The organism is Streptomyces radiopugnans (genome assembly GCF_900110735.1).
GTDB classification, from domain to species: Bacteria; Actinomycetota; Actinomycetes; order Streptomycetales; family Streptomycetaceae; genus Streptomyces; species Streptomyces radiopugnans.
The window spans coordinates 1-111,357 of the sequence record NZ_FOET01000002.1; the positions used below are offsets into that span (position 1 = coordinate 1).

Genomic DNA, 111,357 nt, shown 5'->3' on the forward strand with positions numbered 1-111,357 from the left:
CCGGCCCCATCGACCCCAGCACCCACCTCTGGCGCCCGTCCCTCCCGGTGAAGGAGTCCGCCACCTCCCGCGCGATCCGCGCCCCGGCCTCGGACAGCTCCCCCACCCGGCCGGCGATGTCGTACTCCGCCAGCGCCGCGAAGTTCGCACCGAAGGTGTTGGTCTCCACACAGTCCACCCCCACCGCGAAATACGCCTCGTGCACCGAGGCCACGATGTCCGGGCGGGTGACATTGAGAACCTCGTTGCAGCCCTCCAGCTGCTGGAAGTCCTCCAGCGACGGATCCGCCGCCTGCAGCATCGTGCCCATCGCCCCGTCCGCCACCACCACCCGCGACGCCAACGCCTCACGCAGCAGCTGGGACCTCGGTCCGGCCGCGGTCACGGCAGTTCCCTCAGGTGCGGGACGACCTGGGCCGCTGCCGTTGTTCCGTAGGAGGTGCGCATCCTGGAGAGGATGGACTCGCGGTAAAGCCGGTACTCCTGCGTACCGATGTAGTCGAGGGCGGTCGCGGCGACGGTGCAGCCGAACTGCGCCGCGACCCGGCCCGGGAGATTCCAGGACATGCCCGCGACGAATCCCGCCCGGAAGGCGTCACCGACACCTGTCGGATCGACGACGCCCTCGACCGGCACCGCCGGGATCTCGATGTCGGGCCGGCCCTTCCTCCGGAGGCGGACGCCCGCGTCGCCCAGTGTCGTGATCCAGCACCCGACGCGGTCGAGGATCTGGGGTGTGCTCCAGCCGGAGCGCTCCTGGAGCAGCGCCGCCTCGTACTCGTTGCCGAACAGCCAGCGTGCGCCTTCGAGGAGTCGCCGGACCTCGTCCCGCTCGAGTCTGGCCAACTGCTGGGAGGGGTCGGCCGCGAAGGGGATGTTCAGGGCCCGGCAGGTGTCGGTGTGCCGGATCATCGCCTCGGGGTCGTCGGGTGAGATCACGACGAGGTCGAGGCGGCCCACCCGGGCGATCACCCGGCGCAGGTCGATGGTGCGGGCCTCCGCCATGGCACCCGCGTAGAAGGTGGCGATCTGGTTCTGCACCCGGTCGGTCGTGCAGACGAACCGGGCCGTGTGCAGGCTCTCGCTGATGTGCACCGAGTCGGTGTCGATCCCGTGTTCCTTGAGGTGGAGGCGGTACGGCTCGAAGTCGCCGCCTGCCGCGCCGACGAGCACGGGGCGCAGGCCCAGCAGCCCCAGTCCGTAGCAGATGTTCGCGGCCACTCCCCCGCGGCGGACTTCGAGCCGGTCGGCCAGGAAGGACAGCGATACCCGGTCCAGCCGTTCGGCCAGGAGTTGGTCGGTGAAGACCCCGGGGAAGGTGAGCAGGTGGTCGGTGGCGATCGAACCGGTTACAGCTGTTCGCACGGCGCTGTCCCCCTTTTCCGTCGGTTCCGTCAGTTCCGGCAGCCGGCCGCGGCGCGCAGCGGCCGGACCCGGTCGGTGCGCTCCCAGGTGAAGTCGTCCAGCTCGCGGCCGAAGTGGCCGTAGGCGGCCGTCCGGGCGTAGATCGGCCGCAGCAGGTCCAGGTCGCGGATGATCGCGGCCGGGCGCAGGTCGAAGACCTCGCCGATGGCCTGCTCGATCCGCTCGGGCTCCACCGTGTGGGTGCCGAAGGTCTCCACGAACAGGCCCACCGGCTCGGCCTTGCCGATGGCGTAGGCCACCTGAACCTCGCAGCGGGCGGCCAGCCCGGCGGCCACCACGTTCTTGGCCACCCAGCGCATCGCGTAGGCGGCCGAGCGGTCCACCTTGGAGGGGTCCTTGCCGGAGAACGCGCCGCCGCCGTGGCGGGCCATGCCGCCGTAGGTGTCGATGATGATCTTGCGTCCGGTCAGGCCCGCGTCGCCCATCGGGCCGCCGATCTCGAACCGGCCGGTGGGGTTGACCAGCAGCCGGTACCCGTCGGTGTCCAGCTTGACGCCGTCCCCCACCAGGGAGGCCAGCACCGGCTCCACGACGAACTCGCGGATGTCCGGGGCCAGCAGCGCGCCGACGTCGATGTCGGAGGCGTGCTGGGAGGAGACCACCACGGTGTCCAGGCGCACGGCCTTGTCGCCGTCGTACTCGATGGTGACCTGCGTCTTGCCGTCCGGGCGCAGGTAGGGCATCGCCCCGTCCTTGCGCACCTGGGCGAGCCGCGAGGACAGCCGGTGGGCGAGAGTGATGGGCAGCGGCATCAGCTCGGGCGTCTCGTCGCAGGCGTAGCCGAACATCAGGCCCTGGTCGCCGGCGCCCTGCCGGTCCAGCTCGTCCGTCCCGCCGGCCTCCGAGGCGCCTTCCACGCGGGTCTCGTAGGCGGTGTCCACGCCCTGGGCGATGTCGGGGGACTGCGCCCCGATGGACACCGACACCCCGCACGAGGCGCCGTCGAAGCCCTTCTTGGAGGAGTCGTAGCCGATCTCCAGGACGGCGTTGCGCACCAGGGTGGGGATGTCGGCGTAGGCGGTGGTGGTGACCTCGCCGGCCACATGCACCTGGCCGGTGGTGATCAGCGTCTCCACCGCCACCCTCGCCCCGGGGTCCTGGGCGAGGATGGCGTCGAGGACGGTGTCGCTGATCCGGTCGGCGATCTTGTCGGGGTGGCCCTCGGTCACGGACTCCGAGGTGAACAGTCGGGAGGCCATCTCAGCTCACCCGCGCCTTGAAGAAGGTCCGGTCGATGGCCTCGAGGGTGCGGATCGAGTCGACCTCCAGGGTGTCCATGTCGATGGACCGCCCGCTCACCTGCTCCAGCAGGAAGACGAACTCGACGAAGGACAGGGAGTCGATGAGCCGGTTCTCGATGAGGTCCAGGTCGGGGGCGATGTCGTCACGGTCGGGGTGGCGCTTGACGATCCACGCCTTCACCTGGTCGAGTCCGTCGGTCATGGGGTCTCTCCTTTGGATTCTGTGATGATGGGCGCGGCCACAGCGACCGCGTAGTCGACGTCGTGGCTGATGCTCACCGTGATCTCCGTGATCCCGGAGGCGGCGGCCATGTGGCGGGCTCCGCCGCGCAGGTGCACCAGGGGCCAGCCGCCGTCGGAGCGCCGCACCACGATGTCCAGCCAGGGCAGGAAGCGGTCGCGCACCCGCAGGGTCTTGAAGGCCGCTTCCTTGGCCGCGATGCGTCCGCAGAGGCTGAGCACGTCCAGCCCGGTGGAGGTGCGGCAGTCCGCTATTTCGCCGGGGGTGAGCATTCGCTCGAAGAACCCCTCGCCGTAGTCGTCGAGGAGGCGTCGGACACGCTTGACGGACACGATGTCCATGCCGAGGTTCGCCCAGCCCGGGCCACTGGGGGCGGGGTGGGCCGGCACGTCAGAGCACCGACCTGGCCCGCGCGACCGCTTCGGCGGCGGCCTCCCAGCCGCCGTGGCGCTGGGTGAGGGCCGACAGCCACCGCTCCAGGCCGAAGGCCACACAACTGGTGAAGACGGGCCCGCCGGTGTCGGCGAGTGTGATGGAGCAGCGGTCTCCGAAGAAGTTGCGGTGGGTGTTGACCGAGGAGATGGCGAGGTCCCCGAAGAGGAACTCGTACTTGACGGGCGCCAGTCGCTGCATGAGCGCCTTGGAGCCGCCCCTGTCGTAGAAGGGGTCGCAGGCCGCTTCCTTGCGCAGGGGCAGGTCGAGTGCCTCGGCGAACGCGGTGATCTTCTCGCCGAACGTCTCCAGATGCCGCTGGGCGTGCTCCTTGCTGCCCAGGGCCACGATCTCCCGCATCCGGAAGCCGAGTTGGCGGCGCAGATGCTCGTACCGCTCCTCCTTGCGGAAGCACCAGCCGACCACCGTCACCAGGGTGTCGGAGGGCACCGTCTGCCCCTGGTGGTGGAGGTAGACGCCGTAGCAGGAGGCCGAGGGCAGTCCCAGCGCGGCCGGCTGGAGGGCATCGCAGGGAAAGCAGCCGGTCTCGCAGCAGAAGGGTGCGGACTCCCGGCGCTCAAGGTCCAGCGGGGCGACGACGACCGCCTGGTGGGGGAAGTTGTCGTAGTAGTCCAGCCGGGCCAGGTCCGCGGTGGGCAGCAGGGGCGGCAGGGTCATCACGCGTGCTCCGGCACTGACGCCCCAGCTCTCGAAGGTCTCGTCGAGCAGCCGCAGCAGGGCGGTGCCTTCCGGACCGAGGGCCGGAAGGCCGGCACGGTCGTCGATCGGACCCGGTGGTGTCCGGGTCTCTGCGGGGATGGACATGCGGGCCTCTCAGAGAGGTCGGAACGCGAACGGACTCGGAAGGGGCCGGGGGCTCAGACGGCCGGGAGGACGTCGTCGCTGAAGATCCCGGTCTTGAGGAAGAAGGCGAGCGGCTTGCGGATCGACCTGCGCTCGATCTCGCGCCGCCGGTCGTCCTCGAGGAGCGCGTTGCGCAGGGCCAGCGGGTCGGGGATGCCTGCGTCGCGGTAGACGTGCGGGTTGTAAAGGGAGTTGAGGCTGAACACGACGTAGCGCTTGAGGTAGGCCTCGACCTCGGCGAGCCGCTCCGGGCCGACGGTCTCGCGCATCCGGGTGTGCAGCAGGGAGACGAGCTCGCGGCCGAAGGCGATGTGCCGCGACTCGTCCTGGTGGTGGATGCGGTTGACCTGCCGGATCGTGTCGCAGAGCGTCTCGTCCTGCGCCATGCGGGTGTTGTAGTGGTCGACGAGCTCCTCGAAGAACAGGATCCGCGCGAAGACCAGGAAGTTCTCCACCTCCGGCTCCCAGTCGGAGTCGGCGCGCATCGCGGTGGAGGGGTAGATCTTGTTTCCGTAGCGGCGGCAGAACTCGGCGAAGAACCACATGTGCTCGTTCTCCTCGCCGATGAAGTGGTGGAAGAAGTCCGAGGGGACCTCGAACCCGGGCATGTGGATGCGGCGCACGACCTCGATCAGCAGTTCGCGGATGCCGTGCACGTTGAGGCTGTAGAAGTTGACGCTCTCCCACTTCGAGAGCCGGCGCAGGGTCTCCTCGCCGAGTTCGTCGAACAGCGGGGTGCCGTACGGGGTGAGCAGTTCGGGGCTCATCCACATCCGGTTCTCGTCCAGCCGGTCGGGCCAGGTGAACTCCTGGTAGGGGTTGTAGTAGTCCTCGATGGACTTCGTGCTCAGTCTGTCCAGGACTTCCTGGAAGCGGTCGGTGATCGGCAGGGCCGCGGTGGGCATGTTCCCTCCAGTCGTCTTCCGGTGGGTCGTCGGTCGCAGGCGGGGCGGGCCCGGCGGCTCAGGGCCTGGCCTCGTAGACGGCGTTGACCGGGGTCTCGGTGGCACGGCGCCACCGGGTGAACCCGCCGGCCTCCGCGATCCTGCGGAACGCCTTCTCCCCGGCGTGGTTGCCCAGGGCGTACGGGCCGCGCTGGGCGACGGCGACCGGCAGGCACATCACGGCGGACAGGCTCATGAACATGCGGGCGGCCGGGGTGTCGCCGGTGACGTCGTCGGCGGAGGCGTTGGTCTCCACGAGCATCCAGGTGCCGTCCGCGGCGAGGGTGCTGTGCACATGGGCGGCGGCCGCCTCGGGGTCGCCCATGTCGTGCAGGCAGTTGAAGAACGTCACCAGGTCGTAGTCGCGGCCGGGGTAGTCGTCGGCGGAGGCCGTCTCGAAGACCACCCGGTCGCCCAGTCCGGCGTCGTCGGCGAGCTGGCGGGCGATGGAGATCGCCTCTTCGGAGTAGTCGAAGCCGTACACGGTCGCGTTGGGGAAGGCCTCGGCGATCAGTCGCGTCGTGTGGCCGACGCCGCAGCCCACGTCCGCGACGCGGCCGCCGTTCGCCAGCTTCTCCGTCACCCCGTCCAGGGCCGGCAGCCACTCGGGGACGAGGCGGTGCTGGTAGGAGGGCTGGAAGAGGCTGCCCATGCCGGTGTCCAGGGCGGGGTCGTGTTCGGCCCAGCCCACGCCCTCGCCGGTGCGGTACGCGTCGATGAGCTGGTCCTCGGTGGCGTACAGGGCCTTGAGGGCGGTGAAGAAGCCGGCCGTGAAGGTGACCGCGGAGCTGTCGGCGAGGACGGGGGCGTGCGCCGCGGGCAGGGTGTACTGGTTGGAGCTCGGGTGCCTCTCGACGTAGTCGGCGCTGAGCTGCGCGTGGAGCCACTCCTCCGCGTAGCGGGGGGTGATGCCGGTGTGCTTGGCGAGCTCCTCGGGGGTGAGCGGGCCGTGTTCGGCGAGCGCCCGGTACAGGCCCAGGCGTTCACCCAGGGCCACGGTCAGTCCGCGGACGGCGGCGGCCGCGTCCACGATCACCCTGCGGTGGAACTCGTCGGTCGTGGCGCCGGCGGACGCGGCGCCGGTGGGCGTGGCGCCGGTGGGCGTGGCGTTCATGAGGTGGCCTCCTCGGTGGTTCGCAGGTCGCAGGTGAACAGGAAGGAGCGGGGGACGCCGGGGACCTGGCGCGGCGGCACGGAGTAGGGCCAGCGCCCGAAGTCGGCGCCCTCCTCACCCGGCTGCTTCACCTCGCGCGGCGACCATCCGCTGTCCTCCAGCAGCCGCTCGGGCTCGTCGGTGCCGAACAGCCAGGGGTTGCCGTCCTCGGCGAGGGCGGACAGGAAGGGGCGGGACAGGGGGTTGTCCAGCGCGGCCCGGCTGATCAGGTCGCCGATCAGGACGGAGCCGGCGGCGCTGGTGTCGGACAGGGTGGCCAGCAGGGTCCTCACGGACTCCTCGGTGAGGAAGAACAGCAGGCCCTCGACGACCCACAGGACCGGTTCCTCCGAGCGCCATCCGGCCTCCTTCAGCGCCCCGGTCCACTGGCCGGTGAGGTCGACCGCGACGGCGCGGCGGGTGCGGCCGGCGGGGGCCGGTTCGCCGGCGAGCATCCGCGCCTTGGCCTCCAGCAGTGCGGGGCGGTCGAGTTCGTAGACGGTGACGCCGTCCGGCCAGGGCAGGCGGTGGAAGCGGGTGTCCATGCCGGCGGCGAGGAACACCACCTGGCGTATGCCGCGTTCGGCGACGGTGCGGACGATCGCCTGGTCCATGTACGCGGTGCGGATGGCCAGGAACGGCACGGTGCCGGCGCCCGCGTACCGCTCGAGCAGTTCGAATCCGGTGTCCGCGGCCACGGTGCGGGCGTAGGGGTCGTCGAACAACCGGTCCTCGCGTTCGGACTCCAGGGCGCGGGCTGCGGCGGTCCACTGGGCTGTGCGGGATACGGCCTCCACGGGAGGTCTCCCTTCGTCTGGTGGTGTGGACGGTCGTGTCCGGCGTCAGCCGCGCAGGCAGGCCGCCGGGTCCATCGCCTCGGGCATCGACACGGGGTGGGCGGCGGAGCGGCGCTTGAAGATGCTGTGCAGGATCATGCTGAACACGACCGTCCCGTCTTCGGCCACCAGCCGGCACCTGGGCTGGACGATGCCGGTGGCGGGGTTGCCCAGTGAGGGGCGGGAGCCGAGGATCTCGACCTGTGCGGTGAGCCGGTCGCCGGGCCGCACGGGCCGGTGGAAGCGCATCTCGTCGATCCCCGGCGATCCCACGCACTCGCTGTAGGCCAGCAGCCCGTCCACGTAGCGCCTCATGAACAGCGCCGCGGTGTGGAAGCCGCTGGCGACCAGCCCTCCGAACGGCGACTGCGCGGCACGCTGCGGGTCGGTGTGGAACGGCTGCGGATCGAAGCGGGCGCCGAACTCCACCACCTCCTCCTCGGACACGGTGACCTGGCCCAACTCGTGCACGTCGCCGGCACGGAAGTCCTCGAAGTAGCGCATGCCGTCCCCTCGTCCTCGGTCCATCACTCCTTGGGCAGAACCAAGCTACGAACGAGTCGTTTATTTTGTCAACCCAAAAGAATGGGCGTCAGGAGGCCTTCAGCGCCTGCTCGATGTCGTCCCAGAGGTCGTCCGCGTCCTCGATGCCCACGGACATCCGCACCGCGCCCGGCGCGATTCCCGCCTCCCGGAGCGCCCGGTCGTCCAGTTCCCGGTGCGAGGTGCCGGCCGGATGGGTCACCAGCGTCTCCACACCCCCCAGCGACAGGGCCAGTCGCGCGATCCGCAGCCCCTCGACGAAGCGGCGGCCGGCCTCCCGTCCTCCCCGCAACTCGAAGGAGAGCATCCCTCCGAAGTCGGACAGCAGCGCGCGAGCCCGCTCGTGGGACGGGTGCCCGGGCAGACCGGGCCACTGGACCCGCGCCACGGCGGGATGCGCCTCCAGCCGCTCCGCCAGCACCGAGGCGTTGGCGCAGTGCCGGCTCATCCGCAGCGGCAGGGTCTGTATGCCCCTCAGCGTCAGCCAGGCCGCGAACGGGTCGGCGGTGGAGCCCAGTTCGACCGCCCTGGTCCACACGGTCCCGTGGAGCGCGGGGTCGGCGAAGACGGCGGCGCCGCCGACCACGTCGGAATGACCGCCGAGGTACTTGGTCGTGGAGTGGACCACGATGTCCGCGCCGTGCTCGATGGGCCTGCACAGCACGGGGGAGGCGAGGGAGTTGTCGACCACCGTGACGACTCCGCGGGCCCCGGCCGCGGCCAGGAGACCGGGCAGGTCGGGTATCTGGCCGGTCGGATTGGCGATGGTCTCCAGGAACAGGAGCCGGGTGGCGGGACGGACGCGCGCCTCGAAGTCCGCCGCGTCCTCGGTCCGGATCCGCTCCACGACGACGCCGAACCTCTGGGCGAGGTCGGAGAGCACCGCGTGCGTGCCCCCGTACAGGCAGCTCTGCGCCAGCACGTGGTCGCCGGGGCGCAGCAGTGCGAGCAGCGTGCCGCTGATCGCACCCATCCCCGAAGCGGTGGCGATCGCGGCCGCGCCGCCCTCGAGGTCGGTGAGCACGCGCTCCAGCACCTGGACGGTGGGGTTGCCGCGCCTGCTGTAGACGAAGTCGCCGCCCGGTTCCGCCATGGCGGCGGCGAGCTTGTCCACGGAGTCGAACGCGAACGCCGAGGAGCGGACGATCGGCACGCTCAGCGGCCTTCCGTCCCCCTGCGCCGCGGCGGCCGCGGCGTGCACCGCCCGCGTCCGCAGACGCGGCCCGCCGCTCCGCTGTTCCATCCGTTCCCTCATGTCGGTCGTTCCTTCCGTCGCAGGATGGGAGAGCCGTGGTGAACGCGCGGGGCGGGGCGGGCCGTCACGGTCCGATCCGGCCGGAGGCGGTTCCGGGAGGGGGAGGCGCTTTCCGGCGCAACGGCGGATCGCGTTCCGCGGCGCCGCACGGGACGGCCCGCGCGGGGTGTCCGCGCCTTCCGCGGCCCGGGCACCCCGCGCGGGCGTCCGGGCACCGGCGGAACACAGCCGCACCCGCATACCCCTCAGGGGTATGCGGGCACGCTAGCTCACCCCAGGGGGGTATGTGAAGAACCGCTTCCCGGCACCGGGGGCGGGAAGCGGACGACGGCAGGGACTCCGCTCACGCCTCCGGCCGCGGCGCGCGGGCACGGCCGGAGGCGGGAGCCGGGGGCGGGAGCCGGAGGCGCGGCGGTCGCGCGGGCCGCACCGGTCGCGCGGAAAAGGCGCGGCCGCTCAGGGGGAGGGAGCGGCGGCGGGCGCGGCCGCCCCGGCCCGGGCGTCGGTCAGCCCCAGGCGCAGGTGCTCGACGTGGTAGAGGGCCTGGTCGAGGAGTTCGGCGACATGGTCGTCGTGCAGGGCGTAGACCACACTGCGCCCCCGGCGGGTGCCGGTGATCAGGCCGAGGGTGCGCAGGACCCGCAGCTGGTGGGAGCAGGCGGACTGCTCCATGCCGACGGCGGCGGCCAGTTCGGTGGCCGCGCAGGGACCTTCGCGCAGCCGGGCCAGGATCAGCAGCCGGGAGGGGGTGGCCAGGGCCTGGAGGGTCTCGGCGACCTTGGGCGCGTTCTGCGCGGTCAGCCGGGTGCGCGGAACCGCGCTGCCGCTCTCGGGGGGTTTCGCTCCGTGGCCCATGCCTTCATCCTACGGAAGCAAATACATGAAAGGCTGTTCAATCGTTCCTGTATGGTGTGGGGCCCGGACTCCACGTCTTGCGAAGGCCGTTGCCCATGACCTCCACACTGACCACCACCCCGGCCCCGCCGGGGGGACGGACCACCGCCGCCGCACCGCGCGGGCGCACCCGGCTCCTGTCCCTGCCCGAAGCCCGCTGGGCGCTCGCCGCCCTGGTGCTCTTCCTGGCCGCACTCCCCCTGTACCTGCTGGGAGCCCCCGCCTGGCTGTGGGGCCCGCTGTTCGCCGCCGTCTACGTCACCGGCGGCTGGGAGCCGGGCTGGGAGGGGTGCAAGGCACTGAAGGACAGGACCCTGGACGTGGATCTGCTGATGGTGGTCGCCGCCCTCGGCGCCGCCGCCGTCGGCCAGGTCCTCGACGGGGCGCTGCTGATCGTCATCTTCGCCACCTCCGGTGCCCTGGAGGCGGTCGCGACCGCCCGCACCGCGGACTCGGTGCGGGGCCTGCTCGACCTCGCCCCTGCCACCGCGACCCGGCTGCTGCCCGGCGGGGGCGAGGAGACCGTTCCGGCCGCGGAACTGGCGGTCGGGGACACCGTCCTGGTCCGCCCCGGCGAGCGGGTCGGCGCCGACGGCACGGTCGTCACCGGCGAGAGCGAGGTGGACCAGGCCACCATCACCGGCGAACCGCTGCCGGCCGCCAAGCAGCCCGGGGACGAGGTGTTCGCCGGCACGGTGAACGGCACGGGCGCCCTCACGGTACGGGTGGCACGGGACCCGTCGGAGACGGTGATCGCCCGGATCGTGCGGATGGTCGAGGAGGCCTCCGAGACCAAGGCCCCCACCCAGTTGTTCATCGAGAAGGTCGAGCAGCGGTACTCCGTCGGCATGGTGATCGCGACCCTGGCGGTGTTCGCCGTCCCGCTGGCCTTCGGCGACGATCTGCGGTCCGCGCTGCTGCGTGCGATGACGTTCATGATCGTGGCCTCGCCGTGCGCGGTGGTGCTCTCCACGATGCCGCCGCTGCTGTCGGCCATCGCCAACGCCGGCCGCCACGGCGTGCTGGCCAAGTCCGCCGTCGTCATGGAGCGCCTCGGGCAGATCGACACCGTCGCCCTCGACAAGACCGGCACCCTCACCGAGGGCACCCCGCACCTCACCGACCTGCGCCCGCTGCCCGGCAGCGGGCTGACCGGCGACGGGCTGCTGGCTCTGGCGGCCGCGGCCGAGCACCCCAGCGAGCACCCGCTGGCCCGCGCCGTCGTCGACGCCGCCCGCGAGCGCGGCCTCCCCCTGGCCGCCGCGTCCGGCTTCGCCTCCGCCCCCGGCCGGGGCGTGAGCGCCACCGTCGGCGGCCGTACCGTCCAGGTCGGCTCCCCCGGCCGGCTCCTGTCCGACGGCGCCGGCCAGGCCCGCGCCGCGGCGGGGGAGTTGGAGGACGCCGGGCGCACCGCCGTCGTGGTGCTCCGCGACGGGGTTCCGGTCGGCGTGCTGGGCATCACCGACCGGCTGCGGCCGGACGCCGCCGCCACCGTCGCCGCCCTGACCGAACTGACCGGGCGGCCGCCGGTACTGCTGACCGGCGACAACGAGCGCGCCGCCGGGCGCCTGGCCGCCGAGGTCGGCATCACCGACGTCCGCGCCGGGCTCCTGCCCCAGGACAAGGCCGCGACCGTCCAGGCGTGGGAGCGGCAGGGCCGGAGGGTGCTGGTCGTCGGCGACGGCGTCAACGACGCCCCCGCGCTGGCGGCCGCGCACTGCGGCGTCGCGATGGGCGAAGCCGGCTCCGACCTCGCGCTGGAGACCGCCGACGCCGTCGTGGTCCGCGACGAACTCGCCACCGTTCCCGCCGTCGTGAGGCTGTCGCGGACCGCCCGCCGGCTGGTGGTCCAGAACCTCGCCATCGCCGGCGTGTTCATCGCCGTCCTCGTGGCCTGGGACCTGATCGGAACCCTGCCGCTGCCCCTCGGGGTCGCCGGCCACGAGGGCTCCACCGTCATCGTCGGCCTCAACGGCCTGCGCCTGCTGCGCGAGACCGCGTGGCGGAACACCCCCGCGGGAGGCGCCCGGTGAGCAGGCGCTCCCGGTCCGCCGGCTCCACCCCGCCGCCGGGTGCGGCACGGTGCACGATCACCGTCTGCCGCGGCTGCTGCTGCGGCAGCGCCAAGATCCCCGGCCTCGACCACGCCGCCCAACTGCGCGGTCTGCGCCAGGCCCTGGACGGTGTCGCGGCCGTCCGCGCCACCGACTGCCTGGACGCCTGCGAGCAGGCCAACGTCATCGTCGTCCAGCCCTCCCCCGCCGGACGCGCGGCAGGCGGCCGGCCGGTCTGGCTCGGCCTGGTCAACGACCTCGACGCCACCGCCGACATCACCGCGTGGGTCGAGGGCGGCGGGCCCGGCCTCGCCGATCCGCCCGACATCCTCGACCTCTACACCTTCACACCCTCCCGCCGGATACGCGGCCGGCTGGAGGGGTGAGACCCTCCCCCACCGTCTCGCACCGCGTCCGCGGGTCTCCTCGCCCACCGGCCTCTTCGGGGCGGAAGCGGCCGTCCGCTTCCGCCCCGAAGAGATCTCTCACCACGACGACTTGGTGACCCCGGGCAGGAATCCGGCGTGGGCCTGCTGCCGCATCCGCACCCGGGAGAGCCCGAACTTCCGCAGATGACCGCGCGGACGGCCGTCCACGGCATCGCGGTTGCGCACCCGGGTCGCGCTGGCGTCACGCGGCTGGCGCCGCAGCTCCGCCAGCGCGGCGGCGCGTTCGTCCTCGGTGGAGGAAGGGCGGCGGATGATCTCCTTCAGCTCCGCGCGCCGGGCCGCGTACCGCTCGGCGGTCTCCCGCCGCCTGTCGTTCTTGGCGATCTGGCTCTTCTTCGCCATCAGACCTTTCCTCCCCGCGCCCGGATGCGCGCCACGGCGGCCTCGATCCCGATGGCGTCGACGGTCTTGATCCCCTTCGTGCTGAGGGTGAGCCGGACATGGCGCCCCTCGCTGGGCAGCCAGTAGCGCTTGCGCTGGATGTTGGGGTCGAAGCGGCGGGAGGTGCGCCGGTGGGAGTGGGAGATGTTCTTGCCGAAGCCCGGTTTGGCGCCGGTCAGCTGGCAGTGGGCGGACAAGGGGGTTCCTTCCTGTCGGTGCGGACGGCTCCCTTTTCGATAATGGAAACCATTGTCATATACTAGCGCCATGGCACGCAGTGAACTCCGCCCGGTCATCAAGCTCCGCTCCACCGCGGGGACCGGCTACACCTACGTCACCCGCAAGAACCGCCGCAACGACCCCGACCGCATGGTCCTGCGCAAGTACGACCCCCTCGCCCGCCGGCACGTCGACTTCCGCGAGGAACGCTGACCCCGGCCCCGACCCCGGCCCCGACCGCACGACCCGAGGACACCACCGTGAAACCCGGAATCCACCCCCCGTACCGCCCCGTCGTCTTCCGCGACAGGAGCGCAGACTTCGCCTTCCTCACCCGATCCACCATGACCAGCGACAAGACGATCGAGTGGGAGGACGGCAACACCTACCCGGTGGTCGACGTCGAGATCTCCTCGGCGAGTCACCCCTTCTACACCGGCACCCAGCGGGTCCTGGACACCGCCGGGCGCGTGGAGCGCTTCGAGCGCCGCTACGGCTCGCGCGGGGCCCGCTGATGGCCCGGGAACCCCGGCTGCCCGTCGTGATCGTCGCCGGGCTGCACGCCGACGCCCGCCGCGAGGTGGTGGAGCGGCTGCTGCGCGCCGTGCCGGGCGGCGTGGCCCTCCACCACGACCTGTCCGGCGCCGCGGACGGCACGGTGGTGCGCACCGTGCGGGACGCCTCGGGCGAGCTGTCGCGCGGCGAGGCGCCCCTGGTCAACGACTGCGCCTGCTGCGCGCTGCGCGAGGACCTGATCCCGGAGCTGGAGCGGCTGGCCGCCGGCGGCACGGCCCGGCTGGCGGTCGTCGAACTGTGGGACTCCGTCGAGCCGAAGGGGATGGCCGAGGTCGTCGACGCCCACGGGGCCGGCGCCCTGGAACTGACCGGCGTCGTCACCGCCGTCGATCCCGCGCTCGTCCTGCCCTGCCTGGCAGGCGGCGACGACCTGGCCGAGGCCGGTCTCGCCGCGGCCGCCACCGACCAGCGCACGGTCGCCGACACCTGGGCGCGGCAACTGGAGTACGCCCCCGTGCTCGCCCTCGTCGACAGCCCCGAGGCCGACGAGGCCGACCACGCGCTCCTGGCCCAGCTCCACCCGGCCGCGCGCCGGGTGCGAGCCGCCTCCGGGGAACTGGCCGAGGCCGCGCTCGCCGGCTTCGACACGGCGATGGCCGCCACCGCCCAGCACCCGGCCTGCTCCCGGCTGCCGCAGGAGGCGGACGAGGCCGGGGTGGCCACCCTGGTCTGGCGCCGCCACCGCCCCTTCCACCCCGGACGGCTCTACGAGGCCCTGGAGGACCTCGCCTGCGCCGCCGCCCGCAGCCGCGGCCGCTTCTGGCTGGCCGACCGGCCCGACACCCTGCTGGCCTGGGACTGCGCCGGCGGCGCGCTCTGCGTCGAGAGCGCCGGGCCCTGGCTGGCCTCGCTGCCCGACGCCGCCTGGGAGATGGTGGACCCCGTCCGGCGGACGGCCGCCGCGCTGGACTGGCATCCCGAGCACGGCGACCGCTGCCAGCACCTGGTCTTCACCTCCCCCGACCTGGACCGCGAGGGCCTGGTGAGCCTGCTCGACTCCTGCCTGCTCACCGACGCCGAGTACGCCGCCGGCCGCGAGGCGTGGAGGCGCCTCCCGGCCGCGTTCGCCCCCCTGCTGGACGCCGCCTGAGCCGGTCCGGCACCCCGATCCGCGAGAACCGAGGAGCACCTCCCCATGCCACGCCGCCCCGACCCCCGCAAGAACGCCAAGCCCCGCCCCAACCCCCTGGACGCCGCCGGGATCACCTACATCGACTACAAGGACACCGATCTGCTGCGGAAGTTCGTCTCCGACCGGGGCAAGATCCGCAGCCGCCGCGTCACCCGCGTCACCTCCCAGCAGCAGCGGCAGCTCGCCCGCGCGATCAAGAACGCCCGGGAGATGGCCCTGCTGCCCTACAGCAGTCGCTGACCGGTCCCCTCCCGCATGGAGGGCACCACCCCCTCCACCGGCACCAGGCCGGCGCCCGCTCCCCCGGGCGCCGGCCTGGTGCCGTGTCGGACAGCCCTGCCGGACAGCCCGTGTCGGTACCGGAGGCCCCGGAAACGGCGCGTCGCCCCCGCCGGGACATGGCGGGGGCGACGCGCCGCGGAACCCGCGGAAGCCGCGGAACCCTCAGGGCGCGATGGCGGCGAGGCTGCGGTTGAGGGCACTGCCGGGGCGGGCGGTGAGCTCCTCCCAGGTGCCCTCCTCGGCGATGCGTCCGGCTTCGAGGACGGCGATGCGGTCGGCCCGGCGGATGGTGGCGCGGCGGTGCGCGATGACGATCGTGGTGCGGCCCTCCTCCTCCAGGGCGGCGGCGAGCTGGGCGTCGCCGGCGTTGTCCAGGTGGGCGGTGGACTCGTCGAGCACCAGGACCCTGGGCCGGACCAGGAGCGCGCGGGCCAGGGCGATGCGGGCCCGCTGGCCGCCCGACAGGGTGGAGCCCCGTTCACCGACCGGCGTGTCCATCGGGGCGATCCGGTCCACGCCGCACAGCCGGGCCGTCTCGGCGAGGAGGCCGTCGTCCGCCTCGGGGGCGGCCAGCCGCAGGTTCTCGGCGAGGGTGCCGTGGAAGAGGGGCGTCTCCTGGCCCACCAGCGCGACGGCGCGCCGGAGTTCGGCGTCGTCCACCTCGCGTACGTCCACGGGGTCGCCGTCGGCGGGTATCAGCTGGACCTCTCCCTCGGACGGATCCCAGAACCGGGCCAGCAGATGGGCGCAGGTCGACTTGCCGGCCCCCGATGCGCCGACCAGCGCGAGGGTCTGCCCCGGTCCGACGGTCAGCTCGACGCCGTCCAGCACCGGTCCGCCGCCGTAGTCGAACCTCACCCGGTGCAGCCGGACGCCCAGCGGGCCGGGTGGCAGCGGGCGGGGCGCGGCGGGCGGCGGGGCGAGGGCGGGGGCCCCCACCGCCGCGCCGACCCGGGCGGCCGCCGCCCGCAGCGCCACGGCCTGGCTCAGCGTCCTGGCCGACTCCGCGACGGGGCCCAGGATCGACAGGGCCAGCGCCATCGCCGCCGGGGCCCACGCCCCGTGCAGCCTCCCGGAGGTCACCGACTGCGCCGCCGCGGCGACCACGCCGAGGACCGCCACCACGATGAGGAGGTCGCGGACCGCTGCGGCGGCGGCCTCCCAGGTGGCCTCGGCGCGCTGGGCCTCGCCCGTCTGCCGTCCCCTCTCGGCCAGCCTGCGGCGGCGGTCGGCCAGGGCGCCGAAGGCGAGCAGTTCGCGCAGCCCGTCGACGGTCTCCACCGTGTCGGCCGACAGCCGCGCGGCGGCCGCCCGGGTACGGCCGCCGCGCACCGCGCGTTCGCGCGCGTCGGCGAAGGGCGCGGCGGCGAGCAGTGCCGCGACCGGCAGCACGGCCGCCGGCAGCCACGGCTCCACCGTGGCGAGGACCACCGTGCCGCCGGTGAAGACCGTTCCCGCCGCCAGGAGCTGGGCGGTGGTGTGGGCGTAGAAGAACTCCAGCGCCTCCACGTCCGCCATGGCGGTCGCGGCGAGGTCCCCGCTGCGCCGGCCGGCGACGCGGGCGGGGGCGCTGCGGGCGAGCCCGTCGAAGACCCGTACGCGCAGTGCGGCCAGCACCCGGTAGGCCAGGTCGTGCGAGAGGTCCATCTCGCGCCAGGTCGCCAGGGCGCGCACGAGGACGAGGACGGCGAGCGCGGTGACGGTGGCGGCCGACGGGGCCCGCCCTTCGATGACGGCCGCCCCCACGGTGTGCGCGGCCAGCGTCAGCAGTGCGACCAGGGAGCCCTGCTCGACGAGCGCGGCGGCACAGGTGCGCACCGCCATGGCGCGGTGCCCGGCGAGGGCGGGGAGCAGCGCGCGCAGCGATCCCCGCGCGGGCGCTTGCGCGCCGGCGGCGGTGCCGGTAGTGCCCGTGGTGCCGGCGTGGGCGGCGCCGGTGGCGGTGTTCGCGGCGGTGTCCGTGGCGGTGTCCGTGGCGGTGTCCGTGGCGGCTGTGTCTACGGCGGTGCTCATGCGGCGACTCCTCCCCGGTGGGCGTGGCCCGCCTCGACCAGGCGCGCGTAGACGCCTCCGGCCTCGGCCAGGCCGGTGTGCTCGCCGACGGCGTCCACCCGCCCCCGGTCGAGGACGACGATGCGGTCGGCGTGCCGGACGGCCGAGAGCCGGTGGGCGACCACCAGGACGGTCCGGCCGCCGGCGGCGTTCAGCAGTTCGCGGACGATGTCCGCCTCCCGGCGCTCGTCGACCGAGCTGGTGGCCTCGTCGAGGACGAGCACCGGCGCGTCGGCCAGCAGGGCCCGTGCGAGGGCGAGCCGCTGGCGCTGGCCGCCGGACAGGGTGGCGCCGCGCTCGCCGAGGACGGTGGCGTAGCCGTCGGGGAGTGCGGTGATCTCGTCGTGGACGCCGGCCACGCGTGCCGCGTCAGCCAGTTCGCCGTCCGTGGCGTCCGGCCGGGCCAGGCGCAGGTTCTCGGCGATGGTGGCGTGGAAGAGGTAGGTCTCCTGGGAGACCACGGCGATGCTCCGCCGCAGCGAGTCCAGGGCGTATCCGGTCGTGGGGAGCCCGTCGAGGGTGATCCGGCCCCCCTGCGGGTCGTGGTGGCGCAGCAGCAGGGCCAGGAGCGTGGACTTGCCGGCGCCGGACGGGCCGACGATCGCGGTGGTCCGTCCCGCCCGTGCGGTGAAGGAGACGCCGCGCAGAACGGGGTCCTTCGCGCCGTCGTAGGCGAACTCGACGTTCTCGAAGCGCAGTTCGGGAGGTCCCGGCCAGTGCGCGGGCGCCGTTCCGGTGTCGCGGACGGCGGGTTCGGCGGTGCGCAGCGCCGCGATCCCGTCCGCGGCCGAGGCCCCCAGGTATCCGGCGTGCCACTCGCGGGCCAGGTCCCGCACCGGCCGGAAGCACTCGGAGGCCAGCAGCAGCGCCAGATAGGTGCCGGTCGCCGCGGTGGATCCGGTGACGGCCGATTGGCACGCCAGGAGCGCGGCGGCCGCGGTGCCGCCCTGGATGGCGAGGTCGGTGATGCCGGTGCCGGCCAGGGAAACCCGCAGTTTGGCGACCGTCGCCCGGTGCAGCGCCGCCGAGCGCTCCTCCAGGCGTTCGCGGGTGCGGCCGACCGCGCCGGCGGCGCGCAGGGCGGGCATGCCCTGGAGGGCCTCCAGGTAGTCGGCGCCCAGCCCCTCGTAGGTGTCCCAGTGCTCCCTGCCGCGTCTGGCCAGCAGCCGGTCCCAGGCGCGCGGCCCGCACAGGGCGAGCAGCAGGGCGGGGACGAGACCGAGGAGCGCCACCGGTTCCACGGCGGCCAGGACGGCGAGCACGAGGGGCGGCACGGTGAGGGTGACCAGGAGCTGGGGCAGATAGCGGGAGATGTACGCGTCGACGCCCTCCACCCCGTCGACGAGGGTGGTGCGTACGGCCCCGGCCCGCACCGGAGCTCCCCCCGGGCCGGGGCCGGAGGAGTTCAGGTGCGCGGGGCCCAGGCGGCCGAGGCGGGCCAGGAGTTCGTCCCGCAGGGCCACCCTCGCCCGGGCTCCGGCGCGGGTGGCGGTGCGCCGCTGCCGGACGGCGAGCCCGGCGCGGACGGCGACGACGGCGAGCACGGCGCCCAGCAGCCACGGAAGCCGGCCGGTGTCGCCGCGGGCCAGGTCGGCGAGTGCGACGGCCAGCAGGGCGGCCTGTGCCAGATGGGTGAGGGTGACGGCGCCCTGCAGGAGGGTGGCCGCCAGCAGGGGGCGCCGGGCGCGCAGCGCGGCGCGGCGCAGTTCGGGATGGGCGATCATGTGGAGTTCTCCTCGTCGGCGTGGCGGGTGCCGAGGGCCAGTCCGTGGACGATCCAGTCCCGGCCCGGCGCGGCGCCGAGGGCGGCGCCGAGGTCCGCCTGCTGCCAGGAGCCGACGGGCCGGGCGGCCAGACCGTGGCGCCGGGCGGTGAGGTGGGCCAGGTGGACGGCGAATCCGGCCCGCAGGTGGGCGCGGCGGATGTGCGGCGCGTCGGCGTCCGCGGGGCAGCCGTGGGCGAGCAGGACGGCGCCGGCGTCGGCGATCCACGCCTGGCCCGCGGCCCAGGCCGCCAGTGTCGGGCGGGCCTCGCCGGCGGCGTACCGGCGCAGTGCGGTGCCGCCGGCGGCCGGTTCGACCAGGCCGGGGTGGGGTGGGCCGACGGCGGCGCACCAGCGCAGTTCGCCGGCGCCCGCCCCCGCGGCGGCGGTCAGGACGGCCCGCAGCGCGTCCGGGGGCGGGGTGCCGGGCAGCGGCGGCGGGTCGCTGCGGCGGGCCAGCAGTTCGGCGGGTGTGGGTGTGTCCCGCGGGGGCCGGGGGCCGGTGTCCGTGCCGGGCGGGGGGATGTGCACCGCGGCCAGCGGGCTCCCGGCCGGTCCGTCCAGCCGGGCCTCGGGCTCGCCCGCGCCCAGCGCGCGGGCCGCGAGGAGCAGGGCCGCGGCGGCGTGCCCGGTGTCCAGCAGCAGCAGCGGCCAGGCGCGGTGGCCGTAGTGGGAGGCCGTGCGCCGTGCGGTGACGGAGAGTTCGGCGGTCACGCCCGGTGGCGTGCCGTCGGGGCACCGGCCGAGGCGGTGCACGCGGTGGCGCAGCGGGTCGTAGCCGTAGCGGCCGGGCGGCAGGGAGCAGCCGGCTCCCACGACCAGTTCGGCGTCCACCGGGTGCAGCGCGCCGGCGGAGGGCGCGGGGCGCAGGCGCCCGGAGCCGTCCGAGGCCGCCAGGGACAGGCGCAGTACGGCCTCCACGTCGAGTTCTCCCGGGGCCGCGCCCGGGATGGTGCGCGGTGGCCCCGGCCAGGCCCGGACGGCGGGCCCGGCGGGCGTGTCGGTGCCGGGGTGCTCCGGGGAGCGGGCGCGGGCGAGGGCGGCGACGAGGTCCACCGGGTGCTGCTCGGAGGTGTGTTCCACGGGGGTGTGTTCCACGGGGCGGCCCTCACATGTGGGGCGGAGGCGCCAGCGTGAAGTCATCCGGCGAGACGGGGGCGGTCGTACGCCATCCCCGCCCGACGGCGGCCTCGGCCAGCCGCGGGCAGCCGAAGTACCCGAAGGCCGCGGGGGCGTTGGGCAGGAGCCCGGAGACCAGGACGCGGGCGACGCGCAGCGGGGTCTCGGCCACGTCCTCGGTGGTGAGGTCGAACGTCATGACCCGGTGGCCGCGTTCGCGCAGCGCGCGCTCCAGCCTCTCCCGGCTGCCGGGCTCGACCGCGTCGACGGGCACGGTCCCGTGCGCGGGTTCGGTGAAGCGCCGGGCCTGGGGGGCCATCCGTTCGTCCAGCCACACCTGTACGTGCGCCCCCAGGTCCCGCACGTGCTCGAACCGCTCGCCGCACGCGTCGAGGTAGCGGCCGTCGGCGCGGTGGTCCAGGTAGAGCCCGCGGGCGAGCAGACCGGCCTCCACGGCCTGGAACACCCAGCCGCCGGGGTCGGTCAGGCCCTGGGTGAAGACCCAGGTGTGCACGGCCTCCAGCACGGCCTTGCGGGCGGCCTCGGCCGGGTCGTACTTGCAGGCGAATCCGGCCGCGTACAGGCCGAGGCGGGGGTCGTGGACGAGCGCGGCCATGCAGGGGGCGAACTCCGAGGGCATCTCGACGAGGTGGAGTTCGAGCGCGGATCCGGCCAGGTCGTCGGTGAGGCCGGGCACGCTGGCCGGGTCGATGCCGCGCGCCGGCCCGTCGAGGTGCCACCACAGCTCCAGGGCGTCGCGTTCGACGATCTCCAGCAGGCCGCGTTCGACCGCGTCGTCGAGGCCCTGGCCGGTGGCGATCCCCGCGTAGTTGAGGTGGTGGGTGCGGGGCAGTGAACGCAGTTCGCCCTGGCGCCAGTTGAGGTGGGTGAGCGCGACGGGCGCCCAGACCTCGGCGGCCGTGCCGTCGGGCAGGTGCTCGGTGCCCCGCGTCCACAGGGCCGGGGTGTCGGCGGTGAGTGGCCGGTAGGGGAACTTCTGTCCGGCGTACTGCCACGGAGCGTAGGCCGGCAGGTCGCCCGGCCCGTACAGCCGCAGCCCCTTGTCGGCCAGTTCGGCGGCCGTGGCGCGCAGCGGGGCGTCCGGGTGGCCGGGCGGTGGTACGCGGTTGCCGCAGTAACGCTCCACCCCCTCGGCTATCGCGGCGATGCGGGCCTGTTCGGGGTCGCCGAAGGTGGTGCCCAGGGAGACCCGGTCGGCGGGCCACAGGCCGAGTCTGCGCGCGTCGGATATCTCGGCCGTGAACGCGGTGTAGCGGGGCGGCGCGCCCGCGGGGTGCTCGACGGGCTTGACCTTGCGGACGATGCCGCAGACGGGGTCGACCAGGGTGTGGAGCGGCAGCGCCGTCATCGCAGGATCTCCTCGGCGGGTTCGGTGGTGGTGGGACGGGACGGCAGTACGTGCAGCAGCAGTGCCGCGCCTTCCGGGGCGATCTCCCGCCGGGAGGGGAGCAGCCGGCCGGCGGTCACCGGATCGTCCCCGGTGTGCGGGTTGCGGGCGTGGGCCGGGAAGTGGTGTCCGGCGATCTCCAGGCGCAGCCGGGTGCCCGCCCGCAGCCGGCACGCGAGCCGGCCCAGGCCGATGGCGAACTCGGCTTCCCTGCCGGGCGGTTCCTCGCGCCGGACGGCGCCGACGGCCAGCCGCTCGGCCCTTCCTTCCGGGGTGAGGGCGACGAGCCGGGCGGCCCAGTCGGCGGACGGGGTGTCGGCAGTGGCCCGCAGCCGGACCCGCGCGGGGCCGACCGCGTCGAGCGGGCGGGGCAGCGGCGGGGTGACCAGCAGGCACCGGTCGGGCGTTCCGGCGGTGGGGACGGTGAGGTCGTCCGAGCGGACGGGGCGTTCGGGGTCGGCGGTGAAGGCGGAGCCGTGCAGCGGCCGCAGCGGCTGCGGCCGCGGCTCGCCGTCGGTTCCGGCGGGCAGCCACCGGTCGGCGCCGCCCAGTGCCAGCGCGCCGCGGCGGCCGGGGGCGAGTTCACCGGCGAGGGCGCGGCGGGCCCAGCCCGCGTACAGCTCGCCGAGGTTCACCCGGTGGGCGGGTCCGGCGCCGGGGCCGGGCGCGGCGGTGAGGCCGTGTCCCCAGGGGCCCATCAGCAGCCGCGCCGAGGGGCCCGCCCAGGCGCGCCACAGGGCGGTGGTGTCGTCGGCGAAGGGGTCGTGGAGGCCGCCCACCGCGAGCAGGGGAACCGCCGCGTGCGCCGCCCGCGACACCAGGCGGCCCCGTTCGCGGTGCCGCCACAGGTCCGCCCAGGAGGGCAGGTCCCGGTCCAGCCGTTCGGGCAGGCCGGTCAGCGGCAGGTGGTCGAGCAGGCCGGGGTCGGCGGCGAGGGCCTTGTCCAGGGCGCTCTCGTCGGAGTCGCTCCGGTCGCCGTGGGCGGCCCACCACCCGGCGCGGGCCAGCAGCCGTTCCACGCCGGAGGGTTCGCGTGCCGTCTCGGCGGCGCCCAGGGCGGGCACGGCGGCGAGGACGGCGTCGGGGCGGGCGTCCTCGGGCGCGTCGAGGGCGAGGACGAGTGCGCAGTGGGCGGCGTAGGAGGCGCCCGTGGCCACCAGCCAGCCGTCGCTCCACGGCTGCCGCCGGATCCAGCGGGCGGCCGCCGCCCCGTCGGCGGCCTCGTCCTCGTACGGGCGCCACCGCCCCGGCGACGCGAACCGGCCGCGTACGTCCTGGACGACGGCGGCGAACCCGCGTCGGGCCCAGCCGCTCGCCTCGGCCCGGTGCCGCACGCGGTCGTAGGGGGTCCGCAGGAGTACGGCGGGGAAGGGGCCGCGGCCCGCGGGGAGGCGGACGTCGGTGGCCAGCCCCTCGACGGTGGCGCCGGGCGGTGTCATCCGTTCTTCCCCGCTGCCGAGGTGGTCTGCGGCATCGGGGCGACCGCGGGCACGGGGAGGACGGGGTGCTCGGTGACCGTCAGGGTGCGCAGGTCCACGCGCCTGATCCGGCGCCGCGCCGGGAGCCCGGTCTCTTCGGGGGCGTCGGCGGCCCATCGCAGCAGGTCGTCGGCGAGCAGTGCCGCGAGCAGGCCGGCGGCGGGAGGGGTGGGGCCGGCCGGCGCACCGCAGGCGCGGGGTCCGCTCCAGTAGGCGGCCAGCTCCCGGTGGGCGGGGGTGGCGGCCAGCCGGCGGGCCCTGACGTGGGCCGAGGTGACGTCTCCGGGAGCGGCGGCGAGCGGCTCGACGTAGGCCTGCCGGCCCTCGCGGTGGCAGCGCAGCCAGGCGACGCCGTGCGCGGGCAGCCGGTCCGCGGCGTCCCACAGCCCGTCGGGCACGGGGCCGTCCAGGCACCACACGACGGCGGCGGGGTCTTCGCGGAGCAGGTCCTCGAGACCGCCCGGCGACGCGCCGGGAGCGGCCGCCGGACCGGTGCGCGGCCGGGCGCCCAGGGCGGTCAGCTGCGCGGCGAGCGGTTCGGTCAGCACCGGATCACCCAGCAGGCGGACGTTCCGGCGGGCGGCGGGCCACTTCGGGCTCGGCGGGCCGTCCGCCAGGTAGCCGGCCTCCTCGAACGCCCTCATGACGCGGCCCTGCTCCTCGTCCGCCGGGGTTCCGGCGGCACCGGAGAGCAGGGAGAGCAGGGCTTCCTCGTCGGCGCCCCGTGTCCTGACGCTGAGGAACTCCCCCTCGGGGGTGCGGACGGCGAGGCCTCGCCCGGGCACGGCGACGACCTCGACACCGGGTGCGAGCTGACTGCGGGACACGGCGATCCTCCTGCGGGCTGACGGCGGCTTGGCGGCCGACTGGCGGCGGGGCCTGGGACGGGTGTGGGCCCGCCCGGATGGCGCCGGGCGGACCCACTGTCGGGGGCGACTGGCCCCCGCTTACTCCTCGGTGTCCTCGAAGGGGTTCTCGACGAGCGCGTTGGAGTGGGAGGCCGAGTCGTGGGCCAGCTGGCCCGGGTCGGCGATCGGCGCGAAGACCTGCTCGTTGTCCATGAACTCTCCTTGTTCGTAGGGGAGATACGGCGTTCGGATGAGCGCCGCGCTCACACTCTAGTGAATATGATTTTCATATTCCATAGCTGGGAGAGGGTGATCTGGGTAACACACCGGCCATCCCCCCTCGGGGTCCCGGCCGACCCGGCCGGCCACCCTCAGCACATCCGCCAGCAGCCCCGGCGTGACCACGTCCTCCGGCGCCCCGTCGGCCACCACGCGGCCGTCCCGCAGCGCGACGATCCGCTCGGCGAACCGGGCGGCGTGGGCCAGGTCGTGCAGCACCATCACCACGGTGAGCCCGCGTTCCTCGCGCAGCCGGACCACCGTCCGCAGCACGTCGAGCTGGTGGTGCAGGTCCAGATAGGTGGTCGGCTCGTCCAGCAGCAGGACGCGGGTGTCCTGGGCCAGCGCCATCGCCAGCCGCACCCGCTGCCGCTCGCCCCCCGACAGCGCGTCGACGTCGCGGTCGGCCCACCCCTCCACGCCGACGTCCCGCAGCGCCCGGCGCACGACGGGGTCGTCGCCCTCGCGCAGCATGCCCAGCGGGCCACGGGCCGCGTACCGCCCCTGCCGCACCAGATGGCGCACCGTCATGCCCGGCACGGCGGGCGCGGACTGGTGCAGCAGCGCCACCCTCCGGGCCGTGGCGCGCCGGGACAGCCGGGCGAGGTCGTCCCCGCCGAGCAGTACGCGCCCCTCGTCCGGCCGCAGCAGCCCGGCGGCCAGCCGCAGCAGGGTCGACTTGCCGCAGCCGTTGAGGCCGACGAGGGCGGTCAGCTCGCCCGGCCGGACGGTCAGGTCGACGCCTCGCAGCACGGGCCGCGCCGGATATCCGAAACGGACCCCCTCGATATGGATCCCCACGGAGTCGGTCATGCTCTGTCCTCACATCGACTTCAGAACGTACGGCCCGGCGTGCGGCGCACGACGACCAGCAGCAGCGCGGCGCCGAGGCAGGCGGTGAGCGCCCCGACCGGCAGCGTGAGCCGTCCGGCCTCCAGCGCCGCCGCCAGCAGCCGCGAGGACAGTTGCGCCGCCGCGTCCGCCCCGCACACCACGACCGCGCCCACCGCGGCGGCGCCGGGCAGGCTCACCCTCAGGTCGGCTCCGAAGAGGGCCACGGCCAGATGCGGGACCAGCAGCCCCACGAAGCCCAGCGCCCCCACGGCGGCCACCGCGCCCGCGGTCAGCGCCACCGCGCACAGCAGGGCCAGGGTCCGGGCCCGCCGGGCGGAGAGGCCGGCGGCCAGGGCGATGTCGTCCCCGCAGCGCAGCAGGGTCAGCGGTCCGGTCAGCAGCCAGGCCGCGGTCCCCCAGGCCAGCGCCCACGGCCACAGCAGGTGCCAGTGCTGCCACACCCGGCCCTCCGTCGTCCCCACCAGCCACTGCACGACACTGCCGAGCTCGCCCGGCTCCACCAGGAGCACCATGGCCGTGAGCCCGCCGAGCACCGCGGAGACCAGCACCCCGTGCACGGCGGTCTGCGCGGGGTCGCCGCGGCCGCGGTCGGCCAGCAGCCACAGCAGCGCCGCTCCGGCGCATCCGCCCGCGCACGCGGCGAGGACGACGGCCAGCGGGGAGTCCCACCCCGCCAGCCCCAGGGCCGTCGCGGTGACGGCCCCGAGCACCGCTCCCGGTGTCACGCCCGTCACCTCGGGCCCGGCCAGGGGGTTGCGCAGCGCGGACTGCAGGACCAGCCCCGCCACCGCGAGGCTCGCGCCCGCACAGAGGGCCACCAGCAGCCTGGGCAGGCGCAGTTGCAGGAGGATGTGGCGCTCGGTCGCGTCACCGCCGCCGCCCAGGACCTCCCAGACCGCGCCCGGGGACATGCCGCGCCCGGCCACCAGCTCCACCGCGGCGCACACCGCGGCCAGTGCGGCGAGCACCGCGAAACGCCGGATCACCGCGCTCCCTCCGCCCCGGCCGCCCCGCGCCGGGAACGGCCGCGGTCGCGGCCGCCCGACCGCGTCAGGGCGACTCCGACCGGCACGCCCAGCAGGGCCGTCCAGGCACCGACCGGCGTCTCCACGGGCGCCAGCGCCAGCCGGGCCGGCACATCGGCGACGGTGACGACGACGGCGCCCCACGCGGCGGACCAGGGCAGCCAGCGCACCGCCCCGGCCGCGGGTGCGAACCACCGGGCCAGGTGCGGTGCGAGGAAGCCCACCCAGGCCACGGGCCCGCACACGGCCGTCACGGGGGCGATCAGCACCACGGCGACGGCCAGCGCGGTCAGCCGGGCCCGCTGGGCGCGCACGCCCAGCGCCTCGGCGTCCTCGTCGCCCAGCCGCATCACCGAGAGCACCGGTGCGCACAGCACGAGGGCGGGGGCGACCACGAGCAGCCACGGCCACAGGCCCGCCACGTCGTCCCAGGTCCGGGCCGACAGGGAGCCGAGCAGATAGCGGTAGATGAGCTGGAGGTCGAGCTGGTCGGCCATGACCATCAGGACGAGCAGCGCGGCCTGCAGCGCGGCGGCGACCGCCGCGCCGGTCAGCAGCACGGCGGACGGACTGCGGCCCAGCCCGGCGGCGAACAGTGTGAGCCCGCCGCCGAGCGCGGCGCCGCCGATGGCCAGCAGCGGCTGGACGGCGGCGGGCAGGGACAGCGCCAGCACCAGGGGCGCGGCCACCCCCAGCGCGGCCCCGGAGGACACGCCCAGCATCTCCGGCACCGCCAGGGGGTTGCGCAGCGCCTCCTGGAGCACGAGTCCCGCCGCCCCCAGGCAGGCGCCGGCGACGAGCGCCAGCACCAGGCGGGGTACGCGCAGTTCGGTGACGACGACCCCGGCGAGCGTGGTGTCCCCCTCCAGCAGCGCGCCGGCGAGCAGGCGCGGCGGGACGTGGGGGGTGCCGAGGCTCAGCGCGCAGACCGACGAGACGGCCAGCAGCACGACCACCAGGGGCGCCTGCCGTCCCCGTGCGCGACGCGGGGACCGTCCGGCCCCCGCCGTCGTGCCGTCCGCCGCCGTGTCCTCCGCCTCGGTGGGCGCGGAGACGGACGCCCTCACCGCAGCGCGGCCGTGGCCTCGTCGAGGACGATGCCCAGCGAACGGGTGCCGCGGCCCTTGGCCCAGACCTCCGGGTCCACCTCGTGGACGTCGCCGCCGCGCACCGCCGGGATCTTGCTCCACAGAGGGTTGTCCGCCAGCTTCTCCGAGAGCTTGCCGTCCGCGTCGCCGAAGCTCATCGTCTCGACGAAGAGCACGTCGACGTCCTGGGCGAGGATCTCCTCGAGGCTGTAACTGCCCTCCACACCGCGGGACTTCCAGGGGTAGTCGGCGATCTTGGGGAACAGGCTGGCGGCCACGTCGGTCTCCGGGGTGGCGACGCCGAAGTTCTCGTCGCTGCCGTATATGACGAGCGCGGTCTTCCCGCTCGGGGTCTTCTCGGCCTCGGCGAGCTTGGTCCGGAATGCCTTCTCGGCCTTCTCCCCCTCGTCGGTGCGGCCGGTGAGCGCGGCGGCGTCGCGCAGGTAGCCGACGCTGTCCTCCCAGGTCTCGGGCTGCATGGCCCAGAACGTGGTGGCGCCCTTCAGCGCCGGGGCGAGCTTGCCGTGGGTGTCCCCCAGCCCGATCACGAGGTCGGGCTTGTGGGAGAGGATCGCCTCCACCTCCGGGGCGATGAACCCGCCGGGGATGACGTCGACCTCCTTCGCCTTCTCCTTCCCCAGGAAGCCGGGGTGGGCGAGCAGCGCGCTGTTGGTGGCCGTCGGGACGATGCCCAGCTCGGTCAGGATGTCGTCGCAGAGGGCGAACAGGCAGACGATCCGCTCCGGTCCACCGTCCAGGGAGATCCTGGTGCCGTTCACGTCGGTCAACTCCGTGGCGGCCTTGATGGGTTCTACGGTGACCTCGGTCTTCGCCGTGGGCTCGGCCTTGCCGTCCGCGGTCCCGCCGGACGGCGATCCGCAGCCGACCAGGACGGAACCCAGCACCGCTGCGGTGATCCAGCCGCGGGTGGGTCTCGACGGTGAACGCAGCATTGACGCCCTCGTTTCTTCTCGGGGGGAGCCGGAACACGCCGAAGATACATGATAATCGTTTTCACCACACCGGCTCACTGGAGGACCCATGCCCGCCGCCGACCCCATGCTGCTCGTCTCCGACCACGTGGACGGCTCCCTGTACGCGCTGACCGTTCCGGACGGCACCGTCACGGGCCGCCTCACCGGCCGTCACCTCTCGGAGCACGCCGGGTTCCTGGCGCTGCCGGGAGGACGGGTGGCCTGCGTCGACGACCGCCGGGGGGAGCTGCTGGTGCTCGATCCCTTCGGCGGCGAGCTCGTGGAACTCGCGGTCCCGGTCGCCGTGCCTGCCGAGCACCTCGCCTGCGACCCGTCCGGCCGCCGACTGGCCGTCACCACCGGCCTGGGGAAGAGCACCGAGCCGTGGTCGGACCTGCTGACGGTCGTGGACCTGGCCACCGAAGAGGTCTCCCGGGTGCGCACGCGCACCGGCGAACCGGGGGTGACGGTGCCGGGCGGCGGCGACCCGCTGGTCGTGCTGCGGCACCGGGAACCGGGCGCGCTGGCCGTACACCGGTTCGCGGACCTTCTCGCGGCGCCGCCCGGCTGCCCCCCGGCCGCCCCCCGGGCACTTCTGCCACTGCCGGACGACGGGCACGGGGACGCGTACGCGCCCGGCTCGGGGCATGTGTTCGCGGCCACGGGCGAGGGGGTGCACCGGGCCCGGAGGGAGGGCGACGGGCTCACGGCCGAGGCGGTGATCCCCTGGGGATCGCCCGCCCGTGGCTGGTACCTGCGCCTCGACACCCGCCGGCGGGCGCTGTGGAGCACGCTGCGCGGCGGCGCACCGGATCCGCTGAGGTGGCCGGAGTGGACCAACCAGGCGTGGCGCCACGACCTGGAGACGGGCCGCACCCACCTCACGGAACTCGGTCCCGGCCTGGTCTTCCGCCTGGCCCTCGCCCGGCGCCACGCGGCCTTCACCCGCATCCACCCCGACGGCGACGAACTGGTCCTCCTGGACGCGGACGCCCCGGACGGCGGCATCCACCGCCTCCCCCTCCCCGCCATGGACGGCGCCCCGCGCCGCGGCGGCACCCCCTGGGAGGGCGTCCAGCGCAGGGCGGTGGCCGCCTCGCCGGGCTCCGGCTGGATCGCCGTCACCCGCGGCGGCCACGGCGAAGTGCACGTCGTCGACGCGGAGACGGGCTGCGAGGCGGCCCGTCTCCGGTTGGACACGCCGCTGCACCACGGCGGCCATGTGATGCTGCGCGCCCGGGGCGACGGCGCCGAGGGCGACCCCGTGGGCCGCTGACGGCACGCGCGGACCGGTGCCGTCCATGCGGCCGGTGAGCGGTCACGGACCCGGGCGGGCGGCCCCGCGGAGGCACTCTCCCGGGTGACGCGGGCGCCGCACCGCGCACGTCGGCTCCGCGGCGGGGGTACCCCTGGCGGCATGGCTGGTATCGATCTGCGAAGCTCCGCCTTCAGCGGTGAGGCCTTCATCCCGCACCGCTACGCGAAGGAAGGCGACAACGTCTCTCCCCCACTGAGCTGGTCCGGGGTGCCGGACGACGCGGCGGAGCTCCTCCTGCTGTGCGAGGACCCCGACGCGCCGACGGGGACCTTCCTGCACTGGCTGGTCACCGGCATCGACCCGGCCTGCGAGGGCGTGGGGGCCGGAGGGACGCCCAGGGGCGGCACACCCCGTACCAACGGTTACGGGGAACAGGGGTGGGGCGGCCCGCACCCCCCGGCCGGGGATCCGGCCCACCGGTACTTCTTCCGGCTCTACGCGCTCTCCGAACCGGTCTCCCTCGAAGACGGCGCGAGCGCCGACGAGGTGCACGCCGCGGTGGAGGGCCGGCAGCTCGCCGGCGGCACGATCTACGGGCTCTACCACCGCTGAGGCCGGGGGGTGGGACACGCTGCGCGACCACCGCGCGGCCGGACGCCGTCCGCGCGACGCAGGCGTGGGTGGTCACCACCCGACGCGGCGGGAACGCACGAGCCCCTTGGAGCCCCGGCCGTCCCGGCCGGCCGAACGGGCGCGGCGGCGGGCCCCTGCCACCGCCGTTCACGGCCGCTCGGCCGTCTTGTCGGGATCGATCAGCGCCAGGCCGACCTCCGGACGCCAGGTCTTGGCCAGCGCGGTGGGGGAGTTCCGCACCACCAGCTCCAGCGTCGGCCACGTCCGGCCCTCCAGCAGGTGCCCACCGCGCACCTGCCCGTCGGCCGTGCCGAGCACGGCGTGCAGATGCGGTGCGGGTTCCCCGTCCTCGCCGACCGCGATGTCCCCGACCAGGCTCAGCACCTCGCACTGCTCCCGGACCGGAATGCGGCGGTAGTCCCCGGCCTCACGGTCGAACCAGCCCACCACCGCCTGCTCGAAGGCGCCGATCGCGGTGATCTGAGCGGCTCCGAGCCGGAGTTCGCGCGCGAGGCGTCCCACCGCCTCAACGGCCTCCTCCCCCGCGTCGAGCACGACGACGTGGACGGACTCCGGCGACTCCTGCAATCGCTTCACTCGCATGCGGACCGGGTAACCCGGCAGCCGCGTCACGAACCCGGCTCGACCGGCCGGGCAGGGCCCGCACCCCGGGGCCGGTGCGCGGGCGCCGGGGGTTTCGTTCCCGTCCCTCCGGTTACCGGAACCGGGATCCGGCTGCCGGCCGGTGGAGCGGCGTGCGCCTTCCGCACTCGCGGCAGTGGACGCCCGCGCACCGTGCGGAACCCACCGATCGGCGCCACAGCAAGCCGCTTCGGAAAGGCATCGCATGGCTCCGACCGACCTCCCCCTCCCTGTCGTCCGTCGGCCCCATCCCGATCCCGACGTCGATGTCCCGGCCCTGGAACGCGCGCTGCGCGAACGGGTCGACGGCGAGGTGCGCTTCGACAGGGGCACCCGGGCGACTTACTCCACCGACGCCTCCAACTACCGGCAGACGCCGATCGGGGTGGTCCTGCCGCGCACCCCCGAGGCGGCCGAGGAGGCGGTGGCGGTGTGCCGGGAGTTCGGGGCGCCGCTGCTGTCGCGCGGTGGCGGCACCAGCCTGGCCGGGGAGTGCTGCAACACCGCCGTCGTCCTGGACTGGAGCAAGTACTGCGACCGCCTGGTCTCCGTCGACCCGGAGCGGCGCACGTGCGTGGTGGAGCCGGGCATCGTGCTGGACGAGCTGAACCGGAGGCTGGCCCCCCACGGCCTCCGGTACGGCCCCCGCCCCGCGACCCATCCCAACTGCACGATCGGCGGGATGATCGGCAACAACGCCTGCGGGTCCACGGCACAGGCGTACGGCAAGGTGACCGACAACCTCCGCCGCCTGGAGGTGCTCACCTACGACGGCCTGCGGATGTGGGTGGGGCCCACCGGCGAGGAGGAACTGGAGCGGCTGACGTCCGGCGAGGGCCGCGCGGCGGAGATCCACCGGCACCTGGTGGCCCTGCGGGACCGGTACGCCGGCCTGGTCCGGGAGCGCTACCCCGACATCCCCCGGCGGGTGTCGGGGTACAACCTCGACTCCCTGCTGCCGGAGCACGGTTTCGACGTCGCCGGACTGCTCACCGGATCGGAATCCACCCTGGTGACCGTGGTACGGGCCGAACTGGAACTGGTGCCCGTCCCCGCGCACCAGTCGCTCGTCGTGCTCGGCTACCCCGACATCGCCACGGCCGCCGACCACGTCCCCGCCGTCGTCGCCCACGACCCGCTCGCCCTGGAGGGTGTGGACAGCCGGCTGGTGCACTTCCAGCGCCGCAAGAACCTCAACCCCGAGGCGCTGGGGAAACTCCCCGACGGCAGGGCCTACCTGATGGTCCAGTTCGCCGGCGACACGCGCCAGGAGGCGGCGGGCAGGGCCCGCGCGCTCATCGACGCCGGGACGGGGGCGGTGGACCACACCTGGTACGACGACCCGCGGCGCATCGGGGAGCTGTGGATGGTCCGCGAGTCCGGACTGGGGGCCACCGCACACGTCCCCGGCGAACCCGACACCTGGGAGGGCTGGGAGGACTCGGCCGTCCCCGTGCACCGGCTGGGCGACTACCTGCGCGACCTCAAGGCGCTGTTCGAGGAGTTCGGCTACGGGCACCCGTCCGTCTACGGCCACTTCGGGCACGGCTGCGTGCACACCCGCATCCCCTTCGGCCTCCGGTCGGCCGAGGGCGTGGCCCGCATGCGCGCCTTCGTCGAACGCGCCGCCGACCTGGTGGTCTCCTACGGCGGCTCGTTCTCGGGCGAGCACGGGGACGGCCAGGCGCGCGGCGAGCTGCTGGAGAAGATGTTCGGACCGGAACTGGTCGAGGCGTTCGGGCGTCTGAAGACCGTCTTCGACCCCGGCAACCGGATGAACCCCGGCAAGGTCGTCGCCCCCTACCGGCTGGACGAGAATCTGCGCCTGGGCCCGGACTACCGGCCCTGGGAACCGGAGACCGCCTTCGCCTACCCCCACGACGACGGGAGGTTCAGCGCCGCCGCCGCCCGCTGCGTCGGCGTGGGCAGGTGCCGGTCGCTGGAGGGCGGCGTGATGTGCCCCAGCTACCGCGTCACACGGGAGGAGGAGCACTCCACGCGCGGCCGGGCCAGGCTGCTGTTCGAGATGGTCCGCAACGGCTCCCCGGTGGACGACGGCTGGCGCTCGGAGGAGGTCCGCGACGCGCTCGACCTCTGCCTGGCCTGCAAGGGCTGCAAGACCGACTGCCCGGTCAACGTGGACATGGCCACCTACAAGGCGGAGTTCCTGCACCACCACTACGCCGGACGGCTGCGCCCGGCGTCGCACTACTCCATGGGCTGGCTGCCGGCCGTCGCCCGGCTGGCCGCGCCGGTGGCCCGGACCGTCAACGCCCTCCTCGGTGTCCCGGCCGTGGCCCGGGTCGCCAAGGCCGCCGGCGGCATCGCACCCGAGCGGCGGCTGCCCCTCTTCGCCGAGCAGGGCCTCACCGACTGGTGGCGCGAGCGCGGCGGGCCGCGCGGGGACGGCCGGCGCGGTGAGGTGGTGGTGTGGCCGGACACCTTCACCGAGCACTTCCACCCCTCGATCGGGCGGGCCGCGGTGGAGGTCCTGGAAGCGGCCGGATTCCGGGTGAAGGTGCCCGAGACCTCCGTGTGCTGCGGGCTGACCTGGATCTCCACCGGGCAGCTCGGCGTCGCCCGGCGGGTCCTGGGACATATTTTGGAGGTGCTCCGCGAGGACCTGCGGCGCGGCACCCCGGTCGTCGGCCTGGAGCCCAGCTGCACCGCCGTCTTCCGCTCCGACGCCGTCGAGCTGATGCCCGGCGAGCCGGACGCGGAGCGGCTGCGGGAGCAGACCCGCACCTTCGCCGAACTGCTGGACGAGCGCGCCGCCGACTGGCGTCCGCCGGCCGTGGACGCCCGGGCGGTGGTGCAGCGCCACTGCCACCAGTACGCGGTCATGGGCTTCGACGCCGACCGCAGGGTGCTGGAGCGGGCCGGGGTCGAGGCCGAGGTCCTCGACACGGGCTGCTGCGGGCTGGCGGGCGACTTCGGCTTCGAGCGCGGCCACTACGAGGTGTCCATGGCCTGCGCCGAGCAGGGGCTGCTGCCCGCCGTCCGCGAGGCCGGCCCCGGCACCCTGGTCCTGGCCGACGGCTTCAGCTGCCGCACCCAGGTCGAGCAGGGCGGCACCGGACGTACGCCGCTGCACCTGGCCGAGGTGCTGGCCGCAGCGCTCCGCGGCGAGGAGGCGGTCGGGGAGCGCCCGGCCGCGCCGGGCCCCCGGGCGCTGCTGGCCCCCGCCGCGGTGGCCTCCGCCGCGGCGGGCGGAGGGCTGGCGCTCCTGGCGCGCAGGCGTGCCCGCCGACGGCTCGGGGCGTGACCCGGACGTGGCATGACGGCGTGACCCGGACGTGGCATGACGGCTTGGCATGACGGTGGCATGACGGCTCCGATCCCGTGGCGCGGCGGCCACCGGGCGGAGCCGTCCGGCGTACGTCCGCGGCGCCTCAGGCGGTGCGGTGGGCCTCTGCCGCCTCGCGGTCCAGCTCCAGACCGTGCCCCGGGGTGCCGGAGGCGCCCGGCCGGACCGCACCGCCCCGGGGGTCGAGGGTGCCGCGGAAGAGCATCTCCTCGATGCGGACGTGGTCGAGGAACCATTCCAGGTGCCGCAGGTTGGGCACCGCGGCGGCGGCGTGCGCGTGCAGGTGGGGGGCGCAGTGCCCGGAGATCTCCAGGCCGAGGGACTCGGCGACGGCCGCGGCGCGCAGCCACACGGTGACGCCCCCGCAGCGGGTGACGTCCGCCTGGAGGCAGTCCACGGCTCCCGCGGCGGCCATGCGGGCGAGGTACGGCAGGTCGTAGCCGTACTCGCCCGCCGCGACGTCGGCCAGGACGCCGTCGCGGACCTCCCGCAGCCCTTCGAGGTCGTCGGAGGAGACCGGCTCCTCCAGCCAGGTCACTCCGGCGTCGGCGAATGCGGCGGCGATGCGGATCGCCTGTTTGCGGGTGTAGCCGCCGTTGGCATCGACGTACAGCTCCGCGCCGTCACCGACCGTCTCGCGGGCCAGGGCGATGCGCTCCAGGTCGCGGCCCTCCCGGCGGCCCCGGGACTCGGCGATCTTGATCTTCACCCGGGGGACGGCCTGCTCCTCGGTCCAGCCTCGCAGCTGCCGCCGGAGCTGTGCGTCGTCGTAGGTGGTGAACCCGCCGCTGCCGTACACCGGGACCTCGGCGCGCACCGCGCCGAGCAGGCGGACCAGCGGCAGACCCAGCAGACGGGCCTTGAGGTCCCACAGGGCGGTGTCCACCGCGGAGATCGCGCACGCGGCGATCCCCGGCCGGCCGGTGTTGCGCACCGCCCGGGCCATCGCCTCGTTGGCGCCGGGGACGTCGAGGGCGTCGTGCCCGTCCACGATCCCGGCCAGTTGCCCGGAGACCACCTGGGCGGTGGCCGGGGACCCGTAGGTCCAGCCCAGTCCGGTGACCCCGGCGGCGGCCGCCTCGACCAGCACCAGGGTGGTGGAGTCCCAGGTGAGGGTCCCGTCACCGCCGGGCAGGTCGGTGGGCACCGTGAAGGCCGAGACCTCCAGGCGCTCCACGGCCGGCCCGCCCGCCGCGCGGGAGGCGGTGGGCGTCCCGCTCACCGGCCCTGCTCCTCCTGGGGGTTCTTGCCGCCGGGGAGGAAGTCCTGCATCTTGGCCTTGACGCCCTGGCGGACCATCGGGCCGCGGTCGCTGTCGCCGCGCAGGATCGCGGAGGCGGTGGCCTCCGCCTGGTCCCAGGTGGCGTGCGGGGGGATCGGCGGCACGGCCGGGTCGGTGCGGAAGTCGATGACGAACGGGCGGTCGGCCGCCAGCGCCCGCTGCCAGGCGTCCTGGACGTCCCCGGGCTTCTCCACGCGCACCCCGTCCAGGCCGAAGCCGGCGGCGATCTCGGCGTAGTGCAGGTCCGGGATGTGCTGGGACTCCTCGAACTGCGGGGAGCCGCTCATCGCCCGCATCTCCCAGGTGACCTGGTTCAGGTCCCCGTTGTTCAGCACGCCCACGACCAGCCGCGGGTCGGACCACCTCGAGTGGTACTTGGCCGCGGTGACCAGCTCCATCAGGCCGTTCATCTGCATGCTCCCGTCGCCGACCAGCGCGATCACCGGGCGGTCCGGGTGGGCGAACTTCGCGCCGATGGCGTAGGGCACGGCCGGCCCCATGGTCGCCAGCGTGCCCGACAGCGAGCCGCGCACCTCGCCCCGGAAGCGCAGGTGGCGGGCGTACCAGTTGGCGGCCGAGCCGGAGTCGGCGGTGACGATGGCGTTCTCGGGCAGCAGGCCGTCCAGCGCGTGCACCACGTACTCGGGGTTGACCGGGTCGGCGTCCACGGCGGCGCGCCGCTGCATCACCTCCCACCAGCGGGAGACGTTCTCCTCGACGGTGTGCCGCCAGGCGCGGTCCTCCTTGCGGTGCAGCAGCGGCAGCAGCCGCTCCAGGGTGGCGCGCGCGTCGCCGACGAGGTTCACCTCGAAGGGGTAGCGCAGGCCGACCATGTGCGGGTCGATGTCGATCTGCACCGCGCGCGCCTGGTCGAGCCCGGGCATGAACTGCGTGTACGGGAAGCTGGAGCCGATCATCAGCAGGGTGTCGCAGTCGCGCATCAGCTCGTAGCTCGGCCGGGTGCCCAGCAGCCCGATGGCGCCGGTGACGTACGGCAGCGTGTCGGGCAGGGCGTCCTTGCCCAGCAGGGCCTTGGCCACCCCGGCGCCGAGCACGTCGGCGATCTGCTCGACCTCGCTCCGCGCGCCCCGGGCGCCCTGCCCGATCAGGACCGCGACCTTCTCCCCGGCGTTGAGCACCTGCGCCGCACGCGCGAGGTCCTCGTCCGCCGGGACCGGCGCGGACCTGCCCAGCCCCAGGCTGGAGGGCACCATCTTGAACTCGTGGCCGGGCGGGGTGTAGTCCAGTTCCTGCACGTCGGCCGGGATGATGATCGCGGTCACCGTACGCCGCCCGTAGGCGGTGCGGATCGCCCGGTCGATCAGGTTGGGCAGCTGCTCGGGCACCGTCGCCGTCTCGCAGAAGTCCGAGGCCACGTCCTTGTACAGGCTGCTCAGGTCGACCTCCTGCTGGTAGGAGCCGCCCATCGCGCTGCGGTTGGTCTGCCCGACGATCGCCACCACCGGAACGTGGTCGAGCTTGGCGTCGTACAGACCGTTGAGGAGGTGGATCGCCCCCGGACCGGAGGTCGCCGCGCACACCCCCACCCTGCCGGAGAACTTCGCGTACCCCACCGCCTGGAAGGCCGACATCTCCTCGTGCCGGGACTGGACGAACTTCGGCTTGTCCCCGGCGCGCTCCCAGGCGGCGAGCAGTCCGTTGATGCCGTCCCCCGCGTAGCTGAAGACGTGGTCCACCCCCCACTCGCGCAACCGCTGCAGAACGTAGTCGGCCACCTTCATGCTCGCCACTCGTCTCTCCGTTCCCTGTGTCGCGGAAGTACCCGGCCGCCGCATCACGGTGAACGCCGGTCCTCTGCGGACGGTGACGGCCCTCACGTCCGTCCGTGGGCGGCGGGCCACCGCTTGGGTAACCGTGCCGCCCGGTGCAAAACATCGGCCCGCTCCGTATCGGCCGGAACCGGCGGTACGGCCGGAGGTCCGGTGTGTGGCCGGCCGCCGGTCAACCGGGAAACCCGCTCGGCGAGTTGGTGCCATTGCGCGGCAGGGCCCGGACCGGTCACCGGTATCGGGCGGCCTCGGCGATGAGGGCGGCGGTGAGCCCGCCGTGCAGGTAGGGGAAGTTGTGCGCCCCCGGGACCGTCATCGACCGTCCGCGCGGGGCGGTGGCCGCCAGCCGGAGGGCCCACTCCCCGGGAGCGAGCGCGTCATGCCGGCCCCGCAGGACCAGCGTGGGGCAGGTCACCCGGGAGATGGTCCGCTCGGGCGAGTCGTGCAGTGCCGAGCGCACGTACCGCAGCAGGTCGCGCATCCCGGCGCGGACGTAGTAGGGCACGGTGACGCCGAGTTCGCCGGCCGATTCGTGCACCAGGGTGCGGGGAAGGGCCCTGAGCAGGCCGGAGGCGCGGCGCAGTGCGGGCGGGAAGGTCGGCCCCATCAGCACCAGCGTCCGCACCCTGTCGGGGTGGTCCGCCGCCACGCGCAGTGCGACCTGGGCGCCGGTGGAATGCCCCACCAGCACGACCGGGCCCCGGGGCACCGCGGCCAGCCAGGCGGAGACCGCGTCCGCCAGCGCGGGGATCCGTGCGGGACAGGCACGGGGCGGCCGGTGGCCGAAGCCGGGGACGTCCAGGAGGAAGGAGTCCGCCCAGGCGCCGCATCCCTCCAGGGTGTCCGTGAGGTAGCCCAGCGCCCCCAGTCCGGGGAGTACGACCACCTCGTGTCCCCCCGCCCGGTTCCCGCCGGTGTGCAGGCTCCGTATCCTGTGCCCGGCCACGTCGTCCCAGCGGACCGTGTGCGGTCGTCGTCCCGTCACGCGCATGGCCGACTCGTTCCCCCTCCCGCCGCCCGCCCACACCGGGTGGCGGAACCGTCCGGCGTTGCTTCCGGGAGACGCGGGCGGCCCTGCCCGTCACGCCCGCCCGGTCTCCGTCCGGCGCGGGACGGGGCTCACCGGTGCGCACACGGTGCCGCCGGTTGCAGCCTGTCGCCGCCGGTTGCCGCGGTGGGAACGCCTGTCAGTCCGGGCCCGGGGGATCCTCCCGAGGGGTTCCGCCGGGCTCCCGGCCGGAGGGCTCCTCCGGTTCCCGGAAGTCCGGGGCCAGGGGACCGCGGTCGTCCTGCTCCTCGGTGGTGAGGGCCGTGGTGGTGTCGTCGTCGGCGAAGGCTCGCCGTACCGCCGGGTCCTGCTCCACCGGATCCCGCCCGTCGTCCCGCGGCCGGTCCCCGTTCTCGCGCCCGGATCGGTCCGGCGAGTCCGGAGGGCCGGCGGGCGTCGCGTTCTGGTCGGGCATGGGAGTGCTCCCTTCTGGTCTTCCGCCGCCCGGAGTACCCCCGCCCGCGTCATCGATGTCGGCGGCCGGGCCCGAACCGGGCGGTCGACGGCCGGGCGGGTGTCGTCCGGAGCAGACCCGGGAAACTTTCCGAAAACAAAACAACCGAATACCGGAACATGGCTGAAAATTTCGCCGAGCGGAGCCCCGGGCGGCGGCCGACGCGGCCGTTTTCCACCTTTCCTTCCGACTGCGACGGGCGCCGCACCCCCGACGGGAGTGCGAAAGCGGCCGACCTCGGCCGGTCCGCTCCCGCCTGTTGCCGCGCACTGACCGCCTTCTTACGCTGGGAGCGCTTCCATCCCGGTTCCGGCGCTCCGCGCCCCGCGCGGCGTCCTGCCCGGCCGGACCGGCCCACCCCCCACGACCCGGCGTGCTGCGGCGGGTGCGCGGTTTCCGTGCCGTGGTCCGGCCGGAGTCGCGCCCGGCCGGCGGTACGCCTTCCTCCGGAGGTACCCCACATGCGCTTCCATCGCCATCGACCCCGGGTGTGGGCAGCCGCGGTCTTCGTGGCCGTCGCGAGCCTGGCCACCACCCCCCTCGGCGCACAGGCGGGCGCCGCCGACACCCTGCCGCCCGCGGCGCCGGCCGCTGCGGCCGTGGAGGACGACGGCGCCGACTGCCAGGTGGGCCAGGGCGGCTCCACCAGCATCCCGACGCTCCCCGACCCGTTCACGAGGATGGACGGCACACGGATCACGTCCAAGGCCGACTGGCGCTGCCGGCGGGCGGAGATCAGGGAGTTGGCCGAGCGCACCGTCTACGGCCAGAAACCCGCCAGGCCCGACAACGTGACCGGGACGGTCTCCTCCTCCCGGATCACCGTCAACGTCAGCCACCAGGGCAGGAGTTCCAGTTTCTCCGCGAACGTGGAACTGCCCAGCGGCACCGGCCCCTTCCCCGCCGTCGTCGTCTACGGCGGCTTCGGCGCGGACACCTCCACCATCAAGGCCTCCGGCGCCGCCGTCATCAGCTACGACCCCTTCAGCGTCGGCCGGGAGGGCACCGCGCGCAACAACAAGCAGGGCGCCTTCTACAGCGTCTACGGCTCCTCCAGCAGCACCGGCCTGCTGGCCGCCTGGGCCTGGGGGGTGAGCCGCATCATCGACGTCATCGAGTCCTCCGGCGGCAGCGTCCTGACAGCCGACGCCACCGGCGTGACCGGCTGCTCGCGCTACGGCAAGGGCGCCTTCGTCGCCGGCGCGTTCGACCAGCGCATCGCCCTGACCATGCCGATCGAGTCCGGCAGCGGCGGCGTCGGCGCCTTCCGCTCCATCGCCAGGGAGAGCGGCGCCCAGCCGCTGAGCAGCGCCTACTCCGAACAGCCCTGGCTGGGCGACGCGTTCGGCTCCTACACCGGCAACCCCGCTGCCCTGCCGGTGGACACCCACCAGATCGTGGGCATGGTCGCCCCCCGCGGCCTGCTGATCATGGACAATCCGCACGTCGACTGGCTGGGCGCCCGCTCCGGGGCCGTCGCCGCCCTGGGCGGGGCCGAGGTCTACAAGGCACTCGGCGCGCAGAACAACATCACCTACTGGTCCGACGTCCAGGACGGCAACCACTGCGCCGTCCGCTCCGAGTGGCGCGCTCCGCTGCAGCAGCACATCCAGAAGTTCCTGCTGAACAGCGGCACCGTCTCCGGAACCTTCAGGATCTCCGGCAAGAAGTCCGCCAACCTGGCCGAGTGGCGGAACTGGCAGACCCCCGCGCTCACCGGCGACGGCGCCTCCGGCGGCACCGCCGGGGGAACCACGGGCGGCACGACCGGAGGCACCACCGGGGGAACCACGGGCGGCACCACCGGGGGCACCGGCGGGACCACCGGCGGCACGGACGGCGGCGCCTGCACCGCCGAGTACCGCACGGTCAACAGCTGGTCCGGCGGTTTCCAGGGCGAGGTGTCGGTCCGCAACAGCGGCACCGGCACGCTCGACGGCTGGACCGTCACGATGACCCTGGCCCCCGGCCAGACCCTCGGCAGCGTCTGGAACGGCCGGAGCACCGGGACCGGCGGAAACGTCACCGTGAGCAACACCCCCTGGAACGGCACCCTCGCGGCCGGCGGCGCCGTCACCTTCGGTTTCACCGCCACCGGCAGCTCCACCGCGGCACCCGGCGGCATCGCCTGCACCAGTCCCTGACCGCCGCCGCACCCGCCACCCCGCGATCCCGCCCCGGCACCGCACCACCGTGCCGGGGCGGGATCCGCGTCTCCGCCGCCCCACCCGCCCCGGCACGGCCCCGGCCGTCCGAGCCCCGCTCAGCCCTCGCCGAACACCGTCCGCAGCAGGAGCAGGGCGATGTCGTCGGTGCGCTGCCGGGTGGGGCGCACCTTCCGGATGACGGCGTCGACGAGCCGCTCCAGATCCCCGTCGGGGGCGTCGGCGAGATGACGGGCGAGGTCGGCGGTGGCCTGGTCGGGATCGACGCCCGGGGTCTCGACGAGGCCGTCGGTGTAGAGGGCGAGGATCGCGCCCGCCTGCAGGGGGGTGTCGAAGACCTCGTAGTCGGCGTCCGGTTCGACGCCCAGCAGCAGGCCGGGCGGGACGTCGAGAGGGCGGGCGCGGCCGTCGGGTCCGCGCAGGAGCGGGTAGGGGTGGCCGGCGCTGGCGATGCTCGCGCGCCCCCGGGCCAGGTCGAGGTGGACGTAGAGGCAGCTGGTGAACAGCCCGGGGTCGAGGTCGATCAGGAGCCGGTTGGTGCGCGCGAGCACCTGGTCCGGGGGGACTCCGGCGGTGGCGTGGGCGTGGATGGCGGTGCGGACCTGGCCCATGAGGGCGGCGGCGGCGACGTTGTGCCCCTGGACGTCGCCGATGACGGCGGCCGCGGTGCTGTCGCTGAGGCGGATGAGGTCGTAGAAGTCGCCGCCGATCTCCATGCCTCGGGTGGCCGGCAGATAGCGGGCGGCCACCCGCAGTCCGGGGACGGCGGGAAGGGTGTGGGGCAGCAGTGCCTGCTGGAGGCCGTGGGCGAGCTGGTGCTTGGTGTCGTACAGGCGCGCCCGGTCCAGTGCCTGGGCGATGAGTCCGGCCAGGGAGGTGAGGACCGCGCGCTCCTCGGCGGCGAACGCGTGGGGCCGGTCGTAGGACAGGGTGCAGCAGCCCACGGGCCGTCCGGAGATGCTCAGCGGCAGGTACGCCCACGCCTGTTTGCCGGTCGTCCGCGGCAGGCCGGGGTACTCGCGCTCCATCTCCTCCGGTGAGGGGTAGAAGAGCGGTGCGGCCCCGGTGAGCACCCGCCCGGCCGGGGTGAGGTCGGTCTCCAGCGAGACGCCTTCGAGCCGCTCGATGGCCGCCCTTGAGTAGCCGCGGTGGCCGATGATGCGCAGCCGGCCCCCGTCCAGGACGGACAGCACCAGCCCCTTGGCGTCGAAGGCCGGCATGATCTGGTCGGCGACGAGGTCGACCACGTCCCGCACCCCGACGGTCTCGGTCAGGGCCGCGGCCAGGTGCATCATCTGGTAGAGCTGTCCGACCCTCGCCGGGGCGCTCCCCCCGGCCCGCTCGCCGCGCACCGGTGCGGGGCGGGGGCCGGCACCCGCGGGCTCGATGCGCACGCTGATGCCGCTGGCGTCCGGGTAGAGCCGGAAGTCGAGCCATCGGCCGGGCGGCCGGCGTGCGGTGAAGGAGACGGGCTCGCGGCTGACGACCGCGGCGCGGTAGCGGTCCTCGTAGACCGGATCGTCCAGCCAGGGCAGCGAGTGCCACGGGCGCGTGCCCAGCAGTTGGTCGGCGCTGCGGCCCAGCAGCTCGGCGCCGCCCGAGCTGACGAAGGTGATGCGGCCCTCGAGGTCGAGCGCACAGCAGCCGCCGGGCAGGCGCTCGGCGAAGTCCTCGGCGGCCAGTGCCGACTGCGACCTGCCGGTGCGCGCGGTGCCGGGGCTCAGCACCCGCGGCCGGGCGGCCGCCCCGACCGGTCGGCCCGCCGCCTCCTCCTCGTCCAGCAGCCGTGCCAGCCGCCGGCAGTTGGAGACGACGTTGTCGCGCCGCCGCGGGGTGATCCGCTGCGAGTGGGTGCCGGGCCACAGCAGCAGCAGTGCGCCCCGGACGCGGTCGGTGGTGACGGGAGCGGCGGCCAGGGCGAAGTGGTACGGCACCGCCACCGCCGTGCGCGGATAGGCCCGGGCCATGTCCTCCTGGCCCCCCACCCACACCAGGCGGTTCTCGCGCACCGCGTCGGCCGCCGGTACGGGTGCGGCCAGGCCGACCCTCATCCACGGTGCGACGAAGTCGAGCGGCGCCCCGTACAGAATCGCCAGACGCAGCACGTCCCCGTCCGGGGTCAGCAGGTAGAGGCCGCCGACGGACGCGCCGGTGCCGCGCACCACCTCCAGGAACTCCGTCTCCAGCCGGTCGCGCACGGCCGCCGCCTCACCCGGCCCGGCCACCGTGCGCTCCTCGCCGGCCCCGCTCGGGGATCAGGCCGCCGGGCGGGCCCCCGGCCTCTCTGCCCGCGGTGCCGGATGCCGTGCGGCACCGGTGTGCCGCCCCCGTCCGTCCCGGTGGCGGCACCTCACGGCAGATCTGCCATGTATCTCCCATACACGAACATTATGGCGCTTTCGGGACGGCGGCGCGCTGCCGGTTCAGCGCGCCGGGCCACCCCGGCCGGGAAGCCCGGCGCGCGGCCGACGGTGCATGGCGCGCGGCGCACGGTCAGGCGGTCTCGTCGACGGCGCGGGCCAGGGTGCGCAGGCCCTCGTCCAGCTCCTCGGGGGAGATCGTCAGCGCCGGGAGCAGCTTGACGACCTCGCTCTCGGGGCCGGAGGTCTCGACCAGCAGCCCCAGCTCGAAGGCGCGGGCGCACACCCGGGCGGCGCGCCCGGCGTCGGTGAAGGTCAGCCCCCAGGCCAGACCGCGGCCCCGGTATCCGGCCCCGCTGCGGCGGTGCTCGCGGGCGATCTCGCACAGGGCGGCCTCGACCTGCTCGCCGCGGGCCAGCGTCTGCTTCTCCATCTGCCTGTCGGCCCAGTAGGTGTCCAGGGCCGCGGTGGCGGTGACGAAGGCCGGGTTGTTGCCGCGGAAGGTGCCGTTGTGCTCGCCGGGCTCCCAGACGTCCAGCTCGGGCCGGAACAGGGTCAGCGCCATCGGCAGCCCGTAGCCGCTGATGGACTTGGAGACCGTGATGATGTCGGGGGTGATCCCGGCCTCCTCGAAGGAGAAGAAGCCGCCGGTGCGGCCGCAGCCCATCTGGATGTCGTCGACGATCAGCAGCATGTCCCAACGGCGGCACAGGCCGGCCAGGGCGCGCAGCCACTCGGCCCGGGCGACGTTGACGCCACCCTCGCCCTGCACGGTCTCCACGATCACGGCCGCCGGCCGGCTCAGGCCGGAACCGCGGTCCTGCAGCAGCCGCTCGAACCACAGGAAGTCCTCGACCTTGCCGTCGAGGTAGTTGTCGAACGGCATCGGCACTCCGTGCACCAGGGGGACGCCGGCGCCGGCGCGCTTGAAGGCGTTGCCGGTCACCGCCAGCGCCCCGAGCGACATGCCGTGGAAGGCGTTGGTGAAGGACACCACCGTCTCGCGCCTCTTGACCTTGCGGGCCAGTTTCAGGGCCGCCTCGACGGCGTTGGCGCCGGTCGGGCCGGGGAACATCACCTTGTGGTCCAGGCCGCGCGGACGCAGGACGAGGTCGCGGAAGGTCTCCAGGAAGTCCCTTTTGGCGGTGGTGGACATGTCCAGGCCGTGGGTGACGCCGTCGCGCTCCAGGTAGTCCAGCAGGGCGCGTTTGAGCACCGGGTTGTTGTGCCCGTAGTTGAGTGCGCCCGCCCCGGCGAAGAAGTCCAGGTACACATGGCCGTCCTCGTCATGGAGGTGGCAGCCGTGCGCGTACTCGAAGACCCTGGGCCAGCCGCGGCAGTAGCTGCGCACCTCCGACTCCAGGGTGTCGAAGACGGAGGTCTCGGCTTCGGTGATGGTCATGGCGGTGTGCTCCTCGGTGGGTGTGTGCCGGGCGGGCGGCGGGGCGTCCGTCCTCGACGGGCCGGGACGTGCGGTGGGTCAGGGCCGGACGGCGCGGGGCAGCGGCCCGATGCGGTACAGCACCTCGGGGTCGTGGCCGTCCGGGAAGAGTTCCGCGCCGAACAGCGCCTCGCGTTCCAGTGCCGCGCCGTGCCGCCGGGCGAAGACCGTGAACAGCCGGTCGGAGGCGGTGTTCCCCGGTGCGACGGTGGCCTCCAGGTACCGGACCCCCCGCGGGGCCGGCCGGACGGCCAGATGGTCCAGCATGGCGCCCGCCAGACCTCGCCCGCGGTGCTCCTCGTCCACCGCGACCTGCCAGACGACCAGCGTGCCGGGCCGCTCCGGGCGCAGGTAGCCGGTGACGAAGCCGACGGGCCTGCCGTGCTCACCGCGCGCCACCACCGAGGTGGCGGCGAAGTCCCGGAACCACAGCAGGTAGCTGTAGGAGGAGTTGAGATCGAGTACGCGGGAGTCGCGGGCGATGCGCCACACGGCGGCACCGTCCTCGACGCCGGGCGCCTCGATCAGGGGTTCCGTCTGCGTCGCCATGACTTCACCTCCACCGCGGTCGGTGTCCGATCTCCCGGCGGCTTCCGCCGAACGGGATCGACCGACAGGAGCCCGAGACTGCCGGGCGCGGATTTCGCGGAGTGATCACCTGCGTTGTCGGACGGTCTTTCCGGTGCGCGGGGCAACTGGCCGGGCCGTCATGCCTGTTCGGCAGGCTTCCCGCGCTTGTCGGCACTCATCGAAAACTACTCCGGTGGTTCCCGGGCGGCCACCGCAGTTTTTCCCGCCTTTTCCCGTGTGGCGCCGGATGGGCCGGAAAACAGCGGAAAGGCCTGCCCGGCCGGCTCCGAAGCCCACCCCAAAGGTCACCCGAACGGCGGAACGCACAGGGCCGCGGCGCGGATCTTCCGGCCGCCGGACGCCCTCCGCGCGCGGCGCTCTCTTTCGCGCCGTGAAAGTTTCCGCCGGATGGGGCCCGTCGGCGCACTTCGCTTCTCCCGACAGAGGTAGAGACCACAGAGAGTGACTGGAACGTCTTTACAGAGCGACCGCCCTCATGCGTCACTTATGACGCGTTCACGTCAACACAGGCGCGTCGGCACGGCCGTGCAGACGCGCCCGCCTGTACCGACGGCACCACTCAGCACCTCCGCCCCCCACTCCCGCCTTCTCGAAGCGCCAGGAGGAAGCCATGCTCTCGCACAGATCCCCCGCCCCCCGCCGGCTGAGAACCGCCGTGATCGGCGTGCTCGCCGTCGTACTCGCCCTGCTGACGGGCACGGCCGGCACGGCCGCGGCGGCGCCGCCGCCCGCCAAGGAGCCCCTCAAGCCCGGCACGGCGTTCATGGGCGCCGGCTACCGGCTCCACGAGGGCGGCGACGCACAGGAGGACCCGCCGCTGGGGGCGCTGGCCCACACCAGCGGCGTGCAGGGGATCGACGTCTCGCACTGGCAGGGCGCCATCAACTGGGCCTCGGTGCGGAACTCGGGCATCCAGTTCGCCTGGATCAAGGCGACCGAGGGCACCAGCTTCAAGGACTCGCGGTTCAACACCAACTACGTGGCGGCGTACAACGCCGGCGTGATCCGCGGCGCCTACCACTTCGCGCGCCCCGACGTCTCCGGCGGCTCGACCCAGGCGGCCTACTTCGCCTCCAACGGCGGTGCGTGGTCGAGGGACAACATGACCCTGCCGGGCGTCCTGGACATCGAGCACAACCCGTACGGGGCGATGTGCTACGGCCTGTCCACCACTCAGATGCGCGCCTGGATCACCGACTTCTACAACACCTACAAGACGCGCACCAGCCGTGACGTGGTGATCTACACGACCGCCGGCTGGTGGAACACCTGCACCGGCAACTGGACCGGCATGTACAGCAAGAGCCCGCTGTGGGTGGCGCACTGGACCTCCAGCGAGACCCCGACCATCCCCAGCGGCTTCCCCACCTGGACGGTGTGGCAGTACACCAGCACCGGATCGGTCGCCGGCGTCTCCGGGAACGTGGACCGCAACAAGTTCAACGGCACCAGGGACAGGCTCCTCGCCCTGGCCAACAACACGCCGTAGCCTCCGGGCCGGCGGACGACCGCGGGCCGGCTCCACCGTCCGGCGGAGCCGGCCCGCGGCCCCACCCCGTCCCGCCTCGCACCCCCATTTCCCGACCCCGCGACCCGCGTACCCCGCGCGACTCCTCGAGGAGCGACCGTGAACGGTGAGAAACCGCTGCGCCGCCGTCTGCTGATCACCGGTACCGCCGGGCTCGTCGCCGCCGGCGCCCTGCCGGGCACCGCCCGGGCCTCGGGCACCGTCGAACCCGACGTCGACAGCACCCAGGAGTGGAACGCCCGGCCGCCCCGGGGGAACGTCACCGTCCTCGGGTACCGGCCGGACCGGATCGTCGTCCACCACACGGTGAGCGCGAACACCTCCGACCTCTCCCGCGCCCAGGCCCACGCACACGCCCACTGGGTCCAGGACCTGCACATGGACGGCAACGGCTGGATCGACACCGGCTACCACTTCGCCGTCAGCCGGGGGGGCTGGATCACCGAGGGCCGGCACGGCAGCCTGCGGACCCTCACCGGCGGCACCTCCTTCGTGCTCGGCGCGCACACCTCCGGGCAGAACGACCGGGCCGTCGGCATCGCCTGCGAGGGCGCGTACCACGCGGGCGCGGTGCCGCCGCAGGCCCAGTGGGAGGTGCTGGTGATCCTGTGCGCGTACGTGTGCGAGCGGTACGGCATCGCGCCCGCGCGGATGTACGGCCACAAGGACTTCAACACCGGCACGCTGTGCCCCGGGGTGCTCCACGACATGCTGCCGCGGCTGCGCGAGGAGGTGGCGGCACGGCTGGGCTGAGGGCAGCGGGCCGGGAACGCCGCGGGGCCCGGACCGCCTCTGTGCGGTCCGGGCCCCGCGCCGCCCTAAGGCGTCCGCCGTGCGCGGTTCACTTCACCGTGCAGACGGTGCCGTTGAGGGTGAAACGGGCCGGCTTGGCGAGCGTGCCCCCCGAGTGGGTTCCCTGGAAGCCGAACGACTGGGTGCCGCCCGGTTCGATGTTCCTGTTGTGCTCGACCGGGCGGGCCGTCACCGTGCCTCCGGCGGAGGAGACCGTGGCGTTCCAGGCGCTGGTGACCGACTGGCCCGCGGGCAGGGCGAAGTTCATCTCCCAGCCGTTGATCGCGGTGGAGCCGGTGTTCCTGACGCGGACGTCGGCGGTGAAGCCGTTCGACCAGGAGTTGGTGGTGTACGTGACCTCGCAGCCGCTCGGCGCGGGCTCCCCGCCGCCGCCGTCACCGCCACCGCTGCCGCCGGTGTTGACGGACGCGGAGAAGGAGTTCACGGCCAGGCCGGCGCCGTTCTGCCACGGCTCGAAGCCGGCCTGGACGCTCGTCAGGTACCACGAGCGCTGGGCCATGCCGCGGGCGACCGTCTCGTCGACGAAGTCCATGACGTCGAAGCTCATGCTCGTGATCGCCGAGGGGGCGATGAAGGAGATGACGTCGTTGGATCCGTTGCTGCCGGTCCACACCTCCCAGTTGCGGCCTCCGACGTTCGCCGTGCCGACTCGGGAGCCGATGGGCTGGATCGGGCCGACCCGGTTGAGCCAGATCATGATCTCGGTCCGGTTGACCCCGTCCCTCTTCGGTGTGGGGTCGAGCCAGATGTCGTACGAGGCGTTGTAGACGGCGTTGTCGACGTAGGTGTACGAGATGCTGCTGGGCGCGCTGCCGATCGAGCTGACCTGCACCGGCAGGTTGGTGCCCGGGGAGCAGTTGGTGTAGTGGCAGCCGTAGTAGACCGAGGGGTAGGACTTGGGGGCCCCGTTGGTCGGTACGGAGCCGTCTGCCTGGGCGAGCCGGAACCCGGTGCCCGTCACGTCGATGCACTGGGTGGCGCTGGTGCCCCAGCGGTTGTTCTGCACAACGTACTTGCCCTGGATGGTGGTGCTCCCGTACTGGTCGCAGATCCGCTCGTCGGCGCGCGCGGGCTGCGCCGTGGCGGTCAGGGCCGTCATGACCCCCGCGACCATCAGGAGAGCCAGCAGGGCGGCGCGTGTCCGGGGTAGGCGGCGGAGGGGGATGCGCAGGGGGGAAGTCATGCTGTCCTTTCGGCAGGAGCGGGGCAGGGAGGCTCTGGGAGCGCTCCCATCACTGCGCGGCGGACTCTATGGCCATCCCAGGGGACATGACAAGACGGGCCGCACCCTAGACTTCCCTCCCACCCCCGGATCCGCGCACATCACCGCCGGTCGTGAGCAACCGGGCATTCGTCCTCCTCCGGCCCCAACGGGGCGGCCCGGACTCAGAGTTCGCGGACGACGCGGGCCGGATTGCCCACCGCGACGACGTTCGCGGGCAGATCCCGGGTGACGACCGCCCCGGCGCCGACCACCGTGTTCTCGCCCACGGTCACACCGGGGCAGACGATGACACCGCCCCCCAGCCACACGTTGTCGCCGACGGTGACGGGCTCGGCCGCCTCCCACTTGGCGCGGCGCCGCTCCGGGTCGAGCGGATGGGTCGGGGTGAGCAGCTGGACGTTCGGGCCGATCTGGACGTCGGCGCCGATCGAGACGGGGGCGACGTCGAGCACGACCGCGCCGAAGTTGACGAACGTGCCGGGCCCGATGGTGATCCGGTAGCCGTAGTCGACGTACAGCGGCGGCCGGACCTCGGCCCCCTCCCCCAGCCCGCCCAGCAGCTCGGCGAGCACCGCCCGGCGCGCGGCGGGGTCAGCGGCCGGCGAGGCGTTGAACCGCTCGCACAGCTCGGCCGCGCGCTGCAGGTCGGCGGCCAGTTCGGGATCGTCGGCGAGATAGGGCTCCCCGGCGAGCATGCGGTCCTTGTGGCTGGTCACGGCATCCCTCCGATCGGCGTCACCGCCCGCCGGGCCGGCGGCCCGGCGGGCATACCGTCTGAATGCCCCGGAACCCCGCCGGCGTCACCGCCGTGTCCGGACCGGTGGGCGGTGAACCGGCGCCGGTCCCGGCCGGCACACGGCCGCCTCCCGTCCCACCCGGCTCACCCGGACGTGCGCACGGGCCGGTATTTGGGACAACGATGGTGGCGCGGCGGCTCCAGGTGTGTGACGGTGGGAGGAGCCGCCTCGCCGTCTGGTCGGGGGGCTCCCCCCGCCCGCGCCGGCCGGACGTCCCCGAACCGCCCGATCCGGAAGCCATCTCCGGCCGACACGAGCCGATCCACCCCGGAAGGGGGCCGAAGGGCCATGCACACCCTGTCCGTCGCCATCACCCGCCAACACGACACCGTCGTCCTGCACCCCCGCGGTGACGTCGACCACGACAGCGCGCCGGCCCTGACGGGCGTCCTGGAGGAACTCGACCAGTCGTGGCGGAGCCTGGCCGTGGACCTGTCTAGCGTCCCCTTCATGGACTCCGCCGGCCTGCACGCCCTGCTCTCCCTGGAGCGCCGCTGCCGGGACCGCGGGGTCCCCCTGACCCTGACCGGCGTCGGTGAGCAGCCCGGCAGGCTGCTGGAACTGGTGGGTCTGGCAGAGTTCTTCACCGTCGCCGGCTGAGCGCTCCTCCCCCTCGGGACCCTTGCCCCGGTCCGCCCCCGGCGGTGATTGCGGCGAGGCGGTGCGACACCGGCGTATGGTGTGGACAACAGCGGGAAGACGCACCATGGACACCGCTGTGTTGACTGGGGGACCGGCGATGGAACTGCTGAGCGAGGGTTTGGGGGCTCCCCATTTGCGCGCCGACTTCGACGGCCACTCAGGCACCATCGCCCAGGCCCGCGACGCGGCCGACGCCTTCCTGACGACACTGGCGGACACCGAGCCGCCCGCGGGGGAGCGCTCGCACGACGACGTGCTGCTGGTCGTCTCCGAACTGGTCACCAACGCCGTACGCCACGCCCCCGGCCCGCTCACCCTGTGCCTGGCGTTCACCGAGGACCGCGTGCAGGTCACCGTCCGCGACAGCGACCCGGCCCCGCCCAAGCCCCGCCAGGCGGACCTGAACAGCGGCGGGGGCGGCTTCGGCTGGTCCATCGTCGAGCGGATCGCCGACCGGCTCAGCGTCCACCCGCTGCCGGACGGCAAGGAGGTCCACGCCTTCCTGCCGTGGTGAAAACGGCTCCGTGCCGCCGGGGGTCCGGCTAGGTTTGACGGCCATGGATTCCTTGTCCCTCCTCACCCGGACACAGCACGAACTCCAGGCCTTCCGGGCCTGTCTCGACGGGGACCTGGACGCCCCCGTCGAGCACTGCGGCGGCTGGACGCTGCGCGATCTGGCCGGGCACCTGGGCACGGGCAACCTGTGGGCGGCGGCGGCCGTGACCGAGGGGCACGGCGACCACCGGCCCCGGGTTCCCCGGGATCCGGAGGAGCTGGCGGGGTGGTTCGAGGAGACGTGCTCGGTGCTGCTGGACGCCCTGCGGGCCGATCCCTCCGCCCCGGCCTGGACGTTCCACCCTCCGCACACGGTCGGCTTCTGGCGGCGGCGCCGCTGCCTGGAGACCCTCGTGCACCGGTGGGACGCCGAGAACGCGCTCGGCACGGCCCGTCCGCTCGACACGGAGACGGCCGCCGAGGGCGTGGCGGAGGTGTTCGACACCATGGCCCCGCGGCAGTTGGCACGGGGGCGCGCGGTCCCGCCCGGGCAGGCCGTACGCCTGGTCTCCACCGACACCGGCGCGTCGTGGGTCCACGGCCCCGGCACTCCGGTCGCCACGGCCTCCGCCACCGCCGCGGACCTGCTGCTCATGCTGTGGGGACGCGTCCCGGGCGACGACGGGCGGATCGTGTGGGAGGGCGACCGCGCGGCCGGGCTCCGGGTCCTGGACGGCCCGCTGGTCCCCTGACCGGGCCTCCCGTGCACGGCGCCGGCCCCCGACGCCGGCAGCGGCCGGTACGGGTTCCGGACGCCCTGCCGGATCTCCGTGATCCCCGCTCCCTGCCGGTTCCCTGTTGCGTCCCACAGGCGCATCATGGACATATGGCGTGAAACGGAGGTTCAGCCATGCTGGAAGTCAAGACCACCGAGAAGCCGGACGAGCGGCGCGACTTCCCCCGTGGCCACCTCGAAGCCCTCCACCTCACCGGGCTGGACTTCGCCGTGGCCACGTTCGAGCCCGGCTGGCGCTGGTCGGAGTCGGTGGGCCCGATCGCCGGAACGGACAGCTGCCGGATCCACCACAACGGCTATGTGGTGCGGGGGCGGATGCGGCTGCGCATGGACGACGGCCAGGAGGCCGAGGTCGGGCCGGGCGACGTGTTCGTCTGCCCGCCGGGGCACGACGCCTGGGTCGTCGGCGACGAGACGGTCGTGGCGTACGACTTCGCCGGTGCCATGGCCGAGGAGTACGCCAAGGCCCGGTAGCGACAGCCGCAGGAGGAGTCCCATGACGTTCGTACAGCTCATCGAGTACGAGACGACGCACGACAAGGAGATGATGGACCTCTGGGAGCAGTGGATGCGGATGACGGAGGGCAAGCGGACCCTCTCCCGTGAGATGCACGGGCAGGACCGCGAGAACTCCACGCACTACGTGGACATCGTCGAGTTCCCCTCCTACGAGGAGGCGATGAGGAACAGCGAACTGCCCGAGACCCAGCGCATCTCCGAGCAGATCAGGGGGCTGTGCAGCAAGGAGCCCCGCTTCGTGAACCTGGAGGTGGTCGAGGAGGTGTCCTGACCGCGCCGCCGGCGGGCCCCGGGCCCGCCGGCCGTCCGTGCCCGCGCCGTACCGGCCCGTGACACACCCCGGCGGCGCCGGACCGCGCTCCGGGGCCTGGAAGGCCGGGCCCGCACCCTCGCCGACGGCACGCCCACACCCTTCCTCGACGGCGGAACCACCGGATCCGCTGAACCCCGGGACAGCATGCGAGGGGGCCCTCCGGGATCCGGAGGGCCCCCTCGTACGCTGCCGCCTCGTGTGCCGCCGCGACGCCGCGGTGCGGTCGAGCGCGGTCGGGCCGGTGCGGTCCGGTCAGGCGGCGGACGGCGCGGCGGCGGCCGAGACCTTGCCGAGGACCTCGACGAGCTGCCCGGTGACCTCGGCGTCGTCGGCCGGGTGGGCCTCGGCGAAGCGCACGACCGAGTTGGGGATGGAGAGCTTCACGTCCTCCAGCACGGTGGCGCCCGCGATGCCCGCGGCCTTGCGGGCCTCGTCCTGCGCCCACACGCCGCCGTACTGCCCGAAGGCGGTGCCGATGACGGCCACCGGCTTGCCGGACAGGGCGCCGGCGCCGTAGGGGCGGGAGAGCCAGTCGATCGCGTTCTTCAGCACGGCCGGGATGGTGCCGTTGTACTCGGGCGAGAACAGCAGGAAGGCGTCGGCTCCGCCGGCCACCTCGCGCAGCCGCGCGGCCTCGGCGGGCACGGAGCCCTCGACATCGACGTCCTCGTTGTAGAAGGGCAGGTCGCCCAGCCCCTCGTGGAGGACGATCTCGACGCCCTCGGGGGCGTGCTTCACGGCGGCCTCGGCCAGCTGGCGGTTGTGCGAACCGGAGCGGAGGCTGCCGACGAGGGCGAGGATACGGACGGACATGACGTCTCCCGGGGAGTCGGAAAGGAGTGGAGCGGTAAACGGACCGTGGTCCGAATACTTTCTAGCACGCTAACCGGACCGTGGTCCATTTTCTTCCCGCAGGGGTACGCTGAGGTTCGTGACCCCAACCGCGCCGCCCGACGACGAACAAGGCCACTCCGGGCAGACGGCCGAACAGGCCACCGAGCAGGCCGCCGGGCAGCCGCTACTGCCGCTGGCCGGCCAGACGCCCCCCATGCGCGCGGACGCGGCCCGCAACCGGACGCGTCTGCTGGAGGCCGCCGCCCGGCTGGTGGCCGAGCGCGGTCCGGAGCACCTGACCATGGAGGCGGTCGCGGCGGCCGCCTCGGTCGGCAAGGGGACGGTCTTCCGGCGCTTCGGCGACCGGGGCGGTCTGCTCATGGCCCTCCTGGACCACTCCGAGCGCCTCTACCAGGAGTCCTTCCTCACCGGCCCCCCGCCGCTGGGCCCCGGGGCGCCCCCCGTGCGGCGGCTGGAGGAGTTCGGCATCGCCACGCTCAGGCACCTGGCCGCCCACCGCGCCCTGCTGCTGGCCGCCGAGCCGGAGGCGTGCAGGCGCTTCGAGCCCCCGCCCCGCCGTCTGGTCCTCACCCACCTCACCGCGCTGCTGCGCGAGGCGGACGTCGGCGGCGACGCCGAACTGCTCGCCCACACCCTCGCGAGCCACCTGGACGTCGCGCTCCTGCACCACCTCACCCGGCGGCGCGGCATGCCGCTGGACCGCCTGGAGGCCGGCTGGCTCGACCTGGTCGCCCGCGTCACCCGCACCTGACCCGCCGTACGGCACCGCACCGGCCCGTGCGGCACCACACGGCACCGCACGGCACCGGCCCGTCCCGGTCACGGGCTCAGTGCCCCCGGTCGATCCACTCCTGGAGGTGGGGCGCCTCGGCGCCGATGGTGGTGGACTCGCCGTGGCCGGTGCGCACCACCGTCTCCGGCGGGAGGGTGAGCAGCCTGTCGCGGATGGAGTCGATGATGGTCGGGAAGTGGGAGAAGGACCGCCCCGTGGCTCCGGGTCCGCCGGCGAAGAGTGTGTCGCCGGTGAAGACCGTGCCCAGCGCCGGGGCGTACAGGCAGACCGCGCCGGGTGCGTGGCCGGGGGTGTGCAGCACCGTCAGCCCGGTGCCGGCGACGGTGAGCGTCCGGCCGTCCGCCAGTTCCCCGTCCGGCGCCCGGCCGGGGTGGGTCAGGTCCCACAGCGGCCGGTCGTCGGGGTGGAGGAGGACGGGCGCGCCGGTGGCCTCGGCCAGGGCCGGGGCGGCGTCGATGTGGTCGTCGTGGGCGTGGGTGCACACGATGGCGGTCAGCCGCCGCCCGCCCAGCGCGCGGGCGATGGCGTCGGCGTCGTGGGCGGCGTCGACGACCAGCGCCTCGTCCTCGTCGCCGACGATCCAGACGTTGTTGTCCACCTCCCAGGTGCCGCCGTCCAGGGAGAAGGTGCCGGAGGTGGTCAGATGGTCGACGCGGACGGTGCTCACAGGACCACCACCGAACGCAGCACGTCGCCGGCCTCCATACGGTCGAACGCCTCCTCCACGCCGTCCAGCGCGATGGTCTCGCTGACGAACGCGTCCAGGTCCAGCCGCCCCTGGAGGTAGAGGTCGATGAGCATGGGGAAGTCGCGGGAGGGCAGGCAGTCGCCGTACCAGGACGACTTCAGCGCCCCGCCCCGGCCGAAGACGTCCAGCAGCGGCAGCTCCAGCCTCATCTCGGGGGTGGGCACCCCCACCAGCACCACCGTCCCGGCCAGATCCCGGGCGTAGAAGGCCTGCCGGTAGGTCTCGGGGACGCCGACGGCGTCGATGACCACGTCCGCGCCGAACCCTCCGGTCAGCTCCCGCACCGCCTCCACCGGGTCGTTCTCGCGGGAGTTGACGGTGTGGGTGGCGCCCAGCTTCCGGGCTGTGGCCAGCTTGCGGTCGTCGATGTCGACGGCGATGATCCGCGAGGCTCCGGCCAGATTGGCGCCCATCACCGACGCCCCTCCCACCCCGCCGCAGCCGATGACGGCCACGCTGTCGCCGCGCTGGACGTTCCCGGTGTTCAGCGCGGCGCCGAGGCCGGCCATCACACCGCAGCCCAGCAGGCCGGCGACGGCCGCCGACGCGGCCGGGTCGACCTTGGTGCACTGCCCGGCGTGGACCAGGGTCTTGTCCGCGAACGCCCCGATGCCCAGCGCCGCGGACAGTTCGGCGCCTCCCTCCAGCGTCATCCTCTGCGCGGCGTTGTGGGTGGCGAAGCAGTACCAGGGCCGCCCGCGGCGGCAGGCGCGGCACTGCCCGCACACCGCCCGCCAGTTCAGGATCACGAAGTCGCCGGGTTCCACCTCGGTCACGCCCTCGCCGACCGACTCCACCACGCCCGCGGCCTCGTGCCCCAGCAGGAACGGGAAGTCTTCGGAGATGCCGCCCTGGCGGTAGTGCAGGTCGGTGTGGCACACCCCGCACGCCTGCACCTTCACCACCGCCTCGCCGGGACCGGGGTCGGGTACCACGACCGTCTCGACGGTGACCGGCTCGTTCTTCCGCCGGGCGATGACCGCCCGCACCTTCTGTGACACGTCTTCGCAGCCTCTCCTGTGCTCAGGAAGTCCTCCGGCCCGCCGCGGCGGCGGGCCCGATTCCACCGCTACCCCGAACCTCCCCCGCCGACCCGCCGACCCGCCGCTCCACCCGCGGCGGGTACGCGGGGGTGCCACCCGGGCGGAAGGCGTCCCCGCGACCGGCCTCCGGGAACCGGGAACCGGGAGCCGGGAGCCGGGGACCGGCGGCCGTCCGGTTCCGCCGAACGCACAGCCCCGGTCCTGTAGTGTTGCCGCTCCGCGACACAGTGCGACGCGAGGGGGTGAGACCGGTCGACGCCAGGTCAGGCAGGGCTCTCTCGTCCCGCGGTCCCGCGCAGGTGCCGGTTTCCCGGCGCGGTTGATCGCGAGAGCGCCCTTCGGCATCCCGAAAGGCCCTCATGTCCCATCCCTCTTCCTCCTCCCCTTCCGCCGTTCCTTCCCCCCTGTCCTCTCTGTCCCCCCTGCCCACCGTCGCCGCGCGGCTCCGGGCCGCAGGCTGCGTCTTCGCCGAGGACGAGGCGCGGCTGATGCTGTCCGCCGCCCGCACCCCCGATGAGCTCGCCGCCATGGTGGAGCGCCGGGCGGGCGGTCTGCCGCTCGAACACGTCCTGGGCTGGGCGGAGTTCTGCGGTCTGCGTATCGCCGTGGAGCCCGGGGTCTTCGTGCCCCGCCGCCGTACCGGGTTCCTCGCCCGGCGGGCCGCGGCGCTCGCCGGGCGGCGGCGCGACGCCGTCGTCGTCGATCTGTGCTGCGGTTCGGGCGCGGTGGGCGCCGCGGTGGCGGCGGCCGTGGAGGGGGTGGAGCTGCACGCCTCCGACATCGATCCGGCCGCGGTGCGCTGTGCGCGCCGCAACGTCGCCCCCGCGGGGGGCCGGGTGTACCAGGGCGACCTGTACACCCCGCTGCCCGCCGAGCTGCGCGGCCGCGTCGACGTGCTGGTCGTCAACGCGCCCTATGTGCCCACCGGCGAGATGGGGCTGCTGCCGGCGGAGGCCCGCGAGCACGAACCGCCGTCGGCGCTCGACGGCGGGCCGGACGGGCTCGGCGTGCAGCGGCGGGTGATCGAGGAGGCGCCGCGGTGGCTGGCGCCGGACGGGCACCTGCTGGTGGAGACGGGCGGGCGCCAGGCGCCGCGGACGGCGGAAGCCGTCGCGCGGGCCGGGCTGGTGCCGCGGACGGCCGTCTGCGAGGAGTTGTACGCCACCGTCGTCATCGGCTCCCCGGCCGGCGACGGGCTGCGGCGGGCCTGAGCACGGGGGCTGACGGCGGGAACTGACGGCGGAGGGCCGGGACGCCCCGGTGCGGGGCGCCCCGGCCCTCCGGTCGGTGGCGCGCGGTCGAGGTGTCAGGTCACTTGACCGTGCACGCCTTCCCGTTCAGGGAGAAGGCGGCCGGGTCGGCCGCCTGGCCGGCGGAGGTCCCGTTGAAGCCGAAGTTCACGGAGCCGTTCATCGGGATGGTGGTGTTCCACTGCGCCGGCTTGGCGACGACGTTCCGCCCGGTCTGGACGACCTGGGCGTTCCACGCCTGGGTGATCTTCTGGTCGTCGGCGAAGGCCCAGGTCAGCTCCCAGCCGCTGAGCGTGGCGGTGCCGGTGTTCTTCACCGTCACATTGGTGCTGAAGCCGCTGTTCCACCGGTTGGAGGAGTAGGTCACCTCGCAGGAGGGCGTCTCGCCCGGTTCCTCGCCGCCCGGGTCCTCGCCGTTGCCGCCCTGGCCGAGGTCGTCGAGGTAGGAGGCGATCCAGGCCAGCGGGGCGTTCCAGTTGATGGTGATCTCGTTGGTGGCCCAGGACTCGATGTGGTCGATGTAGCACATCGCCGGGGCGCAGCCCTGGAGCTTGTCCTGGGCGATCGGGTCCTGGATCTCGACGTTCGGGCCGCCCGCGACGGAGCCGGGCGCCGGGTTGGGCAGGTCGGGGTCGAGCTGGTTGGCCCAGAACCGGTGGTGCTGGTTGCGCGAGTCGCGTTCGCCGTAGCCGGTGACGTAGGACTGGTTGAGCGGGTTGCGGCCCAGCAGGTAGTCCATGCCGCGCAGCACCGCGTCGCGGTAGGCGGCCTCGCCGGTCAGGTCGTGCGCGGTGGCCAGGACCACCATGTTGTTGAGGACCTGGCTGTTGGAGCCCCACACGTAGTGGTTGTCCTGCGGGGCGTAGGGCACGCCGTAGGCGGCGCCGCGGGAGTCGGCGGCGTAGCCGTCGGCGGCCTCGGTGACCATGGCGCGCACACCCCTGAGCTGGGCGTCGGTCAGGTCGTTGGGCACGGTGGCCAGGCTGAGCGCGCCCAGGCCGGCGGTGGCGCCCCAGGACATGCCGCCGCGCGGGAAGACGGCGTCGGTGTCGCCGTGCAGCGGAGAGTTCAGGACCTCCTGGCGGTAGGTGTCCTCACCGGTGGTGACGAACAGCTCGGCCGCGGCCCAGTAGAACTCGTCGCTCACGTCGTTGTCGCTGTAGGCGCCGCCGCCGGTGCCGTCGTTGGGGTCGGCGAGCACGTCCGGGTGCGCCTTGGCGGCGGCCCAGGCGGTCTCGGCGGCGTCCAGGCACTTCGCGGCGAAGTCCGCGTCGTACTCCTCGAACAGGCGGGCGCACTGGGCGGCGGAGGCGGCCACGTTGAGGGTGGCGGCGGTGGACGGCGCGTGCAGCTCGCGCGGCTGCGGGTCCTGGTGCGGCAGCAGCGGCAGTCCGGTCCACTGCCTGTCGTGGATCTTGTGGTGCGCCATGCCGGCGAGTTCCTCGCCCTCGGGCACCATCATCCGCATCATGAAGTCCATCTGCCAGCGGGCCTCGTCCAGTACGTCCGGGACGCCGTTGCCGCGCTCGGGGACGCGGAGCTTCCCGTCGCCGAGCTCGGCGCCGTCGGCGCCCTCGGCGGTGAGGGTGCGCTCGTAGTTGGACATCACCTGGGCGACGGAGATGCCGCCGTTGACGACGTACTTGCCGTGGTCACCGGCGTCGTACCAGCCGCCGGAGACGTCGAGGGTGTAGTCGCACAGACCCTCCTGGCACGGGACCTCGGTGTCGCCCTGGTTGGGCGCGGCGCCGACGTGCCCGGCGGGGCGGGCGTACTCCTCGCCCACCAGGTCGGCGTCGATCTCGATGCCGCTGCGGTTGTGGTAGAAGTACGCGAGCGCGTCCGAGCGCAGCGAGGAGTACAGGTCGTCGCCGATGTCGAAGGGCTCGCTGGTCTCGCCGTCGATGGTGACGGTGTAGCCCTCGCCCGCCTCGTCGAAGTCGCCGAAGTCGAAGGTGTGGACGTTCTGGCGGGAGGTCGGGTCGACGCCCTTGGGGGTGGTGGTGCCGGACGCCTTCTCGGTGCCGTCGGCGTCCTTGAGCGTCCAGGTCAGGGCCGAGGTCTTGTCGGTGACGAAGGTGCCGTTCTTGGGCCCCTCGGTGAGGTAGCCGACCTGGTTGACGCGCACCGGTGAGCCGGTGTCGGGCTCGTAGACGGGCGGCTCGGCGCCGCCGGTGAGCGAGACGTCGTCCAGACAGAAGGTGTACGCCTGCTCGCTGCCGCCGATCTGGAAGGCGAGCTGGGCGGCCTCGTGGTCGGCCTTCGCGGTGAAGACGTGGCTGAAGGTCTTCGCCTCCGCGCCGATCTGGTCGGCCGAGGCGTGCTCGGTGGTCCAGGGCTCGGTGGCCATCTGCACGTTGGTGCGGACGGTGATCGGCTCGCTGGCGCTGGCGGTGAAGCTCAGCTCGTAGCCCTCGCCCGCGGTGAGCGGGATGTCGTTCTGCCCGACGATGGCGTCCCAGGGGTTCTCCGTGCCGGCGGGCACCTCGGCGCACAGCCGGCCGTCCACGACCTCGCCGGGGCTGTTCTCCGTCCACCACCAGCCGGTGGTGCCGTTCGAGAAGTCGCCGTTGGCGATCAGTTCGGGGCCGTCGGCTGACTCGGCCGCGAACACGGGGGCGGTCAGGGCGCCGGCCAGCAGTCCGGCGGCGGCCACGGCGCCCAGCACGCGGCGCCTGCCGCGGCGCGGGCGGCCCGCCGCCGGGTGCTGAGGGGGCGGATGAGGTGTCACAGTTCGGTCCTTCCGGCGTGGGAAAACGGACGGGGCGACGCGACGGCATGACGAGACGCGCCCCACAAGACCTGGGAGCGCTCCCATAGATCGTGGGGTGCATGACAGACAGCGTCAAGACGTCGGACGCCACCAACGGATTCCCGTGACCGGGCGGACCGCCGGTCGGCCGCGGCGCGCGTTCCCGGGCCCGCGGCGGCGCGGGCCCGGGGACACACGGCTCAGCCCAGGGTCACCGTGGCCCGGGAGCCGGCCGAGCGCCGGCTGCCGGGCACCGGGGCGCCGCGGCGCCCGCCCAGCCGGCGCCGGACCCCGCGCACCAGCCGCTCCGCCGTGAAACCGGCCCCGTAGACGAACCGCATGGACGGGCCGAAGGACGGCGCCGTCAGCAGCCCGGCGAAGAACAGGCCCGGCACCGAGGACTCGAACCGGCCGTCCACCTCGGGCGCCCGGCCGGTCCCCGCCAGCCGCAGGCGGTTGCGCACGTACGGGTCCAGCAGGCCCAGCCGCCCGATGTCCGGGACGAAGCCGGTGGCGGCCACCACATGGTCGGTCTCCAGGGTCGTGGCCGCCCCCTCGGCCGTCTCCAGGCTCAGCCGCACTCCCCCGCCGGCCGGGACGGCCGCCCTCAGCCGCTGGCCGAGCAGCACCGGGATCCGGCTCTCCACGCGGTCGCGCAGCCACCAGGCCCCGGCCGGGCCCAGCGCCCGGTCCACGATCCGCGTCCGCAGCGCGCCGGGCAGGCGGCGGACCACCCAGGGGGTCTCGGACCACACCCAGCTCGGCCAGCCCGTGCCCAGCCCGCAGTGCGGGTCGATCAGGGAGCGCAGCGCGGAGCGCTCCAGGGGCTGGGGCGGGGTGTTCCAGGCGACGCTGCCGGCGCGGGCCACCACCCGGGGGTGGGCGCCGCACTCGGCCAGCAGCGCGGCGGTCTCCAGGGCGGCCTGCCCGGCGCCGATCACCGTGACGTCCAGGCCGCGGAAGCGCGACAGGTCCCGGTGGTGGCTGCTGTGCGTGACGAGTTCGCGGGGCAGGGCCCGCAGCGGCTCGGGGCGGTGGACGAACGGCATCACGCCGACCGCCAGGGCCACGGTCCGCGTCAGGATCGTTTCGCCTCCCTCGGTCTCCACCAGGAAGCCCTCCGTGCGGGGGCGCACGGAGACGACCGTCTCCTCCTCGACCGACGGCACGGCCGAGCGCCCGAACCACAGCCCGTACTCGGTGAAGACGCCGATCGGCAGCGGGGTGCCGTGCTCGGCGCGCAGCCCCCGGGACGCGCAGTAGGCGGCCAGGGTGTGCTCGCCGGAGGGATCGGACAGGTTCGAGGACCAGGGCTCGGACTTGAGGAACATCCCCTCGGGCATGTGGTCCCGCCAGGAGGCCATCGGGCGGCCGAGGACGCGCACCCCGATCCCGGCCGCCGCCGCGTGGGACGCGATCGACAGTCCGTAGGGGCCCGCGCCCACCACTACCAGGTCGTACATGGTCGGTCACCGTTCTCTCGTCGTGGGGTTGTCATGCCGTCGGGTGTTCGGTGGTGCGCAGGTCCGCCGGGGTCCGGGGCGCGCCGAGGGGCGCCGGGGTTCCGGCGGCCCGGCCGCTCCCGCCGTCCGGGCCTTCCGGTGCCGGCTCGCGGACGGCCTGCCGTCCCCGGCGCAGCAGACGCAGTCCCAGGCGCACCGCGGCCTTGCGCCCGCCCTGCCCGAGCCAGGCCGCGGCCATGGCGAAGAAGGGCGCCGGGTCGTCCGCTGCGAACCAGGCGGTCTCCGTCTCCCGCGGCTCCTTCCTCCCGTCCCCCTCGCCCCCCTCGCCGCCCCCGGCGGACCCGCGGCCGCGCCGGGCGGAGGTGAGCGGCAGGCCCTCGGAGGGCAGTGCCGCCAGCGAGGACAGCAGGGCGTAGTTCTCCGCGACGAAGACACGGCCCGGTACGGGGTCGGCCGGAGTGGCGGTACGGCCGGTGAGGTCCAGGTGCAGGGCCCGTACGACGTCCAGCCCCGAGCGGTCGGTGAACAGCCGGAACTGCGCGCCGGGACGGGGGTTGAAGTCCAGCAGCTGATAGGCGCCGGTGGCGGAGTCGAAGCGGAAGTCCAGGTCGAGGATGCCCCGGTAGTCCAGGTGCTCGGCCAGCAGCCGTGCCGCCCGCTCGACTTCGGGGTTCGGCAGCCAGCGGCCGATCGCCGTGAGGCCGGCGCCCACCGGCCAGGAGCGCTCCTTGCGCCCGGCCCCTCCCGCCAGGCGGACCGCGCCGCCGGTGAAGCAGCCGTGGAGGAACCAGTCGGTGTCCCGGCCGCCGGGCACGAGCCGCTGGAGCAGCAGCCGGCTGCCGGCCTCGCCGCTGCGCCGGTACAGGGCGCGCGCCTGGTCCTCCGTGGTGACCACGGTGGTGCTGCGCAGTGTTCCGCCCTGGGGCAGCAGCCAGGGGCGGCTCCACTTGGCGATCAGGGGCAGGCCCAGCTCCCGGGCCGCGGCGGCGGCCTCGCCGGCGCTGCGCGGGCTCACGGTCGGCGGGTGCGGGATGCCCAGTTCCCCGCACATGGCCGCCAGCCGGGCCTTGTCGGCCACCTGCTGCGGCAGTTCGGGCGGCTGCTCCGGCAGCAGGAAGCGCCCGGCGAGCCGGCCCGCGAGCCGGGCCGCGGCGATGGCGCCCATGTCGTCCATGGGGATCAGGACGGCGGGCCGTCCGATGCGGTCGGAGATCTGACGGAGCATCCGCTCCAGCCGGTCGTCCGACGCGCCGCCGGCGTCGACCGTCTCCCCCGTCCGGTGGGTGCCGCGGACTCCGTCCGCCGGCAGGTGGTGTCCCTGCCGCAGGTAGCGGGAGCGGCCGATGGGGCAGTGCGGCGACTCGACGACGGCGTGGACCTCGACACCCGCGCGCCCCAGGGACCTGATGGCCCCCAGGGTGCCGTGGTGGAAGGGGTTCCGGTCGAGTCTCAGCAGCAGTACGGGTACCTCGGTGTCGAGCGGTGGCGACATGGTGCGCAGTCCTCGGTGTTCCTCGGGGGTTTTTCCTGGCGTTTTTCTCTGGCGTTCTCTGGCGTTCTCTGGTGTTCTCCGGCGTTCCGCGGCCCTCCCCGGTCCTCTCCGGCGTTCCGCCGAAGGTCTTACCGGGTACGGCCTCCTTGGCGCCCGTCGGCGCCCCTGAATTCCTTCCGGTGCTGGGCCGAGCGAGCGACGAAAAAAGCGAACGGGTTATCAGAAAGCAGCCCTGCAGATCATTTGAGGGATTCTCCGATTAGTGTCTCGGAAAAGACGCGCAGGGCCGGGGAGAACGAGCAGGCCGTTCTGGCGACGCAGCAAGGAGGCACGATGCCCCATCGACACCACCGACCGGGAGGAACCGGTCGGCACCGGAAGCCCGCGGCGCCCGCCCGGCGCCGCAGACTGACGGCCGCGTGCGCCGGGGCCGTCGTCGCCGGAGCGCTCGTCGCGGGCGGCGCCGTGGCCACCGGCACCTTCGGGGACGACCGCGCCGGGCCCCGTCCGCCTGACTCCCCCGTCGCCGTCGGCGCCTTCCTCGGGTCGGGCTCGGACGGGGTGCGGCGGATCGCGGAGCTGCGGGAGTGGCTCGGCGGCGCGGACCTGCGGGTGGGCCACACCTATCTGCCGGGCGACACCTGGGAGCGCATCGAGAGCGACCCGCACTTCCTGCGCCCCTGGGCCGAGTGGCGGCGCGCCGACCCCGACCGGCTGTTCGTGCTCAACGTGCCGATGCAGGCGCGCAACGAGGCCGGCGTCCCCGACCACGAGGTGCGCGAGCTGCTCGCCCAGGGCGCCCGGGGCCGCTTCGACCACCACTTCCGCACCCTGGCCCGGCATCTGGTCTCCGCCGGGGTGCCCGACACGGTGATCGTGCTGGGCTGGGAGATGAACGGCACCACCTACACCCACCGCTGCGCTCCCGACCCGCAGGCGTGGAAGGCGTACTGGAGGCGCATCGTCACCGCCATGCGGTCGGTGGACGGGCAGCGGTTCCGCTTCGATTTCGCGCCCAGCCGGGGAAAGGACGCCATCGGCTGGACCGAGTGCTATCCGGGCGACGACGTGGTCGACATCATCGGAATGGACTCCTACGACCAGCCGCCGGGCGAGACGTTCGACGACCAGGTGAACCAGCCCTACGGACTGCGGCACCAGGTGGATTTCGCCGCCGCACGCGGAAAACAGATCTCCTACCCCGAATGGGGACTGTTCCGCAGGGGCGACAACGCCGAGTACATGCGCCGCATGCTGGACTGGATCGACGAGCGGAAACCGCTTTACCACACCATCAGCGACTACTGCCCGCACGGCGTGTGGCGGTGTGAGGAGAACCCGAAGTCCTCCGCGGTCTTCCGGGCGAGGATGACGCCCGGCGCCTCGCGCCCCGGCCGGGACCGGCCGGAGTTCTGCGTGGATCTGGGCGACTGGCTGGGCGGCTGGTTCGGCGACCGGCGGCTGTGCGTCACCTTCTCCTGGGCGCGTAGGCCCTAGGCGGCCGTATCCCGGGCCGCCGGGCCCCGGGTTGCCGGGCGCCGGGGCGCGGACCGCGCTCACCGCGCCCCGGCCGGTGCACCCGCCGGCCGGGGCGGTGTACGGGGTGTGCGGCGGGTCACCGGGCGGACCGCCGGCCCAGCCTGCGCCGCTCCTCCGGCGCCCTGTCCCCGGCGGTGTCCTTGCCGGGGGCCGCGGAGACGGACGCCACCGCCGCGGCGGCCGCCTTGGCCGCGGCCTTGACGGCGGGTGCGGGGACTCCGGAGTCGGCCGCGGGCGCGGCCTGGGCGGGAGGCGCGGGCTCCGCGGTGGAGGACGCCGAGGCGGAGGACGCCGAGGCGGAGGGTTTCGCGGGGGAAGGTCTCACAGCGGAGGGTTTCGCGGTGGAGGGCGCGCCGGCGGCCGGTGCCGGCAGCCCGGCACGGGCGCTCCGGTCCACGGCCTCGGCGGCGGCCGGTACGCCGGCGCGGGCCGGGCCGCGGCGGCCCCGGGGAGCGGCCAGGAGCGCGAGGCCGCCCACGAGCCCGCCCGCGCAGACGCCCACCGCGACGGAGAGCGGCAGCGAGGGAGAGGCGGGCTCGGTGGGGTCGAACGCCGGGGCGAACAGCGACAGCTGGACCCCCGTGCTGTTCGCGGCCTGGTTCCCCGTTCTGGTCAGGGCGTTGGCCACCGCGTTGGAGACGGCGGCGGCGCGGCCGGGGCTGGAGGCGGTTCCGGTGATCTCCACCATGGGCGCGTCCGGGGATGTGGCCGACCGTACGGCGGTCCGCAGCTCGTCCACCGGCATCCTCGCCGCCGTCCTCGCCTCGGCGAGGACGGCGCTGTCGGTGGCGACGCGGCCGTACGCCTGGGCGAAGCCGAGGGCGGTAGCCGAGTCCGCCCCGGCACCGGGGACCACGACCACGTAACTGGTCGCGGTGTAGCGGGGCGTGGCGAGCAGGCCGTACGCCGCTCCGCCGACCAGTCCCAGCAGGACTCCCAGGGCCAGCGGCCACCAGGCGGGCAGGTCGGACGTCCGCCACGGTGGCGAGAGGCGGGCGAGCGGGCCGGTGCGGCGCGGGGGCGCGGGGGGTTCGGTCGTGCGCGGCTCGGTCAAGGCGGGCTACCTCTTCGTCGTCGGGGTGGTCGGGACGGACAGGAGCGGTTCGGGCGCCGCGGTGCCCGCGGGGGCGCGGACGGCGGTACGTGCGGCGATACGTGCGGCAGTGCCCGCGGCCGGGCGCGCGGGGGCGCGGTCGTGGAGTTCCTCGTACAGGGCCATGAGCCGGTCGGCACCGCGGGCCACGTCGTAGCGGCGCACCGCCTCGCACACCGGGGCACGGCGCCTGCCGGGCGGCACCGACGACGGCTCGCGCAGCGCCGCCACCAGGCTCGCGACCCCCGGTTCGACGCGGTGCGCCCCGGGGGCGTGGGAGCGGGGCAGCTCGTCGATGGCCGGGCAGGTCACGTGGAGCACGGGCAGCCCGGCCGCCAGCGCCTCCAGCACGGCCAGCCCGAAGGCCTCCTCGGCCGACGGGGAGACGAACACGTCCATGGCGCTGAGCAGCCCGGGGATGTCCGGGCGGTCCTCGCCCGCACCCGGATCGCCCCCCACCGCTCCCCCGCACTCCCCCAGCAGCCGTACGCGGTCGGCGATGCCGAGCCCGGCGGCCAGTTCGCGCAGCCTGCCGCGCTCCGGCCCGTCCCCGGCCAGGACCAGGTGGGCACCGGGCAGTTGGGCGACGGCCCGCACCGCGATGTCGAAGCGCTTGCCGGGCACCAGCCGTCCGACCCCGCCGACCACCAGGGCGTGCGCGGGCAGTCCCAGCCGGGTGCGCACCGACGCGCGCACCACGGGGTCGAAGCGGAACCGGGCGGCGTCGATGCCGTTGGGGATGACCCGGATGCGGGAGCCGGGCACACCCCAGCGGCGCAGCCGGGAGGCGACGGTGGTGGAGACCGCGACGGTCGCGGTGCCCATGCGCTCGGTCGCCAGGTACAGGGCGCGGGCGCCCTGGGTGAGCGGGCGGCCCTCGATCCGCCGCTCGCCCAGGGAGTGCTCGGTGGCGATCACGGTCCGCGTCCCGGCCAGCCGCGCCGCGATCCGCCCGTAGACGCAGGCCCGGTACAGATGGGTGTGGACGATGTCGTAGCGCCCGGCGCGGACCGTGTCCACCAGCCTAGGCAGAGCGGACAGGTCCCGGTTGCCGCGCATCCCCAGATGGGTGACGGCGGTGCCGTCTGCCTCGATGCCGTCGGCGACCGCGCCGGGGTTGGTCAGGGTGACGACGTCGCAGCACAGCGGCAGATGGCGCAGCAGCAGCCGCAGTTGCTGCTCGGCGCCACCCGCGCCGAGGCCGGTGATGATGTGCAGCACCCTCATCGGTCCTCCTCTCCCACGTTGCGGTTCCGGGTCCGCCTCCCGGGTGAACGGACTTCCGCGGACGCCCCCTTCACCGTCCGGCCCCGGTGAGGGATCCGGCCGCGGGCGCGGTGGGGCCGCTGGGCAGGGCCCGGCGCCGCAGGGGGTGCAGCAGCCTCTTGGCGTACAGCCGCGGTGAGGTGTCCTCCTCGCCGATGTGGACGCGGGGCAGGGCGTGGAGGCCGGTCAGCGGGCCGGGGTCGATGGCGCAGGCGTACGCGTAGCCCGCCGCGCGCACCGCCCGCACCGCCCGGTGGTCGACCGTGCCGTAGGGGTAGCAGAAGCCCTCCACCCGGCGCCCGGTGATCTCCTCCAGCACCAGGCGGCTGCCCTCGGTCTCCCGGCGCAGGGTCTCGTCGTCGGCCGCCGTCAGGTCGAGGTGGAGCAGTCCGTGGGAGCCGACCTCCATGCCGGCGCCGACCGCGGCGCGGATGCCCGCCTCGGTCAGCAGCGGCTTGCGGGGGCCCAGCGGGTCCCACTCGTTGTCGCCGCCGAGCCGGCCGGGCAGGACGAACACGGTCGCGGTGCAGCCGTGGCGGCGCAGCAGGGGCACGGCCTCCCCGATGAAGTCGGCGTACCCGTCGTCGAAGGTCAGGCCCACCAGTCCGGCGCCCCGCCCGGCCGATCTCGCCCGCAGCAGCTCGCCCACCCCCACGCCGCGCAGACCGCGCCGCCGCAGCCAGCGCAGCTGGCGGTCCAGGCGGCCCGGCGAGACGGTGACGTTGTAGGGGTCCTCGGTGTGCTCGGCCACCGAGTGGTACATCAGCACCCAGGGACGCACCGGCCGCAGCCGCGGCAGCGAGGCGGTGGGCGCCGCGGAGGGGGCGGGGGCGGGTGTGCGGGCCGGATCAGCGGACATGGCGGAACCTTCGTGTGACGGCGGTCAGGAGCTGTGGTACTTCGGGCGCCCGGACGGCGAGCGCCGCGGCGGTGAAGGCGGCCGGGACGACCAGCGCCCCGGCCAGGGCGGTGGGGAGCGGGGAGGGCAGGAGCGGTGCGGCGGCGAGGCCGGCCGCGGTGGCCGCCGCCGCGGCCAGGGCGAGCCGGCCCAGGCCGGCCGCCACCGCGCGCACCCGGACGGGCAGGACGCGGGTGCGCAGACCGCACAGGAGCAGCAGCGCGGTGGTGGTGATCCCGGCGGCGTTGGCCGCGGCGATGCCGTGGACGCCCCAGCGGGGGGCGGCCAGGGCGCCGGCCGCGACGGTGAGCAGCAGGCCGACGGCCATCGCGCCGGCCGGGTACCAGACGGGCCGGGCGGCGGCGAAGAACGGCCGCACCAGGGCGCCGGCCAGGCAGTGGCCGAGCAGCCCGGTGGCGTAGACGCGCATGACCGAGGCGGTGGCGGCGGTGTCCCCGGCGTCGAAGGCGCCCCGCTCGAAGAGGAGCTGGACGATCTGGGGGGCGTAGGCGATCACGTACGCGGCTCCCAGCAGCACCACCGTCGCGGCCAGCACCAGATCGCGCTCCACACGCCGCCGGGCCCGCTCGGTCCGGCCGTCGGCCATGGCCCGGGCGACCAGGGGAAAGGTGACCGTGCACAGCAGCAGGGAGAACGTCATGGGGAGTTGGGCGATCTTCTGCGCGTAGTTCAGGTGCGAGATCGCGCCGGGCGGCAGTCCGGAGGCCAGGAAGCGCTCGACGAGCACCTGCGACTGGCGGGAGAGGGCGAAGACGGCCACCGGGGCCACCAGGCCCCAGCCCACCAGCGCCGCGGCGCGCGGGGCGCGGGCGGTACGGCGCCCCCGGACCGCACGGCGCGCACGGACGGTGCGGACGGGCAGGCGCCGCCAGAACGCCGGAAGCTGGACCAGGACCATCGCCAGGCTGCCCGCGGCCACCCCGAACGCGGCGGCGCGCACCCCCCACCGGGCGTGCAGGCCCAGCACCACCGCGACGATGGCGATGTTGTACGCGCAGTAGATCGCCGCCGGGGGCACGAAGCTGCGGTGGGCGCGCAGGGCCGCGCTGAAGTACCCGGCGGTTCCGAAGCCCAGCACGGTGACGGCCGTCAGCCGGGTGCAGTCCACCGCCAGGCCGGGGTCGGCCAGGCCGGGCGCGAGTGCGCCCACCAGCAGCGGCGCCAGCAGCGCCACGGCCGCGGCGGCGCACGCCAGTGCCAGGAGCAGCCGGGGAAGCGTGGCCGCCAGCAGCGCGCGCACCGGGTCGGCGGCGTTGCCCGCCGGGTCCTCCGCGAGGGTGCCGGAGCCCGGCTTCCCGGCCGTGCGGGACGCGGCCCGGCGCGACAGCGCGAGGCTGAACGCCGGGACCAGCACCAGCGCCATGGCGTCCTCGATGAGGATCGTCGAGGCGAACTCGGGGATGGTCCAGGACACCAGGAAGGCGTCCGTGTCGCTGCCCGCGCCGAAGAGGTGGGCGATGGTCTGGTCCCGCACCAGGCCGAAGAAGGAGCCGGCGGCGGTCAGGACGGCGGTCGCCGCGGCCGCCCGGGCGACGAACCGCCCGCCCGGCGCGGAGCCGGAGCCGGAAGCGGGGGCCGCCGGGGGCGCGGAGGGGCCGGAGGGCGGCGGGGGCGCGGTCGGCGCGCCGGTCGCGGTGCTCACCGTACGCCCGCCCCCTTCGCGCCCTGTGCGCGGCCGGCGGCCGCGCCGCCGGCCGCCGCCGCGGGCGCCAGCGCCCACCAGGCGGCCAGGCCGAGCGCCACGGCGGTCAGCACCGTGGAGGGGCCTCCGATGTCGGCGTAGAGGAAGTCGACGCAGACCAGGACGAGCAGGCCGGTCGCGGCCAGACCGCAGTCGGTGCCCCGGCCCGCCGTCCGTGCCCGCCGCAGGCGCCGCACGCCCAGCACCAGCAGCGCCGCCCACCCGCCTGCGACGGCGGTGGCGCCGGCCAGCCCCTGCTCGGCCAGGAGGAGCAGGTACATGTTGTGCGGGGACAGCAGGGGCTGGCGGTGGAAGTCCTGGCCTGCCCCGGCGGTGTCGCTCGCCGAGGACAGCGCCAGGGAGGCGTGGGAGTCGCGGTGTTCGGCGAAGCCCTTCGGGCCCACCCCGGTCAGCGGGTTCTCGCGCCAGATCCCCACGGCGGCGGCCCACATGGTGTAGCGGTCCGTCACGGACCGGTCGGGCTCCCCGGCGACCTCGGTGATGCTGGCGGCGCGCTCGGCGACGAGGTCGCCGCCCACGCCGAACCCGCCGACCAGGACCACCCCGGCGGCCAGCAGGGCCGCCAGGGTGCGCAGGGCCGTCCGCAGGCCCGCCAGGAGCAGCACCGCCGTGCAGGCGGCGGCGGTGGAGATCCACGCCCCCCGGCTGAAGGAGAGGACCAGCGGCACCAGGAGCGCGGCGGCGGTGCCCAGCGCCGCGGGCCGCAGCCACCGGGGGGCTCCGGCGGGCGGGGCGAGCCCCGCCGCAAGGGCGACGACGACGCCGCAGGAGACGGCGGAGGCCATCCCCATGACGTCCAGCGGGCCGAAGGTGCCCACCGCCCGGACGTCCTCGCCCCGGTAGGAGGCGCCTGTGCCGGTGAGGTACTGGTGGACGCCGACCGCGCCCTGCACCACGGCGACCGCCACCAGCGAGGCGGCGACCAGCCGGGCGTGCCGCCGCGAGCGCAGCGCGAGCACCAGGGCGGCCGGCACCAGGACGAACACCTGGAGCAGGCGGACGAAACCGGTGAGGCCGGCCGCGGGGTCCTGGGCCGTGACGGCGGCCAGCGCCAGCCCGGCGGCAGGGGCCGCCAGCACGGCGGCGGCCGTGGTGTCCAGCGGGCGCGCGCGGGTGCGCAGCGCCCACACGGCGCAGCACACGACCAGGACGCCCGAGGCGGCGTCGGCGAGGGTGGCGCCCGCGCCGCCCCCGCCGGGCGCGCGGTGTGCGGGCACGCACACCAGCAGGACGGTGGCGAGCGCGGGCAGCACCGGCCGGTGGGAGGCCACCGCCGCCGGCAGGCGGGTCCTGCGGGGCCCGGGGGCCGGGGCCTTCCCGGAAGTCGTGCCGGAGGTCGTGCGGGCCGTGGGAGCCGTGGGCTCGGTGGGCTGTACGGCCGTACCGGGCCGCACGTCGGCCGCGGTGGCCGCGGTGGCCGCATCGACCGTGGTGGCCGTCGTCACCTCAGCTGCCCCCGAGCCGGAGGACGGAGCCCGCGGTGCGCAGCAGGATCGAGACGTCCTGCCACAGCGACCAGGTCTCGATGTAGTGGTTGTCGAACCGCGCCCGGTCCTCGATGGAGGTGTCGCCGCGCAGGCCGTGCACCTGGGCCAGCCCGGTGATCCCGGCGGGCATCCGGTGGCGGGCCGCGTAGCCGGGGTGGAGCCGGCTGAACCGCTGGACGAAGTAGGGGCGTTCGGGCCGCGGCCCGACCAGGCTCATGTCGCCGCGCAGTACGTTCCACAGCTGGGGCAGCTCGTCGAGCGAGGTGCGGCGCAGCACATGGCCGACCGTGCTCATCCGGCGGTCGTCGGCGACGTTCCAGCGCGTCGCCGACTCGTGCTCGTCCCGGGGGCGCAGGGTGCGGAACTTCAGGACGGTGAACGGGCGGCCGCCCAGCCCGATCCGCTCCTGACGGAAGATCACCCCGGGCCCGTCGGCGATCCGGACGGCGAGCGCGCAGGCCAGCAGCACCGGCGCGGCGGCCACCAGCGCCACGGCGGCGACCGTGACGTCCAGGGCCCGCTTGCCGCGCAGTCCGGCCCGGTGGTGCCGGGGCCGCGGATCCAGGCGGTGGCAGGGGAAGCCCCACAGGTGGTCGGCCGGGCGGCCGGCGCCGCGGGCGCGGGGGGCGGCGGCAGGGTGCGCGACCGGGCCGGCCGCGCCGACCACCCACACGGTGCAGTCCAGGTCCGTGAAGAGCGGCACGAGTGCCGCGGCCTCCGGATCCGCTCCGGGGTCGCGGGTGAACACCGCGTCGCGCACGGCGTTCTGGATGGCGGCGCGGACGATGTCCTCACGTCCGGTGAGCACCGGTACCGAGACGCCCTCGGCCAGTGCCGCGTCGGCAGGTGCCCCGCCCGGCTCGACCACCCCGACCGGGCGCATCCCGTACTCGGGGTGCTCGTACAGGGCGGCGGTGATCCGCCGCCCCGCCTCTCCGGCGCCGACCACCAGGGCGGAGCGCGGCCTGCGGCGCCCGGCCCGGCGGCACGCCAGGTGGACGGTGCCGCGGGCGGCGCAGGCAAGGGCCGTGTGGGCGGCCACCGCGGCCGCCAGAGCCGTCCAGCCCGGGTCCCTCCCCTCCCAGGCCGTGGCCGACAGCGCGACGGCCGCGCACCAGGCGGCGGCCGTACGGCCGAGCAGAGCGGGCAGCTCACCGAGCACGGTCGGCGCCAGGGCGGCGCGGTAGAGGCCGGCGCGGGCGTTGAGCGGCACCAGGACGGCCAGCAGGACGGCGCACAGCACCACGGCCGCGAGCACACCCCCGCCTCCGCCCGTTCCGGGCGCCGCGGTCACGACGGTCACGGTGGTCACGGCCGCGGCCGCCGCGAGGCAGTCGGCGGCGGCGAGGAGGGCGGCGGCGCGGCGCCGGTACGGGTTCCCGCGCAGGCTCTCCGGCAGCGGCCGGTGCGCCGGCCCGCGCGGCGGTCCGACGTGGGCCGCCGCGGTGCGGGCCTTGGGCTCCGGCAGGGGCAGGACCCGGCTCGGGTTGGATGTCCCGGTGTTGTCCGTGGTCATCGCCTGGTGTGCTCCCTGGTATCGGGGTGGGGATGGGGGTGGGAGGGGGGTTCGGCGGCCGGCCGGGGAAGGGGGCCGGCCGCGGCGGGGGCCGGCGGGCGGGTCCGTCGGCGGGCGGGCGCGGCGGCGGACCGCTCGGCCAGCACCTCGGCGTACAGCCGCGCGACCCGCTCGGCCGTGTGCCGTACGTCGTGGAAGGCCCGGACGTGCTCGGCGGCCAGCAGCCCCAGGTCGTGCCGGAGCGGGGGGTCGGCCAGCAGCGCGGCCAGCGCGCGGGCCAGGGCGCGGGGGTCCTCAGGCGGGACCAGGAAGTCGGCGGCGCGGCCCGGCGGGAGGCTCTCGGCCGCGCCGGTCACCGCGGTCGCCACCACCGGGCGGCCGCAGGCCATCGCCTCCAGCGGGACCAGGGCCATCCCCTCCCAGCGGGAGGGCAGCACCACCGCGTCGGCCGCCGCGTACCAGGCCGCCGTGTCCTGTGCCGCACCGGCGAACAGCACCCCTGCGGGCGCCGCCCCGGCCAGTTCCCGGCGCCAGGGGCCGTCGCCGACCAGGACCAGCCGGGCGCCGGGGACGCGGGCGGCGACCTCGGGCCAGGCCCGCAGCAGCACGTCCTGCCCCTTCTGCCGGCACAGCCGGCCGACGCAGACGGCCAGGGGAGCGTGCGGCGGCACCCCGGCCAGCGCGGGCAGGGTGGTGCGCGCGCGGGCGCGGGCGGCTTCGTCCGCGGGGCTGAAGCGGCGGGTGTCCACGCCGTTGTGGACCACCGCCCAGCGGGCGCGCACCCCCGACGCCTCGCCGTGCCGCAGCTCGTCGCCGGCCACGCACAGCACGCGGTCCGCCCAGCGGGCCGCCAGCCGCTCCCAGTACAGGGCCAGCCGGGCGGTCGCCCCGCCCACGGCGTCGAAGGACCAGGCGTGCGGCTGGTGGACGGTGGGAACGCGGCCCCGCAGGGCGAGCCGCAGAGCCAGCCCGGCCTTGGCGCTGTGCGTGTGCACCAGGTCGGGGCCGATGCGCCGCACCAGCCGGGCGGCCCGTACGGCCTCGCCGTACAGGCCCGGCCCCGGCTCGCGCCGCGCGGGCCAGTCGGCCACCTCCGCGCCGGCCGCGGCGGCGTCCCGGCCCAGCGCGCCGCCGGGCGGGCAGGCCACCACGGCGCGCGTTCCCGCGGCGGTCTGGGCGCGGACCAGGTCGGTGACGACCCTGGCCACTCCGCCGTCCACGGGCTGGGACAGGTGCAGCACCGTCATGGGAACCGCTTCCCGGTCTTTCTGGAACACGCGTGAACTCCCCATCCACCGAACCGTTCTGACGTCGAGCCGAGGGCGCCGGGCGCACGGCCCTCAGCGGCGCGCGTCGACCTGCAGGAAGAGCGCCCCGAGCTGGTAGCCCTCGTCGCGGGTGGTGAAGCGGAACGTCAGCGAGTCGCCGCCGCGCGCCAGCGCGGGGGTGATGCCGTGGACGTCGGAGTCGTAGCCCAGCGTGTCGGGGTACGCGGGCAGGCGGCGGGGCGCCGGGCGGCCGTGGTCGGTGATCGTGGAGTTCATGGGGTCGCCGGCGGGGTTGGCCGCGTCGCGCACCCGGTGGGCGGGCGCGGTCCCGGTGCCCACCGTCAGCGTCTCCCCGCCCCGGCCGCGGTCGCCGTCGTAGGCCACCACGCCGGCGGCGCCGGACGCCCCGGGCGGCACCGGCAGGGCCTCGGCGGTGATGTCGAGGACCCCCCTGGAGGGGGTCATGGCCTCGTAGCCGTCCATGAGCACCAGGTGGCGCAGCGGCTCCTTGGGGTGGGCGTAGGCGGCCACCAGCGTCCAGCCGCCCCAGGCGCCGGCGGGCGAGCGGCCCGCGGCGACGTTGAGCTGGGCGACGGTGTAGGAGCCGCCGCCGGACCGCGCGACCAGGCCGGTGACGTCGGCCGAGGCGGTGTACCCGTCCATGACGCCGGTGCGGCGGTGGCCGATGACGGTGTCGGCGAGGACCTCCTTGTACCGGCCGCGCGGTTCGGCGATCAGCACCCGTCCGTTGTCCTCGGGGGGCTTCTGCTCGCCGACCCGGAGGTTGCCGCCCCAGTACAGCCGGGCGTAGGTGACGCGTGCCCCGGTGGGCAGGCGCAGCTCCGCGCTGCTGGAGTTGTAGGTGTTGGGGTCGTCGTCGACGTCGACGTAGGTCATCTCGTAGTCGCCGTTGTTCCCCTTCGCCGTCCCCTCCCGGGCCTGCGCGCACGGCGGCGCACCGGTGGCCGCGGGGGTGAGGCAGGTGGCCGCGGAGTTGGCGGCGCGGACGATGCCGCCGTGCTGCGTGGCGCGGTACCGCTCCCCGAACGGGATGCGCGGCGCCTCGCCGGGCGCGGGCGCGGCCGCGGTCGGCGGCAGTGCCATCGCCAGGGCCGCGGCTGCCAGTGCGCACAGCACTCCTCGGCTGGTGAGCCCCAGGGAAACACGCATGGACCTTCTCCGATCGATACCGTTCAAATCGGAGCAAACCATGACAGACGCGTATGCCTCCCCCGGAGGTGACGCGCGGGTGTTGCGCCGAGCGTGTGACCGCCCGGATCAGAACCGGGCGGGTACGGCATCCGCTCGCGGCGGTACGGCCCACAGGAGGGAACCGGAACGGTGATCCCGCTGGGCCCTCCGGGTGGTCCTGCGCATCATTCCTGTTGGGCCGCCTCCGGACCGGACAACCCATTCACAGCCCGGATCGACCACGGTTCGAAGAATCCCGAAAGGAGAACGGCGATGATCCGTATCGCCAAGACCGCCGCGATCGCCGCGGCCGCCTGCGCCCTGGTTCTCGGCGGCGCGGGAGCCGCGTCTGCCTGCGGAGACCACCACGGCGGTCACAAGGGCGGCCACCACCAGGGCCACCCCGGCGACGGTCACAAGAAGGACCGGAAGAAGGACCACGGCAAGGGCCACAAGAAGGGTCACAAGAAGGACCACGACAAGAGCTACGGCAAGGGCCACAAGAAGGACCACGACAAGGGCCACGGCAAGGGCCACGGGAAGAAGGAGCACCACAAGGGCGGCCACGGGGACGGGTACGGGAAGGGCGGGAACGACCACCACGGAGGCGGTTACGGCGGAGGCCACGACGCCTACGCCGGGGCAGTGGCCTTCGGATCCCCCGGCGTCCTCAGCGGCAACGTGGTCCAGTTCCCGATGGACTTCGACCTCAACGTCTGCGGCAACCAGCTGACCGTCCTCGGCGCGCTGAACTCCTCCTCCGGGAACGTCTGCGTCAACAAGTGACCCGGCGCCCCCGTCCCGCCCCGCCGGCGGGACGGGGGCCGTTTCGGCTCCGGGAGCAGCGGGCACCCGCGTGCGGCGAGGTGATGGACATGCCCGAACCCGGAAGCAAGGACTACGACAAGCAGCGCGCACGGCGCCGCAAGGAGGCGGAGCGCAGCGGCGTACCCGACCGGCATGCCAACGAGGAGGCCAACGAGTCGCTGCAGCAGGACCCTCGCCGGCGCTCCTCCGGGCCGCGCACCGAGCGCGGCCGCGGCCCCAAGGGCGAACGCCCCGAGGGCGGCTGAACGGTGCGGCCCGCCGGGCGGCGGGCCGCACCCGTGAGGGCGCTCAGAGGCCGCCTTCCTCCTCCTGCCCGCGGACGGCGTCCCGCTCCCCCGCCGCGTCACGGGGCAGGTTGCGGCCCGCCGGCGGGTCCACCTCCACCGGCGGGGTCCAGGGGCCGCGCTCCACGGTCTCGCCCGGCTGCATCCCCGGGGTCGGCCCCGCGGCGATCTCGGGCTGCTCCATGTCATCGGCGGCCACGGCGTGCACATCGCCCTTGCCCAGCGGGGACGCGCCCGGTTCCTCCTCGCTGCCGGGCTCCCAGTGGTCCTCGCCCGTGCCCATGTCCTCGCCGCTGCGGGGCAGTTCCTCGCCCGGGCCGTACGTGGCGTTGCCCGGGTTCCGCGTCCGCTCGGCCTCCTCGGCGATCTCACGGGCGCGCCGCTCCCTGTCCGTACCCTCGTCCTCACCGGACATGGTCTGGCTCCTCTCCGTGGGGCCCGGGACCACCGGGACACGGGAGCGCTCCGGGTATCCCGCGCGCCCCGGGCGCCCCGAGCGCCCCGAGTGCTTCCTGACGGCGGATCTCGCCGACGCGGCGCGGGTACCCGGCGACCATGGGAAACATTCTGGTCGGCACCTGCTCGTGGACGGATCCCGCGCTGGTCGGCAGCGGGTGGTACCCCCCGTCGGCCGAGGGGGCGGAGGGACGGCTGCGGTACTACGCCGGGCGCTTCGGCCTGGTCGAGGTGGACTCGACGTACTACGGGCTGCCCAGCACGCGCAACAGCCGGCTGTGGGCCGAGCGCACCCCCGACGGGTTCGTCTTCGACGTCAAGGCGTTCTCCCTGCTCACCGGCCACTCCACACGGGTCGGCTCGCTCCCGGCGGAGCTGCGCCCGGCCGGTGCCCCCGCGGGCGCCCGGGTACGGCCCGGAGCGCTGGGCCCGGCGGCCGTGGAGGAGGTGTGGCGGCGCTTCGCCGACGCGCTGGAGCCGCTGCGCGCGGCCGGGCGGCTGGGCGCGGTGCTGATGCAGTTCCCGCCGTCGCTGCGGCCGGGCCCCGAGGCGGAGGCGTTCGTGGAACGGTGTCTGGCACGCGCGGGCGCGCTGGGCCGGCACACGGCGGTGGAGTTCCGCGACCCGCGCTGGTACGCGCCCGAGCACTCCGCGGACACGGCCGACCTGGCCAAGCGCCACAGCGCGGCGCTGGTCGCGGTGGACACCGCGCAGGGCCTGTCCGCCTCCGTGCCACCGGTCGCCGCGGCGACCGCGCCGGAGCTGTCGGTGGTCCGCTTCCACGGCCGCAGCCCTCACTGGGGCACCGGCTCCAAGGAGGACTCCTACCGGCACCGGTACACCGTGGAGGAGCTCGCCGAGTGGGTTCCGCGGATACGGGCGCTGGCGGAGCGGAGCGACCGGGTGCACGTCCTGTTCAACAACTGCTGCGGCGACGCGGCCGTCCACGCCGCCGAGACGATGAGCGGACTGCTGGGGTGATGCGCTTATGAACGAGCCGGACGGGACGAGGAACGCGGGCACGGACCGGCGCACGGGACCGCGCGAGCGGGACGCCGCCGTGGTGCGTGCGCTGCTGGAGCTCCACGGGCGCACGTACGCGCAGGAGGCCGGCATCCGGCTGCGGAACACCCCCGTGCCGCTGTACCGGCTGCTGGTGCTCTCGCTGCTGCTGAGCGCCCGCATCCGGGCGGAGACCGCGGTGTCGGCGGCCCGCGCCCTGTTCGACGCCGGGCTGGGCGACGTGCGGAGCATGGCCGAGTCGGCCTGGCAGCGGCGGGTGGACGCGCTGGGCGCGGGCGGCTACCGGCGTTACGACGAGCGGACGGCCACCCAGCTCGGCGACGGCGCGGAGCTGCTCCTCCAGCGCTACCGGGGGGACCTGCGCGGGCTGCGCGAGGAGAGCGGGGTGAGCGAGCGGCTCCAGCGCTTCCCCGGCATCGGGCCGACCGGGGCGGACATCTTCCTGCGCGAGGCGCAGGGCGTCTGGCCGGAGTTCGCCCCGTACCTCGACCGCAGGACGCGCGAGGGCGCGGGACGGCTGGGGCTGCCCGCCTCTTCGCGGGAGCTGGCGCGGCTGGTGCCCGGTGAGGAGCTGCCGCGGCTGGCCGCGGGGCTGGTCCGCGTCTCCCTCGACCGGAAGGCCGCCGACGAGGTGCTCGCCGCGGCGCAGGTGTGATTCCGTTTCCGTTTCCGTGCCGTTTCCGCGCCGCTTTCATACCGCTGCGCGCTGTTTCCGCGCCGTTGTGCGCGGTCCCCGCGCCGCGTTGTACCGCGATGTGCCGCGATGTGCCCCGTCAGGAGTTTTCACGACGGGCGCCGTCGGGCGCCGGAGGCGGGCTCTTGCCGTCGTACGGAAAGCGCGTCTATCTTTGGCGCGCTCGCCAACGGAATTGCGTGAGAGCTCAACTGACGGACCGCCGGATACGGCGTAGGGGAGGGACCGGCTGTGGCCGGAAGAGGGCGTCATCGCCGATACAAGCCCAACGCGGTTTCCCGCGCGTCGCTGACCGTCACCGCGGGAGGGGCCGGAATCGCCATCCCGCTGATCGGGGCCACCGCCGCCCACGCCGCGCCCGAGGAGATCTGGAACAAGGTCGCCGCGTGCGAGAGCAGCGGGAACTGGAATATCAACTCCGGAAACGGTTTCCACGGCGGATTACAGTTCAAGCAGAGCACCTGGCAGGAATTCGGCGGTACCGCCTACACCTCGCGCGCCGATCTCGCCACCAGGGAAGAGCAGATAGCCGTCGCCGAGCGGGTGCTCGACGAGCAGGGCCCGGCCGCCTGGCCGGTGTGCTCGGCCCGGGCCGGTCTGACCTGGGAGCACCAGGGCTCCGGCACCACCGCCGAGACCGCCTCCGGGCCGGAGGGCAACCAGCCCCGCACCCAGACGCAGGCGGAGACCGGGACCAGGCCGTCCGCCGCCCCCGCCGAGACCGCGAAGCCGGGCGGGAAGCCCGGCGACAAGCCCTCCGACAGCGGCCGGACGTATGTGGTGGCCGGCGGTGACACACTCTCCGGGATCGCCGACGAGCACGATGTGCACGGCGGCTGGCAGGCGCTGTACGAGCGCAACCGCACGGTCGTGGGCGGTGACCCGGACCTGATCTTCCCCGGGCAGCGGCTCAGTCTCCAGCAGGGCGGCGCGGCCCGGACGCAGCAGGACGACGCCCCCGGCCGAAGCGCCACCGTGCCCCGGCAGAAGAGCGCGCCGAAGGCCGAGGAGAAGCAGAAGGAGCAGGAGAGACCGAAGGAGCAGACCGGGCCCGAGGTCCGGGAGAAGCCGAAGGAGCAGGCGAAGCCCCAGGAGAAGGCCCGGGAGAAGGCCAAACCCAAGGAGGAGGCCAGGCCCCAGGAGAAGATCCGGGCGCAGGCCGAGCCCCAGCGGGCCGAGCGCAAGAGTTCCAAGGCACAGGCCTCGCCCGGCTACGCCTCCCCCGTCAGCGGCGTCTCCCCCACCACCGCGTACCGCCAGTCGGGCAGCGGCTGGTCCAGCGGCTACCACACCGGCGTCGACTTCCCCGTCTCCACGGGCACCTCGGTGCAGTCCGTCAGCCGCGGCCAGGTCGTCTCGGCCGGCTGGGGCGGCGCGTACGGCTACCAGGTGGTCATCCGGCACTCCGACGGCCGCTACAGCCAGTACGCCCATCTGTCGGCGATCTCCGTGCGCTCCGGCCAGCAGGTCAACGCGGGCCAGCGGATCGGGCGTTCGGGTTCCACCGGCAACAGCACCGGCCCCCACCTGCACTTCGAGATCCGCACCGGCCCCGGCTACGGCTCCGACATCGACCCGCTGGCCTATCTGCGCGCCAACGGCGTGCGCATCTGATCCCGTACGCCACCGCCTCGCCTCCCGTGCGTTCCGGTGCCGCGGCGCCGCGGCACCGGAACGCACGGGAGGCGGTGTCACTCGATGTCGCGCCGCTCCAGCGGGTGGGTCGCCGGGCCCTGGATCACCGAGCCGTCGGGGGCGAAGCGCGAGCCGTGGCAGGGGCACTCCCAGGCCAGTTCCGCGTCGTTGAAGTGGACCAGGCAGCCCAGGTGCGTGCAGCGGGCCGAGACGGCGTGCAGCCGCCCGTCGGCGTCGCGGTGGACGGCGCAGCGGCTCCCGCCGATCCGTACGACCGCGCCGCCGCCCGGGGCGATCTCGTCGACGGAGTCGGCGTGCGAGGGGCGCAGCCGGTCGCCGACGAAGTGCTTGGCGACGGTGGCCTGCAGGCCCAGCAGCGAGGGCGCCTCGCGGAAGCCGGGCAGCCGCCGGGGGTCGTACAGCTTCGCCCAGGCCGGCAGGTCCTCGCCGGTGACGTACCGGGCGAGCAGCCGGCCCGCCAGCACCCCGCTCGCCATCCCCCAGCCGCCGAAGCCGGTGGCGACGTAGGTGTGGCGCGCGCCGGGGTGGAAGGGCCCGATGTACGGCACCCGGTCGGTGGAGCTGTTGTCCTGGGTGGCCCAGCGGTGGACGACCCGGGCGTCGGGGAAGCGCTCGCGCGTCCAGGCCTCCAGCCTCTCGAAGCGCTCGGTGACGTCGGCCGTCCCCGGCAGGAACTTCTCGCCGGTGACGATGAGCAGCCGCTGTCCCTCCCCGTAGGGCGCGGTGCGCACCGAGCGGGTGTCGTTCTCGGGGGTGAGGTACATCCCGGCCGGGTCCTGTGCGGCGGGGATCGAGGCGGCGACGACCAGTTCGCGGTGCGGCTCCAGCCGGGAGAACAGCAGCGCCCGGTCGAAGACGGGGTAGTGGGTGGCGACGACGACGGCGTTCGCGGTGACCGTGGCGCCGTTCTCGGCGGTCACCCTGCACGGCTCGCCCTCCTCCAGGCCCACCACGCGGGTGCGCTCGGCGATCCGCCCGCCGCGCCGCACCAGGTCCCCGGCGAGCGCCATCAGGTACTTGCGCGGGTGGAACTGCGCCTGGTCGGCCACGCGCACCGCGCCCCGGACGGGGAACGGGAGCCCTGTCTCGGTGACGTAGGCGGCGGGCAGGCCGGCCTCGGCTGCGGCCTCGGCCTCGGCCCGCAGCTTCTCGGCCGTCTCCTCGGACTCGGCCCAGGTGTAGGCGGGCACGCGCTCCAGCTCGCAGTCCACGCCCAGCTCGGCGGCGGTCGCGGCCAGGTGCCCGATCGCGTCCTGCTGGGAGAGCGCGTACATCCGGGCGCCGTCGGCACCGTGTTTGCCGCGCAGCTCGTCGTAGATCATGCCGTGCAGGGAGCTGACCTTGGCGGTGGTGTGGCCCGTGACCCCGGCGGCGATCCGGTCGGCCTCCACCACGGTGACCCGGCGGCCGGCGCGGGTGAGCTCCCAGGCGGTGCACAGGCCCGCGATGCCCCCGCCGACCACCACGACATCGGTGTCGGTCTCGCTGCCGGGCTCCAGAGGCGGGTGGGTGACCTCGGGGGTGACGGGGGCGGTCGCCAGCCAGTACGACTCGTTGTCGGCGGGGGATGCGCTCATGACCTGCGGTTCCCTCCACGCTCGGGGCGTACGCCGGTCCCCTCGCCCTCGCCGGAGGGGCCGACCTCGCCCACGCCCTCGGGCGGGCCGAACTGGTCGGCGTCGTCCTCGCCCCTGAGCTGGCCGATGTCACGGTCCTCCTCGACGGTGTGGACGGCCGACTCCTCCGGGGCCAGGCCCTCGGCCGCGGACTCGTGGGAGAACACGTCCTGGTTGGCGGGCCGGTCGCCCAGCGGGTCGTCGCTGAGCTGGCCGGTCTCGTCCTCCGGGGGGCCGGAGGCCCTGGAGGTCTCCCCCACGTCGGGTTCCTCCTCGGCCAGCCGGTCGCCCAGGGGCTTGCCCTCCAGCTGCTCGGAGTAGGTGGTGCCCCACTCCTCGGCGGCCACCGGGCGCTCGCCGGGGACGGGCATCTGCTGCGGGTCGTTCATCCACTCCTGCTCGGGCATGCCGTTCTGCAGGTCGGGGATTCCCTCGTCCTCGGGGCGGCCGCCCGGGTCGTAGGGGGCGTCCAGTGCCGAGTCGCCGGGGCTGGGACCGGTGGCGGGCTCCCCCTCGGGCGGCAGGCCGGGGGTCTCGTCGTCGTTGACGGTGGCGTCCTCCTCCGCCAGCTCGGGCCTGCTCTCGTCGCCCGCGGCGGTGGGCTCGTTCTCGTCAGCCATGGTCGGTCTCCCTCCGGGTCCCGGTGTCGGTCAGGGGCGCGCACGCTTCGGTGATCCGGTCGGCTCTCATCGACCCGCCCGGTACCCGCCGGTACCGGGCGGAAACGCGCGGTGTGCCCCGTCCGAGCCCGATCACGCGGTTTCGGGGGTGGACGCAGGGGTACCCCGGCGCATCGCGTCCGGTGCCGGGGGAAACAGGCCGCGCGGCAGCCGTGGTGCGGTCGCGCCCCGGACGCGTCAGCGCAGTGGACGAGCAGGAGGAACCAGGTGACCTTCAACCCCTTGGAGCAGCGCGGCATCCCGCTGGACCGGCAGCTCCGCAACTGGCGTGAACTCGACGTCGAGCCGATCGACCCGAACCACGCCGACCCCTACACCCGCTGCCGCATCATCACGATGAACGGCATCGAGGTGGAGGCGATCATGTTCAGCCACCACTTCGCCCGGGTGTGCCCGGACATGGACGTCAAGCGGCAGCTCGCCGAGGTGCGGTACATCGAGCAGCAGCAGCAGAAGACGGTCAACTGGCTGCTGCCGGGCCTGTCCTCGGTGCTGGAGACGACGATCGCCTACGAGCAGGTGGCCGTCGACCTCACCGCCTGGGTCGCCCGGATGGAGCCGGACCCGTACCTCAAGCAGGCGTACCAGTTCGGCGTCCTGGAGGACTTCGACCACCTTTACCGGTACTCGAACCTCTACGAGATGATCGAGCACCGCAAGGCCGAGAAGATCGTCGACCAGGTCACCGAGGTCATCCCGGGCCGGCCGACCAAGTACCACCACCGGCACCCGGCGGACAACGTGCGCGACCCGTACGACAAGGACCGCGCGAACCCGCTCTCCAAGCTGCACGCGCTGACGATCATGTCGGCCGAGCAGCAGACCATGAACTTCTACATGAACGTGGGCCCCCAGTACATGGAGCCCATCGCCCGCCAGCTCTACCAGGAGATCGGGCTCATCGAGGAGGAGCACGTCACGCACTACGAGTCGCTGGTGGACCCCGGCGAGACGTGGTGGGAGCGGCTGGTCAACCACGAGTACAACGAGTGCTACCTGTACCACTCGTTCATGCAGCAGGAGAGCGACCCGAAGGTCAAGGCGATCTGGGAGCTGCACCTGAACATGGAGCTGGAGCACCTGCACATCGCCTGCGACCTGATGCGGCGGCACGACGGCCGCGAGCCGGAGGAGGTCCTGGCGCCGGAGCTGCCGAACGTCCTGACCTTCGAGCCCAACAAGGGCTACATCCGCGAGCTGCTGGCCACCCAGCTGGACCTGACGACGCTGGGCGCGGGGTACGTGCGCGAGGCGCACGAGCGCTTCGAGCGGATGCAGGAGCAGATCCACGGCGGCGAGGAGCCGCCGAGCGAGCGGGTGATCGACCGGCACCGGGAGATGTTCGGGGGCGAGTACCGGCTGAGCACCGAGGGTGAGCACCCGGACGCCTCGCTGCGCGAGCGCCAGCGGGCCTGATCCCCCCCTTCCGCGCGATGCGGCCGGGCCGTCCCCTCCCCGCGCGGGGAGGGGACGGCCCGGCCGCATGTGCGGGAGGCCCCGGCGGCCCGTTCGGCGGCCGCCCGTGGCCTCGGTGCCGGCCTCAGTGCCGGCCCATGGCCTTGCGCACGGCGTCGCGGGCCCGGTCGGCCACGGCGGCCAGCGGGCCGACGGCCAGGTTCTCGGCGGCGGTCTCCGCGCCGGGGTGCGGGCGGGTGGGCGCGGTCGCCTCCGCCGCCTTCAGTGCCTTGGCCATGGTGCGCAGCCGCTCGGGTTCGGTCTCGCGCGCGATGTGGATGAACTCGTAGCGCTCCTCGGCGCGGGCGTGCGCCTCCACGTCGTGCCGCAGCGCCTCCAGGCGGGGCATGAACTCGGGGCTGTCCGGGTCCATGTCCTCCAGGTCCTTCAGGACCTCCTTGGCCTTCTTCTCCTCCTCCAGGCGCTCCTCCACCACGCTCTCGCCGCCGTCGATGTTGCGCCGGGCGTAGGGGTGGACCACCTCCTCCTCGGCAGTCTCGTGCACCGCGAGAAGCCTCACCAGGCGGTGGAAGGCGTCCCGCCGGGCGTCGCCCTCGGTCGCCTCCACCTCGTCGAAGAGGTTGCGGATCTCGCCGTGCTGCCGCATGAGCAGCGCCACCGCACTCTCGCCGTTCCCGCCGTGTCCGCTGATGTCCGTCGTCTCCTGCCGTCCCGCCATGTGGGGGGTTTCCTTCCGTGAGCTGTCGTCGGCCGATCGCCCCGGGGTCCGTGCCGGATCCCGTCGCGCCACCGGGCCCTGTCGTCGGCCCGGTGGCGCTCGGTGCGAACGGTCGCGGTACCCGTGCCCCCCTCCGGAAAACCCCTGCTCGTTTCGCCGGGCCTGCCGGGGGTACCCACACTGCCGTGACCAGGGATGGAACCGCCGGGGGACTGACCATGGGGGTCGAGGAGGAGTTCCTCCTGGCCGACCCGACCACCGCCCGCACCGTGCCCGGTGCCCAGGCGGTGCTGCGCCGCGCCCATCACGAGGCGTCCGCCGCCGACGGCTCCGGCTACAAGGCGGAGTTCCTCTCCAGCCAGGTGGAGTCCGCCACCGGGGTGTGCACCTCCCTGGAGGAGGTCCGCAGGGAGCTCGCGGAGGACCGCGCCCGGCTGGTGGACGCCGCTCGGGAGGAGGGTCTGCTGCTGCTGTCCTCCGGGGCGGCCGTGCTGAGCGACGGGCGGCCCCCGGTGGCCGAGGGCGAGCGCTTCCGCCGCATCTCGGAACTCTTCGCCGACATCGTGGACGACTACCAGGTGTGCGGCTGCCACGTCCATGTGGGCGTGCCGGACCGGGAGACCGCGGTGGCCGTGGTCAACCGGGTACGCCGCTGGCTGCCGACGCTGCTGGCGCTGTCGGTGAACTCCCCCTTCTGCGAGGGACGCGACCGCGGCTACGCCAGCTGGCGCATGATGGAGCAGCTGCGCTTCCCCGCCGCCGGAATGCCTCCCCGCTTCCCCGACGCCGCCTCCCACGACGCGGAGGTGGAGCGGCTGGTTTCCTACGGCGCGCTGATCGACGACCGGATGAGCTTCTGGCTGATGCGCCCCTCGCCGTGGCTGCCCACGGTGGAGTTCCGGGTCGCGGACGCGGCGGCCACCGTCGACGACGCGGTGCTCCAGGCCGCGCTGGGCCGTGCCCTGGTGCGCCGGGCCCTGGCGGAGCTGGAGGCCGGGGCGCCGGAACCGGAACTGGACGAGCGGGCGGCCAGGGCCGCAGTGTGGGCCGCGGCGCGGTACGGGCTGCGGGGTGAGGGCATCGACCCGGTCACCCGCGCCCGCGTGCCGGCCGGCGAACTGCTGGAGGCGCTGCTGCGGCACGTCGCGCCCGCCCTGGAGGAGACCGGCGACACCGAGGCCGTGCGGCGGCTGCTGGACGCGGTGCGCGAGAACGGCACCGGGGCCGACCGGCAGCGGCGCGCCTGGGCGCGGGGCGGCCCCCGGGCGGTGGTGGAACTGCTGGCCGCCCAGACCGACGCGAGGGAGCACAAGCGAGCATGACGACCACCACCGGTACGGCCGCGGAGCAGGCCGTCAGCGCTTCCGGCACCGCGGCCGGCATCCCCCCGGGCGCCGTGACAGCCCGGCTCCCCTCGCCGCGGGGCGAGTTGAGCGCCGCGGTGCTGGAAGCCCTGGCCGCCCCGCCGCCCGCACGGCTGCCGTCGTCCCTCGGGGCGGCGGTGGAGGAGGCCGATCCGTACGGCGAGGACCTGCAACTGGCCCTGTACGTCTGCTACGAGCTGCACTACCGGGGCTTCGCGGGCGTGTCGGCCGAGTGGGAGTGGGACCCGGACCTGCTGCGGCTGCGCGCCGGTCTGGAGCGGGTCTTCCTGGCCGCCCTGCGCCGCGACACCCTCACCGGCACGGCCTCGGACTCGGACGTGTCCGCCGCGCTGGAGCCGCTGCTGGTGGAGCCGGCCGAGGGCGGCGGGGTGTCGGACTTCCTGCTGCGCGAGGGCGAGTGGTGGCAGATGCGCGAGTACATCGCCCACCGCTCGGTCTACCACCTCAAGGAGGCCGACCCGCACGCCTGGGTCATCCCCCGCCTCGACGGCCAGGCCAAGGCGTCGCTGGTGGCGGTGGAGTACGACGAGTTCGGCGGGGGCCGCGGAGAGCGGGTGCACGCGCGGCTGTTCGCGGACCTGATGGCGGGCGCGGGCCTGGACCCGTCCTATCTGCGCTACCTCGACGACGTGCCCGCCCCGATCGTCGCCGGGGTGAACCTGATGTCGCTGTGCGGGCTGCACCGGGCCCTGCGCGGTGCGCTGGTGGGCCACTTCGCGGCGGCCGAGATCAGCACCGCGCCCAGCGCCCGGAAGATGGCCAGGGCGCTGGAGCGGATGGGCGCCGCTCCCGAGTGCGTGCTGTTCTTCACCGAGCACATCGAGGCGGACGCCGTGCACGAGCAGGTGATGCGCCGGGACGTCATCGGCGATCTGCTGGCGCGCGAGCCGGAGTTGGCCGCCGACGTCGTGTTCGGCATCCGCGCCACCGAACTGCTGGAGGAGCGTCTGGCGGACCATCTGCTGGACGCCTGGCACCGCGGCGCCACCTCGCTGCGGCGTCCGCTGGACGCCTGAGCCGGCTCCATACCGGGGCCGGGACGGACCGGGGCGGTGGCGGCCGGCGGTCAGCCCCGGTCCGCGCCCCGGCCCTTTTCCATGTCCGTATCCGGCTCCGAGTCCGTATCCGAGTCCGTATCCGGCTCCGTGTCCGAGCCCGTGTCCGCCGCCGTGGGCCTCGGGCGGCGCTCCTTGCGGCGGTGGCTGGTGTCGCACCACGGGTAGCGGTGGCTGCGGCGGCAGGCGCACAGGGCGACCGTGAAGCGGTCCGACCGGGCGACGCGGCCGTCGGGGAGGACGACCTCCACCGGTCCCTCCACCAGCACCGGGCCCTCGGGGTCGATCACCACGCGCCGGGCACGGCCCTCCCCCGCGGGTTCAGGGACGGTCGGCACGGACCACCACCAGTTCCTCGGTCCGCTGCCCCGGCGCGATCAGGCCCCGCTCCTCCAGCCAGGCGGCGCGTTCGCGCAGCACCGGGCCGAACGGAATGGTGGTGCGGGCCACCACCGAGGACTTCAGTCCCCGCTCGCGCAGCAGGCCCAGCGTCACCTGGGTGCCGCACAGCGCGGAGTGGACCATCAGCATCGTGGCGCCCCGCGCCAGCAGCGAGGGCGCGTACGCGCACAGCCGGTCCAGCACCGCGCGGCCGTCCGGCCCGCCGTCCCAGCACATCGCCGCGCCCCTGCGGGGCAGTTCACGCCGCGGGGAGGGCACGTACGGCGGGTTGGTGAGGACCACGTCGAAGGGGCGCCCGTGCTCCGCCTCGGCCAGGGCGTCGGTGAGATCACCGCGCCGCACCGTCAGCGGCAGCCGGTGCAGCCAGGCGTTGCAGCGGGCGGCGAGCACGGCCCGGGGCGAGGCGTCCAGCGCCACAGCCTCGGCCGCGCCCATGCGCAGGGCGGTCATGGCGAGCACTCCGGTGCCCGTGCAGAGGTCCAGGACGCGGGCGCCGGGGGCGAGCGCGGCGTCGTGCAGCGCCTGCCTCAGCAGCCAGGTGTCGTCCTGCGGCGCGTACACCCCGGGGGGCCTGAGCAGCAGCATGAACACCGGATACCTCGTTTGCCGCTCCCCTAACGTGCCCGTCCCGGGCCCGTGGGCCGGTGACTGGCCCGCGCGCACCGGGGTACCCGGCCGGTCCCCTGTGGAAAGAGGTGGAGAGCGATGAAGGCAGTGGTCTGGCACGGTCGGCGCGACGTACGGGTGGACGAGGTCCCCGACCCGGCGGTTCGCGAGCCGACGGACGCGGTGGTGCGGATCACCTCGAGCGGGCTGTGCGGCTCGGACCTGCACCTGTACGACGTGCTGACCCCGTTCATGACGGAGGGTGACATCCTCGGGCACGAGCCGATGGGCATCGTGGAGGAGGTCGGCCCCGAGGTGCCGAACCTCTCCCCCGGCGACCGCGTGGTGATGCCGTTCCAGATCGCCTGCGGCACCTGCTTCATGTGCTCGCAGGACCTCCAGACCCAGTGCGAGACCACCCAGAACCGCAGGTTCGGCACCGGCGGGTCGCTCTTCGGCTACACCAAGCTCTACGGTCAGGTACCCGGCGGCCAGGCCCAGTACCTGCGGGTGCCGCAGGCTCACTACGGGCCGATCAAGGTGCCCGAGGGCCCCGCGGACGACCGCTTCCTGTACCTGTCGGACGTGCTGCCGACGGCCTGGCAGGCGGTGGCGTACGCGGACGCGCCCAAGGGCGGCTCGCTGGCGGTGCTGGGCCTGGGCCCCATCGGGGACATGTGCTGCCGGATCGCGCTGCACCTGGGGGTGGAGAAGGTGATCGGCGTCGATCTGGTGCCCGAGCGGCTGGAGCGGGCCCGGGCGCGCGGCGTGGACGTGCTGGACCTCACCGAGCACGACGACGTCGCCGGCGTCATCCGGGAGAAGACCGGCGGGCGCGGCGCGGACGCGGTCATCGACGCGGTGGGCATGGAGGCCCACGGCAGCGCGGTCGCCGAGGTGGCGCAGAAGTCGGCCGGGCTGCTGCCGAAGAAGATCGCCGAGAAGCTGATGACCACGGCGGGCGTGGACCGGCTGGCCGCCCTCCAGCTCGCCATCGACGCGGTGCGGCGCGGCGGCACCATCTCGATCATCGGCGTCTACGGCGGGATGACCGACCCGCTGCCGATGCTCACCCTGTTCGACAAGCAGATCCAGCTGCGGATGGGCCAGGCCAACGTCCGGCGCTGGGTCCCGGAGATCCTGCCGCTGCTGACGGACGAGGACGTGCTGGGCGTGGACGACTTCGCCACCCACCACGTGCCGCTGGAGAAGGCCCCCGAGGCGTACGAGATGTTCCAGAAGAAGGCCGACGGGGCGGTGAAGATCATCCTGCGGCCGTAGGCCCGGCCGCCCTCCTCCCGCCCCCTCTCCCCGGGCCTGCCCGGCCTCGTTCGGCGAGGTCTTCGGCGGGGCCTTCGACGGGGCGGCGCGGGCCGGAAGACCGGACCCTCACGGCCCGCGCCGTCCTCCCCCTCCCACGCTCCCCCGGCGTTCGCGCCTGCGGCGCACCAGGACCACGACCAGGTCGATCAGCCCCACCACGGTCAGCACGGCGCAGATCCAGGCGATGGTGCGCAGCGAGCCCGCGCTGGGGCTGTCGCCCGGCCCCGAGTCCGCCGCCCAGAGGGCGAAGAACACCGTCCCGGCCAGGAAGACCGGGGTGTACAGGACGGACAGCAGCAGCCGCAGGCCCAGTGGGCTGCGGGCCGTCACGGGCTCGGTGCCGGTGCGCGACCGGCCGGGGATCCGCATACGGGTGCACCTCCTCGGCTCGGGGTCCTTCCGGGCCCTTCGGGGGCCTCGGCCGCGCCGGGTACCCGTCACCCCTCCCGGCCATGCAGCCGCGCCGGACGCGGCGGGCGGCGCGGCGCTGTTGCCCCGGGCTCGCGCCTGCTGACAGGGTTTCCGGGGTCCGAGCGTCCCCGGATACCACGGAGGCTCCATGCCCGTCCGGCATTTCCGCAGCGCCCGTCGTCCCCGCCTCCCGCGCTCCCCGTTCCGCCGCCGCGCCGGTGCCGCGGCGGCTTCGGTTCCGTCGCCGGCCACCTCCCCCGCCCTGGCGCCGGTTCTGGCCCTGGCTCTGGTTCTGACGCTGCCGGCCCCCCTGCTCGCGCCGGGCGCCGAGGCGCGGGCCGCCGACACCGGCCGTGAGCCGCCGGCGAAGCGGCCCGTCGCCACCGGGTACGGCGGTGCGGTCTCCAGCGTCGACCCGTACGCCTCCCGCGCCGGCCTGGAGGTGCTGCGCGCGGGCGGCAACGCGGTGGACGCCGCCGTGGCCACCGCGGCGGCGCTCGGTGTCGTCGAGCCCTACTCGGCGGGTGTCGGGGGCGGCGGCTACCTCGTCCACTACGAGGCGCGCACCGGCCGCGTCCACACCCTCGACGGCCGGGAGACCGCCCCGGCCGCCATGCGGCCGGACTCCTTCCTCGACCCGGCCACCGGCAGGCCGATCCCCTTCGACGAAGCGGTCAACTCCGGCCTGTCGGTGGGCGTTCCCGGCACTCCCGCGACCTGGGAGGCGGCCCTGGGCAGATGGGGCACCGTCTCCCTGGCCAGGGCCCTGCGGCCCGCCGTCCGCCTCGCCGAGCGCGGCTTCACCGTCGACGAGGAGTTCCGCGCCCAGACGGAGCTGAACGAGGACCGCTTCCGCGACTTCACCTCCACCGCCGAGCTGTTCCTGCCCGGCGGCGAACCGCCCGAGGTCGGCTCGCGGTTCCGCAACCCCGGCCTGGCCGGCACCTACCGGCTGCTGGCCCGCGAGGGCGCGGACGCGCTCTACCGGGGGCGGCTCGCCCGCGAGATCGCCGGCACCGTCCGCAGGCCGCCCGTGGCGCCGGACGCCGACCGCAGGGTGCGGCCGGGCCTGATGACCGCCGGCGACCTCGGCCGGTACCGCGTACCGCACCGGCGGCCGGTGAAGGTGGACTACCGGGGCGTGGAGGTGTACTCCATGGCCCCCTCCTCCTCCGGCGGCACCACCGCCGGCGAGGCGCTGAACATCCTGGAGGGCTTCGACCTGGCCGGGGCGGACCGCGCCCGGGCGCTCCACCACTACCTGGAGGCCAGCCGGATCGCGTACGCCGACCGCAACCGCTGGGTGGGCGACCCGGCGTTCTCCGACGTGCCCACCGAGGAGCTGCTGTCGGAGCGCTTCGCCAAGGAGCGGGCCTGCCTGATCGACCCGGACCGGGCGCTGACCAGCCCGCTGGCGCCCGCCGACCCGCGCGACCCGGACTCCTGGGAGTGCTCCGCGGGCAGGGGCGGCGGCGAGGACCACGAGGGCCCGTCCACCACCCACCTGGTCACCGCGGACCGCTGGGGCAACGTGGTGTCGTACACCCTCACCATCGAGCAGACCGGCGGCTCGGCCATCACCGTGCCGGGCCGGGGCTTTCTGCTCAACAACGAGCTGACGGACTTCGACTTCACCCCCCTGTCGCAGGAGGTGGCCGGTCCGAACCTGCCCGGCCCGGGCAAGCGGCCGCGCAGCAGCATGACGCCCACGATCGTGCTGGAGGACGGCCGTCCGCTGCTGGCGCTGGGCTCGCCGGGCGGCTCCACCATCATCACCACCGTGCTGCAGACCCTCGTCAACCGGCTCGATCTGGGCATGGCGCTGCCCGAGGCGGTCGCCGCGCCGCGGCTGTCGCAGCGCAACACCACGGCCACGCTGGCGGAGCCGGCCTTCCTGGAGTCCGCCGCCGAGCGGGCGCCGCTGGAGCGGCTGGGCCACCGGTTCGCCCTTCCGCCGTCGGCGTTCACCCCGTCTCCGGAGATCGGCGCGGTCGCCGCTCTGGAGGTGCTGCCCGACGGGCGGGTGCGGGCCGTCGCCGAGCCGGAGCGGCGCGGCGGTGGCTCGGCGATGGTGGTGCGCCCCTCCCGCTGACGGCCCCGGCGCGGCTCAGGTCCCGCGCCCCCGTCCGCCCCCGCTCTCACCGGCGTCCGGGGCGTCCGGGGGCGCGAGCCGCTCGGCCAGTTCGTCCACCGTGAGGGTGTGCCGCTCCACCGCGCCGGTGCGGTAGGCGATCCGGCCGACGATCTGGCCGAGGACGGGCACGGTGATCAGCTGGAAGACCGCGATGAGCAGCAGCAGCCCGGCGTACGGCAGGGGCACCCGCAGGGCCGCTCCGATCAGGATCAGCAGCAGGCCCAGGTTCTGCGCCTTGGCGGCCGCCTGGAGCCGGGTGACGGTGTCCGGGAAGCGCACCAGTCCGACGCCTCCCAGCAGGCAGAAGACGGCACCGCACAGCAGCAGGACGGCCGTGGCGGCCTCCAGGGCCGTCTGGACGAGCCCGTTCACCGCATGTCCTCCCGCTCCTCGGCGAGCCGCGCCGCCGTCACCGACCCGATGAAGCCGAGCAGCGCCAGCACCAGCAGGACGAGTACGGCCGAGGTGTAGTCCCACACCGCCACGGCCACGGCGGCCCCGGCGACGACCGTCGTCACCAGGATCTCCACCGCCACGATCCGGTCCAGCGCGTGCGGGCCGCGCACCAGGCGGTGGACCACCAGCACGGCGGTGACCCCGAGCAGGGCCAGGGCGACGGTCGCGACCACGCTCACCTCCGCTCCCCCTCTCCCCCGTATCCCCGTTCCCGCCGGTTCGGGTCCTTCCGCATCTCGGCGGGGCCGATGGTCCGCACCACCCACCGCTCGGCCGTCGCGACCTCGCCGCGGCGGCGGTCCACCTCCCGGGCGTCGCGGGCGGGCAGCGCGTGGACGTAGAGCCGCCGCCGGTCCCGGTCGATCTCCAGCACGAGGGTGCCCGGCGTCAGCGAGGCCATGTTGGCGGTGGCGGCGATCATCAGGTCGCTCTCCGACCGCAGCGGGACCTCCAGCACCGCGGCCCGCACCCGCGGGCCGCGCCGTACCGCCTCGAGCGCCACGGCGACGGCCGATCCGACCAGTCCGACCAGCAGGTGCGCGGGCAGCAGGAGCAGCCACAGCGGGTGGAGCCTCGCCCGCCGGGCGATCGAGGGCAGCGGGAAGAGGACCACCACCAGCAGGGCCACCACCGCCCCGCCCACCAGCACGACCGGGCTCACCGAGCCCCACAGCACGATCCACAGCACCCACAGCCACAGGGCCAGGGGCCACTGCCGGGACGTCCGGCGCGGAGGACCGCCCCGGGCCCCCGGGGTGCTCGCGGTCCCGTGTGCCTGCTCGTCCGCCGGGCTCATCCGCCCCTCCTGTCCGGGTCACCGAGTACGGCCTCCTGGTACGTGCTGCGCTCCAGGAGGTCCACCGCCGCCCGTTCGCTGAGCCGTGCCAGCGGCCCGGCGCCCGCCGCCACCGCCACGCCGATCAGCACGGCGCCGGCCGTGGCTCCGAGCATCAGCCGCAGCCCTCTCATGCGTCCGCGCGCGGCGGGCGGGCGCTCCCCGCCGGCGGCGAACGCCGCCCGCCACACCCGGGCCATCACGTACAGGGTGAGGAGACTGGTGAGCAGGGCGGCGGCCAGCAGGGCCAGGACGGCCGCGCCCCCCTGCTCCACGCCGGCCTGGAGCAGGGCGAGTTTGGCCACGAAGCCGGACAGCGGCGGGATTCCGGCCAGGCTGAGGGCGGCGAGCGCGAACAGCCCGGCCAGCAGCCCGGGCGCCGGCGCCGTCCGGGCCAGCCGGGACAGCTTGGCGGTGCCGCTCCAGCCCACCACCAGTCCGGCGATCAGGAACAGCGCGGCCTGGGCCGCGATGTGGTGGACGGCGTACAGGACGGTCCCGGTGAGGCCGCCGACGGTGTACAGCGACAGCCCGAAGAGCATGAACCCGATGTGGCTGACCAGCACGAAGGACAGCAGCCGGTTGACGTCCTGCTGGGCGACGGCGCCCACGATGCCCACCAGGAGCGTCAGCGCCGCCGCGACCAGCAGCGGGGTCCAGGTCTCCGAACGCGGGAAGAGCAGCGTCTGGGTGCGCACCATGGCGTACAGGCCGACCTTGGTCAGCAGCGCCGCGAGTACGGCGGTGATCGGTGCCGGGGCGGTCGGATAGCTGTCCGGCAGCCAGAAGTGGAGCGGGACCACTGCCGCCTTGATGCCGAAGACGATCAGCAGCAGCAGGCTGAGCACGCTGCGGATCCCCTCGGGGAGGGCCGGGACGCGGTCGCCGAGGTCGGCGAGGTTGACCGTGCCGGTGGCCGCGTAGATCAGCCCGATGGCGGTGAGGAACAGCAGCGAGGACAGCAGGCTGGTGATGGTGTACGTCATCCCGGCCCGGACGCGGCCCTCCCCGGCGCCCAGGTTGATCAGCACATAGGAGGAGGCGAGCATCAGCTCGAAGGCCACGAACAGGTTGAACAGGTCGCCGGTGAGGAACGCCAGCGCGACCCCGGCCACCAGCAGCAGGTACGCCGGGTGGAAGGGGGTGCGGGGCAGGTCCCCCTCGGCGGTTCCCTGGCCGATGGCGAAGACCAGCACGGCCAGGGACACCGCCAGCGCCACCACCAGCAGCAGCGCCGACAACCGGTCCGCCACCAGGGAGATTCCGGCCGGCGCCGGCCAGCCTCCGACGGCGAGCACCAGCGGGCCGCGCCGGTCGGCGAGCACCAGCAGTACGGCGGAGACGGCCAGCACCGCCGTCAGGGTCCCGGTGCCCAGCAGCCGCTGGGCGGCGGCGCTGCGCCACACGGCCAGCGACAGGCCCGCCGCCAGCACGGGCAGCAGGACGGGGGCGATCAGCAGCCAGTCGGTCACGACTCCAGCACCTCCTCCCCCACCCTGCGGTCCTCGACGTCGTCGCGGACCTCGTCGTGGCCCTGGATCCGCCAGCTGCGGTAGACGAGCGCGAGCAGCAGGACGGTGACGCCGAAGGTGATGACGATGGCGGTGAGCGCCATGGCCTGCGGCAGCGGGTCGGCGAACGTCTCCGGTGCGTGCCCCTCCCCGGTGATGGGGGGATCGCCCGGTGGGCCCGCGGCCATCAGCACCAGCAGGTTGGTGCTGTGCCCCAGCACCAGGAAGCCGAACAGCAGGCGCATCAGGGAGCGCTGGAGCAGCAGGTGGAAGCCGACGGCGAACAGGCCGCCCACCACCAGGGCCGTCGTCAGGTCGAGTGCTCTCATCAGGCGCGGCTCCCGGTAGCGGTGGCTGGGGTGTCGGGTGTGCCGCCGGACTTCCCGGCGGCCTCCTCGGGGGTCTCCTGCGCGGGGCCGACAGCGGACAGCAGCTTCAGGCAGACGCCGGTGACCAGCAGGTACACCCCGGTGTCGAAGACCAGGGTGGTGGTCGCCTCCAGGTGGCCCAGCACCGGCAGCGTCACGCTCACCAGCGCGCCACCCAGCGGTTCGCCGCCGAAGGCCAGCGGGGCCAGTCCGGCGGCCGCCGCGAGGGCCAGCCCGCCGCCGGCCACCAGCCGGGGGTCGAGCGGGACGGCGAACGCGCTGTCGGCGCGCCCGCCCACCAGGTAGCGCAGGGTGAACGCCTGCCCGGCCACCAGTCCCCCGGCGAAACCGCCGCCGGGACGCAGGTGCCCGGAGTAGAGCAGGTAGAGCGAGAGCACCAGCACGGACGGGAACAGCAGCCGGGCCAGGATCTCCAGCAGCAGGGACCGGTCGTGGGCGGGCAACTCCCTTGCCTCGGGCAGCCACTGCTCGTGCGGCAGGGCCCACCGGGCGGTGGGCTCGTAGCGGTCCGCGGCGGGCGGCCGGGCCCGGATGGTCGCGGCCCTGCCGCCCAGCACGCCGATCAGGGCGCCCACCCCGATCGCCGTCACCAGCAGCACGGCGATCTCGCCGAGGGTGTCCAGGGCCCGGAAGTCCACGATGATGGCGTTGACGACGTTGTGGGCCCCGGCCTCCTCCACGTGGTCGGTGTAGAACTCGGAGACGGCCGGCTCCCGGCGGACGGTGGAGACGGCCAGGGCGAGGACCGCGACGAGCGCGCCGGCGGCCGTGGCCACCGCCAGGCGCAGCCGGCGTACGCGGCGGGAACCGGTGCGGACGCCGAGTTCGGCCGGCAGTCCGCGCAGCACCAGCACGATGACCACCAGGGTCAGCGTCTCGATGAGGAACTGGGTGAGCGCCAGGTCCGGGGCGCCCTGGACCAGGAACAGCCCGGCGACCCCGTAGCCGACCGCGCCGGCCAGCAGTGCGGCCGCCAGCCGGTGCCGGGCGGTCGCGAGCGCCAGTGCGGTGATCAGCACGACGGCCGCCAGCGGCACCTGGACGGCCGAGTTCCACAGCGGCGGGGCGGGCAGCGGGACGTCCCTCAGCAGCAGGGCGGCCCCGGGCACCAGCAGGACGGTCGCCAGCAGCACGGTGAGGTAGACCGGCAGGGAGCCGACCTGGGTGCGGCGGGTCAGCCACGCGGCCGCCCCGTCGAGGCCGCGGACCGCCTGCCGGTAGCTGCCCTGCGCGTCGGGGGCGCGGGGGGACCTGTCGCGCACCGCGGACAGGGCCGGGCGCAGGCGGTACAGCAGGAGGCCGGCGGCCAGTGCGGCGGCGGAGAGCAGCAGGGCGGGGCTCAGCCCGTGCCAGAGTGCGAGGTGGTACGGCTCCTGAGGGGACGGCAGCAGCGCGGCGTAGGGCTCGGTGAGGGCCTCGGTGCCCGAGTACCACACGCCCAGGCCCAGGGTGGCCGCCACCAGGGCGGCGATGGGCACGGCCATGCCGAGCGCCCGGTCGCCGGGGTCCTCCTGCGGTGTCGGCTCCGTGCCGGGCCGGCCGGCGAAGGCGCCCCACAGGTAGCGGACGGCGTAGGTCGCCGTGAGCGCGGAGCCCGCCACCAGGGCGGCCAGCACCCACTCCTCGCCCGCCCCGGGGCCGTGCCGGGCCGCGTTCCAGAAGGTGTCGAGGTACGCCTCGTGGCCCAGGTAGCCGGCCAGCGGCGGCAGTCCGGCCATGGAGGCGGCGGCGAGCGCGGCCAGGGTCAGCAGGACCGGCCTGCGGCGGCCCAGGCCGGAGAGCCGGCCGATCTCGCGGGTGCCGGTGTGGTGCTCGACCAGGCCGGTGATCAGGAACAGCGACGCCTTGAAGGTGGCGTGCGCCAGCAGCATCACCTCTCCGGCGAGGGCGGAGTTCCGGGTGCCGTAGCCGAACAGCGCGATGAGCAGGCCGAGTTCGCTGATCGTTCCATAGGCCAGGACTCGTTTGAGGTCGCTCTCCCACAGCGCCCGCCAGGCGCCGACGACCAGCGACAGCAGACCGACGGTCAGCACCAGGGGGCGCCAGGGCTCGGTGTCGGCGAAGCCGGGCGCCAGCCGGGCCGTCAGGTAGACGCCCGCCTTGACCATGGCGGCGGCGTGCAGATAGGCGCTCACCGTGGTGGGCGCGACCATCGCGGCGGGCAGCCAGCCGTGCAGGGGGAACTGCGCCGACTTGGTGAAGACGCCCACCAGGACGAGCACCAGCGCGGCGGGCACGTATCCACCGTCCGGCGGATCGGCGACCAGTTCCGAGATCCGGTAGGTGCCGGCCGCCTCCCCCAGCATCACGAAGCCGAGCAGCATCGCCAGGCCGCCGCCGGTGGTGACGACCAGCGCCTGCTGGGCCGCCTCGCGGTGCTCCCGGGTCCTGCCCCGGCCGGCGATGAGCAGGAACGACACCACGGTGGTCAGTTCCCAGAAGACGTACAGGACCAGCAGGTTGTCGGCGGTGACCAGGCCGAGCATGACGCCGGCGAAGGCGAGCAGCAGCGCGGACTCGCGGCCGTGCCCCTCGGAGGTGTAGCGGGCGCCGTAGACCAGGACGGCGGCTCCGACGCCGCTGATGACGCCCGTCATCAGCAGTGAGAGCGCGTCCAGCCGCAGGAAGACCTCGAGGTCCAGCGAGGGCGCCCAGCCGAAGTGCTCCACGGGCGTGTCCCCGTCGAGCACGGAAGGGGCGAGGGCCGCCGCCCAGACCAGTGTGGCCAGCGGCACCAGGGCGGCCACCCACCACACGGCACGCCCGGCGCGCGGTGCGAGGGCGGGGAGGACGGCGGCCACGGCGGCGTGGGCGGCGATCAGAACCAGCAAGGGCACTCCCGGGTGGACCACGCATGAGCGAACAGAGCGTACATAAGGGAACATCTACCGCGTGGCCGTACACCCTCCAGCGGCGCGGTCGCGCCGGGGGCCCGGGCCGGGACGCGGGCCCGGGTGGCGCCGTGTCAGCCCTCCGCCCGCTCGCACACCTCGCACAGCGCCCGGCGGGCCTCCGGTGTCTGGGTGACCTGGCCCATCCCCCGCGGCTCCTTGACGAGCTGGGAGTCGATCCGCAGGTGTTCGGGGCACAGGCCCACATGGCAGCGCGAGCACACCGCGACGGCGGTGGTGGTGCGGTCCCGTGTCAGGCACTCGTAGCAGTTCATGGCCTCGGTCCGTTCTCGTCCAGTGCGTGGCCGCGCAGCCCCAGCGACTCCTCCAGTTCGCGGATGCGCGCGTCCAGCCGTTCGGCCCGGTCGGCGCGCTCGTAGGGGGTGAGCGGGGGCCTCCCCGTGATCACCAGCGTGGCGCAGCGGTAGAAGAGGTAGGCCGGCACGACGACCGGCCAGGCCATCCCGTACAGGAACGCCGTCGACGCGGTGGCCGACTGGCCCTGCCGCCGGAAGCGCTCGACCGGGTCCTCGTCCGCGTGCCAGTCGCGCTCCAGCGCGATGACGCGGGCCCGCTCGATGCCGTACACCACACGGGCCGTCAGGAGAGCGACCGACAGATAGGCCGCTAACAGCAACAGCAGACCGACCAACACGCTGCACCATCCCTCCTTCCGCACTCCGCGCAGTACCCGGGACGGAGGGGTGGAAACACCGGGTGTGTACCCTTTCCGGCCCCGCTGGGCGGAACTCGGGACGGGAGCGGCGCGACGGGCCGGACCGTTTCCCCGGAGGGCGCGCGGGTACTCCGCGCCGGGCCACAGCACCTGTCGTGAGGAGGAGCGAGATGGCTGGACGGGGCACATCGCCCGGCGCCGCCGCGGAGGAGGACGTGGTGGCCCTGCTGATGCGGCGGCACGAGGGGATCCGGGAGCGGTTCGACGCCGTGGAGGCAGCCGCCGGCGACGACGGCCGCCGGGCGGCGTTCCGGCGGCTGGTGCGGCTGGTGACCGCGCACGAGACCGCCGAGGAGGAGGTCGTCCACCCGTACGCGCGCGGCGCCGTCGAGGGCGGCGAGGAGATCGTCGCAGCACGTCTGGAGGAGGAGCGGCGGACCGGGGAGGCGCTGCTGCGGCTGGAGTCGATGGACTGCGCGGGCCCCGGCCGGGCGGCCTTCGTGCGGGAGTTCGCGGCACTGCGCGAGGTGGCGGAGGCGCACGCGCGCGCCGAGGAGCGGTACGAGTTCCCCCCTCTGGAGGCCGGGAGCGACCCCGAGTGGCGCAGGGCGATGGCACGGGCCGTGCGCGCCGCGGAGTCGGCGGCGCCCACCCGCCCGTACCCGGCGGCCGTGCCGGGCGGCGAGGACGCCGGGGCGGGCCCGTTCGCCGCCGTGGTGGACCGGGCCCGGGACGCGCGGCACGGGGAGGGGCTGTGACCGGGGCGCCGGCCGGGAGCGGCGCGGGCAGGGGCGCGGACAGCCGCGCGGGGGGCGGTCTGCGCGTGGTCGTCCTGGGCGCGACCGGCAATGTGGGCACCTCGGTGGTGCGGGCCCTGGGCGACGACCCGCACATCGGCTCGGTGCTCGGCGTCGCCCGCCGCACACCGCTGTGGACGCCGCCGAAGACCGAGTGGGCGAGCGCGGACATCGGGGCCGGCGGCGACGGCGAGGACCCGGCCGGGCGGGCCGCCGAGGAGCGGCTGACGGATCTGTTCCGGGGCGCCGACGCCGTGGTCCACCTGGCCTGGCTGATCCAGCCCACGCGCGATCCGCTGGTCACCTGGCGCACCAACGTGCTGGGCACCGCGCGGGTGCTGCGCGCGATGGCGGCGGCCGAGGTGCCCGCCCTGGTGTACGCCTCGTCGGTGGGCGCCTACTCCCCCGGCCCCGTCCACCGCGCGGTGGACGAGACGTGGCCGACCCACGGCGGCCGGCCGGACGCCGCGTACTGCCGGGAGAAGGCGTACGTGGAGCGGCTGCTGGACGGCTTCGAGCGCGACCACCCCCGGGTGCGCGTGGTGCGGATGCGGCCGGGCTTCCTGTTCAAGCGGGAGGCCGCGAGCGAGCAGCGCAGGCTGTTCGCCGGCCCGTTCCTGCCGCAGCGGCTGGCCGGACTCGGCGCGGTGCCCGCCGTACCCGCCCTTCCGGGGATGCGCTTCCAGGTGCTGCACACCGACGACGCCGCCGAGGCGTACCGGCTCGCGGTCCTGAAACCGGTGCACGGCGCCTTCAACCTGGCGGCCGGACCGGTGGTGGACGCCTCCGTGCTGGCCGACGTGCTGGGCACCCGTGCGGTGCGGATGCCGCTGGGGCCGGTGCGGGCCGCGGCGGGCCTGGCGTGGCGGCTGCGGCTGGTTCCCTCGCCGCCGGAGCTGCTGGACGCGTTCCTGCGGCTGCCGGTGATGGACTGCGCGCGGGCCGCCGAGGAGCTGGGCTGGCGGCCCCGGCGGTCGGCGCAGGAGGCGCTGCGGGAGCTGTTGCGCGGGATGCGCGAGGTGGCGGGGGCGCCCACCGCTCCACTGGCGCCCGTCGTGGAGGGCGGGCGGCGGCACGAGATCGCCACCGGGGTGGGCGGGGGGCCCTGACCCGGCCGCCCGCCCCCGGCCGCTGCCGCGGGCGGCCGGCCGGGCGGCTACCGCCCTGCGTGCCCGGCACCGGCACCGTACGTCCCGGAACCGGTGCCGGTCTCCGGCCGCAGCAGTCTCGCCAGCGCGCCGCCCTGGTCCCGGTCGGAGGCGTGGTGGAAGGCGTGCCACCGGCGCCTGGCCGCGGCCCGGCCCTCGGCCAGGCACCACCGCCACCAGCGGTCCAGCTCCTCGTGGGTCAGCCGCTCGGCCGGGACCAGGGCCGGCCACCGGTGCACCCGCGCCTGGGCGGTCACCTTCGCGCCGCCGGCCACCGGGTCGACGGCCAGGGCCGGGACCCCGGCGCGCAGGGCGAGCACCAGGCCGTGCAGCCGGTCGGTCACCACGACGTCGAGCCGGGCCAGGACGGACTGGAGCTGGGCGGGGGTGCCGCACAGCCGCCAGTCGCCGTCCGCCAGGCGGGTGTCCAGCTCCACCCGGGCGCAGTCGGTCCGCGCCAGCCACCCGGTGACCCGGTCGGCGACCTCCTCGTGGCGGCGGCGGCCCCCGTACTCCCCCTGCCCGCGGGTGAGGATCACGCCGGCCACCGGGGCGGCGGGCGCCGCGGGCGCGGCGGCGGCCAGGTCGGCGGTGGGCCGCACCGCCTCGGCGTCGCGCGGCAGCACGTGGTGGAAGCCGCGTACGGCGGGGTCGCCGGGGTCGATGACCGACACGCCCACGGCGACGCGCACGCAGTCCGGGTAGCGCTCGTGGAGCCCTGCGACCTGGGGTCCGTGCAGCGGGCCGCAGACGAAGACCACATGGGTGTACCGCGCCGGGTCCGCGTCCTCCAGGTGCGGCCCGTCCGGCCGGAAGCCCGGGCTCCAGGCGGTGTCGTGGGGTATGCCGGAGCGATCCAGCACCTCCCGTACGCGCTCCAGCGCCAGCACGTCGCCTGCCGTGGCCTCGCCGTGCAGGAAGGTGAACCAGCCGGTGAGCAGCGCTCTGGGTCCTCCCGCCACCCCGGCCGTTCCGGGTGTTCCGGCCGCTTCGGGTGTTTTCGGCTTCGCCATCCGGGGACTCGGGGTCACAGCGCCACTGCGTAGGCGATGAAGAACCCTGCGACGAGCACGGCCATGACCAGCAGCAGGACCAGTGGCACCGGACCCCAGCCGCTGGGCGTGTTGGCGTTCTGGTCCGGGGCGCCCGCGGGCGTGCTGCTCTCGCCGGGCGGCGTCTCGCCCGGCGGCACCCCGCCGCCGTCCTCGAGACCGGGCGACCGCCGGGGGTCCGGGTCCGGATGCGTTTCGCTCATGGTCTCCGAGTGCGCAGCAGGACGCCCCCTTACACCAGCTCCGGGCAACAAAAGCGGGGAACGAGAGGAAGAGTGCCGATGATGGGTGAACGTGACCGGCGGCGGGCCGTGGTGACCGGCGGCGCCGGGTTCGTGGGTTCGCACCTGTGCGAACGCCTGCTGGACGACGGCCTGGTGGTGACGGCCGTGGACAACCTGCTCTCGGGGTCCGAGAGCAACCTCGCGCACCTGCTCGGCCGGGACGGCTTCGCCTTCGTGCGGCGTGACGCCTGCGCGCCGGGCGCCCTGGCGGACCTGCCCGGCGGCCCCTTCGACCTGGTCTTCCACCTGGCCTGCCCGGCCTCGCCCGCGGACTACCTGCGGCTGCCGCTGGAGACCCTGGAGACGGGCAGCAGCGGCACCCGCAACGCCCTGGAGCTGGCCGAGCGCGACGGTGCGCGGATGGTGCTGGCCTCCACCTCCGAGGTCTACGGCGACCCCCGTGAGCACCCGCAGCGCGAGGACTACTGGGGGCACGTCAACCCCGTCGGCCCGCGCAGCGTCTACGACGAGGCCAAGCGGTACGCCGAGGCGCTGGTCACCGCCCACCGCGGGGCGCGCGGAACGGACACCGCGATCGTGCGGATCTTCAACTCCTACGGTCCCCGGATGCGCGCCGGGGACGGCCGCGCCGTGCCGACCTTCGTCCGGCAGGCCCTGGCGGGCGAGCCCCTGACGGTGGCCGGGGACGGCAGCCAGACCCGTTCGCTGTGCTACGTCGACGACACCGTGGCGGGCATCGTCGCGCTCGCCGAGAGCGACCTGCCGGGACCGGTCAACATCGGCGGCGAGGAGGAGACCACCGTCCTGGACATCGCCCGCCGGATCGTCAAGCTCACCGGCTCCGCCTCGCCGATCACCTTCGTCGAGCGGCCCGGCGACGATCCGGCCCGGCGCTGCCCGGACACCTCCCTGGCCAGGGAGAAGCTGGGCTGGGTACCACGTGTGGGCTGGCAGGAGGGGCTGGAGCGGACCATCGACTGGTTCGCCGGCCGGGCCGCCGCCTGAGCCGGGGCCGGCCGCCGTCCGGCCTCCCGGGCGGGGTGGCGGCCGGTCCTTTCCGGGGCTCTTCCAGGGCCCTTCCCGGGCACGCTTCCGTCACCCGTTGGAGTCAGTTCCCCCGTAGAGAGTCGACCTGCGGCGTTTGGCATCGCTGCTGCCGGTAACCACGGAGGCCACAGCATCCCCAGGGACACCTGGACGCCATCGGGACCGACAGCACGGAGGCACCCCTCATGCGCATCCTCGGCATCAACGCCGTCTTCCACGACCCGGCGGCGGCACTGGTGATCGACGGCCGCACCGTCGCGGCGGCGGAGGAGGAGCGGTTCAGCCGGCGCAAGCACGGCAAGCGGCCGGTGCCGTTCTCCGCCTGGGAGATGCCGGAGCGGTCGGCGGCCTGGTGCCTGAGGCAGGCCGGTCTCACCCCCGCCGACCTGGACGCGGTCGCCTACTCCTTCGACCCCGGCCTGGCGGCTCCCGCCGAGTCGCTGGGCCTGAAGGACCCCTGGGACCACCTGCGCCAGGAGTACGCCCGCCGCGCCCCGTCCTTCCTGGCCGAGGCGCTGCCGGGCCTGGACCCCTCCATCGTCCGCTTCGTGCCGCACCACATGGCGCACGCCGCGTCCGCCGGGATCGCCGGGCCGCACCGCGACAGCGCGGTCCTGGTCCTCGACGGGCGCGGCGAGTGCGCCTCCCACCTGTCCGGCCGCTACCACGGCGACCGGCTGGAGGTGCTGGCCACACAGAAGCTGCCGCACTCGCTCGGCCTGGTCTACGAGGAGCTGACCGAGCACCTGGGCTTCCTGCGCTCCAGCGACGAGTACAAGGTCATGGCGCTGGCCTCCTACGGCAAGCCGCGCTTCCTGCCCCAGCTGCGCCAGTGGGTGCACAGCGACGGCAGGGGCGGTTTCGCCGCCCACGGGGTGGAGTGGGCGGCGCTGGCCCCCGCGCGCCGGGCGGGCGCCGAGTGGAACCAGGACCACGCCGATCTGGCCGCCAGCGCCCAGGCCGTGCTGGAGGAGACGCTGCTGGACCTGGCGAGCTGGCTGCACGCCGAGGGCGGCGGCCGGGAGCTGACCCTGGCCGGCGGGGTGGCGCTGAACTGCGTGGCCAACTCCCGTCTCGCCGCCGAGGGCCCCTTCGAGCGGGTGTGGGTGCAGCCCGCGGCCGGCGACGCGGGCACCGCGCTGGGCGCGGCCCTGCACCTGGCCGCCGCGCACGACGAGTCCCCGCTGCCGATGCCCGGCGCGGACCTGGGCCGGGGCTGGTCGGACGAGGAGATCGAGGACTTCCTGAAGGAGGCGGCCGTCCCCTACGAGCGGCCCGCCGACATCGCCGAGGAGGTCGCCGAGGCACTCGCCGCCGACGGCATCGTGGCCTGGTTCCAGGGCCGCGCCGAGTACGGCCCGCGCGCGCTGGGCCACCGCTCGCTGCTGGCCCACCCGGGCCGGGCGGAGAACCTGGACCGGCTCAACCGGGTGAAGGGCCGCGAGGAGTTCCGCCCGGTGGCTCCCATGGTCGCCGAGGGGCGCGCCGCGGAGATCTTCGACGGGCCCCTGCCCAGCCCGTACATGCTGTTCGTGCACGACGTGGCCCGCCAGTGGCGCGACCGCATCCCCGCGGTGGTGCACGTGGACGGCACCGCCCGCATCCAGACGGTGAACCCCGGCGACGAGCCGCTGGTGGCGCGGATGCTGGACGCCTTCGAGCGCCGCACCGGGCTGCCGGTGGTGGTCAACACCAGCCTCAACACCGCCGGACGCCCGATGGTGGACTCCCCGCGCGACGCGCTGGAGTGCTTCGGCTCCTCCCCCGTGGACCTGCTGGCCATCGGGCCGTTCGCGGTCCGCCGCGGAAGGTTCTTCGCGTGAGCGCCCCGAACCGGGCCGCCGTCGACTACTCGGTGGTCATACCCACCGTCGGGCGGCCCTGCCTGGCCGACTGCCTGGCGGCGCTGGGCCGGTCGGCCGGCCCCGAGCCGCGCGAGGTCGTGATCGTGGACGACCGGCCGCAGCCCGAGCCGCTGCGCGAGGACCTGCCGCTGCACGCGCTGGGGCCGCTGCGCGAGCGCGCCGTCGTGGTGCAGACCGGCGGCCGGGGGCCGGCCGGCGCCCGCAACATCGGCTGGCGGCTGGTCACCGCCCCCTGGGTGGCCTTCCTCGACGACGACGTACGCGTCGGCGCCCGCTGGCGCGAGGCCCTGGCCCGCGACCTGGGCGAGGCCGACCCCACCGTCGCCGGGGTGCAGGGCGTACTGGACGTGCCGCTGCCCACCGGGCGGCGGGCCACCGACTGGGAGCGCAGCACCGCCGGACTGGCCCGCGCCCAGTGGGCGACGGCCGACATGGCCTACCGCACCGAGGCGCTCAAGGCGGTCGGCGGCTTCGACGAGCGCTTCCCGCGCGCCTTCCGCGAGGACGCCGACCTGGCGCTGCGGGTGCTGGACGACGGCTGGCGCATCCGGCGCGGCGGCCGGCTGACCACGCATCCGGTACGGCCCGCCGACCGCTGGGTGTCGCTGCGCATGCAGCGCGGCAACGCCGACGACGCGCTGATGCTGCGGCTGCACGGCCCCTCCTGGTGGCGGCGGGCCGCCGCGCCCCGGGGGCGCATCCGGCGCCACGCGGCGGTCACCGCCGCGGGCGCCGCCGCCCTCGTCCTGGCCGCGGCGGGACGCCGGCGGGCCGCGGCCCTGGCCGGGGCGGGATGGCTGCTGGGCACGGCCGAGTTCGCCCGGGCCCGGATAGCGCCGGGACCCCGCACCCGCGAGGAGATCACCACCATGCTGGTGACCAGCGTGCTCATACCGCCGCTGGCGGTCTACCACCGGCTGGCCGGTACGCTGCGCCACCGCGCCGCCGCCCCCTGGGAGGCGGACCCGGGCAGCGCGGGTCCGGGCGGCTCCGGCCCGGGCGGCGCGGGCCCCACCGAGCGTCCCACCGAACTCCCCACCGCGGGCGGCGGCGGGCACGGCGGCGGGGGAGGCACGGTATGACGGCTGTGCGCGCGGTGCTCCTCGACCGGGACGGAACCCTCGTGGAGGACGTCCCCTACAACGGCGATCCGGCGCTGGTGCGCCCGATGCCGGGTGCCGCCGAGGCGATGGCGCTGCTGCGCTCCCGCGGAGTGCCGGCCGCGGTGGTCACCAACCAGTCCGGCATCGCGCGCGGTCTGATCGGCTGGGACGACATGGGCCGGGTGCACGCCCGGATCGACGAGCTGCTGGGCCCGTTCCATGCCTGGGCCGTCTGCCCGCACGGCCCGGACGACGGCTGCGCCTGCCGCAAGCCCGCCCCCGCCCTGGTGCTGGACGCGGCCCGGCGGCTGGGCGCGGCCCCCGCCGAGTGCGTGGTGATCGGGGACATCGGCTCCGACGTGGACGCCGCACGCGCCGCCGGCGCCCGCGGCATCCTCGTCCCCACCCCCGTGACCCTTCCGGAGGAGGTACGGGAGGCGCCCGCGGTCGCCCCCGACCTGCTCACCGCGGTGCGCGCGGCGCTGGACGGGCCGTGGCCGCGCCCCGCCGGTGCGGACGGCCGCACTCCGGTGCGGGTGCCGGCGCACGCCGCCCAGCACGCCGACCGGGCCGTGACCGCCGCCGCCCAGACCGCCGCCCAGTCCGCCCGGACCGCTCAGGCCTCCGGACCCGCTCGCGCCGCCGCTCGTACCGCCGGCCGCGCGACCGCCCGGACCGCCGCCCGCACAGCCACCGCCCGGAGGCCGTCATGAGAGCACTCGTCGCACGTCTGGACAGCTTCGGGGACGTGCTGCTGGCAGGCCCGGCGGTACGGGCCGTGGCCGCGCGCGCCGACCACGTGACGCTGCTGTGCGGTCCGCGCGGCGCGCCCGCCGGGCGGATGCTGCCCGGAGTGGACGAGGTCGTCGTCTGGGACGCTCCCTGGGTGGGCCTCGACCCGCCCCCCACCGGGCGGGACGGCGTCGAGGAGGCCGTGGAGCTGATCGCCGGGCGGCGCTGCGAGACCGCCCTGATCCTGGCCTCGGCCCATCAGAGCCCCCTGCCGACCGCCCTGGTGCTGCGGATGGCGGGTGTGTCCCGGATCGCCGCCGACAGCGTCCACTACCCCGGCTCGCTGCTGGACGTCCGCCACCGGCGCGACGAGCACGCGCACGAGGCGGAGGCCGCCCTGGCGCTGGCCGAGGCGGCCGGCTTCCCCCTGCCCGAGGGCGACGACGGGCGGCTGCGGGTGCTGCCTCCGCCCCGGGTGGAGGAGCTGGCCGGGCCGCCGGGCTACGTCGTGCTGCACCCGGGGGCGAGCGTGCCCGCCCGCCGCTGGAGCCCCGAGCTGTCGGCCGAGGCCGTCGAGGCCCTGGCGGAGGCCGGGCACCGGGTGGTGGTCACCGGCGTGCCCGAGGAGCGCGAGCTGACCTCGTACGTGGCCGGCCGCGCGGGGCTCGACCTGGGCGGGCGCACCTCGCCCGCCGAGCTGGCCGGAGTGCTGGCGGGCGCGGCGGCCGTGGTCACCGGGAACACCGGCCCGGCCCATCTGGCCGCCGCCGTGGGCGCGCCGGTGGTCTCGCTGTTCTCGCCGGTCGTCCCGGCCGAGCGCTGGGCCCCCTTCCGCGTGCCCCTGGTGCTGCTGGGCGACCAGCAGGCCCCGTGCGCCGGGACCAGGGCCCGCGTCTGCCCCGTCCCCGGGCACCCCTGTCTGGACCGTGTGACGCCGCAGGACGTGGTCACCGCGGTGGAGAAGGCCGCCGCCGAAGGCGGCCGGCAGAGCACCGCCGCCGAAGGCGGCCGGAAGGGAGCCGTATGAGGATCCTGCTGTGGCACGTGCACGGCTCCTGGACCACCGCGTTCGTCCAGGGCCCGCACACCTACCTCGTGCCCGTCACCCCCGACCGGGGCCCCGACGGGCTCGGCCGCGCCGTCACCTTCGACTGGCCGGACAGCGTGGTGGAGCTGACCCCCGAGGAGCTGCGGGAGGCGGACGTCGACCTGGTGGTGCTCCAGCGCCCCCACGAGCTCGGTCTCGCCGAGCAGTGGCTGGGCGGCCGGCTGCCGGGCCGCGACGTGCCGGCCGTCTACCTGGAGCACAACGCCCCGGACGGGAACGTGCCCGACACCCGCCACCCGATGGCCGGGCAGCCGGGCCTGACGATCGTCCACGTCACCCACTTCAACCGGCTGTTCTGGGACTGCGGCCCCTCCCCCACCACCGTCGTCGAGCACGGCATCGTCGACCCGGGGCCGCTGTACACCGGCGACCTGGAGCGGGCGGCGGTGGTGGTCAACGAGCCGCTGCGCCGGGGCCGCACCACCGGCACCGACCTGCTGCCGCGCTTCGCCGAGGCCGCGCCCCTGGACGTCTTCGGCATGCGGACCCGGGGGCTGGCCGGACGGCTCGGCATCCCGGAGGAGCGCTGCCGCTCCCATGAACTCCCCCAGCGGGATCTGCACCGGGCCATGGCCCGGCGGCGGGTGTACGTGCACCCGATCCGCTGGACCTCGCTCGGCCTCTCCCTGCTGGAGGCCATGCACCTGGGCATGCCCGTGGTCGCCCTGGACACCACCGAGGCGTCCGCGGCCGTGCCCGAGGGGGCCGGAGTGCTCTCCAACCGGCTCGACGTCCTGACCGACGCCGTCCGCGGTCTCCTCGCCGACCCGGCGTACGCGCGCCACGTCGGCGAGCAGGCGCGCACGGCCGCACTGGCCCGTTACGGGCTGCCGCGCTTCCTGGACGACTGGGAGCGGCTGATCAAGGAGGTGGCCCGATGAGGATCGCCATGGTGTCCGAGCACGCGAGTCCGCTCGCCGCGCTCGGCGGCCCCGACGCCGGAGGCCAGAACGTGTACGTCGCGCAGTTGTCGAAGGAGCTGGCGCGGCGCGGCCACCAGGTCACCGTCCACACCCGCCGGGACTCCCGCGAGCCTCCCGACCGGGTGCCGCTGGCACCGGGCGTGACCGTCGAGCACGTGCCGGCCGGGCCGCCCCGTCCAGTGCCCAAGGACGACCTGCCGCCGTACATGACCGCCTTCGGCGACCACCTGGCGCGCCGCTGGTCGGCGCGGCGGCCGGACGTGGTGCACGCGCACTTCTGGATGTCGGGCACGGCCGCGCTGCTCGGCGCGAAGGACCCGGGCGTGCCGGTCGTGCAGACCTTCCACGCGCTGGGCACCGTCAAGCGGCGCCACCAGGGCGCGGACGACACCAGCCCGCCCGAGCGGATCGACGCGGAGCGGCGGATCGGCCGCGAGTGCGCCCGTGTGCTGGCGACCTGCGCCGACGAGGTCTTCGAGCTGGCCGCGATGGGCGTGCCGCCGGAGCGGACGTCGGTGGTGCCGTGCGGTGTGGACACCCTGGAGTTCAGCCCCGCCGACCCCGCCGGGCGGCACGCCCGCCGCGGCGGCCCGCACCGGCTGCTGGCGATCGGCCGCCTGGTGCCGCGCAAGGGCTTCGACCAGGCGATCGCGGCGCTGGCCGAGATCCCCGGCGCGGAGCTGCTGATCGCCGGCGGCCCCGAGCCCGCGCTGCTGGACACCGACCCCGAGGCGGTGCGGCTGCGGCGGCTGGCCGGGGAGCTGGGGGTGGCGGACCGGGTGCGGCTGCTGGGTGCCGTGCCGCACGAGCGGATGCCCGAACTGATCCGCGGCGCCGACCTGGTGCTGTCCACGCCGCGCTACGAGCCGTTCGGCATCGTCCCGCTGGAGGCCATGGCCTGCGGGGTGCCGATCGTCGCCACCGGTGTCGGCGGTCATCTGGACTCGGTCGCCGACAGGGTCACCGGGCGGCTGGTGCCGCCGGGCGATCCCGGCGCGCTCGCCCGCGCCGTCAACGAACTGACCGGTTCGCCCGAGCTGCTGCGCCGCTACGGCGAGGCCGGTCGTGAACGCGCCCTGGCCCGCTTCTCCTGGGAGCGGGTCGCCGACGGCGCCGAGCAGGTGTACGCCCAGGTGGTCGCGCGCCACCGCGTTCCGACGGGGGCGATCTGTTGACGACGGCAAAGACCACCGACAAGACGGCCAAGACGGCCGCGAAGACCGCGAGGAGCACCGCCGGGGCCGCCGGGAACGGCACGAAGGTCCGCCGCGCCCGGACCGCCCCCGCCCCGTCGCCGGTGACGCCCCCGGCGACGGGGCCGGTCGCCGGCCACTGCGACGAACTGCTGCACGCGCTGGCGCCCTTCCGCGACCAGGCCGGCACGGCCCAGAGCTGGGGCGAGCGCCTGGCGCGGGTGCTGGCCGGCGGCGGACGGCTGCTGGCGGCCGGGAACGGCGGCAGCGCCGCGCAGGCCCAGCATCTGACGGCCGAGCTGGTGGGCCGCTACCGCGACGACCGTCCGCCCTTCTCCGCCATCGCCCTGCACGCCGACACCTCCTCCACCACCGCGATCGCCAACGACTACGGCGTGGACGAGGTGTTCGCCCGGCAGGTGCGGGCGCACGGGCGGGAGGGCGATGTGCTGATGCTGCTGTCGACCAGCGGCGCCAGCGCCAACCTGCTGTCGGCCGCCGAGGCCGGGCGCGAGGCGGGGATGTCGGTGTGGGCGCTGACCGGGCCCGCGCCCAACCCGCTGGCCGCGGGCAGCGACGAGTCGCTGTGCGTACAGGCGGGCTCCACCGCGACGGTGCAGGAACTCCACCTGGTGGCGGTGCACATGGTGTGCGCCGCGTTCGACGCCGCCCTGGAGGACGTCCTGGAAGGGGGGAGCACGGACGATGCCGCCGATGCCTGACCCGATGCCCGACCCGCTGTACGGCCCGGCGCCCGGCGCGTCCGCCGCGCCGGGCGGCGCCGCCGCGCCGCTGGTCGTGGTCGGCGACGCCCTGCTCGACCGCGATCTGGTCGGCCGTGCGGACCGCCTGGCTCCGGACGCCCCGGTGCCGGTGCTGGAGGACTGCGAGGAGCGGCTGCGCCCGGGCGGCGCCGCCCTGGCCGCCTATGTGGCGGCGCTCGGCGGCCGTCCGGTCACCCTGGTGACCGCCCTGGGCGAGGACCCGGCGAGCATGCGGCTGCGCGAACTGCTGGCCCCCTGGGTGTCGGTGGCCGCGCTGCCCCTGGACGGTGCCCTGTCGGAGAAGACGAGGGTGCTGGCCGGGGGCCGCCCGGTGGTCCGGATGGACCGGGGCGCCGGCCGGGCTCCCTCCGGCGGGGGCGTGGCCGTGCCCGAGGAGGTCCGCGAGGCGATCGCCTCGGCCCCGGCCCTGCTGGTCTCCGACTACGGCCGGGGCACGGCGGACGCCGTGCGCGGGCTGCTGGCGGAGCGCGCCGCCCGGGTGCCCCTGGTGTGGGATCCGCATCCGCGCGGCCGCGAGCCGGTCCCGGGCACCCGCCTGGTGACCCCGACGGCGGCGGAGGCCCGGCTGTTCGCCGGACGGCTGGAGGGCGGCTCCGGCGGGCCGTCGGGCCCGGCGGCCGGAGCCGACCGGACGGCGGACCCGGCGAAGGCCCCCGGGGCTTCGAACACCGCGAGGGATCCGGGCGATTCGGCGGCTCCGAAGGCCTCACGGACCTCCCGGGCCTCGCAGACCTCGCACACCTCGAAGGCCCCGGTGCCCACGAGGCCGGCGAAACCGTCCGGCGAGCCGGAGAGCCTGCACACGGCGGCCCGCCACGCCCGGGCGCTGGCCGAGGCGTGGGGGGCGGCCTCGGTGGCCATCACCCTCGGCGACCGCGGCGCGCTGCTGTCCTACGGCGACCATCCGCTGCTGGTGCCCGCCCCCGCGCGGCACAGCGGCGACTCCTGCGGCGCCGGCGACCAGTTCGCGGCCGCCGCGGCCGGGCTGCTGGCCGACGGCGCGCTGCCGGAGACCGCCGTACGGGGTGCGGTGGCGGCCGCCACCGGCTATGTGGCGGCCGGGGGCGCGGCGGCGCTGGCCTTCCCCGACCGGGCCGCGCCCCGGCCGCCCTCCGCCGCCCGCGGCGAGGACGCGGAGCGGCTGGTGGCCCGGGTCCGGGCGGCGGGCGGCACCGTGGTGGCCACCGGCGGCTGCTTCGACCTGCTGCACGCCGGCCACGTCGGACTGCTCCAGGCGGCCCGCCGCACCGGCGACTGCCTGGTGGTCTGCCTGAACTCGGACGCCTCGGTGCGCCGCCGCAAGGGCCCGGGCCGGCCCATCAACCCGCTGGCCGACCGCGTCCGGGTGCTGCGCGCGCTGGAGTGCGTGGACGCGGTGGCGGTCTTCGACGAGGACACCCCCGAGGAACTGCTGGAGCGGCTGCGCCCGGACGTGTGGGTCAAGGGCGGCGACTACGCGCTCGCCGATCTGCCCGAGGCCGCGCTGGTGGAGAGCTGGGGCGGGCAGGCGGTGCTGCTGCCGTACCTCGACGGCCGTTCCAGCAGCCGTATCGCCGAGCGTGCGGCGGTGTCCGTGGCCCGGAACGGGGCGCAGTGAACAGCCCGGAACGGGACGCGGTGAACAGCCCG

107 protein-coding genes are annotated in these 111,357 nt (G+C 74.9%); 41 read left to right on the plus strand and 66 right to left on the minus strand.

Going from position 1 to position 111,357, the window contains the following annotated elements:
- From BMY40_RS04835 to BMY40_RS04890, 12 genes are all read right to left on the minus strand, one after another.
- A partial coding sequence (locus tag BMY40_RS04835) for a homocysteine S-methyltransferase family protein (RefSeq protein ID WP_245769915.1) occupies positions 1-310 on the minus strand: 310 nt, incomplete at its 3' end.
- A gap of 71 nt (positions 311-381) precedes the next feature.
- On the minus strand, positions 382-1,365 hold the full coding sequence (locus BMY40_RS04840; protein WP_093655861.1) for a carbohydrate kinase family protein: 984 nt from the start codon (positions 1,363-1,365) through the stop codon (positions 382-384).
- Positions 1,366-1,394: 29 nt separating this feature from the next.
- Positions 1,395-2,624 (minus strand): methionine adenosyltransferase, encoded by a 1,230-nt coding sequence (gene metK / locus BMY40_RS04845; RefSeq protein ID WP_093655863.1) that lies wholly within the window; start codon positions 2,622-2,624, stop codon positions 1,395-1,397.
- 1 nt (position 2,625) lies between these two features.
- Positions 2,626-2,868, minus strand: coding sequence for an acyl carrier protein (locus BMY40_RS04850; protein ID WP_093655866.1), 243 nt, complete (start codon positions 2,866-2,868; stop codon positions 2,626-2,628).
- Positions 2,865-3,248, minus strand: a complete 384-nt coding sequence (locus tag BMY40_RS04855) for a holo-ACP synthase (protein ID WP_143071735.1) — start codon at positions 3,246-3,248, stop codon at positions 2,865-2,867. Before BMY40_RS04855 ends, BMY40_RS04850 begins: the two co-directional genes overlap by 4 nt.
- Positions 3,249-3,297: 49 nt before the next feature.
- Positions 3,298-4,164 (minus strand): class-II aminoacyl-tRNA synthetase family protein, encoded by an 867-nt coding sequence (locus BMY40_RS04860; protein WP_177213880.1) that lies wholly within the window; start codon positions 4,162-4,164, stop codon positions 3,298-3,300.
- A gap of 53 nt (positions 4,165-4,217) precedes the next feature.
- Complete coding sequence (locus BMY40_RS04865) at positions 4,218-5,108, minus strand: diiron oxygenase (RefSeq protein WP_093655870.1); 891 nt, start codon at positions 5,106-5,108, stop codon at positions 4,218-4,220.
- A gap of 58 nt (positions 5,109-5,166) precedes the next feature.
- Positions 5,167-6,261 carry a class I SAM-dependent methyltransferase gene (locus BMY40_RS04870; protein ID WP_093655872.1) on the minus strand — a complete coding sequence of 365 codons (1,095 nt, stop codon included), beginning with the start codon at positions 6,259-6,261 and terminating at the stop codon, positions 5,167-5,169.
- Complete coding sequence (locus tag BMY40_RS04875; protein WP_093655874.1) at positions 6,258-7,097, minus strand: class I SAM-dependent methyltransferase; 840 nt, start codon at positions 7,095-7,097, stop codon at positions 6,258-6,260. Before BMY40_RS04875 ends, BMY40_RS04870 begins: the two co-directional genes overlap by 4 nt.
- Before the next feature lie 45 nt (positions 7,098-7,142).
- A complete protein-coding gene (locus BMY40_RS04880) occupies positions 7,143-7,664 on the minus strand; it encodes a MaoC/PaaZ C-terminal domain-containing protein (protein ID WP_245769865.1) in 522 nt (173 codons plus the stop codon).
- 64 nt (positions 7,665-7,728) lie between these two features.
- Positions 7,729-8,934, minus strand: coding sequence for a trans-sulfuration enzyme family protein (locus tag BMY40_RS04885; RefSeq protein WP_245769866.1), 1,206 nt, complete (start codon positions 8,932-8,934; stop codon positions 7,729-7,731).
- A gap of 456 nt (positions 8,935-9,390) precedes the next feature.
- Positions 9,391-9,789, minus strand: coding sequence for an ArsR/SmtB family transcription factor (locus BMY40_RS04890; protein ID WP_093655878.1), 399 nt, complete (start codon positions 9,787-9,789; stop codon positions 9,391-9,393).
- 95 nt (positions 9,790-9,884) lie between these two features.
- Here BMY40_RS04890 and BMY40_RS04895 point away from each other — a divergent pair, with 95 nt between their 5' ends.
- Complete coding sequence (locus BMY40_RS04895; RefSeq protein ID WP_093655880.1) at positions 9,885-11,861, plus strand: heavy metal translocating P-type ATPase; 1,977 nt, start codon at positions 9,885-9,887, stop codon at positions 11,859-11,861.
- Positions 11,858-12,268, plus strand: coding sequence for a (2Fe-2S) ferredoxin domain-containing protein (locus BMY40_RS04900; RefSeq protein WP_093655882.1), 411 nt, complete (start codon positions 11,858-11,860; stop codon positions 12,266-12,268). The genes BMY40_RS04895 and BMY40_RS04900 overlap by 4 nt, the downstream gene beginning before the upstream one ends.
- A gap of 99 nt (positions 12,269-12,367) precedes the next feature.
- Here the strand turns inward: BMY40_RS04900 and rpsN are convergent, their stop codons facing one another.
- Complete coding sequence (rpsN, locus tag BMY40_RS04905) at positions 12,368-12,673, minus strand: 30S ribosomal protein S14 (RefSeq protein ID WP_093655884.1); 306 nt, start codon at positions 12,671-12,673, stop codon at positions 12,368-12,370.
- Positions 12,673-12,909 (minus strand): 50S ribosomal protein L28, encoded by a 237-nt coding sequence (gene rpmB, locus BMY40_RS04910; protein WP_093655886.1) that lies wholly within the window; start codon positions 12,907-12,909, stop codon positions 12,673-12,675. Before rpmB ends, rpsN begins: the two co-directional genes overlap by 1 nt.
- A gap of 70 nt (positions 12,910-12,979) precedes the next feature.
- Between rpmB and rpmG the strand changes: the two genes are divergently transcribed.
- Genes rpmG through rpsR form a run of 4 tightly spaced genes read left to right on the plus strand, consistent with a single transcriptional unit; the run spans position 12,980 to position 14,879 of the window.
- Positions 12,980-13,144 carry a 50S ribosomal protein L33 gene (rpmG, locus tag BMY40_RS04915; RefSeq protein WP_093655888.1) on the plus strand — a complete coding sequence of 55 codons (165 nt, stop codon included), beginning with the start codon at positions 12,980-12,982 and terminating at the stop codon, positions 13,142-13,144.
- A 47-nt stretch (positions 13,145-13,191) separates the two neighbouring features.
- Positions 13,192-13,446, plus strand: a complete 255-nt coding sequence (locus tag BMY40_RS04920; RefSeq protein ID WP_093655890.1) for a type B 50S ribosomal protein L31 — start codon at positions 13,192-13,194, stop codon at positions 13,444-13,446.
- Entirely contained in the window at positions 13,446-14,597 is a 1,152-nt protein-coding gene (locus BMY40_RS04925) for a CobW family GTP-binding protein (protein WP_093655892.1), read from the plus strand. The genes BMY40_RS04920 and BMY40_RS04925 overlap by 1 nt, the downstream gene beginning before the upstream one ends.
- Positions 14,598-14,642: 45 nt before the next feature.
- On the plus strand, positions 14,643-14,879 hold the full coding sequence (rpsR, locus tag BMY40_RS04930; protein WP_093655894.1) for a 30S ribosomal protein S18: 237 nt from the start codon (positions 14,643-14,645) through the stop codon (positions 14,877-14,879).
- 204 nt (positions 14,880-15,083) lie between these two features.
- On the opposite strand, the gene BMY40_RS04935 is transcribed toward rpsR, so the two are convergent.
- From BMY40_RS04935 to BMY40_RS04980, 11 genes are all read right to left on the minus strand, one after another.
- Positions 15,084-16,934: an ABC transporter ATP-binding protein gene (locus BMY40_RS04935; protein WP_093655896.1), complete on the minus strand. Its 1,851-nt coding sequence runs from the start codon at positions 16,932-16,934 to the stop codon at positions 15,084-15,086.
- A complete protein-coding gene (locus BMY40_RS04940; RefSeq protein WP_093655898.1) occupies positions 16,931-18,697 on the minus strand; it encodes an ABC transporter ATP-binding protein/permease in 1,767 nt (588 codons plus the stop codon). Before BMY40_RS04940 ends, BMY40_RS04935 begins: the two co-directional genes overlap by 4 nt.
- Positions 18,694-19,818: a nitroreductase family protein gene (locus BMY40_RS04945; protein ID WP_245769867.1), complete on the minus strand. Its 1,125-nt coding sequence runs from the start codon at positions 19,816-19,818 to the stop codon at positions 18,694-18,696. The genes BMY40_RS04940 and BMY40_RS04945 overlap by 4 nt, the downstream gene beginning before the upstream one ends.
- A 25-nt stretch (positions 19,819-19,843) precedes the next feature.
- Complete coding sequence (locus tag BMY40_RS04950; protein ID WP_093655900.1) at positions 19,844-21,223, minus strand: YcaO-like family protein; 1,380 nt, start codon at positions 21,221-21,223, stop codon at positions 19,844-19,846.
- Positions 21,220-22,701: a CocE/NonD family hydrolase gene (locus BMY40_RS04955; protein ID WP_093655902.1), complete on the minus strand. Its 1,482-nt coding sequence runs from the start codon at positions 22,699-22,701 to the stop codon at positions 21,220-21,222. Before BMY40_RS04955 ends, BMY40_RS04950 begins: the two co-directional genes overlap by 4 nt.
- A complete protein-coding gene (locus BMY40_RS04960) occupies positions 22,698-23,567 on the minus strand; it encodes a hypothetical protein (RefSeq protein ID WP_093655904.1) in 870 nt (289 codons plus the stop codon). Before BMY40_RS04960 ends, BMY40_RS04955 begins: the two co-directional genes overlap by 4 nt.
- Before the next feature lie 120 nt (positions 23,568-23,687).
- Positions 23,688-23,801 (minus strand): streptamidine family RiPP, encoded by a 114-nt coding sequence (gene amiA, locus BMY40_RS28415; RefSeq protein WP_241270818.1) that lies wholly within the window; start codon positions 23,799-23,801, stop codon positions 23,688-23,690.
- Positions 23,802-23,858: 57 nt separating this feature from the next.
- Positions 23,859-24,680 carry an ABC transporter ATP-binding protein gene (locus BMY40_RS04965; RefSeq protein ID WP_093655906.1) on the minus strand — a complete coding sequence of 274 codons (822 nt, stop codon included), beginning with the start codon at positions 24,678-24,680 and terminating at the stop codon, positions 23,859-23,861.
- Positions 24,681-24,700: 20 nt separating this feature from the next.
- Positions 24,701-25,708, minus strand: a complete 1,008-nt coding sequence (locus tag BMY40_RS04970; RefSeq protein WP_093655908.1) for a FecCD family ABC transporter permease — start codon at positions 25,706-25,708, stop codon at positions 24,701-24,703.
- The gene (locus tag BMY40_RS04975) at positions 25,705-26,691 is read right to left on the minus strand and encodes a FecCD family ABC transporter permease (protein WP_093656684.1); all 987 of its coding nucleotides are present in this window, start codon (positions 26,689-26,691) and stop codon (positions 25,705-25,707) included. The genes BMY40_RS04970 and BMY40_RS04975 overlap by 4 nt, the downstream gene beginning before the upstream one ends.
- A 119-nt stretch (positions 26,692-26,810) precedes the next feature.
- On the minus strand, positions 26,811-27,788 hold the full coding sequence (locus BMY40_RS04980; protein ID WP_177213881.1) for an ABC transporter substrate-binding protein: 978 nt from the start codon (positions 27,786-27,788) through the stop codon (positions 26,811-26,813).
- A gap of 88 nt (positions 27,789-27,876) precedes the next feature.
- Here BMY40_RS04980 and BMY40_RS04985 point away from each other — a divergent pair, with 88 nt between their 5' ends.
- Both BMY40_RS04985 and BMY40_RS04990 read left to right on the plus strand, forming a co-directional pair.
- Entirely contained in the window at positions 27,877-29,085 is a 1,209-nt protein-coding gene (locus BMY40_RS04985) for a YncE family protein (protein WP_093655910.1), read from the plus strand.
- A 141-nt stretch (positions 29,086-29,226) separates the two neighbouring features.
- Positions 29,227-29,679 carry a YbhB/YbcL family Raf kinase inhibitor-like protein gene (locus BMY40_RS04990; protein WP_093655912.1) on the plus strand — a complete coding sequence of 151 codons (453 nt, stop codon included), beginning with the start codon at positions 29,227-29,229 and terminating at the stop codon, positions 29,677-29,679.
- A gap of 168 nt (positions 29,680-29,847) precedes the next feature.
- On the opposite strand, the gene BMY40_RS04995 is transcribed toward BMY40_RS04990, so the two are convergent.
- On the minus strand, positions 29,848-30,303 hold the full coding sequence (locus BMY40_RS04995; RefSeq protein ID WP_093656688.1) for a PPC domain-containing DNA-binding protein: 456 nt from the start codon (positions 30,301-30,303) through the stop codon (positions 29,848-29,850).
- 244 nt (positions 30,304-30,547) lie between these two features.
- On the opposite strand from BMY40_RS04995, the gene BMY40_RS05000 reads away from it, so the two are divergent.
- Positions 30,548-33,607 carry an FAD-binding and (Fe-S)-binding domain-containing protein gene (locus BMY40_RS05000; protein ID WP_093655914.1) on the plus strand — a complete coding sequence of 1,020 codons (3,060 nt, stop codon included), beginning with the start codon at positions 30,548-30,550 and terminating at the stop codon, positions 33,605-33,607.
- 127 nt (positions 33,608-33,734) lie between these two features.
- Here BMY40_RS05000 and BMY40_RS05005 read toward each other — a convergent pair whose 3' ends face one another.
- From BMY40_RS05005 to BMY40_RS05020, 4 genes are all read right to left on the minus strand, one after another.
- Positions 33,735-34,871 carry an enolase C-terminal domain-like protein gene (locus tag BMY40_RS05005; RefSeq protein WP_245769868.1) on the minus strand — a complete coding sequence of 379 codons (1,137 nt, stop codon included), beginning with the start codon at positions 34,869-34,871 and terminating at the stop codon, positions 33,735-33,737.
- On the minus strand, positions 34,868-36,673 hold the full coding sequence (locus tag BMY40_RS05010; RefSeq protein ID WP_093655916.1) for a thiamine pyrophosphate-requiring protein: 1,806 nt from the start codon (positions 36,671-36,673) through the stop codon (positions 34,868-34,870). The genes BMY40_RS05005 and BMY40_RS05010 overlap by 4 nt, the downstream gene beginning before the upstream one ends.
- Before the next feature lie 277 nt (positions 36,674-36,950).
- Positions 36,951-37,607, minus strand: coding sequence for an alpha/beta fold hydrolase (locus BMY40_RS05015; protein WP_177213882.1), 657 nt, complete (start codon positions 37,605-37,607; stop codon positions 36,951-36,953).
- Between the two features lie 301 nt (positions 37,608-37,908).
- On the minus strand, positions 37,909-38,184 hold the full coding sequence (locus BMY40_RS05020) for a hypothetical protein (protein WP_093655920.1): 276 nt from the start codon (positions 38,182-38,184) through the stop codon (positions 37,909-37,911).
- 500 nt (positions 38,185-38,684) lie between these two features.
- Here BMY40_RS05020 and BMY40_RS05025 point away from each other — a divergent pair, with 500 nt between their 5' ends.
- On the plus strand, positions 38,685-40,367 hold the full coding sequence (locus tag BMY40_RS05025; RefSeq protein WP_093655922.1) for a glucuronyl esterase domain-containing protein: 1,683 nt from the start codon (positions 38,685-38,687) through the stop codon (positions 40,365-40,367).
- A 119-nt stretch (positions 40,368-40,486) separates the two neighbouring features.
- Here the strand turns inward: BMY40_RS05025 and BMY40_RS05030 are convergent, their stop codons facing one another.
- From BMY40_RS05030 to ectA, 3 genes are all read right to left on the minus strand, one after another.
- Positions 40,487-42,613 (minus strand): SpoIIE family protein phosphatase, encoded by a 2,127-nt coding sequence (locus tag BMY40_RS05030; RefSeq protein WP_245769869.1) that lies wholly within the window; start codon positions 42,611-42,613, stop codon positions 40,487-40,489.
- Positions 42,614-42,881: 268 nt separating this feature from the next.
- Positions 42,882-44,150: a diaminobutyrate--2-oxoglutarate transaminase gene (gene ectB, locus BMY40_RS05035; protein ID WP_093655924.1), complete on the minus strand. Its 1,269-nt coding sequence runs from the start codon at positions 44,148-44,150 to the stop codon at positions 42,882-42,884.
- Positions 44,151-44,228: 78 nt separating this feature from the next.
- The gene (gene ectA / locus BMY40_RS05040) at positions 44,229-44,738 is read right to left on the minus strand and encodes a diaminobutyrate acetyltransferase (protein ID WP_093655926.1); all 510 of its coding nucleotides are present in this window, start codon (positions 44,736-44,738) and stop codon (positions 44,229-44,231) included.
- Between the two features lie 652 nt (positions 44,739-45,390).
- Here ectA and BMY40_RS05045 point away from each other — a divergent pair.
- Both BMY40_RS05045 and BMY40_RS05050 read left to right on the plus strand, forming a co-directional pair.
- Positions 45,391-46,269 carry a lysozyme gene (locus BMY40_RS05045; protein WP_093655928.1) on the plus strand — a complete coding sequence of 293 codons (879 nt, stop codon included), beginning with the start codon at positions 45,391-45,393 and terminating at the stop codon, positions 46,267-46,269.
- 138 nt (positions 46,270-46,407) lie between these two features.
- Positions 46,408-47,061, plus strand: coding sequence for a peptidoglycan recognition protein family protein (locus BMY40_RS05050; protein WP_093655930.1), 654 nt, complete (start codon positions 46,408-46,410; stop codon positions 47,059-47,061).
- An 88-nt stretch (positions 47,062-47,149) separates the two neighbouring features.
- Here the strand turns inward: BMY40_RS05050 and BMY40_RS05055 are convergent, their stop codons facing one another.
- Positions 47,150-48,304: a glycoside hydrolase family 12 protein gene (locus BMY40_RS05055; RefSeq protein ID WP_093655932.1), complete on the minus strand. Its 1,155-nt coding sequence runs from the start codon at positions 48,302-48,304 to the stop codon at positions 47,150-47,152.
- A 203-nt stretch (positions 48,305-48,507) separates the two neighbouring features.
- Positions 48,508-49,041: a sugar O-acetyltransferase gene (locus tag BMY40_RS05060; RefSeq protein ID WP_093656694.1), complete on the minus strand. Its 534-nt coding sequence runs from the start codon at positions 49,039-49,041 to the stop codon at positions 48,508-48,510.
- 390 nt (positions 49,042-49,431) lie between these two features.
- Between BMY40_RS05060 and BMY40_RS05065 the strand changes: the two genes are divergently transcribed.
- The 5 genes from BMY40_RS05065 (at position 49,432) to BMY40_RS05085 (ending at position 51,866) form a co-directional block, all read left to right on the plus strand.
- A complete protein-coding gene (locus BMY40_RS05065; protein WP_093655934.1) occupies positions 49,432-49,743 on the plus strand; it encodes an STAS domain-containing protein in 312 nt (103 codons plus the stop codon).
- 106 nt (positions 49,744-49,849) lie between these two features.
- Positions 49,850-50,299 carry an ATP-binding protein gene (locus BMY40_RS05070; RefSeq protein ID WP_245769870.1) on the plus strand — a complete coding sequence of 150 codons (450 nt, stop codon included), beginning with the start codon at positions 49,850-49,852 and terminating at the stop codon, positions 50,297-50,299.
- Positions 50,300-50,342: 43 nt separating this feature from the next.
- Positions 50,343-51,032: a maleylpyruvate isomerase family mycothiol-dependent enzyme gene (locus BMY40_RS05075; protein WP_093655938.1), complete on the plus strand. Its 690-nt coding sequence runs from the start codon at positions 50,343-50,345 to the stop codon at positions 51,030-51,032.
- A 158-nt stretch (positions 51,033-51,190) separates the two neighbouring features.
- On the plus strand, positions 51,191-51,550 hold the full coding sequence (locus BMY40_RS05080) for a cupin domain-containing protein (protein ID WP_093655940.1): 360 nt from the start codon (positions 51,191-51,193) through the stop codon (positions 51,548-51,550).
- A gap of 22 nt (positions 51,551-51,572) precedes the next feature.
- Positions 51,573-51,866, plus strand: a complete 294-nt coding sequence (locus BMY40_RS05085; protein ID WP_093655942.1) for a hypothetical protein — start codon at positions 51,573-51,575, stop codon at positions 51,864-51,866.
- 294 nt (positions 51,867-52,160) lie between these two features.
- Here BMY40_RS05085 and BMY40_RS05090 read toward each other — a convergent pair whose 3' ends face one another.
- Positions 52,161-52,721, minus strand: coding sequence for an NAD(P)H-dependent oxidoreductase (locus BMY40_RS05090; protein WP_093655944.1), 561 nt, complete (start codon positions 52,719-52,721; stop codon positions 52,161-52,163).
- Positions 52,722-52,830: 109 nt separating this feature from the next.
- Between BMY40_RS05090 and BMY40_RS05095 the strand changes: the two genes are divergently transcribed.
- Positions 52,831-53,514, plus strand: a complete 684-nt coding sequence (locus tag BMY40_RS05095; RefSeq protein WP_425443081.1) for a TetR/AcrR family transcriptional regulator — start codon at positions 52,831-52,833, stop codon at positions 53,512-53,514.
- Positions 53,515-53,590: 76 nt separating this feature from the next.
- Here the strand turns inward: BMY40_RS05095 and BMY40_RS05100 are convergent, their stop codons facing one another.
- The gene (locus tag BMY40_RS05100; RefSeq protein ID WP_093655946.1) at positions 53,591-54,223 is read right to left on the minus strand and encodes an MBL fold metallo-hydrolase; all 633 of its coding nucleotides are present in this window, start codon (positions 54,221-54,223) and stop codon (positions 53,591-53,593) included.
- Positions 54,220-55,305, minus strand: coding sequence for an S-(hydroxymethyl)mycothiol dehydrogenase (locus BMY40_RS05105; protein WP_093655947.1), 1,086 nt, complete (start codon positions 55,303-55,305; stop codon positions 54,220-54,222). Before BMY40_RS05105 ends, BMY40_RS05100 begins: the two co-directional genes overlap by 4 nt.
- A 401-nt stretch (positions 55,306-55,706) precedes the next feature.
- Here BMY40_RS05105 and BMY40_RS05110 point away from each other — a divergent pair, with 401 nt between their 5' ends.
- Positions 55,707-56,558, plus strand: a complete 852-nt coding sequence (locus tag BMY40_RS05110) for a putative protein N(5)-glutamine methyltransferase (RefSeq protein ID WP_177213883.1) — start codon at positions 55,707-55,709, stop codon at positions 56,556-56,558.
- Positions 56,559-56,658: 100 nt separating this feature from the next.
- Here BMY40_RS05110 and BMY40_RS05115 read toward each other — a convergent pair whose 3' ends face one another.
- The 3 genes from BMY40_RS05115 to BMY40_RS05125 all read right to left on the minus strand — a co-directional run bounded on the left by BMY40_RS05115 (position 56,659) and on the right by BMY40_RS05125 (position 62,304).
- Entirely contained in the window at positions 56,659-59,265 is a 2,607-nt protein-coding gene (locus BMY40_RS05115; RefSeq protein ID WP_245769917.1) for a glycoside hydrolase family 9 protein, read from the minus strand.
- 284 nt (positions 59,266-59,549) lie between these two features.
- The gene (locus tag BMY40_RS05120; protein WP_093655951.1) at positions 59,550-60,812 is read right to left on the minus strand and encodes an NAD(P)-binding domain-containing protein; all 1,263 of its coding nucleotides are present in this window, start codon (positions 60,810-60,812) and stop codon (positions 59,550-59,552) included.
- A 31-nt stretch (positions 60,813-60,843) separates the two neighbouring features.
- Positions 60,844-62,304: a carboxylate--amine ligase gene (locus BMY40_RS05125; protein ID WP_177213884.1), complete on the minus strand. Its 1,461-nt coding sequence runs from the start codon at positions 62,302-62,304 to the stop codon at positions 60,844-60,846.
- A gap of 333 nt (positions 62,305-62,637) precedes the next feature.
- Here BMY40_RS05125 and BMY40_RS05130 point away from each other — a divergent pair, with 333 nt between their 5' ends.
- Entirely contained in the window at positions 62,638-63,801 is a 1,164-nt protein-coding gene (locus BMY40_RS05130; protein WP_093655953.1) for a glycoside hydrolase family 26 protein, read from the plus strand.
- A 118-nt stretch (positions 63,802-63,919) separates the two neighbouring features.
- Here BMY40_RS05130 and BMY40_RS05135 read toward each other — a convergent pair whose 3' ends face one another.
- The 8 genes from BMY40_RS05135 to BMY40_RS05170 form a co-directional block, all read right to left on the minus strand.
- The gene (locus tag BMY40_RS05135; protein WP_093655955.1) at positions 63,920-64,897 is read right to left on the minus strand and encodes a YveK family protein; all 978 of its coding nucleotides are present in this window, start codon (positions 64,895-64,897) and stop codon (positions 63,920-63,922) included.
- 6 nt (positions 64,898-64,903) lie between these two features.
- Complete coding sequence (locus BMY40_RS05140) at positions 64,904-66,163, minus strand: glycosyltransferase (protein WP_093655957.1); 1,260 nt, start codon at positions 66,161-66,163, stop codon at positions 64,904-64,906.
- A 70-nt stretch (positions 66,164-66,233) separates the two neighbouring features.
- On the minus strand, positions 66,234-67,061 hold the full coding sequence (locus BMY40_RS05145; protein ID WP_425443076.1) for a polysaccharide deacetylase family protein: 828 nt from the start codon (positions 67,059-67,061) through the stop codon (positions 66,234-66,236).
- A complete protein-coding gene (locus tag BMY40_RS05150; RefSeq protein WP_245769871.1) occupies positions 67,051-68,763 on the minus strand; it encodes a lipid II flippase MurJ in 1,713 nt (570 codons plus the stop codon). Before BMY40_RS05150 ends, BMY40_RS05145 begins: the two co-directional genes overlap by 11 nt.
- Positions 68,760-70,094, minus strand: a complete 1,335-nt coding sequence (locus BMY40_RS05155) for an O-antigen ligase family protein (RefSeq protein ID WP_093656700.1) — start codon at positions 70,092-70,094, stop codon at positions 68,760-68,762. The genes BMY40_RS05150 and BMY40_RS05155 overlap by 4 nt, the downstream gene beginning before the upstream one ends.
- A 175-nt stretch (positions 70,095-70,269) precedes the next feature.
- Positions 70,270-71,826 (minus strand): exopolysaccharide biosynthesis polyprenyl glycosylphosphotransferase, encoded by a 1,557-nt coding sequence (locus BMY40_RS05160; RefSeq protein ID WP_093655958.1) that lies wholly within the window; start codon positions 71,824-71,826, stop codon positions 70,270-70,272.
- Positions 71,823-73,073: a glycosyltransferase family 4 protein gene (locus BMY40_RS05165; RefSeq protein WP_093655960.1), complete on the minus strand. Its 1,251-nt coding sequence runs from the start codon at positions 73,071-73,073 to the stop codon at positions 71,823-71,825. Before BMY40_RS05165 ends, BMY40_RS05160 begins: the two co-directional genes overlap by 4 nt.
- Before the next feature lie 93 nt (positions 73,074-73,166).
- Positions 73,167-74,264 (minus strand): hypothetical protein, encoded by a 1,098-nt coding sequence (locus BMY40_RS05170; RefSeq protein ID WP_177213886.1) that lies wholly within the window; start codon positions 74,262-74,264, stop codon positions 73,167-73,169.
- Between the two features lie 294 nt (positions 74,265-74,558).
- Here BMY40_RS05170 and BMY40_RS28420 point away from each other — a divergent pair, with 294 nt between their 5' ends.
- Together BMY40_RS28420 and BMY40_RS05180 are read left to right on the plus strand one after the other, a co-directional pair.
- On the plus strand, positions 74,559-75,071 hold the full coding sequence (locus BMY40_RS28420; protein ID WP_245769872.1) for a chaplin: 513 nt from the start codon (positions 74,559-74,561) through the stop codon (positions 75,069-75,071).
- Between the two features lie 89 nt (positions 75,072-75,160).
- The gene (locus BMY40_RS05180) at positions 75,161-75,358 is read left to right on the plus strand and encodes a hypothetical protein (protein WP_093656708.1); all 198 of its coding nucleotides are present in this window, start codon (positions 75,161-75,163) and stop codon (positions 75,356-75,358) included.
- Positions 75,359-75,401: 43 nt separating this feature from the next.
- Here the strand turns inward: BMY40_RS05180 and BMY40_RS05185 are convergent, their stop codons facing one another.
- Positions 75,402-75,812: a hypothetical protein gene (locus BMY40_RS05185; protein ID WP_093655964.1), complete on the minus strand. Its 411-nt coding sequence runs from the start codon at positions 75,810-75,812 to the stop codon at positions 75,402-75,404.
- Between the two features lie 140 nt (positions 75,813-75,952).
- On the opposite strand from BMY40_RS05185, the gene BMY40_RS05190 reads away from it, so the two are divergent.
- The 3 genes from BMY40_RS05190 (at position 75,953) to BMY40_RS05200 (ending at position 79,184) form a co-directional block, all read left to right on the plus strand.
- Positions 75,953-76,834 carry a DUF72 domain-containing protein gene (locus BMY40_RS05190; protein ID WP_093655966.1) on the plus strand — a complete coding sequence of 294 codons (882 nt, stop codon included), beginning with the start codon at positions 75,953-75,955 and terminating at the stop codon, positions 76,832-76,834.
- 7 nt (positions 76,835-76,841) lie between these two features.
- Positions 76,842-77,531: an HhH-GDP family DNA glycosylase gene (locus tag BMY40_RS05195; protein WP_245769873.1), complete on the plus strand. Its 690-nt coding sequence runs from the start codon at positions 76,842-76,844 to the stop codon at positions 77,529-77,531.
- A gap of 270 nt (positions 77,532-77,801) precedes the next feature.
- Entirely contained in the window at positions 77,802-79,184 is a 1,383-nt protein-coding gene (locus BMY40_RS05200) for a transglycosylase family protein (protein ID WP_093655968.1), read from the plus strand.
- Between the two features lie 77 nt (positions 79,185-79,261).
- Here BMY40_RS05200 and BMY40_RS05205 read toward each other — a convergent pair whose 3' ends face one another.
- Together BMY40_RS05205 and BMY40_RS27925 are read right to left on the minus strand one after the other, a co-directional pair.
- Positions 79,262-80,803, minus strand: coding sequence for an FAD-dependent oxidoreductase (locus BMY40_RS05205; protein WP_093655970.1), 1,542 nt, complete (start codon positions 80,801-80,803; stop codon positions 79,262-79,264).
- Positions 80,800-81,462 (minus strand): hypothetical protein, encoded by a 663-nt coding sequence (locus BMY40_RS27925; protein ID WP_177213887.1) that lies wholly within the window; start codon positions 81,460-81,462, stop codon positions 80,800-80,802. Before BMY40_RS27925 ends, BMY40_RS05205 begins: the two co-directional genes overlap by 4 nt.
- A gap of 267 nt (positions 81,463-81,729) precedes the next feature.
- On the opposite strand from BMY40_RS27925, the gene BMY40_RS05215 reads away from it, so the two are divergent.
- Positions 81,730-82,938, plus strand: a complete 1,209-nt coding sequence (locus BMY40_RS05215; RefSeq protein WP_093655972.1) for a hypothetical protein — start codon at positions 81,730-81,732, stop codon at positions 82,936-82,938.
- A gap of 124 nt (positions 82,939-83,062) precedes the next feature.
- Here BMY40_RS05215 and BMY40_RS05220 read toward each other — a convergent pair whose 3' ends face one another.
- Positions 83,063-83,656, minus strand: a complete 594-nt coding sequence (locus BMY40_RS05220) for a hemerythrin domain-containing protein (RefSeq protein ID WP_093655974.1) — start codon at positions 83,654-83,656, stop codon at positions 83,063-83,065.
- 185 nt (positions 83,657-83,841) lie between these two features.
- Here BMY40_RS05220 and BMY40_RS05225 point away from each other — a divergent pair, with 185 nt between their 5' ends.
- Both BMY40_RS05225 and BMY40_RS05230 read left to right on the plus strand, forming a co-directional pair.
- Positions 83,842-84,978, plus strand: a complete 1,137-nt coding sequence (locus BMY40_RS05225; protein ID WP_218158231.1) for a carboxylate-amine ligase — start codon at positions 83,842-83,844, stop codon at positions 84,976-84,978.
- A complete protein-coding gene (locus BMY40_RS05230; RefSeq protein ID WP_093655978.1) occupies positions 84,975-86,057 on the plus strand; it encodes an iron-containing redox enzyme family protein in 1,083 nt (360 codons plus the stop codon). The genes BMY40_RS05225 and BMY40_RS05230 overlap by 4 nt, the downstream gene beginning before the upstream one ends.
- A gap of 50 nt (positions 86,058-86,107) precedes the next feature.
- Here BMY40_RS05230 and BMY40_RS05235 read toward each other — a convergent pair whose 3' ends face one another.
- Both BMY40_RS05235 and BMY40_RS05240 read right to left on the minus strand, forming a co-directional pair.
- Positions 86,108-86,434: a CDGSH iron-sulfur domain-containing protein gene (locus BMY40_RS05235; protein WP_245769874.1), complete on the minus strand. Its 327-nt coding sequence runs from the start codon at positions 86,432-86,434 to the stop codon at positions 86,108-86,110.
- Positions 86,418-87,083 carry a HemK2/MTQ2 family protein methyltransferase gene (locus tag BMY40_RS05240; protein ID WP_177213888.1) on the minus strand — a complete coding sequence of 222 codons (666 nt, stop codon included), beginning with the start codon at positions 87,081-87,083 and terminating at the stop codon, positions 86,418-86,420. The genes BMY40_RS05235 and BMY40_RS05240 overlap by 17 nt, the downstream gene beginning before the upstream one ends.
- Before the next feature lie 120 nt (positions 87,084-87,203).
- Here BMY40_RS05240 and BMY40_RS05245 point away from each other — a divergent pair, with 120 nt between their 5' ends.
- Positions 87,204-88,385, plus strand: coding sequence for a zinc-dependent alcohol dehydrogenase (locus BMY40_RS05245; protein ID WP_093655980.1), 1,182 nt, complete (start codon positions 87,204-87,206; stop codon positions 88,383-88,385).
- 108 nt (positions 88,386-88,493) lie between these two features.
- Here BMY40_RS05245 and BMY40_RS05250 read toward each other — a convergent pair whose 3' ends face one another.
- Complete coding sequence (locus BMY40_RS05250) at positions 88,494-88,796, minus strand: DUF6343 family protein (protein WP_093655982.1); 303 nt, start codon at positions 88,794-88,796, stop codon at positions 88,494-88,496.
- A 190-nt stretch (positions 88,797-88,986) separates the two neighbouring features.
- On the opposite strand from BMY40_RS05250, the gene ggt reads away from it, so the two are divergent.
- The gene (gene ggt, locus BMY40_RS05255) at positions 88,987-90,930 is read left to right on the plus strand and encodes a gamma-glutamyltransferase (protein WP_093655984.1); all 1,944 of its coding nucleotides are present in this window, start codon (positions 88,987-88,989) and stop codon (positions 90,928-90,930) included.
- A gap of 15 nt (positions 90,931-90,945) precedes the next feature.
- Here the strand turns inward: ggt and mnhG are convergent, their stop codons facing one another.
- The 8 genes from mnhG to BMY40_RS27935 all read right to left on the minus strand — a co-directional run bounded on the left by mnhG (position 90,946) and on the right by BMY40_RS27935 (position 97,709).
- The gene (mnhG, locus tag BMY40_RS05260; protein WP_245769875.1) at positions 90,946-91,344 is read right to left on the minus strand and encodes a monovalent cation/H(+) antiporter subunit G; all 399 of its coding nucleotides are present in this window, start codon (positions 91,342-91,344) and stop codon (positions 90,946-90,948) included.
- Positions 91,341-91,607 (minus strand): MrpF/PhaF family protein, encoded by a 267-nt coding sequence (locus BMY40_RS05265; protein WP_093655986.1) that lies wholly within the window; start codon positions 91,605-91,607, stop codon positions 91,341-91,343. The genes mnhG and BMY40_RS05265 overlap by 4 nt, the downstream gene beginning before the upstream one ends.
- Entirely contained in the window at positions 91,604-92,224 is a 621-nt protein-coding gene (locus BMY40_RS05270) for a Na+/H+ antiporter subunit E (protein WP_093655988.1), read from the minus strand. Before BMY40_RS05270 ends, BMY40_RS05265 begins: the two co-directional genes overlap by 4 nt.
- Positions 92,221-93,735, minus strand: coding sequence for a Na+/H+ antiporter subunit D (locus tag BMY40_RS05275; protein WP_093655990.1), 1,515 nt, complete (start codon positions 93,733-93,735; stop codon positions 92,221-92,223). Before BMY40_RS05275 ends, BMY40_RS05270 begins: the two co-directional genes overlap by 4 nt.
- Positions 93,732-94,103: a Na(+)/H(+) antiporter subunit C gene (locus BMY40_RS05280; protein ID WP_177213889.1), complete on the minus strand. Its 372-nt coding sequence runs from the start codon at positions 94,101-94,103 to the stop codon at positions 93,732-93,734. Before BMY40_RS05280 ends, BMY40_RS05275 begins: the two co-directional genes overlap by 4 nt.
- Positions 94,103-96,994: a Na+/H+ antiporter subunit A gene (locus BMY40_RS05285; protein WP_093655992.1), complete on the minus strand. Its 2,892-nt coding sequence runs from the start codon at positions 96,992-96,994 to the stop codon at positions 94,103-94,105. The genes BMY40_RS05280 and BMY40_RS05285 overlap by 1 nt, the downstream gene beginning before the upstream one ends.
- Before the next feature lie 134 nt (positions 96,995-97,128).
- On the minus strand, positions 97,129-97,329 hold the full coding sequence (locus BMY40_RS27930) for a DUF2180 family protein (RefSeq protein WP_177213890.1): 201 nt from the start codon (positions 97,327-97,329) through the stop codon (positions 97,129-97,131).
- A complete protein-coding gene (locus BMY40_RS27935) occupies positions 97,326-97,709 on the minus strand; it encodes a hypothetical protein (RefSeq protein WP_177213891.1) in 384 nt (127 codons plus the stop codon). The genes BMY40_RS27930 and BMY40_RS27935 overlap by 4 nt, the downstream gene beginning before the upstream one ends.
- Before the next feature lie 191 nt (positions 97,710-97,900).
- Between BMY40_RS27935 and BMY40_RS05295 the strand changes: the two genes are divergently transcribed.
- Both BMY40_RS05295 and BMY40_RS05300 read left to right on the plus strand, forming a co-directional pair.
- Entirely contained in the window at positions 97,901-98,488 is a 588-nt protein-coding gene (locus BMY40_RS05295; protein WP_093655996.1) for a hemerythrin domain-containing protein, read from the plus strand.
- Positions 98,485-99,636: an NAD-dependent epimerase/dehydratase family protein gene (locus BMY40_RS05300; RefSeq protein WP_245769876.1), complete on the plus strand. Its 1,152-nt coding sequence runs from the start codon at positions 98,485-98,487 to the stop codon at positions 99,634-99,636. The genes BMY40_RS05295 and BMY40_RS05300 overlap by 4 nt, the downstream gene beginning before the upstream one ends.
- A 47-nt stretch (positions 99,637-99,683) precedes the next feature.
- Here the strand turns inward: BMY40_RS05300 and BMY40_RS05305 are convergent, their stop codons facing one another.
- Entirely contained in the window at positions 99,684-100,637 is a 954-nt protein-coding gene (locus BMY40_RS05305) for a polysaccharide pyruvyl transferase family protein (RefSeq protein WP_245769877.1), read from the minus strand.
- Positions 100,638-100,702: 65 nt separating this feature from the next.
- A complete protein-coding gene (locus BMY40_RS05310; RefSeq protein ID WP_093656000.1) occupies positions 100,703-100,930 on the minus strand; it encodes a DUF6480 family protein in 228 nt (75 codons plus the stop codon).
- A gap of 81 nt (positions 100,931-101,011) precedes the next feature.
- Between BMY40_RS05310 and BMY40_RS05315 the strand changes: the two genes are divergently transcribed.
- From BMY40_RS05315 to rfaE2, 9 genes are all read left to right on the plus strand, one after another.
- Positions 101,012-101,977 carry an NAD-dependent epimerase/dehydratase family protein gene (locus BMY40_RS05315; protein WP_425443082.1) on the plus strand — a complete coding sequence of 322 codons (966 nt, stop codon included), beginning with the start codon at positions 101,012-101,014 and terminating at the stop codon, positions 101,975-101,977.
- A 227-nt stretch (positions 101,978-102,204) separates the two neighbouring features.
- The gene (locus BMY40_RS05320; protein ID WP_093656004.1) at positions 102,205-103,842 is read left to right on the plus strand and encodes a carbamoyltransferase family protein; all 1,638 of its coding nucleotides are present in this window, start codon (positions 102,205-102,207) and stop codon (positions 103,840-103,842) included.
- The gene (locus tag BMY40_RS05325) at positions 103,839-104,966 is read left to right on the plus strand and encodes a glycosyltransferase family 2 protein (RefSeq protein ID WP_093656006.1); all 1,128 of its coding nucleotides are present in this window, start codon (positions 103,839-103,841) and stop codon (positions 104,964-104,966) included. The genes BMY40_RS05320 and BMY40_RS05325 overlap by 4 nt, the downstream gene beginning before the upstream one ends.
- Positions 104,963-105,700: a D-glycero-alpha-D-manno-heptose-1,7-bisphosphate 7-phosphatase gene (locus tag BMY40_RS05330; protein ID WP_107436741.1), complete on the plus strand. Its 738-nt coding sequence runs from the start codon at positions 104,963-104,965 to the stop codon at positions 105,698-105,700. The genes BMY40_RS05325 and BMY40_RS05330 overlap by 4 nt, the downstream gene beginning before the upstream one ends.
- Entirely contained in the window at positions 105,697-106,746 is a 1,050-nt protein-coding gene (locus BMY40_RS05335) for a glycosyltransferase family 9 protein (RefSeq protein WP_093656008.1), read from the plus strand. The genes BMY40_RS05330 and BMY40_RS05335 overlap by 4 nt, the downstream gene beginning before the upstream one ends.
- A complete protein-coding gene (locus BMY40_RS05340; protein WP_093656011.1) occupies positions 106,743-107,708 on the plus strand; it encodes a glycosyltransferase in 966 nt (321 codons plus the stop codon). Before BMY40_RS05335 ends, BMY40_RS05340 begins: the two co-directional genes overlap by 4 nt.
- The gene (locus tag BMY40_RS05345) at positions 107,705-108,925 is read left to right on the plus strand and encodes a glycosyltransferase (RefSeq protein ID WP_093656013.1); all 1,221 of its coding nucleotides are present in this window, start codon (positions 107,705-107,707) and stop codon (positions 108,923-108,925) included. Before BMY40_RS05340 ends, BMY40_RS05345 begins: the two co-directional genes overlap by 4 nt.
- A gap of 122 nt (positions 108,926-109,047) precedes the next feature.
- Positions 109,048-109,665, plus strand: a complete 618-nt coding sequence (locus BMY40_RS05350; RefSeq protein ID WP_093656722.1) for a D-sedoheptulose-7-phosphate isomerase — start codon at positions 109,048-109,050, stop codon at positions 109,663-109,665.
- Complete coding sequence (gene rfaE2 / locus BMY40_RS05355) at positions 109,658-111,325, plus strand: D-glycero-beta-D-manno-heptose 1-phosphate adenylyltransferase (RefSeq protein ID WP_245769878.1); 1,668 nt, start codon at positions 109,658-109,660, stop codon at positions 111,323-111,325. Before BMY40_RS05350 ends, rfaE2 begins: the two co-directional genes overlap by 8 nt.
- Positions 111,326-111,357 lie beyond the last annotated feature (32 nt).

Coding starts and splice junctions, on each gene's coding strand:
- metK (WP_093655863.1), bottom strand. CDS start 2,624: ATGGCCTCCCGACTGTTCACCTCGGAGTCCGTGACCGAGGGCCACCCC.
- BMY40_RS04850 (WP_093655866.1), bottom strand. CDS start 2,868: ATGACCGACGGACTCGACCAGGTGAAGGCGTGGATCGTCAAGCGCCAC.
- BMY40_RS04855 (WP_143071735.1), bottom strand. CDS start 3,248: ATGGACATCGTGTCCGTCAAGCGTGTCCGACGCCTCCTCGACGACTAC.
- BMY40_RS04860 (WP_177213880.1), bottom strand. CDS start 4,164: ATGTCCATCCCCGCAGAGACCCGGACACCACCGGGTCCGATCGACGAC.
- BMY40_RS04865 (WP_093655870.1), bottom strand. CDS start 5,108: ATGCCCACCGCGGCCCTGCCGATCACCGACCGCTTCCAGGAAGTCCTG.
- BMY40_RS04870 (WP_093655872.1), bottom strand. CDS start 6,261: ATGAACGCCACGCCCACCGGCGCCACGCCCACCGGCGCCGCGTCCGCC.
- BMY40_RS04880 (WP_245769865.1), bottom strand. CDS start 7,664: ATGGACCGAGGACGAGGGGACGGCATGCGCTACTTCGAGGACTTCCGT.
- BMY40_RS04885 (WP_245769866.1), bottom strand. CDS start 8,934: ATGAGGGAACGGATGGAACAGCGGAGCGGCGGGCCGCGTCTGCGGACG.
- BMY40_RS04890 (WP_093655878.1), bottom strand. CDS start 9,789: ATGGGCCACGGAGCGAAACCCCCCGAGAGCGGCAGCGCGGTTCCGCGC.
- BMY40_RS04895 (WP_093655880.1), top strand. CDS start 9,885: ATGACCTCCACACTGACCACCACCCCGGCCCCGCCGGGGGGACGGACC.
- rpsN (WP_093655884.1), bottom strand. CDS start 12,673: ATGGCGAAGAAGAGCCAGATCGCCAAGAACGACAGGCGGCGGGAGACC.
- rpmG (WP_093655888.1), top strand. CDS start 12,980: ATGGCACGCAGTGAACTCCGCCCGGTCATCAAGCTCCGCTCCACCGCG.
- BMY40_RS04925 (WP_093655892.1), top strand. CDS start 13,446: ATGGCCCGGGAACCCCGGCTGCCCGTCGTGATCGTCGCCGGGCTGCAC.
- rpsR (WP_093655894.1), top strand. CDS start 14,643: ATGCCACGCCGCCCCGACCCCCGCAAGAACGCCAAGCCCCGCCCCAAC.
- BMY40_RS04935 (WP_093655896.1), bottom strand. CDS start 16,934: ATGAGCACCGCCGTAGACACAGCCGCCACGGACACCGCCACGGACACC.
- BMY40_RS04940 (WP_093655898.1), bottom strand. CDS start 18,697: ATGATCGCCCATCCCGAACTGCGCCGCGCCGCGCTGCGCGCCCGGCGC.
- BMY40_RS04950 (WP_093655900.1), bottom strand. CDS start 21,223: ATGACGGCGCTGCCGCTCCACACCCTGGTCGACCCCGTCTGCGGCATC.
- BMY40_RS04955 (WP_093655902.1), bottom strand. CDS start 22,701: ATGACACCGCCCGGCGCCACCGTCGAGGGGCTGGCCACCGACGTCCGC.
- amiA (WP_241270818.1), bottom strand. CDS start 23,801: ATGGACAACGAGCAGGTCTTCGCGCCGATCGCCGACCCGGGCCAGCTG.
- BMY40_RS04965 (WP_093655906.1), bottom strand. CDS start 24,680: ATGACCGACTCCGTGGGGATCCATATCGAGGGGGTCCGTTTCGGATAT.
- BMY40_RS04980 (WP_177213881.1), bottom strand. CDS start 27,788: ATGCTGCGTTCACCGTCGAGACCCACCCGCGGCTGGATCACCGCAGCG.
- BMY40_RS04985 (WP_093655910.1), top strand. CDS start 27,877: ATGCCCGCCGCCGACCCCATGCTGCTCGTCTCCGACCACGTGGACGGC.
- BMY40_RS04990 (WP_093655912.1), top strand. CDS start 29,227: ATGGCTGGTATCGATCTGCGAAGCTCCGCCTTCAGCGGTGAGGCCTTC.
- BMY40_RS04995 (WP_093656688.1), bottom strand. CDS start 30,303: ATGCGAGTGAAGCGATTGCAGGAGTCGCCGGAGTCCGTCCACGTCGTC.
- BMY40_RS05000 (WP_093655914.1), top strand. CDS start 30,548: ATGGCTCCGACCGACCTCCCCCTCCCTGTCGTCCGTCGGCCCCATCCC.
- BMY40_RS05010 (WP_093655916.1), bottom strand. CDS start 36,673: ATGAAGGTGGCCGACTACGTTCTGCAGCGGTTGCGCGAGTGGGGGGTG.
- BMY40_RS05020 (WP_093655920.1), bottom strand. CDS start 38,184: ATGCCCGACCAGAACGCGACGCCCGCCGGCCCTCCGGACTCGCCGGAC.
- BMY40_RS05025 (WP_093655922.1), top strand. CDS start 38,685: ATGCGCTTCCATCGCCATCGACCCCGGGTGTGGGCAGCCGCGGTCTTC.
- ectB (WP_093655924.1), bottom strand. CDS start 44,150: ATGACCATCACCGAAGCCGAGACCTCCGTCTTCGACACCCTGGAGTCG.
- ectA (WP_093655926.1), bottom strand. CDS start 44,738: ATGGCGACGCAGACGGAACCCCTGATCGAGGCGCCCGGCGTCGAGGAC.
- BMY40_RS05045 (WP_093655928.1), top strand. CDS start 45,391: ATGCTCTCGCACAGATCCCCCGCCCCCCGCCGGCTGAGAACCGCCGTG.
- BMY40_RS05055 (WP_093655932.1), bottom strand. CDS start 48,304: ATGACTTCCCCCCTGCGCATCCCCCTCCGCCGCCTACCCCGGACACGC.
- BMY40_RS05060 (WP_093656694.1), bottom strand. CDS start 49,041: ATGCTCGCCGGGGAGCCCTATCTCGCCGACGATCCCGAACTGGCCGCC.
- BMY40_RS05065 (WP_093655934.1), top strand. CDS start 49,432: ATGCACACCCTGTCCGTCGCCATCACCCGCCAACACGACACCGTCGTC.
- BMY40_RS05070 (WP_245769870.1), top strand. CDS start 49,850: ATGGACACCGCTGTGTTGACTGGGGGACCGGCGATGGAACTGCTGAGC.
- BMY40_RS05075 (WP_093655938.1), top strand. CDS start 50,343: ATGGATTCCTTGTCCCTCCTCACCCGGACACAGCACGAACTCCAGGCC.
- BMY40_RS05080 (WP_093655940.1), top strand. CDS start 51,191: ATGCTGGAAGTCAAGACCACCGAGAAGCCGGACGAGCGGCGCGACTTC.
- BMY40_RS05085 (WP_093655942.1), top strand. CDS start 51,573: ATGACGTTCGTACAGCTCATCGAGTACGAGACGACGCACGACAAGGAG.
- BMY40_RS05090 (WP_093655944.1), bottom strand. CDS start 52,721: ATGTCCGTCCGTATCCTCGCCCTCGTCGGCAGCCTCCGCTCCGGTTCG.
- BMY40_RS05110 (WP_177213883.1), top strand. CDS start 55,707: ATGTCCCATCCCTCTTCCTCCTCCCCTTCCGCCGTTCCTTCCCCCCTG.
- BMY40_RS05120 (WP_093655951.1), bottom strand. CDS start 60,812: ATGTACGACCTGGTAGTGGTGGGCGCGGGCCCCTACGGACTGTCGATC.
- BMY40_RS05125 (WP_177213884.1), bottom strand. CDS start 62,304: ATGTCGCCACCGCTCGACACCGAGGTACCCGTACTGCTGCTGAGACTC.
- BMY40_RS05130 (WP_093655953.1), top strand. CDS start 62,638: ATGCCCCATCGACACCACCGACCGGGAGGAACCGGTCGGCACCGGAAG.
- BMY40_RS05140 (WP_093655957.1), bottom strand. CDS start 66,163: ATGAGGGTGCTGCACATCATCACCGGCCTCGGCGCGGGTGGCGCCGAG.
- BMY40_RS05145 (WP_425443076.1), bottom strand. CDS start 67,061: ATGTCCGCTGATCCGGCCCGCACACCCGCCCCCGCCCCCTCCGCGGCG.
- BMY40_RS05160 (WP_093655958.1), bottom strand. CDS start 71,826: ATGACCACGGACAACACCGGGACATCCAACCCGAGCCGGGTCCTGCCC.
- BMY40_RS05165 (WP_093655960.1), bottom strand. CDS start 73,073: ATGACGGTGCTGCACCTGTCCCAGCCCGTGGACGGCGGAGTGGCCAGG.
- BMY40_RS05170 (WP_177213886.1), bottom strand. CDS start 74,264: ATGCGTGTTTCCCTGGGGCTCACCAGCCGAGGAGTGCTGTGCGCACTG.
- BMY40_RS28420 (WP_245769872.1), top strand. CDS start 74,559: ATGATCCGTATCGCCAAGACCGCCGCGATCGCCGCGGCCGCCTGCGCC.
- BMY40_RS05180 (WP_093656708.1), top strand. CDS start 75,161: ATGCCCGAACCCGGAAGCAAGGACTACGACAAGCAGCGCGCACGGCGC.
- BMY40_RS05185 (WP_093655964.1), bottom strand. CDS start 75,812: ATGTCCGGTGAGGACGAGGGTACGGACAGGGAGCGGCGCGCCCGTGAG.
- BMY40_RS05190 (WP_093655966.1), top strand. CDS start 75,953: ATGGGAAACATTCTGGTCGGCACCTGCTCGTGGACGGATCCCGCGCTG.
- BMY40_RS05195 (WP_245769873.1), top strand. CDS start 76,842: ATGAACGAGCCGGACGGGACGAGGAACGCGGGCACGGACCGGCGCACG.
- BMY40_RS05205 (WP_093655970.1), bottom strand. CDS start 80,803: ATGAGCGCATCCCCCGCCGACAACGAGTCGTACTGGCTGGCGACCGCC.
- BMY40_RS27925 (WP_177213887.1), bottom strand. CDS start 81,462: ATGGCTGACGAGAACGAGCCCACCGCCGCGGGCGACGAGAGCAGGCCC.
- BMY40_RS05220 (WP_093655974.1), bottom strand. CDS start 83,656: ATGGCGGGACGGCAGGAGACGACGGACATCAGCGGACACGGCGGGAAC.
- BMY40_RS05230 (WP_093655978.1), top strand. CDS start 84,975: ATGACGACCACCACCGGTACGGCCGCGGAGCAGGCCGTCAGCGCTTCC.
- BMY40_RS05240 (WP_177213888.1), bottom strand. CDS start 87,083: ATGCTGCTGCTCAGGCCCCCCGGGGTGTACGCGCCGCAGGACGACACC.
- BMY40_RS05245 (WP_093655980.1), top strand. CDS start 87,204: ATGAAGGCAGTGGTCTGGCACGGTCGGCGCGACGTACGGGTGGACGAG.
- BMY40_RS05250 (WP_093655982.1), bottom strand. CDS start 88,796: ATGCGGATCCCCGGCCGGTCGCGCACCGGCACCGAGCCCGTGACGGCC.
- ggt (WP_093655984.1), top strand. CDS start 88,987: ATGCCCGTCCGGCATTTCCGCAGCGCCCGTCGTCCCCGCCTCCCGCGC.
- BMY40_RS05270 (WP_093655988.1), bottom strand. CDS start 92,224: ATGAGCCCGGCGGACGAGCAGGCACACGGGACCGCGAGCACCCCGGGG.
- BMY40_RS05280 (WP_177213889.1), bottom strand. CDS start 94,103: ATGAGAGCACTCGACCTGACGACGGCCCTGGTGGTGGGCGGCCTGTTC.
- BMY40_RS27930 (WP_177213890.1), bottom strand. CDS start 97,329: ATGAACTGCTACGAGTGCCTGACACGGGACCGCACCACCACCGCCGTC.
- BMY40_RS05295 (WP_093655996.1), top strand. CDS start 97,901: ATGGCTGGACGGGGCACATCGCCCGGCGCCGCCGCGGAGGAGGACGTG.
- BMY40_RS05310 (WP_093656000.1), bottom strand. CDS start 100,930: ATGAGCGAAACGCATCCGGACCCGGACCCCCGGCGGTCGCCCGGTCTC.
- BMY40_RS05315 (WP_425443082.1), top strand. CDS start 101,012: ATGGGTGAACGTGACCGGCGGCGGGCCGTGGTGACCGGCGGCGCCGGG.
- BMY40_RS05320 (WP_093656004.1), top strand. CDS start 102,205: ATGCGCATCCTCGGCATCAACGCCGTCTTCCACGACCCGGCGGCGGCA.
- BMY40_RS05330 (WP_107436741.1), top strand. CDS start 104,963: ATGACGGCTGTGCGCGCGGTGCTCCTCGACCGGGACGGAACCCTCGTG.
- BMY40_RS05335 (WP_093656008.1), top strand. CDS start 105,697: ATGAGAGCACTCGTCGCACGTCTGGACAGCTTCGGGGACGTGCTGCTG.
- BMY40_RS05340 (WP_093656011.1), top strand. CDS start 106,743: ATGAGGATCCTGCTGTGGCACGTGCACGGCTCCTGGACCACCGCGTTC.
- BMY40_RS05345 (WP_093656013.1), top strand. CDS start 107,705: ATGAGGATCGCCATGGTGTCCGAGCACGCGAGTCCGCTCGCCGCGCTC.
- rfaE2 (WP_245769878.1), top strand. CDS start 109,658: ATGCCTGACCCGATGCCCGACCCGCTGTACGGCCCGGCGCCCGGCGCG.